The 115,343-nt window shown below is 65.5% G+C and carries 92 protein-coding genes, 6 rRNA genes and 2 pseudogenes (2 of these 100 running past the window's edge); 41 read left to right on the forward strand and 59 right to left on the reverse strand.

Annotated features, from left to right (window positions below; translation table 11 throughout):
- The 4 genes from KTR40_RS17930 to KTR40_RS17945 form a co-directional block, all read left to right on the forward strand.
- Positions 1–1,627 carry the 3' portion of an FAD/NAD(P)-binding protein gene (locus KTR40_RS17930; protein ID WP_228404596.1) on the forward strand. Its footprint begins 314 nt before the window's first position, so the window shows 1,627 of its 1,941 coding nt (coding positions 315–1,941); the start codon falls outside the window, past its left edge; it ends in the stop codon at positions 1,625–1,627.
- A 3-nt stretch (positions 1,628–1,630) separates the two neighbouring features.
- On the forward strand, positions 1,631–2,233 hold the full coding sequence (locus KTR40_RS17935; protein ID WP_370633154.1) for a GNAT family N-acetyltransferase: 603 nt from the start codon (positions 1,631–1,633) through the stop codon (positions 2,231–2,233).
- Between the two features lie 44 nt (positions 2,234–2,277).
- On the forward strand, positions 2,278–4,005 hold the full coding sequence (locus KTR40_RS17940; RefSeq protein ID WP_228404597.1) for a helicase HerA-like domain-containing protein: 1,728 nt from the start codon (positions 2,278–2,280) through the stop codon (positions 4,003–4,005).
- A 69-nt stretch (positions 4,006–4,074) separates the two neighbouring features.
- Entirely contained in the window at positions 4,075–5,067 is a 993-nt protein-coding gene (locus KTR40_RS17945) for a hypothetical protein (RefSeq protein ID WP_228404598.1), read from the forward strand.
- A 48-nt stretch (positions 5,068–5,115) separates the two neighbouring features.
- Here KTR40_RS17945 and KTR40_RS17950 read toward each other — a convergent pair whose 3' ends face one another.
- From KTR40_RS17950 to KTR40_RS18030, 17 genes are all read right to left on the reverse strand, one after another.
- Entirely contained in the window at positions 5,116–5,997 is an 882-nt protein-coding gene (locus KTR40_RS17950; protein ID WP_228404599.1) for a type IV toxin-antitoxin system AbiEi family antitoxin domain-containing protein, read from the reverse strand.
- A 169-nt stretch (positions 5,998–6,166) separates the two neighbouring features.
- A complete protein-coding gene (locus KTR40_RS17955) occupies positions 6,167–8,191 on the reverse strand; it encodes an NHL domain-containing thioredoxin family protein (protein ID WP_228404600.1) in 2,025 nt (674 codons plus the stop codon).
- On the reverse strand, positions 8,191–10,359 hold the full coding sequence (locus KTR40_RS17960; protein ID WP_228404601.1) for a cytochrome c oxidase assembly protein: 2,169 nt from the start codon (positions 10,357–10,359) through the stop codon (positions 8,191–8,193). The genes KTR40_RS17955 and KTR40_RS17960 overlap by 1 nt, the downstream gene beginning before the upstream one ends.
- 112 nt (positions 10,360–10,471) lie before the next feature.
- Complete coding sequence (locus KTR40_RS17965; RefSeq protein WP_009358243.1) at positions 10,472–10,759, reverse strand: HU family DNA-binding protein; 288 nt, start codon at positions 10,757–10,759, stop codon at positions 10,472–10,474.
- A 575-nt stretch (positions 10,760–11,334) separates the two neighbouring features.
- A 5S ribosomal RNA gene (gene rrf / locus KTR40_RS17970) occupies positions 11,335–11,451 on the reverse strand.
- A gap of 214 nt (positions 11,452–11,665) precedes the next feature.
- Positions 11,666–14,818: ribosomal RNA gene (locus KTR40_RS17975) — 23S ribosomal RNA — on the reverse strand.
- Between the two features lie 521 nt (positions 14,819–15,339).
- Positions 15,340–16,880 (reverse strand): 16S ribosomal RNA (locus tag KTR40_RS17980).
- The 16S, 23S and 5S rRNA genes sit together here, the layout of an rRNA operon.
- 562 nt (positions 16,881–17,442) lie before the next feature.
- Entirely contained in the window at positions 17,443–20,553 is a 3,111-nt protein-coding gene (locus KTR40_RS17985; RefSeq protein ID WP_228404602.1) for a glycoside hydrolase family 2 TIM barrel-domain containing protein, read from the reverse strand.
- A 123-nt stretch (positions 20,554–20,676) separates the two neighbouring features.
- Positions 20,677–21,684 (reverse strand): LacI family DNA-binding transcriptional regulator, encoded by a 1,008-nt coding sequence (locus KTR40_RS17990; protein ID WP_139030869.1) that lies wholly within the window; start codon positions 21,682–21,684, stop codon positions 20,677–20,679.
- 155 nt (positions 21,685–21,839) lie between these two features.
- A 5S ribosomal RNA gene (rrf, locus tag KTR40_RS17995) occupies positions 21,840–21,956 on the reverse strand.
- Positions 21,957–22,170: 214 nt separating this feature from the next.
- Positions 22,171–25,327, reverse strand: a 23S ribosomal RNA gene (locus KTR40_RS18000).
- A gap of 520 nt (positions 25,328–25,847) precedes the next feature.
- Positions 25,848–27,387 (reverse strand): 16S ribosomal RNA (locus KTR40_RS18005).
- Positions 27,388–28,051: 664 nt separating this feature from the next.
- Positions 28,052–28,357: a 30S ribosomal protein S14 gene (gene rpsN / locus KTR40_RS18010; protein ID WP_009358853.1), complete on the reverse strand. Its 306-nt coding sequence runs from the start codon at positions 28,355–28,357 to the stop codon at positions 28,052–28,054.
- A 2-nt stretch (positions 28,358–28,359) separates the two neighbouring features.
- The gene (gene rpmG, locus KTR40_RS18015) at positions 28,360–28,527 is read right to left on the reverse strand and encodes a 50S ribosomal protein L33 (RefSeq protein ID WP_013602737.1); all 168 of its coding nucleotides are present in this window, start codon (positions 28,525–28,527) and stop codon (positions 28,360–28,362) included.
- Positions 28,527–28,763, reverse strand: coding sequence for a 50S ribosomal protein L28 (gene rpmB, locus KTR40_RS18020; protein ID WP_013602738.1), 237 nt, complete (start codon positions 28,761–28,763; stop codon positions 28,527–28,529). Before rpmB ends, rpmG begins: the two co-directional genes overlap by 1 nt.
- Positions 28,764–29,017: 254 nt before the next feature.
- Entirely contained in the window at positions 29,018–29,779 is a 762-nt protein-coding gene (locus KTR40_RS18025; RefSeq protein ID WP_139030870.1) for an SGNH/GDSL hydrolase family protein, read from the reverse strand.
- 52 nt (positions 29,780–29,831) lie between these two features.
- Entirely contained in the window at positions 29,832–30,311 is a 480-nt protein-coding gene (locus KTR40_RS18030; protein WP_139030871.1) for a MarR family winged helix-turn-helix transcriptional regulator, read from the reverse strand.
- Between the two features lie 70 nt (positions 30,312–30,381).
- Between KTR40_RS18030 and KTR40_RS18035 the strand changes: the two genes are divergently transcribed.
- On the forward strand, positions 30,382–30,669 hold the full coding sequence (locus KTR40_RS18035; RefSeq protein WP_139030872.1) for a YciI family protein: 288 nt from the start codon (positions 30,382–30,384) through the stop codon (positions 30,667–30,669).
- Between the two features lie 52 nt (positions 30,670–30,721).
- Here the strand turns inward: KTR40_RS18035 and KTR40_RS18040 are convergent, their stop codons facing one another.
- Entirely contained in the window at positions 30,722–31,555 is an 834-nt protein-coding gene (locus tag KTR40_RS18040; protein WP_228404603.1) for an SGNH/GDSL hydrolase family protein, read from the reverse strand.
- 932 nt (positions 31,556–32,487) lie between these two features.
- Between KTR40_RS18040 and KTR40_RS18045 the strand changes: the two genes are divergently transcribed.
- A complete protein-coding gene (locus KTR40_RS18045; RefSeq protein ID WP_240793767.1) occupies positions 32,488–32,877 on the forward strand; it encodes a family 16 glycosylhydrolase in 390 nt (129 codons plus the stop codon).
- 20 nt (positions 32,878–32,897) lie between these two features.
- Here KTR40_RS18045 and KTR40_RS18050 read toward each other — a convergent pair whose 3' ends face one another.
- The 9 genes from KTR40_RS18050 to KTR40_RS18090 form a co-directional block, all read right to left on the reverse strand.
- Entirely contained in the window at positions 32,898–33,953 is a 1,056-nt protein-coding gene (locus KTR40_RS18050) for a siderophore-interacting protein (RefSeq protein ID WP_228404605.1), read from the reverse strand.
- Positions 33,950–34,777, reverse strand: coding sequence for an ABC transporter ATP-binding protein (locus KTR40_RS18055; protein WP_228404606.1), 828 nt, complete (start codon positions 34,775–34,777; stop codon positions 33,950–33,952). Before KTR40_RS18055 ends, KTR40_RS18050 begins: the two co-directional genes overlap by 4 nt.
- A 1-nt stretch (position 34,778) precedes the next feature.
- Positions 34,779–35,840 (reverse strand): FecCD family ABC transporter permease, encoded by a 1,062-nt coding sequence (locus tag KTR40_RS18060; protein WP_370633202.1) that lies wholly within the window; start codon positions 35,838–35,840, stop codon positions 34,779–34,781.
- A 20-nt stretch (positions 35,841–35,860) separates the two neighbouring features.
- Positions 35,861–36,952 (reverse strand): iron ABC transporter permease, encoded by a 1,092-nt coding sequence (locus tag KTR40_RS18065; RefSeq protein ID WP_228404607.1) that lies wholly within the window; start codon positions 36,950–36,952, stop codon positions 35,861–35,863.
- A gap of 9 nt (positions 36,953–36,961) precedes the next feature.
- Complete coding sequence (locus KTR40_RS18070) at positions 36,962–38,044, reverse strand: iron-siderophore ABC transporter substrate-binding protein (protein ID WP_228404608.1); 1,083 nt, start codon at positions 38,042–38,044, stop codon at positions 36,962–36,964.
- A gap of 236 nt (positions 38,045–38,280) precedes the next feature.
- Positions 38,281–38,994, reverse strand: coding sequence for a hypothetical protein (locus tag KTR40_RS18075; protein WP_228404609.1), 714 nt, complete (start codon positions 38,992–38,994; stop codon positions 38,281–38,283).
- 194 nt (positions 38,995–39,188) lie between these two features.
- Positions 39,189–42,683, reverse strand: a complete 3,495-nt coding sequence (locus KTR40_RS18080) for an ATP-binding protein (protein WP_228404610.1) — start codon at positions 42,681–42,683, stop codon at positions 39,189–39,191.
- Complete coding sequence (locus KTR40_RS18085) at positions 42,680–43,447, reverse strand: DUF4194 domain-containing protein (RefSeq protein ID WP_228404612.1); 768 nt, start codon at positions 43,445–43,447, stop codon at positions 42,680–42,682. Before KTR40_RS18085 ends, KTR40_RS18080 begins: the two co-directional genes overlap by 4 nt.
- Positions 43,447–44,895 carry a DUF3375 family protein gene (locus KTR40_RS18090; RefSeq protein ID WP_228404613.1) on the reverse strand — a complete coding sequence of 483 codons (1,449 nt, stop codon included), beginning with the start codon at positions 44,893–44,895 and terminating at the stop codon, positions 43,447–43,449. Before KTR40_RS18090 ends, KTR40_RS18085 begins: the two co-directional genes overlap by 1 nt.
- Positions 44,896–45,123: 228 nt before the next feature.
- Here KTR40_RS18090 and KTR40_RS18095 point away from each other — a divergent pair, with 228 nt between their 5' ends.
- From KTR40_RS18095 to KTR40_RS18105, 3 genes are all read left to right on the forward strand, one after another.
- The gene (locus KTR40_RS18095) at positions 45,124–45,426 is read left to right on the forward strand and encodes a hypothetical protein (protein WP_228404615.1); all 303 of its coding nucleotides are present in this window, start codon (positions 45,124–45,126) and stop codon (positions 45,424–45,426) included.
- 61 nt (positions 45,427–45,487) lie between these two features.
- On the forward strand, positions 45,488–47,533 hold the full coding sequence (locus tag KTR40_RS18100) for an acyl-CoA dehydrogenase family protein (RefSeq protein ID WP_228404617.1): 2,046 nt from the start codon (positions 45,488–45,490) through the stop codon (positions 47,531–47,533).
- Between the two features lie 64 nt (positions 47,534–47,597).
- The gene (locus KTR40_RS18105; protein ID WP_228404619.1) at positions 47,598–48,437 is read left to right on the forward strand and encodes a TIGR04086 family membrane protein; all 840 of its coding nucleotides are present in this window, start codon (positions 47,598–47,600) and stop codon (positions 48,435–48,437) included.
- On the opposite strand, the gene KTR40_RS18110 is transcribed toward KTR40_RS18105, so the two are convergent.
- Positions 48,438–48,836 carry a YchJ family protein gene (locus tag KTR40_RS18110; protein ID WP_228404621.1) on the reverse strand — a complete coding sequence of 133 codons (399 nt, stop codon included), beginning with the start codon at positions 48,834–48,836 and terminating at the stop codon, positions 48,438–48,440. It lies immediately after the preceding gene.
- 163 nt (positions 48,837–48,999) lie between these two features.
- On the opposite strand from KTR40_RS18110, the gene KTR40_RS18115 reads away from it, so the two are divergent.
- From KTR40_RS18115 to KTR40_RS18130, 4 genes are all read left to right on the forward strand, one after another.
- On the forward strand, positions 49,000–49,791 hold the full coding sequence (locus KTR40_RS18115) for a hypothetical protein (protein ID WP_228404623.1): 792 nt from the start codon (positions 49,000–49,002) through the stop codon (positions 49,789–49,791).
- Positions 49,792–49,818: 27 nt separating this feature from the next.
- A complete protein-coding gene (locus KTR40_RS18120) occupies positions 49,819–50,823 on the forward strand; it encodes an aldo/keto reductase family protein (protein WP_139030888.1) in 1,005 nt (334 codons plus the stop codon).
- Between the two features lie 64 nt (positions 50,824–50,887).
- Entirely contained in the window at positions 50,888–51,685 is a 798-nt protein-coding gene (locus KTR40_RS18125) for an SDR family oxidoreductase (protein ID WP_255708938.1), read from the forward strand.
- Between the two features lie 104 nt (positions 51,686–51,789).
- Complete coding sequence (locus tag KTR40_RS18130; RefSeq protein ID WP_228404627.1) at positions 51,790–52,917, forward strand: sulfite oxidase; 1,128 nt, start codon at positions 51,790–51,792, stop codon at positions 52,915–52,917.
- Between the two features lie 28 nt (positions 52,918–52,945).
- Here the strand turns inward: KTR40_RS18130 and KTR40_RS18135 are convergent, their stop codons facing one another.
- Positions 52,946–53,461, reverse strand: coding sequence for a hypothetical protein (locus KTR40_RS18135; RefSeq protein WP_228404628.1), 516 nt, complete (start codon positions 53,459–53,461; stop codon positions 52,946–52,948).
- Positions 53,462–53,622: 161 nt separating this feature from the next.
- Here KTR40_RS18135 and KTR40_RS18140 point away from each other — a divergent pair, with 161 nt between their 5' ends.
- Both KTR40_RS18140 and KTR40_RS18145 read left to right on the forward strand, forming a co-directional pair.
- Positions 53,623–54,006, forward strand: coding sequence for an RNA-binding S4 domain-containing protein (locus tag KTR40_RS18140; protein ID WP_139030891.1), 384 nt, complete (start codon positions 53,623–53,625; stop codon positions 54,004–54,006).
- Positions 54,003–55,475: an amidohydrolase gene (locus KTR40_RS18145; RefSeq protein ID WP_228404630.1), complete on the forward strand. Its 1,473-nt coding sequence runs from the start codon at positions 54,003–54,005 to the stop codon at positions 55,473–55,475. Before KTR40_RS18140 ends, KTR40_RS18145 begins: the two co-directional genes overlap by 4 nt.
- Positions 55,476–55,488: 13 nt before the next feature.
- On the opposite strand, the gene KTR40_RS18150 is transcribed toward KTR40_RS18145, so the two are convergent.
- Positions 55,489–55,995 (reverse strand): hypothetical protein, encoded by a 507-nt coding sequence (locus tag KTR40_RS18150; protein ID WP_228404632.1) that lies wholly within the window; start codon positions 55,993–55,995, stop codon positions 55,489–55,491.
- Positions 55,996–56,241: 246 nt separating this feature from the next.
- Between KTR40_RS18150 and KTR40_RS18155 the strand changes: the two genes are divergently transcribed.
- The 3 genes from KTR40_RS18155 to KTR40_RS18165 all read left to right on the forward strand — a co-directional run bounded on the left by KTR40_RS18155 (position 56,242) and on the right by KTR40_RS18165 (position 59,452).
- Positions 56,242–57,726 carry an HNH endonuclease signature motif containing protein gene (locus KTR40_RS18155; RefSeq protein ID WP_228404634.1) on the forward strand — a complete coding sequence of 495 codons (1,485 nt, stop codon included), beginning with the start codon at positions 56,242–56,244 and terminating at the stop codon, positions 57,724–57,726.
- Positions 57,727–57,889: 163 nt separating this feature from the next.
- Positions 57,890–58,507 carry a uracil-DNA glycosylase gene (locus KTR40_RS18160; protein WP_139030895.1) on the forward strand — a complete coding sequence of 206 codons (618 nt, stop codon included), beginning with the start codon at positions 57,890–57,892 and terminating at the stop codon, positions 58,505–58,507.
- Positions 58,508–58,519: 12 nt separating this feature from the next.
- The gene (locus tag KTR40_RS18165) at positions 58,520–59,452 is read left to right on the forward strand and encodes a hypothetical protein (RefSeq protein WP_228404636.1); all 933 of its coding nucleotides are present in this window, start codon (positions 58,520–58,522) and stop codon (positions 59,450–59,452) included.
- A 21-nt stretch (positions 59,453–59,473) separates the two neighbouring features.
- On the opposite strand, the gene KTR40_RS18170 is transcribed toward KTR40_RS18165, so the two are convergent.
- The 3 genes from KTR40_RS18170 to KTR40_RS18180 form a co-directional block, all read right to left on the reverse strand.
- Complete coding sequence (locus tag KTR40_RS18170; RefSeq protein ID WP_228404638.1) at positions 59,474–60,724, reverse strand: type II toxin-antitoxin system HipA family toxin; 1,251 nt, start codon at positions 60,722–60,724, stop codon at positions 59,474–59,476.
- Positions 60,721–60,972 carry a helix-turn-helix transcriptional regulator gene (locus KTR40_RS18175; RefSeq protein WP_228406198.1) on the reverse strand — a complete coding sequence of 84 codons (252 nt, stop codon included), beginning with the start codon at positions 60,970–60,972 and terminating at the stop codon, positions 60,721–60,723. The genes KTR40_RS18170 and KTR40_RS18175 overlap by 4 nt, the downstream gene beginning before the upstream one ends.
- Positions 60,973–61,241: 269 nt before the next feature.
- Positions 61,242–61,655 (reverse strand): hypothetical protein, encoded by a 414-nt coding sequence (locus tag KTR40_RS18180; RefSeq protein WP_228404639.1) that lies wholly within the window; start codon positions 61,653–61,655, stop codon positions 61,242–61,244.
- Positions 61,656–61,771: 116 nt separating this feature from the next.
- Between KTR40_RS18180 and KTR40_RS18185 the strand changes: the two genes are divergently transcribed.
- The 4 genes from KTR40_RS18185 to KTR40_RS18200 are packed head-to-tail and all read left to right on the forward strand — an operon-like array spanning position 61,772 to position 66,501.
- Positions 61,772–62,473, forward strand: coding sequence for a FadR/GntR family transcriptional regulator (locus KTR40_RS18185; protein WP_139030898.1), 702 nt, complete (start codon positions 61,772–61,774; stop codon positions 62,471–62,473).
- 30 nt (positions 62,474–62,503) lie between these two features.
- Positions 62,504–63,541: an asparaginase gene (locus KTR40_RS18190; protein WP_228404641.1), complete on the forward strand. Its 1,038-nt coding sequence runs from the start codon at positions 62,504–62,506 to the stop codon at positions 63,539–63,541.
- 6 nt (positions 63,542–63,547) lie between these two features.
- Positions 63,548–64,969: an aspartate ammonia-lyase gene (locus KTR40_RS18195; protein WP_228404643.1), complete on the forward strand. Its 1,422-nt coding sequence runs from the start codon at positions 63,548–63,550 to the stop codon at positions 64,967–64,969.
- Between the two features lie 17 nt (positions 64,970–64,986).
- On the forward strand, positions 64,987–66,501 hold the full coding sequence (locus KTR40_RS18200; protein ID WP_228404645.1) for an amino acid permease: 1,515 nt from the start codon (positions 64,987–64,989) through the stop codon (positions 66,499–66,501).
- Between the two features lie 105 nt (positions 66,502–66,606).
- Here the strand turns inward: KTR40_RS18200 and ggt are convergent, their stop codons facing one another.
- The gene (gene ggt / locus KTR40_RS18205) at positions 66,607–68,448 is read right to left on the reverse strand and encodes a gamma-glutamyltransferase (RefSeq protein ID WP_228404647.1); all 1,842 of its coding nucleotides are present in this window, start codon (positions 68,446–68,448) and stop codon (positions 66,607–66,609) included.
- 182 nt (positions 68,449–68,630) lie between these two features.
- On the opposite strand from ggt, the gene KTR40_RS18210 reads away from it, so the two are divergent.
- From KTR40_RS18210 to KTR40_RS18230, 5 genes and pseudogenes are all read left to right on the forward strand, one after another.
- The gene (locus KTR40_RS18210) at positions 68,631–69,578 is read left to right on the forward strand and encodes an L-lactate dehydrogenase (protein ID WP_228404649.1); all 948 of its coding nucleotides are present in this window, start codon (positions 68,631–68,633) and stop codon (positions 69,576–69,578) included.
- A 95-nt stretch (positions 69,579–69,673) separates the two neighbouring features.
- Positions 69,674–69,922 (forward strand): SCO4226 family nickel-binding protein, encoded by a 249-nt coding sequence (locus KTR40_RS18215; protein ID WP_139030904.1) that lies wholly within the window; start codon positions 69,674–69,676, stop codon positions 69,920–69,922.
- Between the two features lie 146 nt (positions 69,923–70,068).
- Entirely contained in the window at positions 70,069–71,385 is a 1,317-nt protein-coding gene (locus KTR40_RS18220; protein WP_139030905.1) for an ATP-binding protein, read from the forward strand.
- Positions 71,386–71,394: 9 nt separating this feature from the next.
- Positions 71,395–72,644 (forward strand): annotated as a pseudogene (locus KTR40_RS18225) (low temperature requirement protein A).
- A gap of 84 nt (positions 72,645–72,728) precedes the next feature.
- Positions 72,729–74,240: pseudogene (locus KTR40_RS18230) on the forward strand (carboxylesterase/lipase family protein).
- On the opposite strand, the gene KTR40_RS18235 reads toward KTR40_RS18230, so the two are convergent.
- Both KTR40_RS18235 and gluQRS read right to left on the reverse strand, forming a co-directional pair.
- A complete protein-coding gene (locus KTR40_RS18235; RefSeq protein WP_228404651.1) occupies positions 74,237–74,833 on the reverse strand; it encodes an HD domain-containing protein in 597 nt (198 codons plus the stop codon). The pseudogene KTR40_RS18230 and the gene KTR40_RS18235 overlap by 4 nt on opposite strands.
- A 9-nt stretch (positions 74,834–74,842) precedes the next feature.
- A complete protein-coding gene (gene gluQRS / locus KTR40_RS18240) occupies positions 74,843–75,724 on the reverse strand; it encodes a tRNA glutamyl-Q(34) synthetase GluQRS (RefSeq protein ID WP_228404653.1) in 882 nt (293 codons plus the stop codon).
- A gap of 331 nt (positions 75,725–76,055) precedes the next feature.
- On the opposite strand from gluQRS, the gene KTR40_RS18245 reads away from it, so the two are divergent.
- On the forward strand, positions 76,056–76,523 hold the full coding sequence (locus tag KTR40_RS18245; protein ID WP_139030910.1) for an Lrp/AsnC family transcriptional regulator: 468 nt from the start codon (positions 76,056–76,058) through the stop codon (positions 76,521–76,523).
- A gap of 3 nt (positions 76,524–76,526) precedes the next feature.
- Here KTR40_RS18245 and KTR40_RS18250 read toward each other — a convergent pair whose 3' ends face one another.
- Positions 76,527–76,982, reverse strand: coding sequence for an Lrp/AsnC family transcriptional regulator (locus tag KTR40_RS18250; protein ID WP_139030911.1), 456 nt, complete (start codon positions 76,980–76,982; stop codon positions 76,527–76,529).
- 105 nt (positions 76,983–77,087) lie between these two features.
- On the opposite strand from KTR40_RS18250, the gene KTR40_RS18255 reads away from it, so the two are divergent.
- Complete coding sequence (locus KTR40_RS18255; RefSeq protein WP_228404655.1) at positions 77,088–77,738, forward strand: LysE family translocator; 651 nt, start codon at positions 77,088–77,090, stop codon at positions 77,736–77,738.
- 6 nt (positions 77,739–77,744) lie between these two features.
- Here KTR40_RS18255 and KTR40_RS18260 read toward each other — a convergent pair whose 3' ends face one another.
- From KTR40_RS18260 to KTR40_RS18285, 6 genes are all read right to left on the reverse strand, one after another.
- Positions 77,745–78,722: a hypothetical protein gene (locus KTR40_RS18260; protein ID WP_228404656.1), complete on the reverse strand. Its 978-nt coding sequence runs from the start codon at positions 78,720–78,722 to the stop codon at positions 77,745–77,747.
- A gap of 46 nt (positions 78,723–78,768) precedes the next feature.
- Entirely contained in the window at positions 78,769–79,143 is a 375-nt protein-coding gene (locus KTR40_RS18265) for a nuclear transport factor 2 family protein (protein WP_228404658.1), read from the reverse strand.
- Between the two features lie 39 nt (positions 79,144–79,182).
- Positions 79,183–79,686, reverse strand: coding sequence for a DUF456 domain-containing protein (locus KTR40_RS18270; protein WP_139030915.1), 504 nt, complete (start codon positions 79,684–79,686; stop codon positions 79,183–79,185).
- 114 nt (positions 79,687–79,800) lie between these two features.
- Entirely contained in the window at positions 79,801–81,000 is a 1,200-nt protein-coding gene (locus KTR40_RS18275) for an NADP-dependent malic enzyme (protein WP_228404660.1), read from the reverse strand.
- A 289-nt stretch (positions 81,001–81,289) separates the two neighbouring features.
- Positions 81,290–81,898, reverse strand: coding sequence for a TetR/AcrR family transcriptional regulator (locus KTR40_RS18280; RefSeq protein WP_228404662.1), 609 nt, complete (start codon positions 81,896–81,898; stop codon positions 81,290–81,292).
- A gap of 138 nt (positions 81,899–82,036) precedes the next feature.
- Complete coding sequence (locus tag KTR40_RS18285) at positions 82,037–83,323, reverse strand: MFS transporter (protein ID WP_228404664.1); 1,287 nt, start codon at positions 83,321–83,323, stop codon at positions 82,037–82,039.
- 111 nt (positions 83,324–83,434) lie between these two features.
- Between KTR40_RS18285 and rraA the strand changes: the two genes are divergently transcribed.
- The 3 genes from rraA (at position 83,435) to KTR40_RS18300 (ending at position 87,344) form a co-directional block, all read left to right on the forward strand.
- Positions 83,435–83,932 (forward strand): ribonuclease E activity regulator RraA, encoded by a 498-nt coding sequence (gene rraA / locus KTR40_RS18290; RefSeq protein WP_228404666.1) that lies wholly within the window; start codon positions 83,435–83,437, stop codon positions 83,930–83,932.
- Positions 83,933–84,043: 111 nt separating this feature from the next.
- Positions 84,044–85,696 (forward strand): MDR family MFS transporter, encoded by a 1,653-nt coding sequence (locus KTR40_RS18295; RefSeq protein WP_228404667.1) that lies wholly within the window; start codon positions 84,044–84,046, stop codon positions 85,694–85,696.
- 208 nt (positions 85,697–85,904) lie between these two features.
- A complete protein-coding gene (locus KTR40_RS18300; RefSeq protein ID WP_228404669.1) occupies positions 85,905–87,344 on the forward strand; it encodes a sugar porter family MFS transporter in 1,440 nt (479 codons plus the stop codon).
- A 7-nt stretch (positions 87,345–87,351) separates the two neighbouring features.
- On the opposite strand, the gene KTR40_RS18305 is transcribed toward KTR40_RS18300, so the two are convergent.
- The 5 genes from KTR40_RS18305 to KTR40_RS18325 all read right to left on the reverse strand — a co-directional run bounded on the left by KTR40_RS18305 (position 87,352) and on the right by KTR40_RS18325 (position 93,334).
- Positions 87,352–87,873: a GNAT family N-acetyltransferase gene (locus KTR40_RS18305; RefSeq protein WP_228404671.1), complete on the reverse strand. Its 522-nt coding sequence runs from the start codon at positions 87,871–87,873 to the stop codon at positions 87,352–87,354.
- A 191-nt stretch (positions 87,874–88,064) separates the two neighbouring features.
- The gene (locus KTR40_RS18310) at positions 88,065–89,273 is read right to left on the reverse strand and encodes an IS30 family transposase (protein ID WP_370633145.1); all 1,209 of its coding nucleotides are present in this window, start codon (positions 89,271–89,273) and stop codon (positions 88,065–88,067) included.
- A 60-nt stretch (positions 89,274–89,333) separates the two neighbouring features.
- Positions 89,334–90,497 (reverse strand): mannitol-1-phosphate 5-dehydrogenase, encoded by a 1,164-nt coding sequence (locus tag KTR40_RS18315; RefSeq protein WP_228404673.1) that lies wholly within the window; start codon positions 90,495–90,497, stop codon positions 89,334–89,336.
- On the reverse strand, positions 90,497–92,530 hold the full coding sequence (locus KTR40_RS18320) for a PTS mannitol transporter subunit IICBA (RefSeq protein ID WP_228404675.1): 2,034 nt from the start codon (positions 92,528–92,530) through the stop codon (positions 90,497–90,499). The genes KTR40_RS18315 and KTR40_RS18320 overlap by 1 nt, the downstream gene beginning before the upstream one ends.
- A gap of 75 nt (positions 92,531–92,605) precedes the next feature.
- Complete coding sequence (locus KTR40_RS18325) at positions 92,606–93,334, reverse strand: TetR/AcrR family transcriptional regulator (protein WP_139030924.1); 729 nt, start codon at positions 93,332–93,334, stop codon at positions 92,606–92,608.
- Between the two features lie 161 nt (positions 93,335–93,495).
- On the opposite strand from KTR40_RS18325, the gene ptsP reads away from it, so the two are divergent.
- Positions 93,496–95,181, forward strand: coding sequence for a phosphoenolpyruvate--protein phosphotransferase (gene ptsP, locus KTR40_RS18330; RefSeq protein WP_228404677.1), 1,686 nt, complete (start codon positions 93,496–93,498; stop codon positions 95,179–95,181).
- 8 nt (positions 95,182–95,189) lie between these two features.
- On the opposite strand, the gene KTR40_RS18335 is transcribed toward ptsP, so the two are convergent.
- A complete protein-coding gene (locus tag KTR40_RS18335; RefSeq protein WP_228404679.1) occupies positions 95,190–95,993 on the reverse strand; it encodes an alpha/beta fold hydrolase in 804 nt (267 codons plus the stop codon).
- A 50-nt stretch (positions 95,994–96,043) separates the two neighbouring features.
- Here KTR40_RS18335 and KTR40_RS18340 point away from each other — a divergent pair, with 50 nt between their 5' ends.
- Positions 96,044–96,451 (forward strand): helix-turn-helix domain-containing protein, encoded by a 408-nt coding sequence (locus tag KTR40_RS18340; protein ID WP_228404680.1) that lies wholly within the window; start codon positions 96,044–96,046, stop codon positions 96,449–96,451.
- On the opposite strand, the gene KTR40_RS18345 is transcribed toward KTR40_RS18340, so the two are convergent.
- The gene (locus KTR40_RS18345; RefSeq protein ID WP_139030927.1) at positions 96,448–97,668 is read right to left on the reverse strand and encodes a CdaR family transcriptional regulator; all 1,221 of its coding nucleotides are present in this window, start codon (positions 97,666–97,668) and stop codon (positions 96,448–96,450) included. The genes KTR40_RS18340 and KTR40_RS18345 overlap by 4 nt on opposite strands.
- Positions 97,669–97,901: 233 nt before the next feature.
- Between KTR40_RS18345 and ald the strand changes: the two genes are divergently transcribed.
- The gene (ald, locus tag KTR40_RS18350) at positions 97,902–99,020 is read left to right on the forward strand and encodes an alanine dehydrogenase (protein WP_228404682.1); all 1,119 of its coding nucleotides are present in this window, start codon (positions 97,902–97,904) and stop codon (positions 99,018–99,020) included.
- A gap of 87 nt (positions 99,021–99,107) precedes the next feature.
- On the opposite strand, the gene KTR40_RS18355 is transcribed toward ald, so the two are convergent.
- The 6 genes from KTR40_RS18355 to KTR40_RS18380 all read right to left on the reverse strand — a co-directional run bounded on the left by KTR40_RS18355 (position 99,108) and on the right by KTR40_RS18380 (position 107,287).
- Positions 99,108–100,181, reverse strand: coding sequence for a Gfo/Idh/MocA family oxidoreductase (locus KTR40_RS18355; protein ID WP_228404684.1), 1,074 nt, complete (start codon positions 100,179–100,181; stop codon positions 99,108–99,110).
- A gap of 156 nt (positions 100,182–100,337) precedes the next feature.
- Positions 100,338–102,059, reverse strand: a complete 1,722-nt coding sequence (locus KTR40_RS18360; protein ID WP_228404686.1) for an ABC transporter family substrate-binding protein — start codon at positions 102,057–102,059, stop codon at positions 100,338–100,340.
- 52 nt (positions 102,060–102,111) lie between these two features.
- On the reverse strand, positions 102,112–104,349 hold the full coding sequence (locus KTR40_RS18365; protein ID WP_228404688.1) for an ABC transporter ATP-binding protein: 2,238 nt from the start codon (positions 104,347–104,349) through the stop codon (positions 102,112–102,114).
- Entirely contained in the window at positions 104,346–105,335 is a 990-nt protein-coding gene (locus KTR40_RS18370; protein ID WP_228404690.1) for an ABC transporter permease, read from the reverse strand. Before KTR40_RS18370 ends, KTR40_RS18365 begins: the two co-directional genes overlap by 4 nt.
- A gap of 2 nt (positions 105,336–105,337) precedes the next feature.
- Positions 105,338–106,321 (reverse strand): ABC transporter permease, encoded by a 984-nt coding sequence (locus KTR40_RS18375; RefSeq protein ID WP_139030932.1) that lies wholly within the window; start codon positions 106,319–106,321, stop codon positions 105,338–105,340.
- A 357-nt stretch (positions 106,322–106,678) separates the two neighbouring features.
- Positions 106,679–107,287: a TetR/AcrR family transcriptional regulator gene (locus tag KTR40_RS18380; RefSeq protein WP_228404692.1), complete on the reverse strand. Its 609-nt coding sequence runs from the start codon at positions 107,285–107,287 to the stop codon at positions 106,679–106,681.
- A 124-nt stretch (positions 107,288–107,411) separates the two neighbouring features.
- On the opposite strand from KTR40_RS18380, the gene KTR40_RS18385 reads away from it, so the two are divergent.
- The 6 genes from KTR40_RS18385 (at position 107,412) to KTR40_RS18410 (ending at position 112,618) form a co-directional block, all read left to right on the forward strand.
- Positions 107,412–107,969 (forward strand): NAD(P)H-dependent oxidoreductase, encoded by a 558-nt coding sequence (locus KTR40_RS18385; protein WP_228404694.1) that lies wholly within the window; start codon positions 107,412–107,414, stop codon positions 107,967–107,969.
- 125 nt (positions 107,970–108,094) lie between these two features.
- A complete protein-coding gene (gene ligD, locus KTR40_RS18390) occupies positions 108,095–109,339 on the forward strand; it encodes a non-homologous end-joining DNA ligase (protein ID WP_228404695.1) in 1,245 nt (414 codons plus the stop codon).
- Between the two features lie 152 nt (positions 109,340–109,491).
- On the forward strand, positions 109,492–110,277 hold the full coding sequence (locus KTR40_RS18395; protein ID WP_228404697.1) for a hypothetical protein: 786 nt from the start codon (positions 109,492–109,494) through the stop codon (positions 110,275–110,277).
- A gap of 85 nt (positions 110,278–110,362) precedes the next feature.
- A complete protein-coding gene (locus KTR40_RS18400) occupies positions 110,363–111,655 on the forward strand; it encodes a PLP-dependent aminotransferase family protein (RefSeq protein ID WP_228404699.1) in 1,293 nt (430 codons plus the stop codon).
- Between the two features lie 43 nt (positions 111,656–111,698).
- Positions 111,699–112,127, forward strand: coding sequence for a universal stress protein (locus KTR40_RS18405; protein WP_139030937.1), 429 nt, complete (start codon positions 111,699–111,701; stop codon positions 112,125–112,127).
- 155 nt (positions 112,128–112,282) lie between these two features.
- Positions 112,283–112,618 carry a hypothetical protein gene (locus KTR40_RS18410; protein ID WP_228404701.1) on the forward strand — a complete coding sequence of 112 codons (336 nt, stop codon included), beginning with the start codon at positions 112,283–112,285 and terminating at the stop codon, positions 112,616–112,618.
- 31 nt (positions 112,619–112,649) lie between these two features.
- On the opposite strand, the gene KTR40_RS18415 is transcribed toward KTR40_RS18410, so the two are convergent.
- The 3 genes in view from KTR40_RS18415 to KTR40_RS18425 are tightly spaced (at most 21 nt apart) and all read right to left on the reverse strand, a layout consistent with a single transcriptional unit that may run on beyond the window.
- Complete coding sequence (locus KTR40_RS18415; protein WP_139030939.1) at positions 112,650–113,267, reverse strand: phosphatase PAP2 family protein; 618 nt, start codon at positions 113,265–113,267, stop codon at positions 112,650–112,652.
- A gap of 9 nt (positions 113,268–113,276) precedes the next feature.
- The gene (locus KTR40_RS18420; protein ID WP_228404703.1) at positions 113,277–114,809 is read right to left on the reverse strand and encodes a dihydrolipoamide acetyltransferase family protein; all 1,533 of its coding nucleotides are present in this window, start codon (positions 114,807–114,809) and stop codon (positions 113,277–113,279) included.
- Positions 114,810–114,830: 21 nt separating this feature from the next.
- Positions 114,831–115,343 carry the 3' portion of an alpha-ketoacid dehydrogenase subunit beta gene (locus KTR40_RS18425; protein WP_228404705.1) on the reverse strand. The gene runs 468 nt beyond the window's last position, so the window shows 513 of its 981 coding nt (coding positions 469–981); its start codon lies off the right edge, out of view — the gene reads right to left on this strand; the stop codon is at positions 114,831–114,833.

Genomic DNA, 115,343 nt, shown 5'->3' on the forward strand with positions numbered 1-115,343 from the left:
GGACTTCCCGCACACCCTGCGGGAGCAGCTGCGCTCGCTCACCGGCTCCACGTTCCCCACCCGCCAGCTGCAGAGCCAGTACCTGGAGTGGTTCTACCGTCGCGCGGCGAAGTCCCTTGGCCGCAGCATCACCGTCCACCGGACCGTGGCCGTGGACGTCTCCGCGCTTGATGCCGGCGGCCATGCTGTGGCGTTGGCCAACGGCCGGACCCTGCACGCGGACATCCTGGTCACGGCCCTGGGCCACACCGACTCCCGTCCGGATGCCGCCTCCGAAGCCTGGGCCAACTTCGCCGCACGTCACGGCGGCTACCACGCGGCACCCGGCTACACCACCGACGTCGACTACTCACCCATCGCCCCCGGGCAGGACGTCATCGTGGCGGGCATGGGGCTGGCCTTCGTTGACCTCCTGGTCCTCCTGATGGAGGGACGCGGCGGACGGTTCGAGGAGGCGTCCGACGGCGGGCTGCGCTACCTTCCCTCGGGCCGGGAACCACGGCTGTGGGCGGGGTCGCGGCGGGGAGTGCCGTACCACTCCAAGATCTCCTCAACCCTGCGGGGCGAGGCTCCCGGGCCCTTGCGGTTCCTGACCTCCGCCGCAGTGGAGGCGCTGCTGGAGCGGCACGGGGAACTGGATTTCCGGCGGGACCTGTGGCCGCTGATCGCCAAGGAAGCCGGGTACGGCTACTACCGGGAGATCCTGACAGGCCGCCCTGCGCTGGCCGCCATGGACTGGGATGAATTTGCCGCCCGGTACGCTGCCCTGGACTGGTACAGCGCAGCCCGTGAAGAACTCGTGGCCGCTGCCGTACCCGACGCCGGCCTGCACCTTGACCTGGAGCGACTGGACCGGCCTTTCGCCGGCCGCAGCTTTGCGGGCCACCAGGACGCGCAGGACGCGGTGGCCCGGTACATCGAGCACGATCTTGCCCTGCGGGACAGCCCGGACCACCCCGAAACGCTGGCACTCTTCCTCGCCCTGCTGCACGTGTACATGGAGGTGGGCCGGGTTGTCCCCCAGGAACGGCTCAACGCCCGGTCCCAGCAGACGGTCCACGGCTGGTGGCATGGCTTCTTCAGCTTCGCGGACTCCGGGCCGCCGCCGCATAGGCTCCGGCAGATGCTGGCACTGCACCGGGCCGGGCTGCTGAACTTCCTGGGGCCGGGCCTTGGGATCTCCACCGATGAGGCCGCCGGCACGTTCCTGGCCAGTTCCCCGCAGTCCCCGGTGACGGTGACAGCGAAGGCTTTCATCGAAGCGCGGCTCCCTGCCACGTCCGTGGCGCGCTCGCTCAACCCGTTTCTCGAGTCCCTGCACCGGAACGGCCTGGGCACGGAGCAGCGGCTGCTCACGGCGGACGGCATCCACTCCACCGGGAAGCTGCTGGTCACGTCCCGGCACCAATTGGTGGACGCGCAAGGGCAGCCCCGCACCTCGGTTTTCGGCATAGGTCCGGGGACGTCCGGCTGGGGTGCCGCCGCCTTCGCCCGGCCAGGCACCAATGCCGCACCCTTCCGCGAGAACGATGCCTTGGCCCGGACCATCCTGTCCGTTGCGCGTGGACTCGCCGCGGAAGCCTCCGCCACACCGTCCGCAGAACCCGCCGCCGTCGGAAAGAACTGAACCGTGACTGCTGAACCTGAACTCAGGCAACTGTCCGTGGCCACCGAACCCATCGGGGCAAGGCCCTCGGACCATGTGCCCCGGCCGCTTGACCCGGCCTCGCTGACGGTCCTGAACCTGCCCATGCACGATCCGCGGGTCCGGCCGCTGCTGGATGAACTCGCCGTCGAGTACGACACCCGCTACGGCGACCTCTTTGGCCGGAAAGCTGCGGCCGATGAACTGAACCGCTACCCGGCGGACGAATTCGAGGGACCAGCCGGTGCCCTGCTGCTGGTCCAGGAGCAGGGGAAATCCGTGGCCGGCGGCGCCTTCCGCCGCTATGATCCCAGGACTGCGGAACTGAAGCGGATCTGGACGCACTCGGGGCATCGCCGTCGCGGTTTGGGGAGGCTGGTGCTGGCGGAACTGGAAGCCCTGGCCGCTGCGCGCGGCTACACAAGGCTCTACCTCACCACCGGTCCCCGGCAGCCTGAGGCCAAGCACCTTTACCTCAGTGCCGGCTACCGGCCGCAGTTCGACCTTGCCGCCGATCCTGGGACGCTGAAGTTCCTGGCATTCACGAAGGACCTGCCTCAAATTGCGCCCGCGTCCGCGCCGAACTGACGGCGGACCCGGCGCGGGGTTGCGGCCGCCGCTAAGCTAGCGCCATGGCCAACAAAACCACAGCAGAGAAGCTTGCCACCCTCCAGAAGGGCTACACACTGGAAGGGGCCACCATCGAGCTGGGAGCCGCGATTGTGGACGGCGAGGTCCACAAGGACGCGCCGGTGCGCTTGCCGCTTTCCATGATGAACCGGCACGGCCTGGTGGCGGGCGCCACCGGCACGGGCAAGACCGTCACGCTGCACATGATGGCCGAGCAGCTCTCCACCGCCGGCGTGCCGGTCTTCCTGGCCGATATCAAGGGCGACCTCTCCGGGCTGGCCACCGCCGCCGTCGGAAGTGAAAAGCTCACCGCCCGCACGGAGGGCATCGGGCAGCCGTGGCAGGGGAAGACGTTCCCGGTGGAGTTCCTGGCGCTGGGCGGCGACGGCAACGGCGTCCCCGTGCGGGCCACGGTGTCCTCCTTTGGGCCCATCCTGCTCTCCCGGATCATGGAGCTGAATGACACGCAGGAATCCAGCCTGCAGCTGGTCTTCTATTTCGCGGACAAGAACGGCCTGGAACTCATCGACCTGAAGGACCTCCGGGCGGTGATCCAGTTCCTGACCTCGGCCGAAGGCAAGGACCAGCTGGAGGAGCTCGGCGGGCTGTCCAAGGCGACCGCCGGGGTGATCCTGCGCGAGCTTGTGAGCCTTGAGGCGCAGGGACTGGAAAGGTTCTTTGGCGAACCCGAGTTTGATACCGCGGAGCTGCTGCGGACTTCCCCGGACGGCCGCGGTGTGATCACCTGCCTGGAGCTGCCCACGCTGCAGACCAAGCCCATGCTGTTCTCCACCTTCCTGATGTGGCTGCTGGCGGATCTCTTCGAGGACCTCCCCGAAGCGGGGGACCTGGACAAACCCAAGCTGGTGTTCTTCCTGGACGAAGCGCACCTCCTGTTCAACGACGCATCCAAGGCATTCCTGGAAGCCATCACCACCACTGTCCGGCTTATCCGGTCCAAGGGCGTGGGGATCTTCTTTGTCACCCAGACCCCCAAGGACGTTCCCGCGGATGTCCTTGGCCAGCTCGCCAACCGCGTGCAGCATGCCCTCCGCGCGTTCACCCCGGAGGACGCCAAGGCCCTGAAGGCCACGGTGTCCACGTTCCCGCTCAGCGACTACGACCTCGAGGAAACACTGACGTCCGCCGGCATCGGTGAGGCCGTGATCACTGTCATGAATGAGAAGGGCGCCCCCACTCCCGTGGCGCTGACCCGCCTGCGGGCCCCGGAGTCGGTGATGGGTCCGAGCGACGAGGCCCTGGTCCGCAGCACCGTGGCGGCGTCAGCCCTGCTGGCCAAGTACGGAACGGCGGTGGACAACCCGTCGGCCTTCGAAAAGCTTTCCGGGAAGGCTGCCGCTCCCACAGGGCCGGCTGCCCAGGGCGGAGTGGCGGCACCGGGCACCACTGTTCAAGGCGGCGGGGTTCAGGGCGGCGGGGGCGGCAGCCTGGACGTTGACGCCGAGGCGCGCCGGATCGAGGAAGAAATCCTCGGCCGGCCCAGCAGCCGGCCGGCGGCTTCCGGGGACGGCAAACGCCGCACCCGCGCCGAAGAACCGCGGGAACCACGGCCCGAGACGCGCGACTCGATGATGGGGGACCTGGGCGGCGCGCTGGGCGGGGCCCTGGGGGGCGGCCTGAAGAGCATGGCCAGGTCCATCGGCACGCAGCTCGGGCGGGAGCTGCTGCGCGGGGTGTTCGGCACGTCGTCCCGGCGCCGCCGCCGCTGACAAGGTACCGCTTCCGCCGGCTCGACTGCCGCCGTCGGCCGCATGACAGGTAACGTATTGTCAGTGCAGATGAGTCAAGCGTTGGTGAGGATCGCAGCCGGATGGCTGCTGGGACTCATGCTTGCCGTCGCCGGAGCGGTGGTTGCGGTGAACCTGGTGAACAACACTGTGGCCAGCCCGCAGCAGCCTGTCCGTGAGTATCTGGAGGCGCTGCAGGGCGGTGATGGCGGCAGGGCACTGGGGCTCCTCGGTGCCACGGTGCCGCCCAGCAACGCTGCCATGCTGGACGGCCCGGCACTGCAGACCGCTGCCTCGCGCATCGCCAACGTGGACATCGGCGACGCCCAGGAACGCCCGGACAACCAAGTCATGGTGCCGATGGAATACACCATTGACGGCAGCCGGCTCCGCACCGAATTCCTGCTGCGGAAAACCGGTACCGAGTGGATCTTCTTCAACACGTGGGGCTTTGTCCCCTCCAGGCTCCCCACCATTGACATCACCGTGGTCAATGCCAGCGAAGCCACCGTCAACGGCGTGCCCGTTAACATGCCGAACGGCCGGAACTCCTTTGCGGTGTTCTATCCCGGCGAGTACGAGGCAGCCGTGAACGGCCAGTACTTTTCGGCGTCGCCCACCCGTGCCACCGTAACCGCGCGCGACGCCCCGGTAGCCCCGCTCAACCTCCTCACCCAGGCCACGGACAACCTGAAGAAGGACGTCTCGGCGAAGGTGAAGGAATTCCTGGACAGCTGTGCCGCCGTCGCGGCCAAGGAGCAGAAGCTCCAGCCCGACTGCCCCTTCTACTACGCCAGCAACAACAGGGTGCAGGACGGCAGCATCAAGTGGACCGTGACGGAGTATCCCAACGTGTCCATCGAGCCGTTCGACGGACGCTGGGTGGTGGCTCCGCTGGACGGCAAGGCCAAGGTTGAAGCCCTCCAGCAGAACCTGTTCACCGGCGCCTGGTACCCCCTCAGCGAGGAAGTGGACTTCAGCTTCACCACCCGGCTGGACGTCACGGGAGACACGGTCAAGGTCACGCCGGTGCTGAGCTTCTAGCCCCCGCGCCCGCCACACTGGCCCAGTTTTGGTTGCCTGACAGCAGGTTTACCGGCCGTTGTGGCGCCAGCTGGGCGAATAACCGGGCCAGTGTGGTTGCGGCCACCGCAGCGATCCCCGGGCAAGGACCTCGCGGACCTGCGCCAAGACAGATTCGGGCGAGTGAACCACGTCGTCGTAGAAGAATCGCAGCACCGGGAGGCCCTGCAGTATTGCAGAGTTGTCCCTGCGACGGTCCTTCTTGAACTGCCTGGCCTCACGATGGAAGGCGAGCCCGTCAATCTCCACTATGAGGAACCCCTCCAACAGGAAGTCCACACGACCGATGCCATCGAGCCACACTTGGGTCTCGGTCAGGATGCCGGCATCCCGGAACAGCACTCGGGCCAGGGTTTCGAGCAGGGAGCCCGCGCCCCGGTCAATCCTGGACACCACATTCCGCGCCTTGCCGCACCGTGGGCCGTCCAGGTGGCGGAGCAGATACGACAGATCGATGTCGCCGCGGTTGTAGGCACACTCCACCATCACCAGGGACTCAAGTTCCGGGAGGCATAGCAGGGCATGCAGCAGGACATCTGGAAGTGCTGCAAGCGTCCGGTGCCGGGGCTGCTGCGTCAGGTCAGTACGGTGGCTGACACACCGTACTGACCTTCGGCCGTTGCTCTGCCAGTAGTGCGGCCTGGCAGGGGACCGGAGCTGCCACAGGCCGTATGCCGGGGCAGCCGAAACGCATGTGATCAGGCCGCGTGCCCGTCCAGCCGCCACGAGTTCCGCGTCTGCTTCCGCCACGGCCAGGAGGCCCCGCTCCAGCCGAAGCACCTGGCCACTGCGGACCGCCCGGCGAAGCTCGGCATCTGTGGCACCTTCGGCCAGCACATCCCGCCGCAGCGACACTCCCCCAGCTGATCTGAGGATTTCCGTTGGGTCCATCAACCCAGACTGTCTCCAGTCCCAAGGTCGAAGGGAGGCAGAAAGTGGCTATGTGGACAACCCTGTTCCCAGGCTGGCCCAGTTTTGGAGGCAGGAGGTGCAGGACTGGCCCGGTTTCGAGCCGCATCGGGCCTAAAAGCGGGCCAGTTGGACAATCGACGGCCGCGGGTCAGTCCATCCCGCGGAGGTCCAGGACCAGCTCGGTGTCGCCGTCACCCTGCAGCACCACGGGGATGCCCCAGTCCTGCTGGTAGAGGTGGCAGGCGGCGTGGTCGGGGATCTCGCCGTCCTCGGTCTCCGGGCCGTCACAGGCAGCAGCCCGGGCAGTGATGTGCAGGACGCCCTCGGCTACATCGGGCGAAAGCTCCAGCGTCCGCTGCAGCCCAACGGAGGTTCCGCCGCCTGCCACCAGGAGTTCCGGCGGGGTGGAGGAGATCTTCAGCTGCGTGGGATCGCCCCAGCGGTCATCGAGCTTCTGGCCGGTGGGGGCCGTGAAGCGGACAGTCAGCTCAAGGGGGCCGGGGGCGACCGGGCTCTTGGGCCGGTGGGTCTGGACCGCGCCTTCGTCCACCTGCTGGGCTTCCTTGGGGATGGGAACGAACACCACCTGGTGCTTGTTGGCCTCCACCACCACCAGCAGCGGCTCGGAACCGGCCGAGTGCGTGTGGTCCACGATCACGTCGGACGGCTCCAGGAGGCCTCGCGCGAGGGTTGACACCGTGCCGGAGGCGGGATCGTAGCGGCGGACGGCACCGTTGTAGGTGTCCGCGATCGCCACGGATCCGTCCGGCAGGACCGTAACCCCCAGCGGGTGCTGCAGCCGGGCTTCCGCGGCCGGGCCGTCGCGGAAGCCGAAGTCGAACAGTCCCTTGCCGATGGCGGACTCCACGGCGACGCGGCCGTCGTCGTCAATCACCAGCTTGCGGAGGGCGGACGTCTCGGAGTCGGCCACCCAGATATTCCCGTCCGCGTCCTCTGCCAGACCGGAGGGCTGGGCGAACCAGGCCTCGTGCGGGGCACCGTCCAGCAGGCCCTCCAGTCCGTTGCCGGCCACGATGGCCACAGAGCCGGTGAGGGGATCGAAGCTGAAGATCTGGTGCGTCCCGGCCATGGCGATCACCACGGCGTTGAGCTTGCGCGACCAGACAACGTCCCACGGCGAGCTCAGGGCAACATCAAGCGGGTGCCCGCCGAGCTGGCCTGTGAAGCCCGCAGCGTCCTCGTCCACGCGCGCGGGCCCCGCCTCCAGCAGCCGCTGGACACCGCTGCCCGCCAGGGTTGAAGCCTTGCCGTCCGCGAGGGACAGCCCGCGGAGCCGGTGGTTGACGGAGTCAGCAATAACGACGTCGTAACCTGCCTTGGCTGCCACGTCTTCCGGAAGCAGGACCAGGCCTTGGGGTTCGTTGAATTGGGCCACGGCAGCGTCCCCGGCAGCCGGACCGTCGGAGTGGCCACGGGTGCCGGAGCCGAAGGTGCCCAGGACGGTGTGGAAGTCGGTGCCCAGCTCCACCAGCCGGTGGTGGCCGGTATCGGTGACCAGCCACGAGCCCTTGCTTGCTGCGGAACCGGCGGCCGCGGCACCCGCCGCAGTACCGCCGTCGGACATTCCCTCTGAAGCCGAACCGCGGCCCGGCGGAAGGAAAAGCGCCTTGCCGGGGAAGCGCAGGGTGCCGGACGTCGGCTCCGGCGCCACGTACGGGCCGGAACCGCGGTGCAGGGTCCCCTTGGCCTCGTGTTGGGCGATGAGCTCGGGAATCAGCACGGCCAAGCCGTCCGCGTGGCCTTCGCCGGAGAGGTGCGCCACGATGTAGCCCTCGGGATCGATGACCACCAGGGTGGGCCAGGCGCGGGCGGTGTAGGCCTTCCAGGTCTCCAGCTCCGGATCGTCCAGGACCGGGTGGTGGATCTCGTAGCGTTCCACGGCGGCGGCCAGCGCCACCGGATCGGCCTCGTGCTCGAACTTGGGCGAGTGGACGCCCACAGTCACCAGGACGTCGGAGTACTGCTCCTCGAGCGGGCGCAGCTCGTCCAGGACGTGCAGGCAGTTGATGCAGCAGAAGGTCCAGAAGTCCAGCAACACGATCTTGCCGCGGAGGGCTTCAAGGTCCAGTGACTTGCCGCCGGTGTTCAACCAGTTACGGCCCACCAGTTCGGAGGCTCGGACCCGGAGGTGGGTGCGTACGGTTTCGCTCATCAGCGTCCTTCCAGCTTGTTTCGTTCAGCCAGCTTGGCATCGCGTTCAGCCAACTTGGCAAACATATCGTTGTAAGCGGTGAGATCGGCGTCGTTATTCCTGTCCGCCGCCCGGTCCACCCGTTTGGTCTCACGCTGGTCGGACCGGGACCACATGATGGCGACGCCGATCGCCACCAGCAGCGTGGGCACTTCCCCGATGCCCCAGGCCACGGCGCCCCCCTTCTGCTGGTCGGCCAGCGCGGAATCGCCCCACGCCCGGCCCAGGTTCCCGAAGTAGTCCGCGGCCAGGAGGTTGTCCCCGCCCATGATGGCCACACCGAAGAAGGCGTGGAAGCCCATGGTGGCCAGGAGCAGGAGGAGCCGCATGGGGTACGGTGCCCTGAGCGGCAGCGGGTCGGTGCCGATCATGCTCAGGATGAAGATGTATCCGGTCAGCAGGAAGTGCACAATCATCAGCTCGTGGCCCACGTGCTCGCGCATGGCGAAGCCGAACAGGTCCGAGTAGTAGAACAGCACAATCGAGCCGGCAAAGTTGGCGGCGGCGAAGATCGGGTGGGTGACCAGCTGCGAGAACTTCGAGTGGACGAACACCAGCAGCCACTCACGCGCCCCGCGGGAACCGTCCCTGCGGGGAGTCAATGCTTTGAGGGCCAGCGTCACCGGCGCGCCCAGCACCAGGAAGATCGGCGCCACCATGGTCAGCGCCATGTGGTCCACCATGTGCGCGGAGAACAGGACGCGCCCATAGACCGACGGCGGCCCTGACGTGATGTAGGTGAGCACCAGCAGGCCAATGACCCAGTTCACGGCCCGGAACCACTGCCACTTGTCGCCGCGCCGGTGGATCTTGGCAACGCCGAGGAAGTAGGACACGAGGCCGAACAGCGCCACGGCGATCCAGAGCCAGTCCAGGCGCCACTCGGTGAGCCAGCGCTCGGGAGTCAGTTCCGGGGGAAGCTCGTACCCGGTGAGGATGAAGGCGGGCGTGGCATCGGGCGCGAAGGTGGTGGGCTCCGGCGGGGCGGACCTGCCGAGCGCGACGGCGACACCGGACGTTGCTCCCATCACCAGGAACTCCGCAAGGACCAGCTGCCAGAGGACCCGCCGGGAAGACATGGTGGAGCCCTTTCGGCTCAGCTGCGGGATCACCCACTGCCGGTGCATGAACCCGATCCCGCCCAGGACCAGGGTGGCCATCGCTTTGGCCAGGATGAGCTGGCCGTAAGGGGACCCGAAGAGGTCGGCCCAGTTGGTCACCCGGATGCTGGCGTTGATGATGCCGGACGCGAGCACCAGCACGAAAGCAAAACCGGCCAGCGAGGAGAACCGGCGCAGCGTCGGTTTAGTGATGTCGGTGGCGGTTGCGGCTTTGGGGCCGGTGAGGATGCCGGACAGCAGGGCCAGCATGATGATGCCGCCCACCCAGGTGCTGACCCCCACCAGGTGCAGGCCCAGCGAGTTGATGGCGCCTTCATGGTCCGACGAGCTTGAGGAGTGGCCGATCAGGGCGGTGGGTACCAGGCCCACCAGCGCGAGGACCAGCGTCAGGGCCAGGCCGCCGAGTGACCTCACCCCAAACAGGGCAGTTGTCACGACCGCGGCGATGATGGTGACAGCCAGCCAGGCCCGGCCCGTCTCGATGTCCGTCATGAAGTAGACCAGCGCCTGGGTGAACTGCGCGTCGCCGGAAAGGCCCTGTCCGGCAACATCGGAGTAGGTGAGTACCAGGACCGCGATAGCGGACAACGTCCACGCTGCACCAGCGACGGAGGCTACGGCCAGGGCACGGCTGAAGGCTGGGTGTTCGGGCACCTCGGTGCCCTCTTTGCCCCGGCTGCGGGGCCCCGCGTTCCTGGGCAGGATGCCGACGGCGAAGACCAGGCCGCCAATGACTGTGGCCAGCGATACGTTGTGGATTGCCTTGCTGATGGGGAGGCCCCAGCGCACAAGGGTGCCGGGATCGGAGACGGCCCTGGCGTCCGCCGCTCCGGAAAAGATAAGCGCCGCTGCCAGGCCCAGGAACAGGGCTGCCAGCCCGGCCAGTTGCCAGGCCCGGGAGATCCCCAGTGCACCGCCGTCCCTCGCTGGCGCACCGTTTCCCCGCGCTCCCTTGCCGGGCACGGATGGGGGCTGGGTGGAACGGGGTTTTGCGGCAGAAGACACCATTCCATTGTCCGCTACGCCTGCCCGGGCCGCGAATCGGCTTAACGGCAAAAGGAGCGGCAACCAGCAGGTTGCCGCTCCTTTTCCGCGCCGGCCACGTGCCGGCGGAAGAAGCTTACTTCTTGTTGGAGACTGCAGCCTTCAGCTTGGAGCCCGCGGTCAGCTTGACGCTGTGGCCTGCTGCGATCTGAATGGTCTCACCCGTCTGCGGGTTGCGGCCGGTGCGAGCTGCACGGTCGGTGCGCTCGACGGCGAGCCAGCCCGGGATGGTGATCTTCTCGCCCGCGGCGACAGAAGTCTCGAAAACCTCGAACAGTGCGTCGAGGACGGAGTTGACGGCTGCCTGGCTGGTGCCGGCCTTGCCCGCTACCTCTGCAACAAGTTCACTACGGTTCTTAGCCATTTATGTCCTCCTGGACGGTCATGATTCTGGAGCCTGCACGCGGCATGCGTACAAGCCACTGTTCGAAAACTTACCAGCTTGGGCCCGCGCGTTCCGCAAATTCCGCGTGTTTCCGCGACTTTTTGAGGTTAATCACCGGATTTCCCGGGTTTTTCGCCCCGGATTCAGCCGCCAGCGGACGCTCTCTCACTTGATGTCGGGTTTCCGCGGACGCTCTCTCACTTGATGTCGGGTTTCCGCGGACGCCCTCGCAGTTTGCGCTTGGTGGTCGACGACGGCCGGCGGGGTGGTGAGAGAGGGTCCCCCGGGGGGAACCGCGTTAAGTGAGAGAGCGTCCCCCGACGAGCCGCGTTAAGTGAGAGAGGGTCCCCTTGGGGGAGCGGGGGGTGAGTGGGAGAGCATCCCCCGCGGGGGAGGGCGCGGTGAGTGGAAGAGCGTCCCCCCGGGAGGGCACGTTGAGTGGGAGAGCGTCCCGCGGGGGGAGCGGTGAGTGGGAGAGCATCCCCCTTGGGGGTGTGTGGGTGGTTAAAGCAGCAGGGCCCTGACGTTGCCGTCAGGGCCCTGCTGTAATGTGTGTCCGGCGGTGACCTACTCTCCCACACCCTCCCGGGTGCAGTACCATCGGCGCTGTGGGTCTTAGCTTCCGGGTTCGGAATGGGACCGGGCGTTTCCCCCACGCTATGACCGCCGTAACCCTTGTACCCGTCCACCCGGGTCTGATGCCGGGGGTGGGAAATCTTTGTGGTTACAACATTGTGGTGTTGTTATTCAGTTGTGTTCCTCAGCGCAACAGGCCCGTGGCGGGTTTGTTGGTTGGGAACCACATAGTGGACGCAAGCAGTCTTGTTATCTTTTTACCCTTCCCCTTGGTGCAAACGCTTTTGAACCCGTTTGCGGGGTGGGTGTGTGGTGTAAGTTATCGGCCTATTAGTACCGGTCAGCTTCACGAGTCGTTAGTCCTCGCTTCCACATCCGGCCTATCAACCCAGTGGTCTGGCTGGGGGCCTCTCACACACAAGGTGTATGGAAATCTCATCTTGAAGCGAGCTTCCCGCTTAGATGCTTTCAGCGGTTATCCCATCCGAACGTAGCTAATCAGCGGTGCACTTGGCAGTACAACTGACACACCAGAGGTTCGTCCGTCCCGGTCCTCTCGTACTAAGGACAGCCCTTCTCAAATTTCCTGCGCGCGCAGCGGATAGGGACCGAACTGTCTCACGACGTTCTAAACCCAGCTCGCGTACCGCTTTAATGGGCGAACAGCCCAACCCTTGGGACCTACTCCAGCCCCAGGATGCGACGAGCCGACATCGAGGTGCCAAACCATGCCGTCGATATGGACTCTTGGGCAAGATCAGCCTGTTATCCCCGAGGTACCTTTTATCCGTTGAGCGACGGCCATTCCACAATGTACCGCCGGATCACTAGTCCCGACTTTCGTCCCTGCTCGAGATGTCTCTCTCACAGTCAAGCTCCCTTGTGCACTTACACTCGACACCTGATTGCCAACCAGGCTGAGGGAACCTTTGGGCGCCTCCGTTACTTTTTTAGGAGGCAACCGCCCCAGTTAAACTACCCATCAGGCACTGTCCCTGACCCGGATTACGGGCCGAAGTTAGATGTCCAAAGTGACCAGAGTGGTATTTCAACGATGACTCCACCCGAACTGGCGTCCGGGCTTCAACGTCTCCCACCTATCCTACACAAGCCACTCCGAACACCAATACCAAACTATAGTAAAGGTCTCGGGGTCTTTCCGTCCTGCTGCGCGTAACGAGCATCTTTACTCGTACTGCAATTTCGCCGAGTTTATGGTTGAGACAGCGGGGAAGTCGTTACTCCATTCGTGCAGGTCGGAACTTACCCGACAAGGAATTTCGCTACCTTAGGATGGTTATAGTTACCACCGCCGTTTACTGGGGCTTAAATTCTCAGCTTCGCCTTGCGGCTAACCGGTCCTCTTAACCTTCCAGCACCGGGCAGGAGTCAGTCCGTATACATCGTCTTGCGACTTCGCACGGACCTGTGTTTTTTAGTAAACAGTCGCTTCCCCCCTGGTCTCTGCGGCCCCCGATCCCCTCCACACCGCGTGGGTGTATCAAGGTTGGGGGCCCCCCCCTTCTCCCGAAGTTACGGGGGGGCATTTTGCCGAGTTCCTTAACCATAATTCTCTCGATCGCCTTAGTATTCTCTACCTGATCACCTGTGTCGGTTTGGGGGTACGGGCGGCTAAAACCTCGCGTCGATGCTTTTCTCGGCAGCATAGGATCACCAAATCCCCCCCCAAACGGGGGTCCCATCAGATCTCAGGCATCATGAACAGCGGATTTGCCTACCGTTCGCCCTACATCCTTAGACCGGGACAACCATCGCCCGGCTTGGCTACCTTCCTGCGTCACACCTGTTAATACGCTTGCCTCCCAGGATCAGGTCCTGCGCTCCACCAAAAACCCCTCACACCACAAGGGCGATCGGGCAGGTCTCGGGCAGTTAGTATCCCCTGTTCAGCATGGGCGGTTTTTTCGCCGGTACGGGAATATCAACCCGTTGTCCATCGACTACGCCTGTCGGCCTCGCCTTAGGTCCCGACTTACCCAGGGCAGATTAGCTTGACCCTGGAACCCTTGATCATTCGGCGGACGGGTTTCTCACCCGTCTTTCGCTACTCATGCCTGCATTCTCACTCGTGTAGGCTCCACCGCTGGTTTACACCGCGACTTCACCGCCCACACGACGCTCCCCCTACCCATCCAAACGCCTGAACCACAAGGGCTTAGCTAATATTTGAATGCCACAACTTCGGCGGTGTACTTGAGCCCCGCTACATTGTCGGCGCGGAATCACTTGACCAGTGAGCTATTACGCACTCTTTTTAAGGATGGCTGCTTCTAAGCCAACCTCCTGGTTGTCTTCGCAACTCCACATCCTTTCCCACTTAGCACACGCTTAGGGGCCTTAGTTGGTGGTCTGGGCTGTTTCCCTCTCGACTATGAAGCTTATCCCCCCACAGTCTCACTGCTGCGCTCTCACTTACCGGCATTCGGAGTTTGGCTGACGTCAGTAACCTTGTAGGGCCCATTAGCCATCCAGTAGCTCTACCTCCAGCAAGAAACACGCAACGCTGCACCTAAATGCATTTCGGGGAGAACCAGCTATCACGAAGTTTGATTGGCCTTTCACCCCCTACCCACAGCTCATCCCCTCCATTTTCAACTGAAGTGGGTTCGGTCCTCCACGACGTCTTACCGTCGCTTCAACCTGGCCATGGGTAGATCACTTCGCTTCGGGTCTAGATCACGCCACTGCAACGCCCTATTCAGACTCGCTTTCGCTACGGCTGCCCCACACGGGTTAACCTCGCGACGTAACACTAACTCGCAGGCTCATTCTTCAAAAGGCACGCCGTCACCAGAATCAGACTGGCTCCGACGGATTGTAAGCACACGGTTTCAGGTACTGTTTCACTCCCCTCCCGGGGTACTTTTCACCTTTCCCTCACGGTACTGGTCCGCTATCGGTCATTAGGGAGTATTTAGGCTTATCAGGTGGTCCTGACAGATTCGCACGGGATTTCTCGGGCCCCGTACTACTTGGGATACTCATCCGGGCGGTACACAACATTACGGTTACGGGGCTAACACCCTCTCTGGCCGGCCTTTCAAGACCGTTCACCTATGCCTGCACATCACACCCCCACTGCCCCCGGCAGAGACAGTACGGAAAGTCCCACAACCCCCGACCATGCAACGCCCGCCGGCTATCACACATGGAACGGTTTAGCCTGATCCGCGTTCGCTCGCCACTACTAACGGAATCACTATTGTTTTTCTCTTCCTGCGGGTACTGAGATGTTTCACTTCCCCGCGTTCCCTCCACGCACCCTATGTGTTCAGATGCGGGTCACCAGGCAACTCGCGTCCCTGGCGGGGTTTCCCCCATTCGGACACCCTGGGATCACAGTCCGGTTATCGACTCCCCCCAGGCTTATCGCAGATTCCTACGTCCTTCTTCGGCTCCTAATGCCAAGGCATCCACCGTGTGCTCTTAAAAAACTTGACCACAAAAGATCAAAAACGCTAATTTTCGAGAGAACCACAGAAACCAACCACACCCAACAACAACCCCCCCCAAAAGAGGGACCATCACCACGCGCAGCCAGATCCAGGTTCATATTCTTGGAAATTGCTTCTTATAAAAGATGCTCGCGTCCACTATGTAGTTCTCAAACAACAACCCCGTACCACACACCCCCACACACACAACATGCATGATCGGTGCAGCCAGGAAACCAGAAACAAACAAACCCGGCACAACCCCCCACAAAAGAGGCCCATACCGGTCCTGTTGCCTCAGGACCCAACAGTGTGCCAAACACTAAACCACCCAACCCCAGACCCCCGCCGTTCCAGGACACACAAAGCATCCGTACTAGACAAGACCAAGACCAGGCAGCCGCTATCCGTTGATATTCCACCCTTGAGCACCCGCCGCAGAACTTGCGTCTGCGCAACGGGCATATACTCCTGACAAACCCCCCCACCAACGCATACACGCAGTGACAGCCTGTAGGTGCTCCTTAGAAAGGAGGTGATCCAGCCGCACCTTCCGGTACGGCTACCTTGTTACGACTTAGTCCCAATCGCCAGTCCCACCTTCGACAGCTCCCTCCCACAAGGGGTTAGGCCACCGGCTTCGGGTGTTACCAACTTTCGTGACTTGACGGGCGGTGTGTACAAGGCCCGGGAACGTATTCACCGCAGCGTTGCTGATCTGCGATTACTAGCGACTCCGACTTCATGGGGGTCGAGTTGCAGACCCCCAATCCGAACTGAGACCGGCTTTTTTGGGATTAGCTCCACCTCACAGTATCGCAACCCTTTGTACCGGCCATTGTAGCATGCGTGAAGCCCAAGACATAAGGGGGCATGATGATTTGACGTCGTCCCCCACCTTCCTCCGAGTTGACCCCGGCAGTCTCCTATGAGTCCCCACCATCACGTGCTGGCAACATAGAACGAGGGTTGCGCTCGTTGCGGGACTTAACCCAACATCTCACGACACGAGCTGACGACAACCATGCACCACCTGTAAACCGACCGCAAGCGGGGGCACCTGTCTCCAGGTATTACCGGTTCATGTCAAGCCTTGGTAAGGTTCTTCGCGTTGCATCGAATTAATCCGCATGCTCCGCCGCTTGTGCGGGCCCCCCCGTCAATTCCTTTGAGTTTTTAGCCTTGCGGCCGTACTCCCCCAGGCGGGGCACTTAATGCGTTAGCTACGGCGCGGAAAAACGTGGAATGTCCCCCCCACACCTAGTGCCCAACGTTTACGGCATGGACTACCAGGGTATCTAATCCTGTTCGCTCCCCCATGCTTTCGCTCCTCAGCGTCAGTTAATGCCCAGAGACCTGCCTTCGCCATCGGTGTTCCTCCTGATATCTGCGCATTTCACCGCTACACCAGGAATTCCAGTCTCCCCTACATCACTCTAGTCTGCCCGTACCCACCGCAGATCCGGAGTTGAGCCCCGGACTTTCACGGCAGACGCGACAAACCGCCTACGAGCTCTTTACGCCCAATAATTCCGGATAACGCTTGCGCCCTACGTATTACCGCGGCTGCTGGCACGTAGTTAGCCGGCGCTTCTTCTGCAGGTACCGTCACTTACGCTTCTTCCCTACTGAAAGAGGTTTACAACCCGAAGGCCGTCATCCCTCACGCGGCGTCGCTGCATCAGGCTTGCGCCCATTGTGCAATATTCCCCCACTGCTGCCTCCCGTAGGAGTCTGGGCCGTGTCTCAGTCCCAGTGTGGCCGGTCACCCTCTCAGGCCGGCTACCCGTCGTCGCCTTGGTAAGCCATTACCTCACCAACAAGCTGATAGGCCGCGAGTCCATCCAAAACCACAAAAAGCTTTCCACCCCCCCCACCATGCGATGAGGAGTCATATCCGGTATTAGACCCAGTTTCCCAGGCTTATCCCAGAGTTAAGGGCAGGTTACTCACGTGTTACTCACCCGTTCGCCACTAATCCCCCCAGCAAGCTGGGATCATCGTTCGACTTGCATGTGTTAAGCACGCCGCCAGCGTTCATCCTGAGCCAGGATCAAACTCTCCGTTGAAGTAAAACAGACACAACCCCCAGCCCCGGGAAAACGGGACAAAAAGGCTGCACAAAATTTGAAACCAGCTGTAAAAACCAGACCACCCACAGGGGCGGGCAATCCAGTCAATTCAACCAATCACTAAAACAATTGGTATCAACAAACTTGGCACACTATTGAGTTCTCAAACAACAGACACACCCGGCACCACCACCAGCACTTCACAGCCGTGGATCGCTCCGGAGCAACTTTTCAAACTTACCCGACTTCAAGAAGCTTTGCAAATCGGCGTTTCCGCGATTTCTTAGCTGTGAAACCAGCCCCACCTGCGTTTGGCGCGCCGGGAGGCGAACCATTTTCAGGCTGTTTGGTAAGGGGTTTGGCCGCTATTTTTCCGCTTCAGCGGCGGCGACTCAGAAAACAATACACGGCCCGAAGCCGCTCTGCAAATCCTGCGCGAAGTGGGAGCGTGCCCCTCGAAAACGCCGGAATTCCGGGGTTTTCGAGGGGCATTGACCTTCAGCAGCACCGCCAGTCCACACCGCCCGGCAGTATGGACTGGCTCACATTCTCCGGCTTACTAGGTGCGCACCTTCAGGGTCAAGGAGAACTGGGCTTCGCGGGGCTTGAGCCGGTAGTGGGGCAGCACACCAGGACCACAAGCAGCGGTTCCCACCCCCCTAAGTACGTGGTCCACGTAGAGGTGGCTTCGGCCGTCCGCCTCCAGGTCCGGACGATGTGTTGCCGCATCCAGGACGTCCTGGCTATAGGGCCGGACAGTCAGGGCAAACGGCTCACCGGATATTTCCAGTGTCCGGTCCCCAAGCTGCAATGTGGCGGACCGTACGCCGGACCGGGCGCCGGACTCCTGGGGCCGCACGTAATCCACGTCCATCTCCGACAGTGGAAGCGAGAACCAGCCCGTGCGGGCTCCCTGCCCCGTGTCCGGGTAGCTTTGGTGGGGGCCCTGACCGAACCAGTTCACCAGCCCTGCCGCTTCTCCCAGCACAAGTTCGAGCCCTATGCGCGCCCATTCGACGTCATAGCCGTGGTTCGCCCACTTGCCGTCAGGCCGGACAGTGGTCCGAAGGCCAACGGCCTCACCATCGCTCGTCCACTCGTAGTCCACAAGCACGCCGTACTGTTTGTCGGCGGTGCTTACACGCGTCCGGACAGTCAGGACCTCGCCGGCCTTCCGCCCGCCGTCGTCCGCTGTTCCCTTCCGCCCGCCGTCGTCCCCGCCCCCGGCCGCAGTAGAACCGCCAGCGGGGTCCGCCGCTGGCTCCGCGGTGATGCCCAGCAACCGCGTGTGGAGCCGGTTGAGGCCGGCGTCCTTCCATTGGGTGGCGAGGGGACGCTCGTCGGCTCCGCCCCATTCCCGTCCAAGGTCGTTGTCTGTGGGAGCCCACCAGAGATTCAGGGCAAGCCTTTCCACCGGGATACCGCCTATGGAGGTGGGCATTCCCGTTACCCGGCTGAAGACAGCGGGCCCCAGCGTCAGCTCGCCGTCCTGGACGTGCACAGTGGCAGCCGGTGCCGGCCCCTCCGGAGCGGCAGGCTCCCGCACCGACTGCCCCCAGGCAACTTCATGGCCCTCGGCCGCCCAGGCGGAGTCAGTGCCGAGGACTGCGCTGACGGTAAGTACGGCAGGCCCATCAGCGCCGACGCCAGCGGCGTGGGCACCGACACTGACGGGGAGCTGAACGACAGTCTCCGCCTGGGGCGCCACGGGCGGAACGTTGACGGTCCCGGCGTCCAAGGTCCCGCCGTCGGCCTCCACCGCGTAGCGGAAGCTGAACGCCGTGGTGTCCGCGAAGTCCTGCCCATTGCGCAGGGTGAACCGGGACCAGTCGCCGGCCACCGTGATGCGCAGCGGCTCAATGACCTTCTTGAAGTCCAGCAGCCCGGGCCGGGGTTTGCGGTCTGCATCAACCAGGCCGTCGGTGACGAAATTGCCGTCGTGGATTTCCTCACCGAAGTCCCCGCCGAAGGCGTAATGCTCACCACCGTCCGGAGAGGCGACGGTAATGCCGTGCTCCAGCCATTCCCACACGAAGCCGCCCATCAGGCGCGGATATTTGTCAAAAAGCTCCTGGTATTCGCTCATGCCGCCGGGACCGTTCCCCATGGCGTGGACATACTCGCAGAGCACGAATGGCATCGCCCGCCGCCGGGCATCCAGGGCGGCATCTTCGAGGACCGGCTCAATCCCCTGCCCGATCAGGGCCGTCTCCGCCTGGCTGGCATACATCCGGGAGTAGACGTCGACGTGCGCGGAGGACCAGTCACCCTCGTAGTGGATGGGGCGGGAAGGGTCCCGGTCCCTGGTCCAACGCGACATCGCGGCGAGGTTCCTGCCGGTCCCCGCTTCGTTGCCAAGCGACCACATGATCACCGCTGGGTGGTTCTTGTCCCGCTCAACCGTGCGGCGCATGCGGTCCACCAGGGCCGTCTCCCACTCCGGGTCGTCGCTCGGGTTCCGGTCCCAGCCCGCGCTCTCGAATCCATGCGTTTCGAGGTCGCATTCGAGGACAACGTAGAAGCCGAACTGGTCCGCCAGGGCCAGGAAATCCGGGTGCGGCGGGTAATGGGAGGTCCGGATGGCATTGATATTGTGCTGCTTCATGAGCCGCAGTTCGGCCTCCACCACGTCCCGGGGGACCACGCGGCCAAGGCGCGGGTGGTGTTCGTGGCGGTTGACGCCGCGCAGCAGGATCCGCCGCCCGTTGACCTTGAACTGGGCGTCTTCGATGACGATGCTGCGGAACCCTAGCTGCAGTTCCACCGACTCGCCGGGCGCGGTGACGGTAGCTCCATAGAGCCGTGGCATCTCCGCAGACCAGGGCTCGACGGCGGGGACGCGCAGTTCAGCGCCTGCGGACAGTTCCACGTCCAGTTCCGGAACGCGGACGACGGCGTCAATCGCCTGTCCTCCCCGGGTCACCTCAACCTTGAGGATGCCTTCGCCGGTTGCGGCGTCGTAGCCGGCGTGGACGAAGACGTCGTCGATGCCATCGGCCGGCCTTGCCTGCAGGGTGACATCCCGGAAGATGCCGGGGAGCCACCACATGTCCTGGTCCTCCACGTAGCTGGCGGCGGAGAACTGCGCCACTCGCACAGCGAGGGTGTTTTTGCCGCGCACCAGGATCCCGGACACATCGAATTCATGGGCAAGCCTGCTGCCGCGTGTGGTTCCGAGCTCTACCCCGTTCAGCCACACGGTTCCCGCGGACTCGATGCCGTCGAACCGCAACAGGGCGTGCGGGAAGAATTCCGGGCCGGCTTCAAAGGCGACTACATGGTCCCCAATGGGGTTGGCTTCCGGAACATGGGGTGGCTCCACGGGAAAGGGAAACTGGACATTGGTGTAGGCGGGGGAGCCGTGCCCGTGCATGGGCCAGCTCGACGGCACGGGCAGGCTCTCGAATCCATCCAAGTCCCCGCCCTGCTGCCAGCCGGCTTGCGGTGCCACCCGGATGCCGGGACTGAGGCGGAACTGCCAGTCCCCGTTCAGCGACAACCGCGGCGCGTCGCTGTGCAGGTAGGCGCGCGGGGGCAAGGTGCCCTTGCCCGGCGCGACGGACTCCAGGTCCCTGGTCTCTCCGGCACCCAGAGCCAGGCTTCGGCCTGCTGAACCGGGGGCGAACTGGGGCAGGCTGTCCGCCAGGGCGGCCGACGATAGAGCTGGCATGGGTTGTCCTTGCTTCAGGGGAGGCTGGGCTGTGGTCCTGCAGAACCTGTGGCTCACTGCGCCAAACGTGAACGTTCACGGGCACCGGTCCAGCGTATCCGTTCGCGAGTACTTTGAGAAGGGTCAGGCTGACTGGCGAAGTACCAACTGGTGCTTGAGGACAAGGGCTGCGTCCGGGCTTCCGGCCTCCACTGTGCCGGACAGCAGATCTGCCACGAGGCCGACGGCGGCCCGGCCTACTGCCCGCAGGTCCAGGGCGAGCGTGGTCAGCTCGGGCGTGACCAGTTCGCCCAGCGGTATGCCGTCCATTCCGATCACTGCGCAGTCCCGCGGCACCGCCCTACGTGCGTCGTGCAGGGCTTTGAGCGCTCCGGCGGCCATCAGGTCGTTGAACACCAGGAGCCCGTCCAGTGTGCCGTGCCCCTCGAGCAGTGAGCGGACTGCTTCCCGTGCCGCCGGGGCTGTATCCGCTGCCTGGCAGGTGATGATTTCGAGGCCGGTTTCGGCGGCCGCTGCGGCAACAGCGAGCCCACGCGTTGTGGCCGGCCCATCCTGGTCCGAGTCCAGGTAGGCGATGTGCCGGCGATGTGACGCATGGAGGTGCCCCAGTGCCAGCCGCGCCGCGTGGACGTAGTCGAAGGAGATCCGGCCGGCGGCCTGTCCGACCGGATAATCGAGCACCACCACGGGACGCCGTCCCATCATGGACTGGGCTTCATGCGAGCTGGCCCCGAAGTAGCCGATCAGGGCGTCAACCTGGGGCGCGAGCCGGGCGACGGCGTCCAGGCCGCTTCCGCTGCCGTGGCCAAAATCATCCATCACCACGTTCCAGCCCCGCTGGGTGGCTTCCTCCACCACGCTGGATGCAAAGGCCGGAAAATACGGGTTCGTGAGGTCCGGAATAGCCAGTCCAAGTGAGGTCCGGGCGCCCTGCACCAAGCCCTTTGCGAAGCGGCTGGGGGAATAGCCGAGCTCAGTAGCCAGCGCCTGGACACGCTCCCGTGTGGCGGCGCTGATTCCAGGCATGTCGTTCATGGCACGGGTAACGGTCTGCCTGGATACTCCTGCGGCGGCCGCAACATCCAGGATGGTGGCACGGCGGGCCTGTGGGCCTCTGGAGTTCGGGGTCATGACGGTAAGTCTAGAGTGGGCCCGCCGTGGCAACGTTAAGTGGGAGAACCTCCCCCGCGGGGGAGGGCGCGGTGAGTGGGAGAGCATCCCGGGTGTGGTGGGTGGTTAAAGCAGTAGGGCCCTGACGTTGCCGTCAGGGCCCTGCTGTAATGTGTGTCCGGCGGTGACCTACTCTCCCACACCCTCCCGGGTGCAGTACCATCGGCGCTGTGGGTCTTAGCTTCCGGGTTCGGAATGGGACCGGGCGTTTCCCCCACGCTATGACCGCCGTAACCCTTGTACCCGTCCACCCGGGTCTGATGCCGGGGGTGGGAAATCTTTGTGGTTACAACATTGTGGTGTTGTTATTCAGTTGTGTTCCTCAGCGCAACAGGCCCGTGGCGGGTTTGTTGGTTGGGAACCACATAGTGGACGCAAGCAGTCTTGTTATCTTTTTACCCTTCCCCTTGGTGCAAACGCTTTTGAACCCGTTTGCGGGGTGGGTGTGTGGTGTAAGTTATCGGCCTATTAGTACCGGTCAGCTTCACGAGTCGTTAGTCCTCGCTTCCACATCCGGCCTATCAACCCAGTGGTCTGGCTGGGGGCCTCTCACACACAAGGTGTATGGAAATCTCATCTTGAAGCGAGCTTCCCGCTTAGATGCTTTCAGCGGTTATCCCATCCGAACGTAGCTAATCAGCGGTGCACTTGGCAGTACAACTGACACACCAGAGGTTCGTCCGTCCCGGTCCTCTCGTACTAAGGACAGCCCTTCTCAAATTTCCTGCGCGCGCAGCGGATAGGGACCGAACTGTCTCACGACGTTCTAAACCCAGCTCGCGTACCGCTTTAATGGGCGAACAGCCCAACCCTTGGGACCTACTCCAGCCCCCAGGATGCGACGAGCCGACATCGAGGTGCCAAACCATGCCGTCGATATGGACTCTTGGGCAAGATCAGCCTGTTATCCCCGAGGTACCTTTTATCCGTTGAGCGACGGCCATTCCACAATGTACCGCCGGATCACTAGTCCCGACTTTCGTCCCTGCTCGAGATGTCTCTCTCACAGTCAAGCTCCCTTGTGCACTTACACTCGACACCTGATTGCCAACCAGGCTGAGGGAACCTTTGGGCGCCTCCGTTACTTTTTTAGGAGGCAACCGCCCCAGTTAAACTACCCATCAGGCACTGTCCCTGACCCGGATTACGGGCCGAAGTTAGATGTCCAAAGTGACCAGAGTGGTATTTCAACGATGACTCCACCCGAACTGGCGTCCGGGCTTCAACGTCTCCCACCTATCCTACACAAGCCACTCCGAACACCAATACCAAACTATAGTAAAGGTCTCGGGGTCTTTCCGTCCTGCTGCGCGTAACGAGCATCTTTACTCGTACTGCAATTTCGCCGAGTTTATGGTTGAGACAGCGGGGAAGTCGTTACTCCATTCGTGCAGGTCGGAACTTACCCGACAAGGAATTTCGCTACCTTAGGATGGTTATAGTTACCACCGCCGTTTACTGGGGGCTTAAATTCTCAGCTTCGCCTTGCGGCTAACCGGTCCTCTTAACCTTCCAGCACCGGGCAGGAGTCAGTCCGTATACATCGTCTTGCGACTTCGCACGGACCTGTGTTTTTTAGTAAACAGTCGCTTCCCCCCTGGTCTCTGCGGCCCCCGATCCCCTCCACACCGCGTGGGTGTATCAAGGTTGGGGCCCCCCCCTTCTCCCGAAGTTACGGGGGGCATTTTGCCGAGTTCCTTAACCATAATTCTCTCGATCGCCTTAGTATTCTCTACCTGATCACCTGTGTCGGTTTGGGGGTACGGGCGGCTAAAACCTCGCGTCGATGCTTTTCTCGGCAGCATAGGATCACCAAATCCCCCCCCAAACGGGGGGGGGGTCCCATCAGATCTCAGGCATCATGAACAGCGGATTTGCCTACCGTTCGCCCTACATCCTTAGACCGGGACAACCATCGCCCGGCTTGGCTACCTTCCTGCGTCACACCTGTTAATACGCTTGCCTCCCAGGATCAGGTCCTGCGCTCCACCAAAACCCTCACACCACAAGGGCGATCGGGCAGGTCTCGGGCAGTTAGTATCCCCCTGTTCAGCATGGGCGGTTTTTTCGCCGGTACGGGAATATCAACCCGTTGTCCATCGACTACGCCTGTCGGCCTCGCCTTAGGTCCCGACTTACCCAGGGCAGATTAGCTTGACCCTGGAACCCTTGATCATTCGGCGGACGGGTTTCTCACCCGTCTTTCGCTACTCATGCCTGCATTCTCACTCGTGTAGGCTCCACCGCTGGTTTACACCGCGACTTCACCGCCCACACGACGCTCCCCTACCCATCCAAACGCCTGAACCACAAGGGCTTAGCTAATATTTGAATGCCACAACTTCGGCGGTGTACTTGAGCCCCGCTACATTGTCGGCGCGGAATCACTTGACCAGTGAGCTATTACGCACTCTTTTAAGGATGGCTGCTTCTAAGCCAACCTCCTGGTTGTCTTCGCAACTCCACATCCTTTCCCACTTAGCACACGCTTAGGGGCCTTAGTTGGTGGTCTGGGCTGTTTCCCTCTCGACTATGAAGCTTATCCCCCCACAGTCTCACTGCTGCGCTCTCACTTACCGGCATTCGGAGTTTGGCTGACGTCAGTAACCTTGTAGGGCCCATTAGCCATCCAGTAGCTCTACCTCCAGCAAGAAACACGCAACGCTGCACCTAAATGCATTTCGGGGAGAACCAGCTATCACGAAGTTTGATTGGCCTTTCACCCCCTACCCACAGCTCATCCCCCTCCATTTTCAACTGAAGTGGGTTCGGTCCTCCACGACGTCTTACCGTCGCTTCAACCTGGCCATGGGTAGATCACTTCGCTTCGGGTCTAGATCACGCCACTGCAACGCCCTATTCAGACTCGCTTTCGCTACGGCTGCCCCACACGGGTTAACCTCGCGACGTAACACTAACTCGCAGGCTCATTCTTCAAAAGGCACGCCGTCACCAGAATCAGACTGGCTCCGACGGATTGTAAGCACACGGTTTCAGGTACTGTTTCACTCCCCTCCCGGGGTACTTTTCACCTTTCCCTCACGGTACTGGTCCGCTATCGGTCATTAGGGAGTATTTAGGCTTATCAGGTGGTCCTGACAGATTCGCACGGGATTTCTCGGGCCCCGTACTACTTGGGATACTCATCCGGGCGGTACACAACATTACGGTTACGGGGCTAACACCCTCTCTGGCCGGCCTTTCAAGACCGTTCACCTATGCCTGCACATCACACCCCCACTGCCCCCGGCAGAGACAGTACGGAAAGTCCCACAACCCCCGACCATGCAACGCCCGCCGGCTATCACACATGGAACGGTTTAGCCTGATCCGCGTTCGCTCGCCACTACTAACGGAATCACTATTGTTTTCTCTTCCTGCGGGTACTGAGATGTTTCACTTCCCCCGCGTTCCCTCCACGCACCCTATGTGTTCAGATGCGGGTCACCAGGCAACTCGCGTCCCTGGCGGGGTTTCCCCCATTCGGACACCCTGGGATCACAGTCCGGTTATCGACTCCCCCCCAGGCTTATCGCAGATTCCTACGTCCTTCTTCGGCTCCTAATGCCAAGGCATCCACCGTGTGCTCTTAAAAAACTTGACCACAAAAGATCAAAAAACGCTAATTTTCGAGAGAACCACAGAAACCAACCACACCCAACAACAACCCCCCCCAAAAGAGGGACCATCACCACGCGCAGCCAGATCCAGGTTCATATTCTTGGAAATTGCTTCTTATAAAAGATGCTCGCGTCCACTATGTAGTTCTCAAACAACAACCCCGTACCACACACCCCCACACACACAACATGCATGATCGGTGCAGCCAGGAAACCAGAAACAAACAAACCCGGCACAACCCCCCCCAAAAGAGGCCCATACCGGTCCTGTTGCCTCAGGACCCAACAGTGTGCCAAACACTAAACCACCCAACCCCAGACCCCGCCGTTCCAGGACACACAAAGCATCCGTACTAGACAAGACCAAGACCAGGCAGCCGCTATCCGTTGATATTCCACCCTTGAGCACCCGCCGCAGAACTTGCGTCTGCGCAACGGGCATATACTCCTGACAAACCCCCCACCAACGCATACACGCAGTGACAGCCTGTAGGTGCTCCTTAGAAAGGAGGTGATCCAGCCGCACCTTCCGGTACGGCTACCTTGTTACGACTTAGTCCCAATCGCCAGTCCCACCTTCGACAGCTCCCTCCCACAAGGGGTTAGGCCACCGGCTTCGGGTGTTACCAACTTTCGTGACTTGACGGGCGGTGTGTACAAGGCCCGGGAACGTATTCACCGCAGCGTTGCTGATCTGCGATTACTAGCGACTCCGACTTCATGGGGGTCGAGTTGCAGACCCCCAATCCGAACTGAGACCGGCTTTTTTGGGATTAGCTCCACCTCACAGTATCGCAACCCTTTGTACCGGCCATTGTAGCATGCGTGAAGCCCAAGACATAAGGGGCATGATGATTTGACGTCGTCCCCCACCTTCCTCCGAGTTGACCCCCGGCAGTCTCCTATGAGTCCCCCACCATCACGTGCTGGCAACATAGAACGAGGGTTGCGCTCGTTGCGGGACTTAACCCAACATCTCACGACACGAGCTGACGACAACCATGCACCACCTGTAAACCGACCGCAAGCGGGGCACCTGTCTCCAGGTATTACCGGTTCATGTCAAGCCTTGGTAAGGTTCTTCGCGTTGCATCGAATTAATCCGCATGCTCCGCCGCTTGTGCGGGCCCCCCGTCAATTCCTTTGAGTTTTAGCCTTGCGGCCGTACTCCCCCAGGCGGGGCACTTAATGCGTTAGCTACGGCGCGGAAAAACGTGGAATGTCCCCCCACACCTAGTGCCCAACGTTTACGGCATGGACTACCAGGGTATCTAATCCTGTTCGCTCCCCCATGCTTTCGCTCCTCAGCGTCAGTTAATGCCCAGAGACCTGCCTTCGCCATCGGTGTTCCTCCTGATATCTGCGCATTTCACCGCTACACCAGGAATTCCAGTCTCCCCTACATCACTCTAGTCTGCCCGTACCCACCGCAGATCCGGAGTTGAGCCCCCGGACTTTCACGGCAGACGCGACAAACCGCCTACGAGCTCTTTACGCCCAATAATTCCGGATAACGCTTGCGCCCTACGTATTACCGCGGCTGCTGGCACGTAGTTAGCCGGCGCTTCTTCTGCAGGTACCGTCACTTACGCTTCTTCCCTACTGAAAGAGGTTTACAACCCGAAGGCCGTCATCCCTCACGCGGCGTCGCTGCATCAGGCTTGCGCCCATTGTGCAATATTCCCCACTGCTGCCTCCCGTAGGAGTCTGGGCCGTGTCTCAGTCCCAGTGTGGCCGGTCACCCTCTCAGGCCGGCTACCCGTCGTCGCCTTGGTAAGCCATTACCTCACCAACAAGCTGATAGGCCGCGAGTCCATCCAAAACCACAAAAAAGCTTTCCACCCCCCCCACCATGCGATGAGGAGTCATATCCGGTATTAGACCCCAGTTTCCCAGGCTTATCCCAGAGTTAAGGGCAGGTTACTCACGTGTTACTCACCCGTTCGCCACTAATCCCCCCAGCAAGCTGGGATCATCGTTCGACTTGCATGTGTTAAGCACGCCGCCAGCGTTCATCCTGAGCCAGGATCAAACTCTCCGTTGAAGTAAAACAGACACAACCCCCAGCCCCGGGAAAACGGGACAAAAAGGCTGCACAAAATTTGAAACCAGCTGTAAAAACCAGACCACCCACAGGGGCGGGCAATCCAGTCAATTCAACCAATCACTAAAACAATTGGTATCAACAAACTTGGCACACTATTGAGTTCTCAAACAACAGACACACCCGGCACCACCACCAGCACTTCACAGCCGTGGATCGCTCCGGAGCAACTTTTCAAACTTACCCGACTCGCCGCTCCGATGCAAATCCGTGTTTCAGGATTCTCATCGGGGGGAAGTCGTCCCCACCTCTTCAGGAGCGCTCGAAAGCCCTACCAGATTTGGTCTTGATTTTGGGGGTTTTGGCCGCCCGCGGTAACCAGCTCTTCGCTGTCTCCCTCGCGGCGACTTAGAAAACAATACACCTCCCCGGGCACCTCCGCAAATCCCCCTGGCAAGGGGCCAGAATCCCCGTGTTTCCGCGGCGAAACCGCCCATGGGCACCCACGGAGGCCCATCCGGCGCCGTCCTTCATTCCTGTGTGCTGCAGCACAGTGGCCGGCTGCCTACTCATGGGACGAGGCTGGAGAATCCTGAGACGCAAAAGGGCCGGCAACCGTGAGGTTGCCGGCCCTTTTCAAGCAGCTGGTATCAGCGGAGCTGAATTACCAGGAAGACTTGGTGATGCCCGGAAGTTCACCCTTGTGGGCCATGTCGCGGAAGCGGACACGGGAGATACCGAACTTCTGGAAGGTACCGCGGGGGCGGCCGTCGATGATGTCGCGGTTACGCAGACGGATCGGGGACGCGTTGCGGGGCAGCTTCTGCAGGCCCAGCCGGGCTGCTTCGCGTGCTTCGTCGGTTGCGTTTTCGTCAACCAGGGTCTTCTTCAGCTCGAGGCGCTTTGCAGCGTAACGCTCAACGATGACCTTGCGCTGCTCGTTGCGAGCAATCTTGGACTTCTTAGCCATGTTTAGCGCTCCTCTCGGAATTCGACGTGCTGGCGGATCTTGGGGTCGTACTTCTTCAGGACCATGCGGTCCGGATCGTTACGACGGTTCTTGCGGGTTACGTAGGTGTAACCCGTTCCCGCGGTCGACTTGAGCTTGATGATCGGACGTACGTCCTTGTCCTTAGCCACTAGAGCTTCACCCCACGAGCCAGGATCTGGGCGACGACTACGTCGATGCCGCGTACGTCGATGGTCTTGATGCCACGTGCAGAAACCTGCAGCGTGACGTTACGGCGCAGGGACGGAACCCAGTAGCGCTTCTTCTGGATGTTCGGATCGAACCGACGCTTGTTGCGGCGGTGCGAGTGCGAAATGCTGTGCCCAAAGCCCGGCTCGGCTCCGGTCACTTGGCAGTGTGCTGCCATGACTTCTCCTCAAGAATTGAAAGTAATGATCCGCATATCTGCTGCTGGACCATGCTGCTAAGGGCGACCCAAAAGTGAAGAAGGGCAACGGTTAGTCACGCAACTTGAGCCCCTAACTACCGGCCACCCTGGAGAAAATACCGGGCAACCGGAGCAATTGCGCACGCTCCGCGCACTTAGCGCCTACCAAGTCTACGAGTTCACGCAATTAAAGACCAATCCGGCACTGGAGGGTGTATAAGGGCCCTCGCCAGCTACAGCCGCGTGAGCTGTGGGTACTTTGGCGCCAGGCCGTCCCCGGACGACTTGCCGGTGACCCGTCGGACCACCCACGGCCCGGCGTACTCGCGGAACCACCGGGCGTTGGCGCGGAGGGCGTCCAGTCCGCTGAGTTCGGGGACGGGGGTCATCGGCGGGATGTCGATGGAGTGGTCGTGCTCAAGAACGTCCAGCACCCGCTTGGCCATGTTGGCGTGCCCGGCGGCGGACATGTGCATCCGGTCCTGCGCCCACATGCCCCAGTCGTAGTACTCGCTGAAGCGCCAGTAATCCACCAGCAGCGCACCATGGTCTCCGGCGATCCCGCGGACCAGTTCGTTGTAGATCGCCGTGCGTCCGCGCATGGTGCTGAACACCTTCGAACCCCGCGCGTCGAAGCCCGTGAACATCACCACGGTGGCACCGGTGGCACGCAGCTTGGCGATGGCGTCGTCGTACTCCACCAAAAGGTCATCGATGTCTATCCTGGGGCGCAGGATGTCATTGGCGCCTGCGTAGATGCTCACCAGGGTGGGTTTAAGTTCGACGGCGGCGTCCACCTGCTCAGCCAGGATGTGGCGGAGCTTCCTCCCGCGTATGGCGAGGTTGGCGTAGCCGAAGGCAGGGTCAGCGGCGCCCAGCTGCTCGGCCACGCGGTCCGCCCAGCCGCGGACACCATTGGGGCGGGTGGAATCGTCGTCCCCCACACCCTCCGTGAAGGAGTCACCAAGGGCAACGAACCGGGTTGTGAAATCCATTCGGATAGTTTGCCATCAGTTGTTGGAAGCAACCAACCGCGGCCGGCGAGCCCTAGTTTTCCCGCAGGATCCAGTGGTCCGCATCCAGCCGGCCCACTACCTTCTCGCCGATCCGGGCAAGGTCCAGGACGTCCTGCTCGGTCAGGGCGTCAAGGAACAGGTCGCGGACGTCCTCGACGTGGCCGGGCGCGAGGCCCACGATGGTTGCCATCCCCTCGTCGGTGATATGGGCCGTGGTCACGCGGGCATCATGGGGATGCGGCTGCCGTTCCACCCACCCGCGCTTCTGCAGCTTGGTCACTACGTGTGAAAGCCTGGACAGGGAGGCGCTGGTGCGCGCGGCGAGCTCGCTCATCGGCAGGAATCGGCCCTCCGCCTCGGAGAGCATGGCCAGGACGGTGTAGTCAAAGAGCGAGAGCTTTCCCGCTGCGTGGAGCTTGGTGTCCAGGGTCGCCGGCAGCAGCGTATTGATGCTCACCAGGGCCAGCCAGGCCCGGCGTTCGTCGGCGTTGAGCCAGCGCGGTTCAGTCATGCCTCCATTCTACGAGGACGTCGTGGTTGATACTTCAAGTAGGCTCCGGGCCGGCCGGTAGGCTGGGGCCATGTATGTTGTCTCCCTGAGCTACCGGGTTCCGCAGGACATCGTGGACTTCCATAACGATGGCCACATTTCCTGGCTGCAGAAGGCCTTCGATGACGGAGTCTTCATTGCCGCCGGCCGCAAGGTGCCGCGGACGGGCGGCCTGCTGCTCTCCCAGGCCGACCGTGCCACCCTGGACGCTTGCCTGAAGCAGGACCCCTTCTACACAAACGGGGTTGCGGACTTCGAAGTCATGGAGTTCCACGCCGCAAGAGTGGCGCCGGGCTACGAAATCCTCCTGGACAGCTGAATCCTCCCGCGCCTTTGAGGCGTGGAGGCCCGCCCGGTGACGCGAGTTGGCCTCACTGAAAGTTGGACCCGGCGGCCAGCTTCTTCAACCCGCCTTTCCGTGGCACCTTGACCGGTTCCGGCCACCGCGGGGTCAGCTCATCCCCCAGCGTGACGCCACGAAGCTTGCGGTGGAAGAGCGGCAGCACCCAGTCGTGGATCCAGCGCCGCTGCTGCCGCTCCCACTCGCGCAGGCTGGGCCGTGACGGAGGCTCCCAATCCTTGGGCTTGATCTTGTGGGGCACACCCAGCTGGTCCAGCACCTGCCCTGCCAGGTACTTGTGTCCTGCCTTGGACATGTGGAGCCGGTCCGAGTCCCACATCCGCCGGTCATGGAAGGCCTCAAGGGACCAATAGTCCACAAGTACCGCGCCATGCTTTGCCGCAATGGCCCGCACCTTCTGGTTGTAGAAGGTGTTGCGCTTCTTGAGCGGTTCCAGCAGCGCTGAGACCTTGACGTCGAATCCGGTAAAGAGGACCAGGGTGGCTCCGGTATCTGCCAGCTGTGCAACGAAATTCTCATAGTCAGCCATCAAGGCCACCATGTCCGTCTTGAGGTCCAGGATGTCGTTGCCGCCGGCGTACAGCGTTACGAGGGTGGGCTTCATGGCCAGTGCCGGGTCCAACTGCTCGCTGATGATCTGCCGGAGGCGTTTGCTCCGGATAGCCAGGTTCGCGTACCGCCAGCCCGGCTGGGCTTTGGCCAGTTTCTCCGCCACCCGGTCTGCCCAGCCCCGGACCCCGTTGGGCAACCGCTCATCGCGGTCCCCGACCCCCTCAGTAAAAGAGTCGCCCAAGGCAACAAACACCCGCCGCCCAGTCTCAGGAAGCAGAGGATTAGAACCCATCCGACGAAAGTAACCACCCAAAGAGACGCCAAGGTAAACGCACAGCAACCAGGATGTGCAGAAGGGCGAGAGCTGCCGGCAGAGTCCGCGGATCTGGGCCAGGATCGGTCCGATCAGCAGCTACCGAGTCCTTGTGGCATTTTGCGACCGATGGTCACGATCAGGTAACGTGGGCGGTCGGCCCCAATGCAGGGCCCCGGGCGCCCGATCACTGGACCCCGCTGCGCCCCTTCGGCGCCTGCTAGCTCTGGCCCCGCCAAGGGGGCCCAAAAATGCTCTCCGCACTCGTGAACGCCTCAAGTGCATCTGTCATTTTTTCCTGCCATAAGCCCGGAGGTATCTTGTTCAAGAAAATAGCCATCGTCATGACCGTGGGTGCTTTGTCCCTGACAGGATGCGGCCTGGCCCCTACGACTAACGGGGAGGCTGACCCATCCTCGGCCGACGGCACGTCCGCGCCTGTCACTCCAGGCCCAACTGACACAGCCACGGCAGCTCCGGCGGGCACGGCTTCGAACAGCCAGACTCCAGCTGCGGCCGGGGCAGCCGAGTCGACACCCGTCCCCTCTGCGCCCGCGCCTGCCGCACCGCCCGCGCCTGCCGCACCGCCCGCGCCTGCCGCAGCGCCTGCGCCTGCGGCTGCCCAGCCAGCCAGCCAGGCTCTCGCGACGACGGGCGACGGTGCGCAGGCAGCCACCGCCTTCGGTTGGGGGCCGGTCCTGACGGGCGACGAATTCTCCTACACCGGCGCACCGGACCGGACGAAATGGAGTGTATATAACAGTGCAGGGCATGCAGGCAAAGGCCTGCGCAGCCCCCAGGCTTGGTCCGTCGCCAACGGTGTAGCCACCGTTAGCGGAGACGCAACCGGCACCACTGGAGGCATGTCAGCAAAATTCGCGGAACAACGGTTTGGCCGTTGGGAAACGCGCATGAAAACCAATGCGCGGGATCCGAAATACCACCCGGTCCTGATCCTCAACAACAACAGTGCCCCGAATTGCGCCGAGATCGATTATGCCGAGGGCAGCTCAGTCACCTCCGTGATGAGGTTCTTCCTGCACTACGCCTGTGGTGGAGCGGATTTCCAGACCACAGCGGCGACGCCTGTGGATGGCACCCAGTGGCACAACTACGCGGTGGAGTGGACCCCGGACGGCATCAGCGGATACGTCGACGGAGTAAAGACCTTCACTGACACGAACCCCGCGCACCAGCCCTCTACCGTAATGAAGCAGACATTGCAGCTGGATTGGTTCCCGGACGGCTCCGCCACCAAGCCATCGCAGATGCAGGTCGACTGGGTCCGCGTCTACCAGTAAAGCAGCCCTTTCTGGCGGGGCTACCCCTCGGCTTTGCCCTGCCGCCAGTAGCCCATGAAGGCGACCTGCTTCCGGTCGATCCCGACATCCCGCACCAGGTACCGGCGCATCTCCTTGATGACCCCGGCTTCGCCCGCGATCCAGGCGTAGAAGGGCATGGCACCGGCGGGCATGTCGGGGTTCTTGCTCGCCTGGATATCGGCGGTCTCCATGCGTGCCGGCGTCTCCCAGAGGATGTCCACGTCCACGTTGACGTCTTCGGGCTCGGGGCCCGCGCCGCCGTCGGCCGCTTTGATGCCCACCCAGCCAGGCACGGGCACGGCCTTGCGCACGGCCTCCTGGAGCAGTTCCCCGTGCGGCCGGGAGCGGCCAATGGAAGCGCCGCGCGCCAGCCAGGTGATTTCGACGTTGGCGGGTGACGTCAGCTCCTGGAAGTCCCCTGCTTCGGGTACTTCCAGGAAGGCATGGCCGGTCATGTAGCCGGGCAGGCTTTCCAGGATGGCGGAGATGGCCGGGACGGACGTTTCGTCGCCGGCGAGCAGGATGCGCTGCGCCAGCCCGGGGCGCCATTCGATGCCCGAGTAGACCTCTGCAGTAATGCAGTGCGCGGCCCGGTTGTTGGGGCCGATGATGGTGATGGCGTCGCCCGGCTTGGCGTTAAGGGCCCAGTTGGCGGCCGGTCCGCCGTGCCCACGGTCATCGAAATGCATCACGAAATCCACGTCGATCTCCGGGTATACCGCGTCCAGCCGGGCCCGGCGGACGGTGTAGGTGCGCATCGACCCCCGGACGGCGGGATCCATGGCGAGCCATTCGCGGTACCAGCCGGTGGAGGTCATCTCGAAGACGGGAAGGGGCAGGGGTGTGCCGTCTGCCGCCAGGGACGGGATCATGAGCTTGATCCGGAGGTCCAGCGTGTCGCCGTGGACGCCGAAGTCCCGCAGCGAGTATCCGCCGAACGTGATCCGCCGGAAGTTGGGGCTGAGTTCCTGGACGGACGTGACGGTGACTTCGAACGCCAGGGTCATTGGCTCGGTGTTCATCGTCCTTGCGGCGGCGGTTACCTCAGTCTTCATGAAACGAGCTCCAGTTCATTGACGGGGATGTGGTGGCGTCCAATGGGAATGACCAGGGGTGTCCCGGATACGGGATCCGGAATGACGCGGGATTCGAGGCCGAAGACATCGCGCACCAGGCTTTCGGTGACCACTTCGAGCGGGGAACCGACAGCCACCACGGCCCCGCTCTTCATGGCGATGACGTTGTCCGCATAACGGGCGGCAAGGTTCAGGTCATGCAGGACGATGGCCACAGTGGTGCCGCGCTGGCGGTTCAGGTCCGTGACCAGGTCCAGGACCTCCACCTGGTGCGCAAGGTCCAGGTACGTGGTGGGCTCATCGAGGAGCAGTACGTCGGTTTCCTGGGCCAGGGCCATCGCGATCCACACGCGCTGCCGCTGCCCGCCGGACAGTTCATCCACGTTCCGCCCTGCGAGGGCCAGCGTGTCCGTAGCCTCAAGCGCGCGCTGCACGGCGAGATCATGCGGGGACATGTCCCCCTCCCTCCAGCTGCGGAAGAAGCCCTGGTGAGGGTAGCGGCCGCGGCCCACCAGGTCACGGACCGTGATGCCGTCCGGGGCGGTGGGGTGCTGCGGGAGGAGGCCCAGGGTGCGGGCCAGCTCCCGCGCGGGACGGGAGTGGATGTCCTTGCCATCGAGAGTCACTGCGCCGGCCGCGGGTTTCAGGAGCCGGGACAGGCCGCGCAGGAGGGTCGATTTACCACAGGCGTTGGCGCCCACGATCATGGTTACCTTGCCCTCGGGGATCTCGGCGGTGAGCCCGTCCACCACGCACCGCTGGTCGTATTTCAGCGTCAGGTCCTTGGCGTTGAGAACTGCCACGTCAGGCATCCTTTCGGTTGGCCGTGACCAGGAGCCACAGCAGGAACGGGGCACCGAGCGCGCCGGTGATGACGCCCACGGGCAGGACGGTGCCGTCCAGCAGCAGGGGGGCAAGGTTGGCGGCCGCGTAGTCGGCCGCAAGGACAATGAGCGCACCCACCAGGGCCGACGCCGGGAGGCTGGCTTTTCCGGCGAAGCGGCGGGCGATGGGACCCGCCAGGAAGGCGACGAACGAGACCGGGCCGGCGGCCGCCGTCGCCACTGCGGCCAGCGCAACGGCAACGACGACCACCGCCAGGCGGGTGGCGCCGACCCGGATGCCCAGGCCGGCGGCGGCGTCCGGTCCGAGCTCGAGGATGCGCAGCGGGCCGGCGATGGCTGCCGTGGCGGGAAGCAGGACCAACAGGGCAAGGGCAAGGACACCGGCGCGGTCCCAGCTGGCGGAGTTCAGGGAGCCGTTGAGCCAGACGAGCGCGTCGGCTGCGGTTCGGATATCTGCCCGGGTCATCAGGAAGCTGACCACTGCATGCAGCGCGGCGGCGATCCCCACCCCTGACAGGATGAGGCGGTTGCCGGCGGCGTCACCGCGGCCGTTGCCGCTGGAGATGGCGTAAATGAGGGCCGCGACGCCGAGCGCGCCGGCAAGTGCTGCCCCCGAGACGGCCGCCCCGGAGGCACCGAAAATAACGATGGCCACCACGGCAGCAGCGCTGGCGCCGTAGCTGATGCCGATGATGTCCGGGCTGGCCAGCGGATTGCGGAGCATCGTCTGGAACAGGGCGCCCGCCAGGCCGAACGCGAGCCCGATCAGGGTGCCGATGACGGCCCGGGGCAGCTTGTTCTCCATCACGATGAAGCTGGCGCCGGGGATCTTCTCACCGCCGGTCAGGTGGGCGATCAGGATTTTGAAGAAGTCGGGGATGGTGACCGTGTAGCTGCCCAGCAGGACGGACACGGCAAACAGGACCACGACGGCGGCGGCCAGGATTGCGGTCCGGTTCAGGCCGCTGCGAAGTGGCAGGAAACGGTAATGTCTTACCGCCGGACCGCCGTCGAATGTTATCTCGCGGGACTTGGTGAGGTTCACAGCCCGGCTCCCTTCCCGCGGCGGATCAGCCAGACGAAAACGGGGGCGCCCACGAGGGCCGTCATGATGCCTGCCGGGACTTCGCCGGGAAGGAGCACCACGCGGCCGATGATGTCCGCGCCCAGGAGCAGCGCCGGCGCGAGGACCAGCGAGAACGGCAGGATCCAGCGGTAATCGGGGCCGGTCAGGAAGCGGACGGCGTGCGGAATGACCAGGCCAACGAAGGCAATGGGGCCGGCCAGCGCCGTGGCGGACCCGCACAGCAGCACCACACCGAGGGCTGTGACGCCGCGGGCCAGGCCTACCCTCTGGCCGAGGCCGCGGGCTATGTCGTCCCCGAGGGCCAGGCTGTTCAGGACGCGCCCGGTCAGGAGCACGATGAGCGCACCGGCGGCGAGGAAGGGCAGTCCGGACAGCACCACGGACCAGTCGCGTCCGGCGATACCGCCCACCTGCCAGAAACGGAAGCGGTCCAGGGTGTCCTGGCTGGATACCAGGATGACGTTCATCAGGGAGTACAGGCCGGCGTTCAGCGCCGCGCCTGCCAGGGCAAGCTTCACGGGGGTGGCACCATCCCGGCCCAGCGAGGCAATGAGGTAAACCACGACGGCGGCGGCTGCGGCCCCGACGAAAGCGAACCAGATGTAGCCGGAGAGTGAGCCGACACCGAAGACGTAGATGCCGGTGACCACCGCGAGGGCAGCCCCGGCGTTGACGCCCATGATGCCCGGATCGGCGAGCGGATTCCTGGCCACGCCCTGCATCGCTGCACCCGCCAGCCCCAGTGCGCCGCCGGCCAGCAGGCCAAGGACGGTACGGGGAATGCGGGCATGGACCACGGCATGGTCGCCGTTGGCGGGATCAAACGCAGCCAGCGCCTCCCACACCGTGGCCAGGGACAGCCCCCTGGCGCCGACGGCCAGGGAGGCCCCGGCCAGCAGGGCAAGCACGACGACGGCGGCCAGCAGCCAGGCGGCGCGCTTCCCCCCGAAAGCGCGGGCGCGGGCAGTGTCAACTGCCACCTTGGCCGGCACGAAGGTGCCGGACCCCGGCTCGTGGCGCGCCGCCGTCGTCGTACTCTGCGTCATGGAAGGTGCTTACTTCACTGCGTCCGCTGCGGTGGCCAGCTGCGGCAGGAACGTGTCCAGCGACCACGGCAGGCTCAGCGGGGAGGAAGCGGAGATGGACAGCGTGAGGGTGTTGTCCGAATCAGCCACCAGCGCGCCGTTCTTGATGGCCGGGATCTGGCCGAGGAGGGGATCGGACTTGATGGAGTCCGTGGTGGCGGCGTCCGGCACCCAGGTGACGAAGATGTCCGATTCGAGCTCGTTGGCCTTTTCAGCGGACCAGGGGATGAAGAATTCCTTGGAGCCCTTGGAATTCTCTTCAACAACGGGCGCAAGCTTCATGCCGATTTCGGAGAGGAACCGGGGACGGTTGTCATTGGCCGTGTAGACGTTGACGCCCTCGGCGGAGGCGGGCTCGAGGTTCCCGTAGATGAAGCTCTTGCCGGCGATCTGCGGGTATTCTGCGACCTTTTCCTTGATGGTGGCCTCGGTGTCGGAGACCAGCTTGGTGGCTTCCGCATCCTTGCCGAGCGCCTTGCCGATGATGGAGGTGGAGTCCTGCCAGGACGTTCCGTACGCAACTTCGGGGTGGGCCACCACGGGGGCGATCTCGCTGAGCTTCTTGTAGTCCTCTTCCGTCAGGCCCGAGTAGGCGGCGAGGATGACGTCCGGAGTGAGCTTGGCGATCTCGGTGAAGTTGATGCCGTCGGCCTCGGAGTACTGGACCGGGGCCTTGTCGGAACCGAAGCCGGCGCCGAGCTCCTCAAGGGCTGCGTCCTTCCAGGGGGTGGAGCCCTGCTCGTTGCCGCCCCACTCGTTCTTGGGAACACCCACGGGGACTACACCCAGGGCAATGGCGACGTCGTCATTGACCCAGGAAACGGTGGCTACGCGGGTGGGCTGCTTCTCGATTTTGGTCTCGCCGTAAGCATGCTCGATGGTGACGGGGAACTGGGAGCTGGAGGGGCTGGCGTCGGCAGTGGAGGACGCCGGGCCGGTGGAGCAGGCGGAGAGGGTAAGTGCCGCGGCGGCGAGGACTGCGGTTGCCTTACCGGCAGACTTGAACAGCGTGCGCCGGGAAGTGTTGCGCCCGGGGAAAAGGGGGGATGTCACGGAACTCCTTAGGTGAATGAAGCAAACCTAAGTAAGGCTAGCCTACCCTTGTGGCCATTACGCAAGGTTTTCGTAACTTATTCCTCATGGTGACGAAGGACACAACGCGTTCGGTTCCCGCCGTCGCCGGAAACGCTCTCTCACTTACCGCCGGAAAAACCCAAACGCTCTATCACCGGGTGATAGAACGTTTGGGGAAATGGCACATTAAGTGAGAGAGCGTTTGATGCTCCGGGTCAGCGGTAGGTGAAGCTCATCAGCACAGCCTTCAGGGTTTGGCCTTCAACACCCCAGTACCACTCTTTTGCCGCCTCGTCGTTTGCGAACGGCTGGCCCGCGAACACCACGTCGGCGGACAAAACGCGGTTGCCGAGCATGATGAGCCCATGCTGGACCTCCCCGTCCGGCGAGACAGGCAGTCCCGCGGTGAGCCCCATCCGGTAGGTTGCCGCACCATCAGTGCGGTCAACAAAGAATGACGAGTGGGGCGTTGGAACGGAATGCCCCCGCAGTCCCAGTACGGGGTCCGTCTCAATGACGGTCCGGTCCACAGTGCTGGCCACGACGTCGGCAATTTCTCCGGTGTAGATGGAGATTTTCGCCTGGCTGGTGGGATCGGACACCGTTGCCGTGCCCACGAAAGGCGAGGCGGATGCCTCGAAGAGCTCCGCATGCCAGCCCCTCGGGTATTGGAACGAAAGCCGGCCGTCCGGGAAGGTGAAGGTCACCAGGCTGTCAGCACTGAAGCCAGGCGGGACCGGCCGCTCCCCTGCCGCGGCCGGGCTTGGCGTGCGGGTCTCGGAAGTGAGGCTCGGTGATGCCGGGGCAGAAGCCATGGGCGCCGGGGATGCAGCGCCTTCGGACGAGACGCTGGCCATGCAGCCTGTGAGGGTGAGGGCCGCGACGGCGGTGAGCGCCATGGAGGTGGCGGCGCGGTGTGCTGGGCGCATTTGTGGTGCCTTTCAAGGGAAGGCCGCCACCTCATCGGGCGTCAGATGCGGGACCCAGCGTTCCACACGTTGCCCTGCGGGAGGATGAAGGCGAATGTTTGATGCCGACCAGCATGGCACCGGAACAACACCCTGCAACAGCACGCGCGCAATATATCCATCGATTTGTTATAAAGCCGGTCGGCTGGTAACGGCTAGCGCAAAACGATGTCCACAGGGTTCGCTTCCGAGCGCCAGGCGCCTTCCTCGCCCGGCCGCGGCCTGATCACCGGCGCCGTGAGGACCCCGGAGCGGTTGGTGCGCTTGTCCCGGAGGATTTCGGTGACGGAACCAAGGTGCCGGGACAGGTCGATGACGTTCTCCGGGGCAGCCAGCAGCAGCTGGAAACCGAATTCGTGCAGCGCCTTGATCCCGGCGCCCGCGAACTCCTCGGAGGCCAGGACAAAGGCCTCGTCCATCATCACCGTGCCGTACGTGGTGAAGCCCTGCTCCGCGATGCCCAGCTGGTAGCTCAGTGCGGCGGCCATGATGAAGGCCGTGAAGCGCTGGCGCTCCCCGCCGGACATGGAGCCGGTGTCCGCGTGCATAAACACCTCAGACTTCTTCGCCCCGCCTTTCTTGGCCGACGCCGGCCCCGCAACTTCACGGTGCTCCTTGCACTGGATGAACAGATGGCCGCGAACGTCCAGCACCTCGGCCCGCCAGCGCCTGTCCTCCGGCGCCTGCGAGCCCAGCCGCTTCACCAGGGTCTCAAGGGACTTGTAGCGGGCGGTGAGCTCGGCGTCGTCGTCCCTTTCCTGGCCGGACGCCTCCGCCTTCGAGGCGTCCGGGCGGCCGGCATCTCCCTTGGCGGGCCGCGTGTGCCGGGCCTTCAGGGCGTTCTGGATGGCGTCCTTGAACTGCTTGGCCGTGGGCGGCAGCGTCTGCTTGATGTCCAGCTCAAGGAAGCTGCCCTCGTGGAAGTTGACCTGGGAGAGGATGCCGTTCAGCGGCAGGATGCGGCTGGTAATGGAGCGGCGTTCCTCGTCGAGCAGGTGCAGCAGCGTGCTGAACGATTCGTGCGTCCGCTGGTTGAAGAACTGCCGGAATTCCGCCTCCTGGGCCGGTAAACCGTCGCTGACGATCGCGTGATACCGCGTCTCGAACTCGCCCGCGGCGCCGATTGTGGTGCCATGGTCCGCGGAGATGGCACTCCCCCAGTCGCGGACGAAGGCCTCGAAAATCCTCGTGAGCCGCTCGGCCGTCGCCTGCCCGCGGGACTCCGCGGCGTGCAGGTCACCCAGCAGGCCGGTCCGCACCCGGTTGGCCAGGTTGTCCAGCTCGTGCATCTCCGTCACGTCGCCGAATTCCGCGAAGCAGGGTTCCAGCGCAGTAACGGTTGCGTCCGACGGCGGCGCCTGGGCCAGGCGGTCACGCGCAGCTTCCAGCAGCGAATCCGCAGCGGTCAGCTGCCGGTCCAGCGACTTGTACTCGCTTTGCAGGACGGCCGCGGCCTCGGTGCTGGACTGGTGCTTCTGCCGTACTTCTTCGATGGCCGCGCGGAGGGGCTCCAGGTCCGCCTGGGCGGCCAAGGCGTCCTTGAGGCGCTGCCCGATCCGGGCCAGCTCGTCGGCAGCAACCTCCGCCGAGACCTGCTCCCAGGAACGGTGGTCCTCTGCGATCCGGCGGAGCGCGTCGAGCTGCCGGCTCATGCCCTGGTGCGAGTCTTCCCGGCTTTGCGCCAGCTCCGCCGCCTTGGCAACCTCCTGTCGCAGGTCCTCCACCTGTCCGGCAACGAGTTCAAGCTTGGCCGCATTGTCGAACCCGAGGACGTAATCCTGCCGGCTGGTGAAGCGGTCGTCCTTTTCAACCGTGTGGCGGTTGCGCTTCACCACACCTCCCAGGCTGAGGCCGCGGTCCAGCCCGGCAAGCTCGTCCGGATCCTCAACGCAGGGGTAGGCGAAATCAAGCGCGATCCGCTCACGGATCCAGGACCCCGCTTCGGCCGCGACGCCCGCGGTGAGGATGTCCAGCTTGGTCAGCAGGTCGCCGTCGCGCACGTCCTCCAGCGCCAGCGCGCCGCCGGAAAGCGGCTTGGACACGTCCACCGCGCGCAATGCGCCGCGCACGTTGTGGCTGTTAAGGTAGCGGGTCACGGCGCCGAAGTGCTCGCCCGGCACCAGTAGCGTGGTGGCCAGGTTGCGGAGCGCACGCTCGGCAGCGGGGCGCCACTTCTCCTCGCCGTCGGCAAGGTCCATCAGCTCGCCGGCGAACGGCATCCGGTCCTCGGGGATGCCGGTGGCGGCGGCAATTGCCGCACGGTTTTCAATGCTCGACGGCGGCAGCAGCGACTTGCGCGTCTTCAACGAGACGAGCTCCTGCTCGGCGGCAGCCAGCTCCCGCTTCTTCGTGGCATGCGCGTCGAACGCTTCGAAGCGCAGCTCCTGCAGGGCCTGGGAGTCGTCCTTGAGCTCCGCCGACCTGGCGGCAGCGTTCTCGTGCGCCTGTTCCCAACCGTCGGAGGACCACTCAAGCTGCAGGCCGGCGTCGGACAAAGCCTGGCGCGCCGCCTCCTCCACCTGCTCGCGGAGCTTCAGGCCCACGCGGGCGTTCTCCAGCGACTGCTCAATGGCGGAAATCGCGTTGCCGCCCTGGTTGTTGTAGTCCGCCTCCAGTTGCCGCAGTTCCTTGGCCAGGCCGTCCCGGACCATTCGTTCGGCGCCGAGCTCCTTGGCCTTCGCCTGGGCCAGCTCCTTGAAGCGGACCAGCGTTTTCTCGTGGACAGTGACGGCCAGCTGCTGCCTGTAGGCGTCGAACTCCTCGCCGGCAAGGTCCCGCAACCGGTTCGCGTCCAGCAGCGCCTGCGCATACTCCTTGTTGAGCCCGGGGACCGGGGCGAGCTGGTCGCGCTGCTGCCGGACGTCCTCCAGCCGCTGCCGGATGGACATCAGGTTGCTGAATTCCTCCACGACGTCGTCCGCTGCTGCGAGCGTTGCCGGGGCGTCCAGGACCTGGTCGCGGAAGAAGGTGTTGACGCTGCCGCCCAGGCCCTTGCCGGCCTGGATCACGCGAAGCAGCGGAAGGGCCTGGTCCGAGTTGATGCCGAGCAACCGGCGGAACCGTTCGGCAAACGCCTTGTGGACATCGAAAACCTGGGCGTCCGGGAAAATCGTCTCCAGGGCAGCCTTGGTGAACCGCTTGTCCGCGATGCCCTCCAGCGCCTCAAGGTCCAGCGGCTGGTGGTCGATCAGGTAGAACCGTCCCACGCTGGACTCCGTGCCGTTCTTTGGCAGGTCGAACAGCGCCGAAACGGTCACCCGCGTGCCTGCGGCGTTATCGAACGTCAGGGCGACGGCGGACCACGTGGCACCCGGCCGCTGGAAGGCACTCGCCGAGCCCTCGCCCACGGCCTTGTCGCCCACCTTGCCGCGCATGTACGTGAACGTGGTCCGCTTGTCCTCCACGGCACCGCCCGAACGCTGGGCGGCTGCCTCATTGGACCTGGGCCGCGCGTCGAAGACCCGCAGCATGGCATCGAACAGGGTCGACTTGCCCACACCCGAGTTGCCGGTCAGCAGCGTACCGTTCCGGTCCACGTGCATGGTGTGCGCCCCGTGGAAGGTGCCCCAGTTGACCACCTGCACCAGGGCAAGGCGCATCTGGCCCGGGTTCACCACGTCGCCCATCGGAAGCATGCTCGCGATGCTCACTGGGCATCCTCCACTTCGGTTGCGTCCCCGGTCCCGGCGGGGTCAGCCGCCGGATCCGTGTCCAGCTCTATCAATGCCTCGGTGCCCGCGGGATCTGTGGTCGCCGCCACCAGGGCCTCGATTTGGGCGGGGATGTCGCCGATGTTCTCGAACGGGAGGGCCAGGGGCAGGGCGTTGGAGATGGTGTAGACGTCGTCCAGCCCGGTGGGCAGGAGGAGCTGGCGGGCCAGGAGCTTGGTGATGGCCCTGTTCACCACGTCAGAGTCCCGGAGCGCATCCTGCTGGCCTGCCGGCTGGTAGTGGGCCACGAGGTCCGCGATCTCCTCACGCGTGATGGTGGGGTCCGTCTGCGCCGTGACATGCCGGTCCAGCAGCAGGCGCAGGCGGAGCAGCACAATGGTCTCCACCCGGCTGAGCGCACGCTGCTGCCGGAGGATGCTGGAACGGGCACTGCCCCCGATCGCGTCCGGATCCACCGGCCGCAGGACGGCGATCTTCCGCTCGTGGTCCAGCTCCATGGTGAGGAATAGTTCCGACAACCGGCTCCGCAGGATCACATGGTTGTCCAGGAGGACAGTCCAGAGCTTCTCGTCCCGGCCGCCGTCGATATACGGACCCTTGAGCAGCTTCACCAACGCCTGCCGCACCTTCATGGAGAGCACGCCTGTGTCGCCGGGAAAGAGGGCCGCGCCGTCCACGAACGTGTCCCGCGGGGTGGTTCCCCCGGTAACGGGTCGCTCGTGGTTCGTGACTTCAGTCATCATCAATCCTTCTTGAGCGTCACCAGCGGCAGGTAGGCCCTGCGCGTGGTGCCGTCGATCTGTTCAAAGTCCAGGGCGTCGAGGGCTTCCCTGTCGAAGCCCGCTCCGGCGTGGAGGGCGTGGGAGAGGAGCGCCCGGATGGTGTTGATGTGCTGCTCCTCCGGCGGCAGCTGCTGCCAGGCTTCGGAAAGGGTGGCGGCGCCGGCCATGGCCTCGCGCACCACCTCCGGCTTAGCCTTGCCGGTCCTCGGCGAGCGCACGCGGTCGGAATCGCTGAAGGCGATGGGGTCCGCGAGTTTGGGCGGGGCGGCGAACTCGTCCGGGTCGAACAACTTGACCATGGACAGCGATTCGAACCCTGCGTTGTAGAGGACGGGACCGCGGACCAACCCGGGGCGTTCCCGCTCGTACGGAAGGGACCGGATGGCCTGCTCCGCCTCCCGGAGGACCTGCCTGAGCCGGACCGACTGGCGGAAGTCGTCGCTTTGGACGTACGTGTTGAGGCTTTCGCTCAGCTTGCCGTAGATCCGCTGGATCTGGCTGTGCTGCTGGCGCAATTCGGCCACCAGGTTCTTCAGGGTTTCCCGGTCCTCGGCCGAGAGGTCGTCCGCGAACTGCCGGCTGAGGACTTCCCCGATGGCGGACCGGAACCGCACCTGCTGCTGCGGGTCCTCCAGGAACGCGGTGAAGGAGCGGAAGGTCCTGCCCTCCGGGCTCTGGCGGAGGCGCTTGTCCGCCTCCAGGACCTGGGCCATGGTGGCGCCCTTGGTCAGCGACTCCTCGATGATCTGGTTGCGCAGCTCGCCCACCAGTTCCTCGATCCGGTCACGCATCTTCTTGTAGTCGGCGGGCAGGCTCGCCGCCAGGTCCAGGATATTGCCCGCGGCTTCCACCGCCTCGTCGTCGTCCAGCAGGCCATCGAACTCGCCGGAGCTGATGTCCTGGATCAGCTGCTGGCGTTCCTCGATCTCCTCTTCGAGCGACTCGAGGCGGGCGCTCTGGTCCGGGTTGGTCTCGTTGGCGAGCTTTTCGACGTCGCCCAGCAGCGTGCCCAGGCGCGACCCGTTGAGAGTGGACCGTTCACTGGAGAGGCTGTCGAGGAAGGCGAGCACACGGGCCGCCGGTTCCGTTACCTCGTAGACGATCCGGCCGGACTGGCTGCGGCGCGTCAGGAACTGCCGGCGCGTCCATTCGTCACCAAAGGTCTTTCCGTTGGCCCCGCCGCCGAGTCCGGGATCCTGCCTGCGCAGCTCCTCAAGGAAGGAGTCGACGTCGGCATGGAATTCCTCGAGCGGAAGCTGGGGACGGGTGCGGGTGAAGGATGCCTGCAGTACCGCGATCACCCAGGGGGCGGAGCGCGTCAGGGCCCAGGCAGGTCCCTTGGTGAGGAGTTCGAGGTCCCGGAGCCGGGCGCTGATGGCGTCAGCGGATGACCTGGCGGAGCGGGGCACACACTCTCCTTGGGCTGTTTACGGGGCGGGGCGGCGGCTTGGACGGAAAACTGCCAACTACAAGGTTAACGCAGGCGCCGCGACCGCTTCGTGACCTACCGGGCCGTAGTGTTTCGATCCCATACCAACAGCCTTTTCCGGCCCTGCTTCTGTGGCTGGCCGGAGAGGTCCCAACCTACGCTTCTGCTACTGATCTCAACCAAAGCAACGTCGCAGCAGGGGGACCCAATGCAGTTCGATCTCAGTTCAGTGGACAACGCCACCTTGGTGTTCGTGGGCACCCTGGTGTTCGGCGTGATCCTTGCAGCATTCGTCCTGGCGGCAGGGCTGGTTGCCCTGGTACTGCTAGGGGTCGGAAAGCTCAGCTGGACCGTGGTCTCCACTATCCTCCTGGCCGTGGTCCACGGCATCAACGCAGGCTGGGACAGGCTGGTGCACCACGCCGCCGCGGTGGACGTTGCCAGCGACTTCCAGGCCCAGCCATCCCCTAGCACCGGAACCTACCCGCGGGTAATCTTGAGGGACAGCTGAAGGGTTCTCCAACCCGGCGGATCCATGGCGACACCGGCCATTCCGGCCAAGGAGATAACCCATGAGCTCCGCCACTGACAGCACTTCCGCAACAAGCCCTGCCACCGGCCTCCCCGTTGCCACCGGCACGGGAACAAACGCCCCGGCCGGGGACACCCCCGTACCCGCCGGAAAACTCGGGGCCGGCGCCACGGAAAAAGATGCCCGCGCCGTGGCAGAGGCTGCACGGGAAACCGGCTGGGAGCGGCCAAGCTTCGCGAAGGGGCTGTACCTGGGCAGCTTCGACCTCGGGCTGGTCCACCCCTGGCCCACCCCGGATCCTGCCTCCGTGGACCGGGGTGAGGCATTCATGCGCCGGCTGACCGAGTTTGCCCGCAGCATGGACGGCCGGGTGATCGAGCGCGAGGCCAGGATTCCGGACGAATACATCCGGGGCCTGGCGGACCTCGGCGTTTTTGGCATGAAGATCCCCGAGGAATACGGCGGCCTGGGACTCTCCCTGGTGTACTACGGCCGGGCCCTTGCGCTCCTGGGCAGTGTCCACCCGAGCCTCGGCGCCCTCCTCTCGGCCCACCAGTCCATCGGCGTACCGGAACCGGTCAAGGTCTTCGGGACCCCCGAACAAAAGCGCGAATACCTGCCGCGCTGCGCCGCCGGGGCCATCACCGCCTTCCTGCTGACGGAACCTGATGTGGGCAGCGATCCTGCCCGGCTGGGCAGCACCGCAACGCCCACGGACGACGGCGAGGCGTACCTTTTGGACGGCGTGAAGCTTTGGACCACCAACGGCGTGGTCGCCGAACTGGTGGTGGTGATGGCCGTGGTCCCGGCGCACACCGACGCTGACGGCACCCGGCACAAAGGCGGCATCAGTGCATTCGTGGTGGAGATGGACTCGCCAGGCATCACCGTGGAGAACCGGAATGCGTTCATGGGCCTGCGCGGGATTGAGAACGGCGTCACCCGGTTCCACCAGGTCCGCGTGCTGGCCACCAACCGGCTTGGCCGTGAAGGCCAGGGGCTGAAGATCGCGCTGACAACACTTAATACCGGGCGCCTCGCGCTGCCGGCGCTGTGCGTGGCTTCCGGCCGGTGGAGCCTGAAGATTGCCCGTGAATGGTCCAACGCGCGCACCCAGTGGGGCAGGCCGGTGGGCGAGCACGAGGCTGTGGGCAAGAAGATCGCCTTTATCGCAGCCTCCGCCTTCGCCCTGGATGCGGTTTTCGAACTCTCCGCGGAGCTTGCGGACGCGGGCCAGAAGGACGTGCGGATCGAAGCCGCCCTGGCCAAGCTCTGGGCCACGGAGATCAGCTGCCGGATTGCCGACGAACTGGTGCAGATCCGCGGAGGCCGCGGTTTTGAAACCGCCGAATCGCTGGCGGCACGCGGCGAGCGCGCCGTCCCGGCCGAGCAGCAGCTGAGGGACCTGAGGATCAACCGGATCTTCGAGGGCTCCTCGGAGATCATGCGGCTCCTGATCGCCCGGGAAGCGGTGGATGCGCACCTGGCCGCCGCGGGCGAGCTCGCGTCGCTGGACGCAAGCCTGTCCGACAAAGCGAAGGCCGCCGTCGGGGCCTCCGGCTTTTACGCCAAGTGGCTGCCCAAGCTGGTGGCCGGCGCCGGCATGGATCCGCGCTCGTACGGTGAATTCGGCCGGCTGGCCAAGCAGCTGCGGTTTGTTGAACGCTCGTCGCGGCGCCTTGCCCGGCAGACGTTCTACGCCATGGGCCGCTGGCAGGCCAAGCTGGAACGGAAGCAGGCGTTCCTGGGCAGGGTGGTGGACATCGGCGCCGAGCTGTTCGCCATGACGGCCTGCTGTGCCCGGGCGGAAATGCTGCTCCACACCGCTCCCGAAAAGGCAGCCAGCGCCTACGAGCTCGCCGAAGCCTACTGCGAGCAGGCCAGGGTGCGCGTGGACGAGTACTTCGACCAGCTGTGGCGGAACACGGACGACGGCGACCACGCCCTCACGCGGAAGGTCCTCGCCGGGGATTACACCTGGCTGGAGGAAGGCGTCCTGGACCCGTCTGAAGGAACGGGCCCGTGGATCGCCGACGCCTCTCCCGGCCCCTCCCGGAAGGACAACCTGCACCGCAAATACCGGTAAAACCGCAGGTCACGAAATAGTAAGCATCCTTGCTATCTCCTGTGGGCGATGGTTGAGTGGACTTATGAGCAGCTCAACAGACCCAGAGAACCTGCCCCCGAGGCGAGCCCGGGAGGACGTTGACCGGAACGGAAACCACCGCGGCGACACCGCCGGCGGCGAACCCACGCGCTCCTACCAGCAGGTGCCGGCAAGCGATGCCGCCCCCACCTCCACCTATGACCGCGTGCCAGCGGACCGCACAGAACCGTCCGGCGCCTACGCCGAGCGGGACTACGTCCCCACGTCCCCTGCCCCGGCTGTTGATCCGAACCTCACTGACCGGCAGACCGCCGTCGCCCGGGAAAAGGAACGGTTCGGCGGCATCAAGGTGGGCTCCGCGTTCTTCGGCTGGCTCACCGCCACCGGTATGGCCGTCCTGCTGACCGCCCTTGTGGCGGCGGCCGGAACCGCCGTTGGCCTTGCCACCAACACGGACGTCAACGAGGCCGTCAGCCAGGCGGCGCAGAACCAGGGCACGGTGGGGCTGGTGGGCATCATTGTCCTGCTGGTCATCCTGTTCCTCTCCTACTACTGCGGCGGCTATGTGGCAGGCCGCATGGCGCGCTTCAACGGCGCCAAGCAGGGACTTATGGTGTGGATCTGGGCGCTGATCGTGGCGGTCCTCGTCTCCATCCTCGGCCTTGTGTTCGGGCAGCAGTTCAACGTCCTGGCCAACCTCAACAGCTTTCCGCGCATCCCCGTCAATGAGGGCCAGCTGACCACCACCAGCATCATCGCCGCCGTGGTGGTCGCCCTGGTGGCGCTGGTCGGCGCAGTGCTGGGCGGCCTTGCGGGCATGCGCTTCCACCGGAAAGTGGACCGGGCCGGCTTCACGCCTGACAGCGACTACGACGACGAGTAGTCAGGCCAGGATGTTCCCGTCCAGGTAGAGCCAGCGCCGATGTTCCCGGATGAACCTGCTGTCCTCGTGGAGGATCCCGCGTTCGGGGCCGTGCCGGTAGTAGGCCTTGAACTCCACGGTCCCCTCGGTATCCAGCGGCCCGCCGCGGGAACTGGACAGGATATCCAGGCGCCGCCACTCCATCCCCGGATCCAGCTCCAGTTCCGCCGGCGCTGTCCGGGGATGCCAGGTGCGCAGGAGGTAGCCACTGTCAAGGAGCACGAACGCGCTGTACCGGGAGCGCATCAGTTGCTCTGCGGTGGCAGCCTCCGCTGCGCCCCGGTGGAACTGCCCGCAGCACTGTCCGTAAGGCTCCCCGGACAGGCACATGCAGTTTTCGTGGTCCCTAGATTCAGTCATCCACCCGATGCTGTCACATGGGTAACAGCTTTGCTACAACCGGTGAAGCACCAGCCCACCCGGCGGCACAGCCCCGCAAAAATCCGTAAGGTGGAGAAGGAGCCGGCGCCCGGGCAGGGTGGTGCCGCCCGCGGCCCCGCTGCCGGCAGAGAGGAGAGATGACGTGGAAAATCCGGATACGCTCATCCTCAACCTGACTTTCTTGGGCACCGTGGGAGTCGCATTCCTGATGTTCCTGGTCCTCTTCCTGCTGGGCGTCATCACGCTGGTCCTGGCAGGACTTGGCCGGCTCGCCGCCGTCGTGCTGTTGGCCCTGTTCGGCAGGGGCACCGGACACGAATCGCTCCCGCTGGTGCGCTTGACGGGCCCCGCCGGCAGCCGGCAGGGGCAAGGCACGGTGTCCGACGGCGGTGCTGCCGCGGTGTCCCCACCACGCCCGCCGCGCGCCGGGCTGCTGGTCCGGGCATTCCGCCACCGGCCGGGCAAGGCGCCCCGTGATTGGCGCACCGCGCTGAAGCCCGCCCACGTGAAGTCGTCGCTGCGCACCGCCGTCGAACACCACCCGGCACTGGCCGCTGCCCGCCGCGAACCGCCCGTCCTGGCTGAGGACTGGGCCGCCGCCGTTGCTGATGCGGACGCCCGCGCAAAGGCCCGGGCGCGCGCAGCAACACCGCAGATTAAGCTCTCCGTGCGTGACTTGCCTGACCCGGCAGTGCCGGCCGAAAACGTGGCGGAAGTGGCGCCGCTGGTGGAGTCCGCGCTGGATAACAGCCGTCCTTCCCGCGAACTGCCGCGGTCCTTCAAGAAGCCGCAGGTCCCCCACCCCCTGGCTCCGCTGGACACCGGCTCGCTGGCATCCCTGTCCGGTCCGGCGCACATCAGTAAGGCGGCGGAAGCGGGCAGCGGGGCTGGAACCAGCGGCCCCGCTCCAAAGGGCAAACAGCCCTTACCCTGAGCAACCATCTGGGCTAGCGTGAAACCCATGGAATTCAGATACCTCGGAAACAGCGGATTCAAAGTCTCGGAAATCACGTTCGGCAACTGGCTCACCCACGGCTCACAGGTTGAAAACGACGTCGCCTCGCAGTGCGTGCGCGCCGCCCTTGATGCCGGCATCAGCACGTTCGACACCGCCGATGTCTACGCAAATACGGCCGCGGAGACCGTCCTGGGCGAAGCCCTGAAGGGCGAGCGCCGCGAGTCCCTTGAGATCTTCACCAAGGTTTACGGCCCCACCGGCCCCAAGGGCAAGAACGATCTTGGCCTGTCCCGGAAACACATCATGGAGTCCATCAACGGCTCACTGCGGCGGCTGCAGACGGACTACGTGGACCTGTACCAGGCCCACCGCTACGACTTCGAGACGCCCCTGGAAGAAACCATGCAGGCGTTTGCGGACATCGTCCGGCAGGGCAAAGCCCTGTACATCGGCGTCAGCGAGTGGACCGCTGAGCAGCTGCGCGAGGGCCACGCCCTGTCCAAGGAACTCGGCTTCCAGCTCATCTCCAACCAGCCGCAGTACTCCATGCTGTGGCGGGTGATCGAGGCGGAGGTAGTGCCGGCATCAGAGGAGCTGGGCGTGTCCCAGATTGTCTGGTCGCCCATGGCCCAAGGCGTCCTCAGCGGCAAGTACCTGCCCGGCCAGCCCGCCCCCGAAGGCAGCCGCGCCACGGACGAGAAGGGCGGAGCCAAGATGATCGAGCGCTGGATGCGCGACGACGTCCTGGCCGGCGTGCAGGAACTCAAGCCCATCGCCGAGGAAGCCGGCCTGTCCATGCCGCAGCTGGCGGTGGCTTGGGTGCTGCAGAACCCGAACGTCGCCTCGGCCATTGTGGGCGCCTCGCGGCCCGAGCAGATCGCGGACAGTGTGGCGGCCGCTGGCGTGAAGCTGGAGCCGGAGGTCCTGAAGAAGATCGACGACGCCATCGGTTCGTTGGCCGAGCGTGATCCTGCCCAGACCAAGTCTCCTGCCAAACGGGAAGCATAGGCGCACTGTGGCTTCCGGGCTCCCGGACCTGGCCGTCACGGGCTCCACTGGCGGGCTGGGTGGAATGGTGGCGCGGCAACTTGCCGCGGCAGGCTTCGCCCAGCGCCTGCTGGTCCGCGACGCTGCCCGCGCTCCCCAACTGGACGGCGCCGCGCCGGCGGTGTGCAGCTATGAGGATTCGGCGGCCACCCGGGCGGCCCTGGACGGGGTGAAGGTCCTGTTCATGGTGTCCGCTGCGGAAGCGGAGGACCGGGTGCAGCAGCACCGCGGCTTCGTGGATGCCGCTGCCGCCGCGGGCGTGGAGCATCTGGTGTACACATCCCTCTACGGCGCGGCCCCGGACGCCACCTTCACACTGGCCCGGGACCACTACGCCACGGAGGAGCACATCAGGGCGTCCGGCCTGGAGTTCACGTTCCTGCGGGACAACTTCTACCTGGATTTCCTGCCGCTGCTGGCCGGGGAGGACGGCGTGATCCGCGGACCGGCCGGGGACGGGGTCTTCTCCGGCGTTGCCCGCGAGGACATTGCCCGCTGCGCTGTTGCCGTGCTGCGGGACCCCGCCATCCACAAGGGCGCCACCTACAACCTGACCGGGCCGGAGGAACTGACCCTGGCGCACGCCGCCGAAATCCTGACCCAGCAAACCGGGCGCACCATCACCTACCAGCCGGAGACGGTGGAGGAGGCGTACGCCTCCCGGGCCTCCTACGGCGCCCCGCCCTGGCAGGTGGACGCGTGGGTCAGCACGTATACAGCCATGGGCGCCGGTGAAATGGCAGGGATCTCCCCCGATGTCCATGGCCTTACCGGCCAGGACCCCATCAGCCTGGCCGAGTTCCTGGCCAGGCCGGTCCTCTAAACCTCCCGGGAGGGGCGTTGACGGGCGCGCGGGCCGGGCGTAAACCTGAGGCAGGGGCGTCCACCCCGCACAGCAGAACCCCCAGGCGAAAGAGTCGCAGCGCCATGAAACAGACCTACACCAACCAGCAGCCTTCCGGTCCGGCTGCGGCACCAGGGCCTCCTGCTCCGTCCGCGGCCGGGCCCACCACCGGGCCGCTCACCCGCGAGGAACTCCAGCTGGGCGCGCGTAACCACTCCATGCCGCTGGAGGCACTCCGACGGGACATCACTCCGCCGGGCCTCCACTACGTGCTGACGCATTTCGACATCCCGGACGTGGACGCCTCCTCGTGGCACCTCCGGATCGGCGGCGCGGTTGAGATGGCCCTGGAACTGAGCATGGCGGCCCTCCGCAAGGACCCTGCCATCACGGTGCCGGTCACTTTGGAGTGCGCTGGGAACGGGCGCTCCCTCTTGAGTCCGAGGCCGCTGAGCCAGCCGTGGATTATGGAGGGCGTTGGGACTGCGCACTGGACCGGGGTTCCGCTCGCCTACCTACTGGGAAAGGCGGGCGTCCTGCCGCACGCCGTGGAGGTCGTGTTCACAGGTTCGGACCAAGGTGTCCAGGGCGGCGTCCCGCAGCGTTACGCGCGGAGCCTGCCGATCCATGAAGCGATGCGTGCCGACGTCGTGCTTGCCTACAAGATGAACCGCAGCGAACTGCCGCCGCAGCACGGATATCCGCTCCGGCTGGTGGTGCCGGGCTGGTACGGCATGGCCAGCGTGAAGTGGCTGGAGTCCATTGAGGTGGTCACGGCCCCCTTCCGGGGCTACCAGCAGGAGGTTGCCTACCGCTACCAGGAGTCCGCGGACGACGCCGGCACTCCCGTTTCGCGGATCAGGGTGCGTTCGCTGATGGTTCCGCCGGGCATTCCTGACTTCTTCACCCGCCAGCGGATAGTCAAGCCCGGGCCGGTGCTGCTGCAGGGCAGGGCATGGTCCGGGGAGGGGGCGGTCACCGGCGTGGAGGTTGGCGTCGACGGCACCTGGCTGCCCGCGCAGCTGGAGAAGCCTGCGGGCGGGTACGCGTGGCGGAAGTGGACCATGCCGTGGGTGGCGGACCCGGGCGAGCACGAGCTTTCCTGCCGCGCAACGGACGAAACCGGGGCCACCCAGCCTTTAGAGCAGAACTGGAACTACCAGGGACTGGGCAACAACATGGTGCAGCGGGTCAGTGTGACTGTTGAGTAGTTGAGGCGGTGATCAGGGATGTCACCACCTAATCGACAAGACCACACAGAGCTGGCCCCAAAAGATTTGGTGTTGCCGCGTCGTGTTTGCCTGCCGCTGCGCTGACGATCTCTTCCGAGGGGTCGGAGAAGACAATCCGCCCTACATCGCGCATTATGATGCCCTCACCAGGTTCCGTCGCGAGGTAGCGGTGTCCCACCACGGTAACGGTGAATTCGTTCGTGTCCGGAACGCGTGTATACGTTTGGACGAAGTGCGCGCTTACTGTCACAGCCTTCATCGAATCAAGATTTGTCACAACATCGGCGGGCGCAGAAACCTGCATCCGCACTTTGTACACCTCTCCTTGATCATCGAGCCACTCAGTGAATGTGGTGGCTGAGGAACCACTGATACGGACGTCGAAATCGCCGCAGCCGAACTCAAACTCGTAGGACTGGGTTTCCACCGGACTATGCTCGGGGGCGGCGCTGGCGCTTGGGCAAGCAATGGACAACAGCGGTCCAAGTGCGGCTAAGGGAGCCAGAAAACGCAGATTTTTCATGACAGCTGCCTTTCGCTAAGAAGGCGGGGCAGCAGGTCGCCGTCTCGTCGTGGCTTCACAGTGCTCGCCCGAACTGCTGATGTCAATGCAATTTGGAAGCAAGCCCGCCGAATCAATTCGAAAAGCTGAACATGGCGCCGGGGCTATACTCGGTGCCAACCATGACCAGCCTTCCTTCCTCCCCCGCCAGCGTCCGCATCGATGCGTGGCTGTGGGCCGTCCGCGCATACAAGACGCGCTCAGCCGCCACCGCTGCCTGCCGCGCCGGCCATGTCCGACTGAACGGCAGCCCGGCCAAGGCGTCCGCCACGCTCATCACGGGCGACACCGTGACCGTGCGGATGTCCGGGTATGAACGCATCCTCGAAGTGCGCCGGCTGATTGCCAAACGTGTCGGTGCCGAGGCGGCCTCCCACTGTTTCACCGACCACACGCCGCCGCGCCCTGTGGCACCCGCGCTTGGCCTCCCGCAGCGCGACCGTGGTGCCGGCCGGCCCACCAAGAAGGACCGCCGCGAGATGGAACGGCTCCGCGGTCCCGCATGAGTGATCTTGTCCTGGGGAACGTGCGGATTCCGGGGGACCCCGCTCCCGTCAGCGTGCACATCAGCGCCGGCCGCGTAAGCCGGATCGGTGCTGGCGACGAGTCTCCGGACGGTGCGCGGCTAATTGATGCGGACGGCCGCTATGTGATTCCCGGGCTGTGGGACGAGCACGTCCATATGACCCAGTGGGCGCTGCACGCCAACCGAATTAACCTCTCCGGTGCGGTTACCGCCCAAGGTGCTGCCGCCGTCGTCCGTTCCCTCCTGCCCGCCGCGGACCCCGCGGACCCCGCGGTGACCACGGTCGGCGTCGGCTTCCGCGACGCGCTGTGGCCCGACGCGCCCTCCCTGGCACTGCTGGATTCCGCCACCGGCGGCCAGCCGACGGCACTGGTCAGCCACGACCTGCACAGCGTATGGCTCAACTCGGCCGCGGCCAACCGGTACGGAGTGCAGGTCGAAGCTTCCGGTTTGCTGCGCGAGGGGCCTGCCTTTGCCCTGACCCGTGAACTGGGACGCCTGCCGGACTCCGTCCTGGATGGCTGGGTGGCCGACGCCGCCCACGCAGCGGCCGCCCGCGGCGTGGTGGGAGTGATGGATTTTGAGATGACATGGAACCGGGACCCATGGCTGCGGCGCATCGCCGGCGGGTTTGACGCCTTGCGCGTGGAGGCAGGCGTCTACCCGGCGGACCTTGGACGCGCCGTCGCCGAGGGCATGCGGACGGGGCAGGAGGTCGACGGTGGCCGCCGGTTGCTGCGCGTGGGACCGCTGAAGGTGCTTATTGACGGTTCCCTTAATACCCGGACTGCCTATTGCGTGGATCCCTACCCCTTCGGCGGGCACGGACTGCTGACAGTGGATCCTGGTGAGCTGACGGCGTTGCTGGAGCGGGCGCGGGACACGGGGTTTGTTCCCGCCGTCCACGCGATTGGGGACGCTGCCAATCAGGTGGCCCTTGACGCTTTTGAGGGTGCAGGGGTTGGCGGCCGGATTGAGCACGCCCAGTTCGTCCGCAGGGAGGACTTTGCGCGCTTCGGGTCGCTGGGGGTGGCGGCGAGCGTCCAGCCTGTGCACGCGTTGGACGACCGCGACGCCGCCGAAAGCAACTGGGCGGGGCGGACGGAGCGGGCCTTTCCGCTGCGGTCGCTGCTTGATGCCGGGGCGTCGCTGCTGCTGGGCTCGGATGCACCCGTAGCGCCGCTCGAACCGTGGCTGGCAATGTCCGCCGCTGCCTTGCGGGCGCGCGGCGATGGGCGCGGGCCGTGGCATCCCCGGGAAGCGATCACGCGGGAGCAGGCCCTTACTGCCTCGGCGCGGGGCCGTTCCGGTGTTGCTGTTGGCCACGCGGCTGACCTGGTGCTCCTCGACGGGGATCCCCTGGCGGTGCCTGATGAGGTGTTCGCGGCAATGCCGGTGGCGGCAACGCTGCTTGGCGGGCGTTTTACGTACGACGGCGGATTGGCGTAGGTATGGTGCCTTCCTAGCCCTTGGCGCGGGCCCTCACCAGGTTGGCAAAGGGCAGTTGTCCGTACCCTTCGATGAAGGCTGCGTGGCAGTCCGCCTCGGCTTTGGTGAGCTGTTCCGCGGGCAGTTCCTTCCACGCGATAACCAGCTTTTCAGCGTCCGCGAGCTGCCAGATGAGCCGGCCGTCCCAGTGCCCCGGCGGCTTGCCCTGCCCGAAGTCCAGGAATTCCTGGATCTGCCGCCTCAGGCCGCGGTTGCCTTTGCTACCGGGGCCTGCTTTGCCCAGGTAAAGGACTGCTGCACTGTCCACCCATTCGGCGGCCAGGGCAGCTTCCGGGAGCGACGGGTCCTTTTTCTTGAAGACGCCGGCGGTGCTTTTCTTGAGGAAGCGGGGCCGGAACCCTTCCGGAGCCAGCACAGCGAAGAGCCCGGTTCCCTGGGGGATCCGCATGGCGTCGAGCGCGTCGATGGGCCGGAAGCCGGAGAAGCCTTCGAGCTTGAGGCCTTTTCTGTCGAACTGCATTCCTTCATTGAACAGCACGGCCTCCCGGTACCGTCCGAACAGGACGGTCCGCGGGCTGGCTTTGCCTCGCTTATCCACATAGGTTCCGGCTGGCCGGATTTTGTCAGTCCCAGCTGGAAGACTCTCTGTATGGAAGCGGTGACGACGGCGGCAGTGGGGCTGGGTGCGGGAGGCCTCCCTGGGCCTTGTGTTGCCGAAGTCCTTCGCGCCGTGGCTACCGTCCGCCCAGCCCCTGATGGTCAGGGCATGATTGACCAGATCCGAAGGCTTGAGGATCTGAAGTCGTTGATCGCCGCGAAGCAGGCACGGATCGCGGTGGCTTACGACCTCGGAGTGCGGCAGGAACAGGCCGCCGCCGGCGTCCCTGCCGCTGACCGGGGTGCGGGTGTGGGGGCCGAGATAGCGTTGGCGCGGCGGGAGTCCCCTGCCCGTGGAGGCAGGCTCCTGGGCCTTGCCAGGGCACTGGCCACCGAGATGCCGCGGACCCTGGCCGCTTTGGAGTCCGGGCAGCTGAACGAATGGCGCGCCACCCTCGTGGTGAAGGAAACCGCCTGCCTGTCCGCCGAGGACCGGTGCGCCGTGGACGAGGAACTCGCCGCTGATACCGGGTCCCTGGCCGGTGCCGGGGACCGGGCCGTGACCGCCGCCGTCCGGGCCGCGGCGTACCGGCGGGACCCGTCCTCGGTCGCGCAGCGGGCATCCCGGGCCGCCAACGAGCGGACCGTGACGCTGCGCCCGGCACCGGACACCATGACCCGCCTGACCGCCCTGCTTCCGGTCGCCCAGGGCGTTGCCGCCTACGCGGCCCTGACCCGGCACGCTGACACCGTCCGGGCCACCGGGGACGGCCGGGCCTCCGGGGACGGCCGGGGCAAGGGGGACGGCCGGGCCACCGGAGAGGGCCGGGCCACGCGGGACGGCCGGGGCAAGGGCCAGATCATGGCCGACCGCCTGGTTGAGTGCCTCACCGGGACCCCGGCCGGGATCACCGGCATCGACATCCAGCTCGTCATGACCGACCGCACCCTCCTCCAAGGCGACAGCGAACCCGCCCGCCTCACCGGCTACGGCACCGTCCCCGCCCAATGGGCCAGGAAGGCAGTACTGGGCGCAGCGGCCGGGCCGGAGTCTGCCGGCCCCGGGGCGGCTGGTCCGGCAACTGATTCCGGGTCCGCGGGCAGCGCTGAGAATACCGGGCTTCAGGTCTGGCTGCGCCGGCTCTACACAGCGCCGGCGGAGGGTGAACTGGTCGCGATGGACTCCAAGGCCCGGCTCTTCCCGCCAGGACTCCGCCGCTTCCTCCAGGTCCGGGACGATACCTGCCGCACGCCCTACTGCGACGCCCCGATCCGCCACCACGACCACATCATCCCCTGGCACACCAGCGGACCCACCACCAGCCACAACGGCCAAGGCCTCTGCGAAGCCTGCAACCACACCAAGGAAAACCCCGGCTGGACCGCCCGGCCAGATACCCGGCCGGGGCAGCGCCACTCAGTCGAACTCCGAACACCCACCGGCCACACCTACCACTCCACCGCACCACCACTGCCCGGAACCGTGCTGGCTGGCGCACCACTGGTTGGTGGAGCGCCCGTTGACCTGCCGCTGGAGGCGAGTCCACCATCCAGGCCAGCGCCTGATGTTGCCGGCGGGGCGCCGTCATGTCGTCGTCGTCAATACCGGCACCGCGTCAGGGCAATAAAGCGCGCCACCACCGGCATTCCCTGAGGCGTGGGGAGGGGGAAGACGCCCGCTAGGGGCCTCCGGAGGAGCATCGTCACGCTGTGCCTGGACAAGGGAGAGAGAACTCCGCCTGCCCACCCTTCAGCCCGGAAGCGTAGAGTGGCCTAAGACGCCTGATTCTGGACGCCTTGCTGCTGAGGGAGAAATCGTGACGATTGATTGGGACGAGAAAAAGGCCCTGCTACAGGAACCGAACATCGCGAAGGTAACCCAGCTTTGCGATGAACTGATGGAAAAGAAGCCAGGGTCTGTCGTCCCCTATATCGACCCTGTGCATGACGAGGATGAGTGCCGGATCGTCAGCCTGCAGGTCAGCCCCGGGAAAGGCACCGAGTCCGGCTTCGTCTCGCACTACAACGACGATGAGGCCGCCCGCCGGGCCACCCAGATCTACGAACTGGCGGAACTCGATCCCCGCTATGTGATGCCCTGGAACGCCTACCCCTGGGTCCGCGACCCTGACATGCCCTCGGCTCTCAATGTGCAGGAGAAGACGGACGGACTCCGCCCCTTCCGGCAGTTCCTCAAGATCAACTCCCGGGTCTCGGCAATCATCGCCCACGGCACCGATGCCTCGACCTTCCTCACCCTCTTCGAGAAGACCTACCACCAATCCCTCAGGAACAGCGGCATCAAGGTGTACAAGGCCTCCGCCCTGGGTGGGCGCGCCTTCGCTGTCTCCGAGGCCAAGCAGGAAGAACTGCTGGCCAAGAGTGTGGAGATCTACAAGGACGCCATGCAGCGGGCCGGCATCCAGCACCTTTAGGCTCTTCCCGTCGTGGACGTTAGAGCGTGGCTGCTCGATTCCGATCCCGCACTCCGCTGGCAGGTCCTCCGCGACCTCACTGACGCTTCGCCCGAGGTTTTTCTCGCCGAGCGGGAGTTGGTGGCCACCCGGGGCTGGGGTGCCCGGCTGCTCGCGCTGCAGGGGGCGGACGGGCAATGGGACGGCGGCACGTACTGGCCGGCACTCGACGACGACCCGGACGGCCAGCCCTGGACTGCAACCACCTACAGTCTGTTGCTCCTGCGCGACTTCGGCCTCAGGCCTGACAGCCGGGAAGCCTGCCGGGCGGTCACCTTGGTCCGGGAGAACAGCCGCTGGGAGGAAGGCAACCAGCCGTTTTTCGACGGCGAAGTCGAACCCTGCATCAACGGAATGGCTGTGGCGCTCGGGGCCTACTTCGGCGAAAACGTGGACCGGGTGGTGGAGCGGCTGGCCCGGGAGCAACTCGCTGACGGCGGTTGGAACTGCGAGGCCGAGCGGGGCTCGACGCGTTCCTCGTTCCACACCACCATCTGTGTCCTCGAAGGGCTCGTGGGGCATGAACGGGCAACCGGCGGCACCCCGGAATCCCGTGAGGCCCGGCGCCGGGGAGAGGAATACCTGCTGGAACGGCGGTTGCTGCGGCGGAAATCCACCGGCGCCCTGATTAGTAACGATTGGCTCCAGTTCTCCTACCCCACCCGGTGGTTCTACGACGTTCTCCGCGGGCTGGACTACTTCCGGTCCGCCGGCGGCAGACCGGACAAGCGCCTGGCGGAAGCAGTGGACGTGGTCCGCTCCAAGCAGCAGCCGAACGGCACCTGGCTCCTGGAAAACACCCACCCCGGCAAGGTCCACTTCCCGCTGGAAGCAGGCGACGGACAGCCAAGCCGCTGGAACACCCTCCGCGCACTGCGGGTCCTCAGGTGGTACGACGGCCCTTAGCGGCGCCGCTAACAGTGCGGGTCAGCCTTCCAGCAGGCGGCGCCGGTGCTTCAGCTCCTTGATCCAATCCCTGGTGACCGGGCCGGAAAACGGCGATCCGCCGTCGTCGGCATTCCTTGCCCCGCTTCCATCCAGGCCGCGGAAGGCGGTGCCCGCCTCCAGGTCCGCGATGAGAGGGGCGGCCGCCTTCAAGGCAATATCCGCTGCCTGGGCGGCGGCACGGTCGGTTAGTCCCAGCTCGGCAGCCCAACCCAGGAAATGGCGGCGGGAGATTCCGGTCCGTTTTCCGTCGAGGGTCAACGCCAGCGTTTTGTCTCCATAAACCACTGTGGAGGGAATGTCGTACATGGGAGCTATGGTCCACTCGCCGTCGGCCTGCTGGACCATGGACACGTTCTTGGCGTGCAGGTCGCCGTTGCCTGTCAGCCAGGCATAGGCGGCCTGGATGGCGAGATTCCTCAGGGCGGGAAGCGGTGCGGAGCAATGTCCTGCAAGCGCGTGGCAGACCCTGCTGTAGCCGACGTTGTACTTGTCCGCCGGGTACAGCTTCAGCACCTGGGCGCCGTCTTCTACTGCCAGCCGCCGCGCCTCGTCCGGTCCGCCGCCGGGCACCGGAATGCGGTCGAAACGCTCCACCAGCAGCCCCGGCCGGCCCGCAACATCCCGGATCAGCCGAACACGGCTCAGCGGGATCCGAAGTTTGGCCGCATAGCGGAACATCACAAACTCGTTCTCCACCACGTGCGGGAACTCTGGCGCGTTGAGCTTGAGGATGAACTGGCGTCCGGTCGCTGTTACAGGCACCGAAATCATTCCGGCGGACAGCTTGTCCTGCACGCCGGCCAAGGCCACCGGATCGATCATGTCGGGGTTCCCCAGCAGCTGGTCGAAGTCCACCGCCTGTTTCGGGTCCAGCGGCACCGCGTGGTCATCCGGGTCCAGGCGCTCCCCATGGCCCACGATCTGCACGTCTCCCACGGGATTCGCTCCGGCTGCGATGAGCAGGGAGAGGTCGTCGTCAGCGCTGGTCTTGATCGAGCGCCGCAGCGCATTAAGGCGGCGGCCCTCGGGCAAAAGGCCTGTGAAATAGGGCGGCGCCGCCCCCGCGGCAGAAAGGACCGGCTCGCTGCTGAGCGGCAAGGACGTGGCGACGGCGGCTCCCCCTGTTTTGAGGTAGGCGGGCAAGTAGCTGAACCGCGTGCCGCCGTCGTGCCTTTCGAGCCGTGCGGCCAGCACGCCCGCTTTGTAGATATCCGCGATGCGGTGCCTCACTGTTCAGCGCCGTCCCCGACTGGCGGCACGGAGAGGGCGCGGGCGGCAGGGCTTGAACGCGTTGCGACCTGCAATTCGAGGCCCAGCGTCTCAAGTACCGCCACCAGGGAGTCAAGCTGAACGCTCGGTTTCCCCTGCTCCACGAAACGCACGAAACGCTCGGAGACGCCTGCCATATCGGCGAGGTCGTGCTGTGTCAGTCGGAGGACTGCGCGGCGCGCGCGGACCTGGGCCGCGAGGCCTTCAATAAAAGTATTCGTCTCAACCTCCGTAGGAACGAACGTACCGGTTAGGGCCTCCTCTGACTATAGAAGCCCTACGCCCTCGCCGCATAGCACCCTTTCGGTACGAACGTACCTAAAGACGTCCAAGACTTGGACGGGGCTGCGACTGGGGGCTCGGTCTGTAGGTCCGGTCCTGGATGTCATGGGCCTGGGCCCAGCAGAGGAAGCGCTCAGGGAATCCGTTGCCGCAACCACGCTGACAGCGCGTGCGCATGGAATGAAGCGCAATACTGCTAGAAGAGCGGGGCCGTATTCTTCTCCACGAGGGCGGGATTGCCCACCGACTCCCGCTTCTTCTTGAGGAACCCGGCGCGCTGGTACCGCTGGGCCATGATGAACCCGGCGGGCGCGCCCTGCTCGTAGGACTCAACGAAGACGGCCTCCTGGCGCCCCTCCGACGTTGTCATGTAGCCGTCCCAGGCAAGGGCGACGCGATCTGAGAGTGGTTCCTGCATAAGCGACTGCCGGGCGGCCACAACGCCTGCCTCAAGCTGACCTTCCACGAGGTACCTCTGCAGGTTCCGCTGCCCGCCACGCTCCCGGATTACAAACGGCACCAGATCCGTTCCGGACGAGACCACTGAATCAATTGCGTGATCCAAAGCCATGAAAGCAAGATTGACGAGTTCCTCCGAGTATTCATCCATGGCAGCAGGCTACGGGGCGGAACCCTGACGCGGGAGGCTCTTGGGTAAAAATTGAGAGTCTCCCTGCGAATCCGTCACGCATTGACACCCGCTGTGACCCCTGCCATATTTAAAGCGTGAACCTGTCAGACAGCCGGACAGCAGGACAGCCTGCACCCCTCGCGCGGCTCAGCGCTGCCGAAGCGGTGTTCAACGCCATCCGGCGGGACATCGAGTCCGGACTGGTTCCCGTGGGCAGCAAGCTCAGCTCCGAGGCCACGCTTTCGCAGCAGTACGGAGTCAGCCGCTCGGTGATCCGGGAAGCCCTCCGCTCCTGCACCGCCCTGGGCCTGACTGTCACCAAAACGGGGAAGGGGACGTTCGTCGTCGCCGACAAGGTGGCGAACGACCTCACGCTGGGCCAGTACTCGGCCCGTGACCTCACAGAAGCCAGGCCGCACATCGAAATCCCCGCTGCCGGGTTGGCCGCCGAACGGCGGACCGAGGAGGAACTGGAAACCCTTCGGCACCTGGTGGCCGCAATGGCCACCGAGACTGATCCGGAATCCTGGGTCTCCCTGGACTCCAGCTTCCACGCTGCCATCGCCGGCGCCAGCGGCAACAAGGTGTTCGCCAGCGTGGTGGCGGACATCCGCGGCGCCCTGGCCCACCAGTCCGAAACCTTGAACATGGTGGCGGACAGGCAGCACGCCTCAGATGTGGAACACCAACAAATCCTCTCCGCCATCGAGGCCGGCTCCCCGGAAGCGGCGCGGAAAGCCATGGCCCACCACCTCCACGCCGTGGGCCAGGCCCTCGACTCCATCCTCAACAACTAGCCACCGCCAAGTACCCCACCCAAGGAATCCATGCCCTCCCCTGTGCTTTCTGCTGCCCACAGCGTTGCTGCGTTGCTTCCGCAGCACGCTCCCCTGGTCACCGCCACCCGCGACGGGCTGGTGGAAAGCATCCATTACGGATCGGCCATCGCCCTCGAGTCGGACGGCACCACAGCGGCGGCTGCAGGCGAACCCTTGGCGCCGTTCTACCCCCGGTCCTCCCTCAAACCGCTGCAGGCCGTAGCCATGGTCCGCGCCGGCCTGGACCTCCCGGCCGAACTCCTGGCCCTGGCCGCCGCGAGCCACTCGGGTGGCGCAAAGCACCGCCAGGGAGCCCTGCGGATCCTCGAACAGCACGGCCTCAGCGTCAGCGATTTTGCGAACAGCCGGGACCTCCCCTACGGCCCGGCGGAACGCGAGGAATGGCTCCGCAACGGGGGCCGCGCCACGCAGCTCACCCAGAACTGCTCGGGCAAGCATGCAGCCATGGCGGCAACGTGCATCATCAACGGCTGGCCGGTCAAGGGCTACCTTGACCCCTCGCACCCGCTGCAGCAACTGGTTGCCGGGACCGTCATCGAGCTGACGGGCGAGGAACCGCTCGCCCTCAGCACCGATGGTTGCGGCACGCCATTATTTGCCATGACGCTGCGCGGCATGGCCCGCGCCTTCGGCCTCATTGCCCGCGCCGCCGCGGACGACGACGGGACTGCGGCAGCCGCCGTCGGCCTCGCCATGCAGCGCCACCCGGAGATGGTGGCCGGGGAAGGCCGCGACGTCACCGAGCTGATGCGCCTGCTTCCGGGCGCGGTGGCGAAGGACGGCTTTGAAGGCGTCCAACTGGTGGGCCTGGCGGATGGCCGCTCGGTGGCCGTGAAGATTTCCGACGGCGGCGACCGCGCCCGGATGCCGGCCATCGTCAGGCTGCTTGAGGCGCTGGGCGTAGATGCTTCACCGCTCCTTCCCCTTGCCACGGCACCGGTTCTCGGTGGCGGGCACCCGGTGGGCCTGCTGCAGGCAACCGACTTCCTGAACCAACTGTCCACACCCGTCAACGAAGCCCCGTAAGGACACATGACCTCCATCGATACCACCGCCCCAGCACTGACCCGCTCCGAACACGACCTGCTCGGCGACCGCGACATACCCGCGGACGCCTACTGGGGCGTCCACACCCTCCGCGCCGTGGAGAACTTTCCCATCACGGGCCAGAAGCTGTCCTCCAACATGCACCTGGTTCGCGGCCTGGCCGCAGTCAAGCTCGCAGCCGCCCGCACGAACCGGGAACTTGGCCTGCTGGATGCAGAACGCGCCGATGCCATCGAGCTGGCCTGCCGCGACATCCTGGACGGCCGGTTTGCCGACCAGTTCGTGGTGGACGTCATCCAGGGCGGTGCCGGGACGTCGTCGAACATGAACGCCAACGAGGTGATCGCCAACCGCGCCCTCGAAATCCTCGGCCACCCCAAGGGCGACTACGCCCGCCTGCACCCCAACGACCACGTCAACCTCAGCCAGTCCACGAACGACGTGTACCCCACGGCGGTGAAGCTGGGCACCATTTTCGCGGCCCGGGAACTGCTGGCTGCCCTGGCCGAGCTGGAGGAAGCCTGCGCCGCGAAGGCCCTTGAATTCCGCACGATAGTGAAGATGGGCCGCACCCAGTTGCAGGACGCGGTTCCGATGACCCTGGGCCAGGAATTCGGCAGCTACGCCATCACCATCGGCGAGGACCGGCTGCGCCTGGCCGAGGCTGAACTGCTGATCCACGAGATCAACCTTGGGGCCACCGCCATCGGCACCGGCCTGAATGCCCCGGCAGGCTACGCGGAAGCCGCCTGCCGGCACCTCGCGGAAGTGACCGGGCTCCCCCTGGTGACGGCCCCTGACCTCATCGAAGCCACCCAGGACGTGGGCGCCTTCGTCCACCTGTCCGGTGTGCTGAAGCGCGTGGCCGTGAAACTGTCCAAGACCTGCAACGACCTCCGCCTGCTCTCCTCCGGCCCGCGCGCCGGCTTCGGCGAAATCAACCTGCCGGCCGTCCAGTCCGGCTCCTCCATCATGCCCGGCAAGATCAACCCGGTAATCCCGGAAGTGGTCAGCCAGGTGGCCTACGAAGTCATCGGCAACGACGTCACCATCACTATGGCGGCCGAAGCCGGACAGCTCCAGCTCAACGCCTTCGAGCCCATCATCGTCCACAGCCTCCACAAGAGCATCTCCCACCTGGAAGCCGCGTGCCGCACCCTTACGGCCCGCTGCATCCGGGGCATCACCGCCAACACCGAACACCTCCGCCGCACGGTGGAACAGTCCATCGGCCTGGTCACAGCCCTCAATCCCCACCTGGGCTACGCCACCGCCACCGCCATCGCCAAGGAAGCACTCGCAACCGGCAAGGGTGTGGCCGAACTGGTCCTGGAACACGGCCTTCTCACAGATGCGCAGCTCCAGGAACTCCTCAGCCCCGAACGCCTCGCCAACCTCAGCAAGTAGCCCAAAGGACAAACCCCATGACTAATGCCCCCTTACCCGACCACGTCATCGACGGCGGCCACGCGCACGCCTCCGAAACCGCCCTGCATGCCGAGGACAAGGGCTACCACAAGAACCTGAAGCCCCGGCAGATCCAGATGATCGCGATCGGCGGCGCGATCGGCACCGGGCTGTTCCTCGGCGCGGGTGGCCGGCTCAACGCGGCCGGCCCGTCCCTGGTCATCGCCTACGCAGTGTGCGGGTTCTTCGCGTTCCTGATCCTGCGTGCCCTGGGCGAACTGGTCCTCCACCGCCCCTCGTCGGGCTCGTTCGTCTCCTACGCCCGCGAATTCTTCGGTGAGAAGGCCGCGTTCGTCTCCGGCTGGTTCTACTGGATCAACTGGGCCACCACCACCATCGTGGACATCACCGCCGCCGCCCTCTACATGAACTTCTTCGGCAACTACATCCCCTGGATGGCAGCCGTCCCGCAATGGGCCTGGGCCCTGATCGCCCTGGTGGTGGTCCTGTGCCTGAACCTGGTCTCGGTCAAAGTCTTCGGCGAAATGGAATTCTGGTTCGCCCTGATCAAGGTCGCCGCCCTGGTCATCTTCCTCATCGTCGGCACCTACTTCGTCATCTTCGGCACCCCCGTGGACGGCCAGCAGGTGGGCCTGAGCCTGCTGTCCGATAACGGCGGCGTCTTCCCCAACGGCTTGCTGCCCATGATCATCCTCATGCAGGGCGTCCTCTTCGCCTACGCCTCCATCGAACTCGTCGGCACCGCAGCCGGCGAAACCGAAAACCCCGAAAAGATCATGCCCAAGGCCATCAACTCCGTGGTCTTCCGTATCGCCGTCTTCTACGTCGGCTCCGTGATCCTGCTGGCCCTGCTGCTGCCCTACACCGCCTACGAAAAAGGCGTCAGCCCCTTCGTGACCTTCTTCGGTTCCATCGGCATCCAGGGCGTGGACGTCATCATGAACCTCGTGGTCCTCACCGCCGCCCTGTCCTCCCTCAACGCCGGCCTCTACTCCACCGGCCGGATCCTGCGCTCCATGTCCGTCAACGGCTCCGCCCCCAAGTTCGCCTCCCGCATGAACAAAGCCGGCGTCCCCTACGGCGGCATCGCCATCACCGCCGCCGTCTCCCTCCTGGGCGTCCCGCTGAACTACCTCGTCCCGGCCCAGGCCTTCGAGATCGTGCTGAACGTGGCTTCCGTGGGCATCATCATGACCTGGGCAACCATCGTCCTGTGCCAGATCCAGCTCAAACGCTGGGCGGACAAGGGCTGGCTGGAACGCCCCTCCTTCCGCATGTTCGGCGCCCCCTACACCGGCTACCTCTCCCTGCTCTTCCTGGTGGGCGTGCTGGTCATGGTCTTCATCGACTCTCCGCTCACCATGCTGGTCACCGCCATCGCCTCCATCCTGATGGTGTTCGGCTGGTACGCCTGCCGCAAACGCATCCGCGACATCGCCGAAACCCGCGAAGGCTTCACCGGCATCTCCCCCGTCATCGCCAACCCGCCCGCGGCCACCTTCAAGAAGTAGCCCCGGTACTTAATGTCCGACGGCGGCACCCAGGTTCTGGAGCTACAGAACCCGGGTGCCGCCGTCGGGGTTTAACGCCCGCCGCCTCAAGCGGCAGTGGACCAACTACTTCGAGGGGTTCACCACCATGGCCGATCCGCCGCCGCGCCGTGCCGGCTCGGCCGCGGCGACAACCAGCCCGTCATCCAGGAACTCGATGGCGGTGGCGGCGCCGATTTCTGCCGCTGACGTTCCGGGGGCACCGGCCGCCACAAGCTTGTGCTTGTACGTCGAGGTCAGGGCGGAACCATACTTATCGATGAACGCCTGCTCGGCCGTAACATTCTCCGTGTTCCGCTGCGCGGCGCGGGGCGCGGCCAGGGCCTCCGAGATGCTCATCCCCAGGTCGATGCGGTTGATGAGCGTCTGCAGGACCGTGGTGATGATGGTGGAGCCGCCCGGGGAACCGAGTGCCACGAACGGTTCGCCTTCCTTGAGCACGATGGTTGGCGACATGGACGAGCGCGGCCGCTTGCCCGGCTGGATCCGGTTGGGATCCGTCTCGTTGTACACCACCGAGAAGTCCGTGAGCTCGTTGTTGAGGATGAAGCCGCGTCCCGGAACCACAATGCCGGACCCGCCGGTCTGCTCGATGGTGAGGGTGTACTCCACCACGTTGCCCCACTTGTCTGAAACGGTCAGGTTGGTGGTGGAAATGTTCTCGGTGTCGTTCTCATCGGCGAGCGCTGCCGGCTTCACCGGGCACATGCCGTCGTACGAGGTGACGTCTCCGGCAGTCTGCAAAGGCTTGGGAGCCGCCGCCTGCAGCGGATTGATCTCGCAGGCCCGTTCCTTGCCGAACACAGGGTCCAGGAGCGCCTCCGTGGGAACGTCCACAAAGGCGGGATCGCCCACGTACTTGGCGCGGTCCGCGAAGGCAAGGGCGCTGGCCTCGAGGTAGTGGTGCAGCACCTTGGGCACGTCGGTCTTCAGGGACGGAAGATCGAACACCTCCAGGATGTTCAGCGCCTCACCCACGGTGGTTCCGCCGCTGCTGGAGGGGGCCATCCCGTAGACGTCGTAGCCGCGGTAGTTCACGTGGGTGGGATCCTGGTCCAGCGCCTCGTAATCCTTGAGGTCCTTGGTGGTCATCACGCCGGCGGGACCCGGCAGGGTGGAGCCCGGAACCATCGGCGGGTTCTGGACGGTGTCCGCGATTTCTTTTGCAAGGGGACCTTTATAGAAGGCCTTCATTCCCTTCTTGGCCAGCAGCTTGTACGTTTCCGCGAGGGCGGGGTTCTTGAAGATTGTCCCCACGGCCGGCGCCTCACCGCCCGGCAGGAAGAGCTCACTGGTGGACGTAAAGGGCTGGAAGCGGTCCTTGTTGTCCTGCGTCTGCAGCTGGAACGTGGCGTCCACAACAAAGCCCCTGCTGGCAACGTCGATTGCCGGTTCAAGCGCGTCCTCGAGGCTGACGCTCCCCCAGCGCTCCAGTGCGCGCTCCCAGGTGGCGGGCGTGCCCGGCACACCCACTGACATGCCGCTCGTTGCCTGCTTGCGGAACGGATACGCCGCCCCTGTGGCCGGGTCTATGAAACCGTCCCGGGGCATGGCCGCCGGGGCCGTCTCGCGGCCGTCGATGGTACTGACTTTGCCGCTGGCGGCGTCGTAGTACACGAAGTACCCGCCCCCGCCGATGCCGGCGCTGTAAGGCTCGGTGACGCCCAGGGTGGCTGCCGCCGCGACGGCGGCGTCCACGGCGTTGCCGCCCTCGCGGAGGACTTCGATGGCCGCCGCCGAGGCTTCGGGGTCCACGGTGCTGACAGCCCCGCCGTACCCGGTGGCTTTGGGTGCTTTTTGGGTTTGCCGCTCGTCGGCGGAAGCGGCAGGACTCACGATGGCACTGGTGGTCACGCTCATCGCCAGTGCTGCAGTCACGGCAGCGAGCCGGCGTCCCAGATTTGGCATGGTTGCTCCTGAACGGGTGTGGGTGAAGTGGCTCACACGCTACTCCTCGGGCCAGACACTCTCAACGGTGCCGCCTACGCTCTTGCCCCGCAGGCTCCCGCGCTCGGTAGCATAAAAGCGATTGCCGGCAGCAGCACCATCAGCGCGGGCCCAGCTCCGGGCCGGGGAAGACGAGGTACTTCATGTCAGGATCTAAACTCGCCATTGTCGGGGCCGGGAGCGTGGGGACCTCCCTGGCGTACGCCGCCCTCATCCGTGGTTCGGCCAGCAACATCGCCTTGTTCGACGTCAATGCCGCCAAGGCCGAGGCCGAAGTCCTGGACCTGGCGCACGGCACCCAGTTCGCTGCAGCCGCTGCCTCAATGACCGGCGGCGGTGACATCGCGGTGACGGAGGGTGCGGACGTCGTCGTGATTACCGCCGGGGCCAAGCAGGCGCCGGGCCAGACGCGCCTGGACCTGGCCGGAACCAACGTCCGGATCCTGGAAGACCTCATGCCGCGGCTGCTCGAGCGCTCCCCGAACGCGGTCTACGTCCTGGTCACCAACCCCTGCGACGTGCTCACCGTGGCGGCGCAGAAAATCTCCGGCCTTCCAACGGGACGCATCTTTTCCTCCGGCACTGTCCTGGATACCTCGCGGCTGCGCTGGCTGCTGGCACGGCGTGCCGGGGTGGCCGTGGCCAGCGTCCACGCCAGCATCGTGGGCGAGCATGGTGATACGGAGTTCCCGGCCTGGTCCACCGCCACCATCGGCCCCATCCCCGTCCGTGACTGGAAGGTGGACGGCGAGCGCGTCTTCACCCCCGGGTACCTTGCCGAGACTGCACGCGAAGTGACCCAGGCGGCCTACAAGGTCATCGCCGGAAAGGGCGCAACCAACTACGCCATAGGACTCTCCGGCGCACGCATCGTGGAAGCACTCCTTCGGGATGAGAACGCGGTGCTGCCGGTGTCAACGGTCCTGGACGGGCAGCACGGGATTTCGGGGGTGGCGCTCTCGCTGCCGAGCGTTGTGGGACGTGGCGGCGTCCACACCGTCCTTGAGATGCCCATGGACGACGGCGAAGTGGTGGCCCTGCAGCATTCCGCGGACACCCTCCGGAACTCGCTGGCCACGCTGGGAGTCTGACGGGGCTGCGCCCTCCCTGTTGACGGCCCACGGGCTTAGGGCTAGCCTCAGCGACATCCTGCTGTTTCAACGATGAACCAAGGAGCACAAAGAACATGCCGGAATTCATGGACGTCCACCACAATATGGTCGGAATCACCAAGGAGGCCCTCCAGGAGGCCCACAACGCGGACCTTGCCATTCAAGACGACGAGAGCGTGGACTTCAAATCGGCTTGGGCCGATCCCGAATCAGGTTTTGTCTACTGCCTGTCAGAAGCCCCCTCTGCTGACGCTGTGCGGCGTATCCATGAGCGCGCGGGCCACCCCGCAGACGAAGTGCATCCTGTTCCGATCAAGGTCTGACCACTGGCCAGTTGGCCGTCATGTAATGCAACGTCCCCGCAACCCTTCGTCGCGGGCTGATCGCTTATGCTCAGCAGAGCGCTTTACCTTGCTGCTCTGTGCGGGCCAGCGACGCAGTTCAACGACGAACCACCCGGGAGTAACCCATGACCAACTGGCGCATCAGGGATTTCCATTCGGCAGACCTGGACGGGATCCTGCACCTCTGGGAGAGCCTCAAGGCGAACAACGTCGAGCCTGTCTATGCCCTCTCGGAGGTGCTGGCATCCTGCGAGAAGGACCATGCCGTGGTGGCGGTGCAGGGCGAGCAGGTGGTGGGTGCCGCCGTCGGACGCGCAGCCCACGACCAAGGCTGGATCGTCTTCCTTGCTACCCTGCCTGAGTACCGCGGCCGGGGCATCGGCACTTCACTGCTGGCCGCGGTCGAAAACCGGATGGCGCCCCACGGGCTGAACAAGCTCTCGGCCCTCATGCCGGAATCGGAAACCCGGGTGGAGGCGTTCCTCAGCCGCGGCTTCGCGTTGAAGAAGAACCTGCGCTACTTCGAACGCACCATTCCCGTCCAGCGGCAGGAGCTTGGCGCGCTGGGCCAGCTCGGCGGACGGGTCCTGGCGCGAGACCTCTGGGAAAACGTGGCGGGCATGCGCAAGGAGAAGGAACTGCTGGAGCGCCGCCTGGTCCTCCCGCTCGCTGAAGCGGATCTCGCCGATGAATTCGGCGTTGTGCCGCCGCGCGCCGTCGTCCTCTTTGGCCCTCCCGGTACCGGCAAGACCACCTTCGCCAAAGCCATCGCCTCCCGCCTGGAATGGCCCTTCGTGGAGGTTTTCCCCTCCCGTCTTGCCGCCGACCCGCAGGGCCTGGCCGGCGCACTGCGCGAAACGTTCCTGGAGATCGCCGAGCTGGAGCACGCCGTGGTGTTCATCGACGAGGTGGAGGAGATCGCCGCCCAGCGCTCGGGCGAGCCGCCGTCACCCCTGCAGGGCGTCACCAATGAGCTCCTCAAGATCATCCCGGCCTTCCGCGAACAACCCGGCCGGCTGCTGGTCTGCGCCACCAACTTCATCCGCGCCCTGGATTCGGCCTTCCTCCGCCACGGCCGGTTCGACTACGTCATCCCCATCGGGCTGCCCGACCGGCAGGCCCGTGAAGCCATGTGGCAGCGCTTCATCCCCGCCCCCGTGGTGGACGCCGTGGACGTGGAGCTGCTGGTGGACAAGACCGAGGGCTTCTCCCCCGCGGACATCGAGTACGCGGCGCGGAGCGCCTCCCAGCGTGCGCTGGAGAAGGCAGTGTACGACGACGGCGGGCTGGCTTCCGGCGGTACCGCGTCTGTCCGCGAGGCCGTCCGGAAGGGGCCTTCCACGCAGGATTACCTCGACGCCATCGCCGACACCCGCACCACCGTCAGCGCCGAAGTGCACCAGGACTTCCTTGAAGACATCGACGCATTGGGACGCGTGTAGCTTTGACATATGTCCTCCAACCCCCTCCGGCATGCCATGGCGCGCATGGGCGGCCGGGACCCGCATGAGAAACACCGCGCCGCCACCCCGCTTGAGCTCTTTTTCGACCTGCGACGTTTGTGATCGCGTTCGGCGTGGCGGGCAGCCAGTTCGCCCACGAAATCGCGGCAGCCCACTTTGTCCCCGGCCTGCTGGGGTTCTTATTCGCGATGTTCGCCGTGATCTGGGCGTGGATCAACTTCACATGGTTCGCCAGCGCCTACGACACCGATGACTGGATCTTCCGCGTGGTCACGATGATCCAGATCGTGGGGGTTCTGATCCTCGCCATGGGGATCGAGCCCATGTTCCACTCGCTGGTGGACGGGGACCACGTGGACAACGCCGTGATGGTTGGCGGCTATGTGATCATGCGGCTGGCACTGGTCACTCAGTGGCTGCGGGCCGCGCGGCAGGATCCGGCCCGGCGCCACACCTGCCTGCGCTACGCAAAATACCTTGCGCTGGTGCAGCTCGGGTGGATAGCGGTTCTTTTTATCGAATCCGACGTCTTCGTCACGTTCCTTATGATCGTGCCCTTGATTGCGCTGGAGATGGCCACGCCCTATGCGGCAGAGCGCAGGGCCAGGACCCCCTGGCACGCGCACCACATTGCCGAGCGCTACGGGCTGCTGGCCATCATCGCCTTGGGTGAATGCCTCATCGGTGCCATCGAAACGCTGCGGGCCATCGTGGGCAACCACGGCTGGAGCGTCGACGCGGCACTGGTGGGATTCGGCGGAACTGCGCTGGCCTTTGCCATGTGGTGGATCTACTTCATGCTCCCGGCAGGCCGGGCCCTCCACCTGCGCCGGCACAGGTCCTTCCTCTTCGGTTACGGCCACATGCCCATCTTTGCCGCGATCGCGGCAACGGGTGCCGGCCTGCACGTCGCCGCCTACTACATTGACCACGAAGCGCATATCAGCGCCGCAGTGGCAGTGGCCAGCATCGCCGTTCCGGTGGCCCTGTTCAAGGGCTCAGTGACCTGGCTGTACAGCATCATGGTGGGTCCCGACCGCACTGTCATCACCGTCGCCGCGGGGGTACTGGCCGCGACCGCCGCTGCCGTTGGCCTGGCTGCGGCCGGAGTCTCGGTTCCCGTATGCCTGCTGGTCATTGTGCTGGCGCTGGGCGCGTCGATCGTTATTGATGAGCGCCGCGGTTCCGAACGGCTGCACCACGCCCTGGAAAGGCTGGAAGCGGAGCCTGCTCCCTAAGCGGTGACTTTCGGCCCTGCACCCGGCCGCCCATGGTTGCCAAGGTGGGAGCGTGCGCGGACAACCCCAGGCGTGGAGGTAGCAATGGACACCGTCATCACAACCAACCAAGGCCAGCTGCGCGGAACCGTATCCGACGGGGTGCACCGTTTCCTCGGCGTTCCGTACGCCGCGACGACATCGGGTGGAAACAGGTTCCGTCCGCCCCAGCCGGTGCAGCCCTGGAGCGGCATCCGGGACGCCACCCAGTACGGCGCAGCCCCTTTCCAGCTGGCTCCCCCGGAAAGTGCGGGCAGCGAGTGGGACACCGCGCTGGGTGGCGAGGACTGCCTGAACCTCAATGTCTGGACGCCCGGCCCCGGCACCGCAGGCCTGCCGGTCATGGTCTAGATCCAGGGCGGCGCGTTTGAAATCGGCTCGACGGCGGCCTACAACGGTGCAAACTTCGCAAGGGACGGCGTGGTCTGCGTGGTGATCAACTGGCGGGTGGGTGCCGACGGCTTCCTGGACTTGGGTGACGGCTCCGCCAACGTCGGGCTGCTCGACCAGGTGGCCGCCCTGGAGTGGGTTCGCGACAACATCCATGCCTTCGGCGGTGATCCCGGGAATGTCACCGTCTTTGGCCAGTCCGCGGGTGCCATGAGCATTGGCGTCCTCCTCTCGATGCCCCGCGCCGAAGGATTGTTCCGCCGGGCCATCCTGCAAAGCGGAGCCGCCCACCATGCCATCCCCACCGGGACAGCCCAGAAGATCGGCCGGCTCCTCGCCGGGAAACTCGGGGTTCCGCCAACCCGCGATGCCATCGCTGCCGTGCCCACCCAGCGGCTCCTCGCGGCCCAGGCTGAGTTGAAGGCCGATCTCATTGCCCGGCCGGACCCCGAACGCTGGGGACAGGATGCCGTGGCTGGCCTGATGCTGTGGCAGCCCACAATCGACGGTGACGTGGTGCCGCAACGGCCCATCGAACGGATCGCGGCCGGCGCCAGCGCCGGAGTGGACGTCATGGCAGGCACCAATACCGACGACTGGAAGCTGTTCCTTGCCATCACCGGCGTCCTCGGGAAAGTGACCGGGCAGGACCTGGCTGAGTCCCGGAGCGTGGACGGTTTCCCACCCATGTCCGCCTACGGGCTTCCCCCGGAAGTGGCGCTTCGCCAGTACCGGTCCCACTACCCGGAACGCTCGCCCGGCGAACTGCTTGCTGCCGTGGAGACCGACTGGTGGGTGAGGGTTCCCGCACTCCGCCTGGCGGACGCGCACGCGAGCGCAGCGCTGGCCACCGGGGCGGGGACCTACATGTACGAGTTCGGCTGGCAGGCCCCGGGCCTGGGAGCCGTCCACGCCGTCGAAGTGCCGTTCGTTTTCGACACCCTGGACAAGGACTCCAGGCTGTTCGGACCACTCCTGGGGACTGACCCCCCACAGGAGTTGGCCAACGCCATGCACGCTGCCTGGGTTTCCTTCGCCGCCACAGGAGATCCGGGCTGGCCCCGCTACAATACCGAAACCCGGACCACCATGTTCTTTGACACGGAACCGCGGCTGCTTCACGACCCCAGGGCTTGGGAGCGGGAGCTCTGGAAGGACGTCCGCTAGGAGTCGTAGGACAGGTTTTCGTAGTCCGTGGTGTCTTCCTCGTCCAGTTGGTCGTCCAGTTCCGCCAGCAGCCACGGATTCACCCGGGCCAGGATCTTCCGGACCTCGTCAACCTCGACGGCGGCATAGAGCACCGGGCGGGCGTCGCGGTATTTCGTGACCGGCGGCTTGTCCGGCCACTTCTCGGCCAGGGCCTGGACGCGCTCGGGCAGGGAGTTATGCGCGTTGTCCGCAATCTTGACCAGAGCGGCGTCGTGGTCCTCGGCGATCTCGCGGATCCCGGCCAGGTAGTCGTCCGGGTTGCGGTGCAGGCGGTTGGTGACCCGTTCGATGATCCGCACGGCACGCTCCGGGACGCCCATGTCCAGCAGGGCCTGCCGGGTCATTGGGGTGTCCTCGGCAATGTCGTGGAGATAGCCGGCGATGCGGATGTCGTCGTCGAAGTCAGCCAGGGCGTCCCCCACCGCCAGGACATGGTCCTTGTAGGGCCGCTTCAGCTTGTCCTTCTGGCGGTTGTGCGCCACCTCGGCCAGCACCCTGGCCGTCTCGGGTGTGAAGCTGCTCGCCGGTAGGTTCTCCGTGGGTTCTGGCATGCCTCCAGCCTACGTGCCGGGCCACACCCACGGCTCCCGGGGCAAGGCATCGGGGTTAAACACGGCCAGCGCCCGGTGCAGGGGCCCCGCTGGCAGTCCAAGGGAATCCAGCAGCCGGTCCCGCACTGCGGCCGCATTCATGCCCACCCCTGCAAGGTCGGCGAGGGTGACGGCGCCGTCGCGCTTTGCCAGCCGGACGCCGTCGCTGTTCACCACCAGCGGCACATGCGCATATTCCGGGGAAGGAATACTCAGCAGGGACGCCAGATACGCCTGACGGGGCGTGGAGGGCAGGAGGTCGTCGCCACGGACCACCTGGTCAATGCCCTGCTCGGCATCGTCAACCACCACGGCAAGGTTGTAGGCGGTCACTCCATCGTTGCGGCGCAGCACGAAGTCATCCACCGCACCGGTGAACTCCCCGTGCAGCACGTCATGAACGCGGTACTCCGTGACGTCCGCGCGCAGGCGGATGGCAGCGGGGCGGGTGGAGCGCCGGAACTCGCGCTCAGCCGCGCCCAGGTTCCGGCACGTGCCCGGGTACGCACCCTGGGGCGCATGCGGCGCAGACGGCGCCTCCTGGATCTCCCGGCGGGTGCAGAAGCACTCGTAGGTGAGGCCGGCATCCTGAAGCCTGGCGATGGCCGCGGCGTAGAGGGGACCGCGGCCCGTCTGGCGCACCACCTCGCCGTCCCAGGCCACGCCGACGGCCGCCAGGTCCCGCAGCTGCACCGCCTCTGCACCCGCCCGCGCACGGTCCAGGTCCTCCACGCGGAGGAGGAACCTGCGGCTGGTGGAGCGGGCAAACAGCCAGGCAAGGAGCGCGGTCCGAAGGTTCCCCACATGCAGCTCGCCGGAAGGGCTGGGGGCAAAGCGTCCGGCTGGGGTCATGGCACAAGACTATGCGGCGGCGTGGTGGCAGGGGACAACACAAGAGCCCCTCAGCTACCGATGACTTCGGGAATCCGACGCCGGTAGCTCAGGGGCTCTTGCCGTGTTGGCAGAGTGACCGTGGTGTGAACAAGAGTCAATCAGGGCAGCCTCCTTGCGGGAAACAATGTTCCGCCCTCCGGGAGGTGTGCCGGGAAGCGGTAGCCTGCGGGAATCAGCGGTAGCCTCAGCCCTTATTGCCACAATTTCAGCAGACACCCTACAGTTGGGACAACAAGCAGCGTCCGGGTTGATCAGGCTGTTCAATTCTGGAGGTTCCCATCAACAGGAAATGGTCAGATTGCAGCAACTTGACGCCACGGACAGGCGGATCCTGAGGGCCCTGGACGATGATCCCCGTGTTCCCATCATGGTGCTGGCCCAGCGGCTGGGCCTGGCCCGGGGCACGGTGCAGTCCCGGCTCGAACGGATGTCCTCATCCGGGGCGCTGAGGCCCAACAGCAGCAGGGTGGTTCCTGGAGCGCTCGGGCGCGGTGTGGCGGCCGCCGTAAGCGCCGAACTGGACCAGAGCCACCTCAACGAGGCCATCGCAGCCCTGCGGAAAATTCCGGAAGTCCTGGAATGCCACGCGCCGGCCGGCGACACCGACCTCCTGATCCGCGTGGTGGCTACCAGCCCGGATGATCTCTACCGGGTCTCTGAGGAGATCCGGCTGTGCCCCGGCATTGTGCGCACGTCCACCAGCATGTTCCTGCGCGAGGTCATCCCCTACCGCACCACCGGGCTGCTAAAGGAGTAGCAGCTACACCGGGGGCCCGGCATTCGACTTCAGGTTCTTCATCACCAGCGTGGACGTCAGGCGCTCCACCCCCGGCAAGGACGTGAGCTCCGCGTCGTAGAAGCGCTGGTATGCCGGCAGGTCCTCTGCAATGACCTTCAGCAGGTAGTCAGGGGAGCCGAACAGGCGCTGGGCCTCCACGATGTTGGGGTTGTCCGCGACGCGGTTCTCGAAAATCGCCATGGTGCCCTGGTCCACCTGGCGGAGCGTGACAAAGACAATCGCCTCAAACCCCAGCCCCACGGCGGCGGGGTCGATGTCCGCTTTGTAGCCCCTGATCACCCCCGCCTTCTCAAGGTCCCGGAGCCGCCGGTGGCACGGGGCCACCGTCAGGCCCACCTTTGCGGCAAGCGCAGTGGCCGTCATCCTGCCGTCCTCTTTGAGGTGCCGCAAGATATTCCTGTCAATATGGTCGATCACGCAAGAATCTTACCGTTTCAGGACTTTGGCAGGCGAAAAAGGACAGCACTTCCGCGCCGGAAGTATCTAGGGTTTCTCCTGTAGGACCTCGTGGCAGGAGAACGAATGAACCCGGAGCTGTTTTTGGCCTTTGTGCTGGTGGCGGCCGCCCTCGCCTGCACCCCGGGGGTGGACTGGGCGTACTCCATCGCGGCGGGCCTCCGGCAACGCAGCTTTGTGCCGGCGGTGGCGGGGCTCTGCGGCGGATATGTCCTCCACACGGTCCTGCTGGTGGCGGGGTTGGCTGCCGTCCTGGCGGGAGCACCCGGGGTCCTGGGCTGGATAACGCTGGCCGGCGCAGGCTACCTGATGTGGCTGGGCATCAACACACTGCGGACATGGCGCGGAGCGAGCTTCACGGCCCGGCCGGACACCGACGGCCGCACGCGGCTGCGCACGTTCCTCCAGGGGATGGGCACCAGCGGCATCAACCCCAAGGGCCTGCTGTTCTATGTGGCGCTCGTCCCACAGTTCGTGAGCGCAGAGGCGCCACTGCCGGTCCCGGTGCAGTCCGGCCTGCTGGGTATGACATTCGTACTGCTCGCGGGACTCGTGTACACCGCCGTCGCCCTCCTCTCCCGCAGCCTGCTGCAAAGCCGGCCCGGCGCAGCCCGCGCCGTGACGCTAGCCAGCGGGGTGGTCATGGTGGCCCTGGGCATGGTGCTGCTGGGTGAACAGCTGCTGCCCGTGTTCGCCGGCGCAGCCGCTGCCGGGTAGGCCAGGCTAATCGTCGCTGAGCTTTTTCCAGTCCTGTTCCCAGATCCGGCGCATCTCTTCGTCCTTGCGGATGGGCACGGGCGCGGCGATCTCCTTCTGCGGCACCGGGTCCCCGCGGCGCCGCCCCCAGTCGCGCGGATTGAGCGAGCGCCTGCTGGAGTCCAGCACCAGCAATGCGCGGTCCGTCAGGGCGTCATTGCGGAGCGCCAGGTGGGTCTTGCGCCGCCGCAGCACCTCGGCGATCGCCTGGTGGGCAGCCTCCAGCCGGCCCTCCCTGCGCAGGGCACGGGCCCGGACCAGCAGCAGTGCAGCTGAGAGGTCGTCCGCGTTCAGGAGGCCTTCGGTCCAGTCGATCACCGTACGGCTGCGGCCCAGGCTCAGCGCCAGCGAGCAGCGCGCCAGGGCCATGGGAAGCGACGGCGGCAGTCCGCTGAGCGCGTCCAGCGCGGCTTCGGCGCGGCCCGTCTCGCGCAGTGAATGGGCGAGTGCCAGGAACACCGACTCCTCGCTGAAGAGGACCGGCACCTCAACGCGCTCGGCGAGTTCGATGCGGGTGACAATCCGGGTGAGGTAGGTGGACGAGTAGCGGTTGGCGTCGTCGTCGTTCCTGGTGGTGAGCCCGCGCTGCAGCAGTTCCGAGGCCCGCAGATAGCCGCCGTGTTTGTAGGCGAGCAGGCCCGACATCAGGTAGCAGAGCCCGGCCCAACCGGGATAGGAACGCGCCAAGGTAATGAGGCGTTCGGGCTCGCGGCTGGTGAAGATGGCCTCGTGGACTGCCTTGGCGGGCTTGGGCAGCATCCGCTTGAGCCTGGGGATCTCCCCGTCCACGGACAGCAGGGCCGGATGGCGCCCGCCCAGCACACCGGTGAGGATCTCCCCCACTCCCCCGGCAAGATCATGGACCGGCGTGCGCAGCTGCGGCTGTCCGAAGGGGGTGAGGTCCCGGCTGTCCCAGTAGATCGGTGCAGTATCCCCGGCGGTCATCTTTCCATGCTAACCGGGAGATGCACCACGCCGCTGCCGCCAGTAATCAGGCCCGCTCCATGAACCATTCGGTGAAGGAAACGGCGCGGCCGGCCCCGTCGAACCGGATGACCCAAAGGTTGTCGTACGTGGGCCTGTCCCCCGAATAGGTGGTGACGCCCTGCACGAAAGCGGTATCGCCGTCGGCGCCCAGCAGTTCCCAGCTGAACGTCCAGTCGGCGGGTTCGTCCCGGGCGGCAAGCCAGCCCTCCACAATGCCGTCCTGGCCCAGCCACGGATCCGGATCGCCCGGCCGAGTTTCATACCGTGCGTCTTCCGTGAAGAGGGCCCTGATCTCCTCGGGCCTGTTGCTGGTCCAGGCGGCCCGGTACTTGTCCATCCAGCCCTGCACGTGCTCCCGTGCCGGCGTTCGCTCAGTCATGGTGCCGTTCTACGCCCTGTGGATCCGGGCTGCAAGCGCTCACCCGTTGGCGGCGGCGATCCACACGCCGATCACCCAGGTGCTGCCGGCAAGGCAGGCCAGGCCGAACTCGGCGAGCATGCCCAGGCCGGTCGCTTTGAGGGCCGCCCAGCTGGAGGTCGCAGCGGAACCCACGTTCCGGGTGCGAAGGAATTCGCTCAGCAGGAGGCCGGCGGCGAAGCCCACGAAGAGGCCCACCACGGGGATGATGAACATTCCCGCAACGCCGGCCACCAGCGCGGCCACGATGCTTCGGCTGGGGATGGCGTGCTCCTTCAGTTTCCTGCCGGTCAGGACCGCGCTGGCAGCCATGCCCGCCACCACGAACACCATGGCAACCGCGAACACCACCCAGCCCGCGGTGCCCGCGCCGCCCCAGATTGCCCACGCCAGCAGGCTGGCGCCGATCAGGATGCTGCCCGGAAGCACCGGAATGACTGTCCCGGCCACGCCGACGAGGATTGCCAGGCCGCACAGGATGGTCACCACAGTTTCGGAGGTCATGGGCTCCAGTCTATGGTTGGCACCCCATTAACCCCGACGGCGGCGCCTCCCGCGCAGGGGAGGCACCGCCGTCGTGCATTCAGTCAGTCGTCCGTTCCGCTAAGGGAAGGGCTGCTACTCCGCTTCCACCGCAGCGGCGACGGCGGCAGTGACGGCCGGGGCGACGCGCGGGTCCAGCGGGCTGGGCACGATGTAGTCGGCCGAGAGGTCCTCCGCCGCGAGCTCGGCGATGGCGTACGCCGCGGCCAGCTTCATGGCGGGGGTGATGCGCCGGGCGCCGGCATCCAGGGCGCCGCGGAAGATGCCCGGGAAGGCCAGGACGTTGTTGATCTGGTTGGGGAAGTCGCTGCGGCCGGTGGCCACGACGGCGGCGTACTTGGCTGCCACCTCCGGCAGGACTTCGGGGTCCGGGTTGGAGAGCGCGAAGACGATGGCGTCCTGGTTCATGAGCTTCAGGTGTTCCTCGTCAAGCTTGGAGGAGGAGACGCCGATGAAGACGTCCGCGCCGTCCAGGGCCTCGGCCGGCCCGCCTGCCACGCCGCGGGGGTTGCTGCGGCCCGCGATGTCCGCCTTCTTGCTGGCAGTGTCCGCGGCGAGATCCGCGCGGCTGCTGTTGATGACGCCCCGGGAATCCAGCAGGACGACGTCGCTGATGCCGGCCGCGAGCAGGATTTCGGCGACGGCGATGCCCGCCGCCCCTGCGCCGGAGACCACAACGCGCATGCCTTCCAGGGCGCGGCCGGTGACCTTGGCGGCATTGGTCAGGGCTGCGAGGGCCACGACGGCGGTGCCGTGCTGGTCGTCATGCATCACCGGGCAGTCCAGGGCCTCGATGAGCTTTTCCTCGAGCTCGAAGCAGCGGGGTGCGGAGATGTCCTCGAGATTGACTGCGCCGAAACTGGGGCGGAGGCGGACGAGCGTCTCCACGATTTCATCCACGTCGGTGGTGTTGAGCACGAGCGGGATGGAGTCCAGGTCGCCGAAGGTCTTGAACAGGGCGGACTTGCCCTCCATCACAGGGAGGGAGGCACTGGCACCGATGTTGCCCAGGCCCAGGACGGCCGTGCCGTCACTGACCACGACCACCAGGCGCTGGGCCCAGGTGAGGGTGCGTGCCAGTTCCGGCTTGGCGTGGATGGCGCGGCTGACCTCAGCCACACCCGGTGTGTAGGCGATGGACAGATCGCGCTTGTTGGACAGCGGAACGGTGCTGGCAATGGAGAGCTTGCCGCCCTGGTGGGCATCGAAGATCTCGGCTTCGCTCAGTGCGGTGGCTGCGGAATTATCGGTGGCTGCAAGTGCGTCAATGGACACGTCGTTGTCTCCTGGTGCTGGCCGTGGGCGCACGGCTCGTGGGGCTCAAGTCCGGAATGGCTCGAGTCGATGGCGATGGCGATGGTGCGGCAGGAAACCCAGGGGTGGCGGGCCCGTGGGAGCTTGGGGGATGGTCCCGGCCGCTCCGTTTGAACCATGGTAGGCGGACTGAAAGGACGGCCAGACCGATTTGACGGGCCGGAAGCGGTGCCAGAACGTTTTAGCACGGCGTTGTGTGAGGCAGGCCACGCCTATATGCCTGATTTAATGGCGAATTGGTCTAGACCTGTTACGCGCTTTGGTGGAGTGTGTAGCCGGCCTGGCCGGTTCCGGACAGGCGGGCACAGGCTTTTTTGAGGTCTTCCTCGGCCTCGAACAGGGACAGCCGCCGGTTCCGCACGGACTGGACCAGACCAGTGACGGTCAGCAGCAGCACGCGGGCTGCCGTGGCATCACCGCACGCCGCGGTCAGGGCTTTTTCCCCCAGGGCATCGATCTCCCGGAGGAGCCCGGTGGTGTCCCTGTCCGGGACATAGACCCCGCGGGTGAGGCACTGTTCCACTGCCGGCTGCATGACGCGCATGTGGAAGATCTCCATCACCAGCCCGGAGAGCGCCCGGCCGCGGAAGCGGGCAGCAGTGGTCCCGGCCGGCCCCTGGAGCTCCTCCAGCTGGTGGCGGTACAGCGCGAGCATCAGGTGCGTGGGGGAAGGAAAATAGCGGTACAGCGTGCCCAGCGGGACATCGGCCTTGGCCGCCACTTCAGGAAGGTCAACCGAGTCCAGGCCCTTGCGGGCAAACCCTCCTGCAGCTTCGAGGATCTTGGCGTAGCGGAACCGCTGGCGTGGTGCGGAGGGCCTGGGGGCCATGGGCGGATGGTCTGGAAGAATCTCGGGCATCAGCATTCCGGGGTTGTGTTCCGATGGTGCGCAGCGGCGGTCCTCCCCATGCCGGACCGCCTGCAATCCGGTTCAACTATACGCCACACCAATGTGGCGTAATTAGTCAGGCGCCTTACTTCCCGGCCTTCCGGAACGTCAGCGGACGCTCTTGATCTTCACCACAAAAACAGCCCCGAGCAGGCCGATAACGGCCGCTGTGGTGAAGAGTGTGCCGTACCCGCCGAATTGCGTCACCGCGAGGAAAGCAAGGCCCGTGGCGAACACTTGCGGCAGTGAGGCGGCCACGTTAATGACCCCCATATCCTTGCCGCGGTCTCCGGCCTCCGGAAGCACCTGCGTCAGCAGGGCGAAGTCAACGGCCTGGTAGGCGCCGTAGCCGATGCCCAGGATGCCGGCCCCAACCAGGGCGCCCGTCCACACAGGGAAGAACGCCATGGTGAGGCCTGCCATGGCGATCATGGCGGAAGAGGCGATCACGAATGGCTTGCGCTTGCCCACCCGGTCGCTCCAGGGCCCCGCGATCACCGCAGTAATCATCACCAACACCGCATAAATGCCGGTCAGGGTCAGGACCCCCAGCGCTGGGTTCTCATGCTTGATAACATCCGCGAGGAAAAAGATCAGGTACACAATGGTCAACTGGTTGCAGACGTTGACCAGGAAGCGGGTGAGCCACGCCCATGCGAAGTCCGGGTGGCGGGCCGGGCTGATCCAGAAGCCGCGGAGGAAACTGCCCCACGAGAACGGAGGGCGGAGCTCCCTGGGCAGTGGCGGGTCATCCCGGTGGAACAGGTACGGCAGCACGGATACCAGCAGGGCGGCCGCACACATGGTGTATCCCACCATGAAGTTCCCGGAAACCACCGCCCCGAAGACCGCGCCGAGGAGGATCCCCGCTGTCTGTCCCAGGGCCGCCAGTCCCCCCACGCCGCCGCGCTGCAGCACCGGCACGCGGTCCGGAATGGCAGCGGTGATGGCGGCATAGGCAGCGTTTGCGCCCAATTGGACCAGGCACCAGAACAGGACCATCAGGGCAACAGCCGTGGCCCCGGACAATGCCAGCAACGCTGCCGTGGCCAGGATGGCACCCACCAGTACCCAGGGGGAACGCCGGCCGAAACCCGAGACCGTCCGGTCGGACAGCGCACCGAAGAGCGGATTGGCAACCAGGGATACGGCGGCCCCGCACCCAAGTACGAGGGAGGCGATGGCTTCCTTGTTGGCTTCGTCGATGCCGATGGCCTGCTGGGCGATGAAGACGTTGATGGGTCCGAAGAACGCGGCGTTGATGCCCACATTCACCAGCACCAGCCCCGTGACCCACCGCGCGGTGACCCTTCGGGTGGGCTCGGCGAGTGCCGCCGTCGTGCTTTGCTGGGCTGCATGCGGGTCCGGCAGAGCAGGCGTATCGGACAGACTCATGGCATGCTCCCCTGGTGCAGCTGACGATGGTGGAAGTCAGACTATCGTGGGCAGTATCGCATTCCCACGCCATGCCGGCGGGGTGGCCGGTCGGATCAAGGAGAGAACCACATGAGCGCAGCGTCCACGCCCGCGGAGGGCACCGCCGTCAACACCGCAGACCTCTACGACGAACGCGGCGACGAACTGGCATCGTTATCTTTGCAGTTCCAGTCCCTGGGCGGCCGTTCACACTTCAGCGGACGGGCGCGGACCATCCGCTGCTTCCAGGACAACGCGCTGGTGAAATCCACCTTGGCCACGCCGGGCAACGGCAGCGTGCTGGTGGTGGACGGCGGCGGCTCGCTGGGAACGGCCCTGATGGGGGACATGATCGCCGAAAGCGCCGTGGCGAACGGCTGGGCCGGCGTCGTCATCAACGGGGCAATCCGGGACCGGGAAGCGATCGCCCACCTGGACCTCGGGGTGAAGGCCCTGGGCAGCAATCCGCGCAAGAGCGCCAAGGCCGGCGCCGGCGAAGTTGACGTGGACGTGAAGATCGGCGACGTGACCATCCGCACCGGCGCCATGATCTGGTGCGATCCGGACGGCATCCTGGTGGAACGGTAGCGCTCCCGGAGCGGAGGAGGTTTTTCCGGCCCCGGGGAATAGGACACGGCGTAGGATAGTTACTGAAAGCAACTATCAATGCTTGGTCCCCTTCCTTCCCCTGGAGCATCCATGTCCAAAACCCCCGCCGCGCGCGCCGCCGGAGAAACCCTCACGCAGCGCCAGATTGTCACCGTGATGGTGGGCCTGATGCTGGGCATGTTCCTGGCATCGCTGGACCAGACCATCGTGTCCACGTCCATCTACACCATCGCCAACGACCTGGACGGCCTCTCGCTCCAGGCTTGGGCCACCACCGCCTACCTCATCACCTCCACGGTCAGCACCCCGCTGTACGGCAAGCTGAGCGACATCTTCGGCCGCCGCCCGCTGTACCTGGCCGCCATCATCATCTTCCTGGCGGGCTCCCTGTACGCGGGCTCGGTCCACTCCATGACCGAACTCGCCATTGCCCGCGGCGTCCAGGGCCTGGGCGCCGGCGGCCTGCTGGCCCTCGCACTGACCATCATCGGCGACATTGTCTCCCTCAAGGACCGCGCCAAGTACCAGGGCTACTTCATGTCGGTGTTCGGCATCTCCTCCGTGCTCGGCCCCGTGGTGGGCGGCGCGTTCGCCGGTTCGGCCAGCATCCTGGGGTTCGACGGCTGGCGCTGGGTGTTCTTCATCAACCTGCCCATCGGCCTGGCCGCGCTGGCCGTGGTCTTCCTCTTCCTCCACCTGCCCGCCAAGCACATGAAGCAGAAGATCGACTACTGGGGCGCCGCGGCCATCACCCTGGCCATCGTGCCGCTGCTGCTGGTGGCGGAACAGGGCCGCACCTGGGGCTGCTCGTCCCTGAACTCCTTCCTCTGCTACGGCCTGGGCGCCGTGGGCATTGCCTGGTTCCTCCTGGCCGAGAAGCGCGCCGGGGACTATGCGCTGATCCCCCTGCGGCTCTTCCGCAACGCCACTTTCGGATTGTCCTCGCTGCTCAACTTCATCATCGGCATCGGCATGTTCGGTGCCATCGCCATGCTGCCGATGTACCTGCAGCTGGTGAAGGGCCTCACCCCCACCGAGGCCGGCCTGATGATGATCACGTTCACCGTGGGCATCCTCACCGGGTCCATCACGGCGGGGCGCACCATCTCCTCTTCAGGCACCTACCGGATCTTCCCCATCCTGGGCACGGCAATCCTCACCGCGGCCGCCACGGTCATGGGACTCAGCCTGGGCGTGGACACCGGCCTGTGGGTTCCGGGGGTGATCGCGGTGTTCTTCGGGATGGGCCTGGGCTTCTGCATGCAGCCGCTCACCCTGGCCATGCAGGTGTCCGTGCCGCGCCGCGACATGGGGGTGGGCACCTCCTCCGCCGCGTTCTTCCGCTCCATGGGCGGCGCCGTGGGCACGGCGGTGTTCATCTCCATGCTGTTCAGCCTGGCGGCGAGCCGGATCGCGGACAGCATGAAGGCCGCGATGGAGAGCCCGGACTACCAGGCCGTCCTGCGGGATCCCTCGGTCGCAGCCGACCCCGCCAACGCCAAGCTGTACGAGTTCTTCCAGAACGGCGCGTCCAACGAGTCGCTCAATGACACCAGCTGGCTTCACACCGCCAACAGCACGCTGACCCGCCCCATCACCGAGGGCTTCGCCTACGCCATCGACGCAGTGATGCTCACCGCGGCGGTGCTCACCGGCGTCGCGTTCCTCATCAGCTTCGCCCTGCCCAACAAGAAGCTCACGGACCAGAAAGCCGCCCCACAGGAGCACGCGGCCGTCCACTAAGGTTGACCCGCACCAAGCAGGGGACGACGACGGCGGCGCACCCGCCGTCGTCGTCTTTTGTTTGCGGACAAGCGGGACCGCCGCCACGGCTCGACTGGAACGGCGCACCGTGGCATGGAACACTGTGTAACGCGCGTGCGCCGGCCAGGGGCCGGGCAGCCGACGACGTCCGCACCGCATCCACCAAAACCCAGACCAAGGGAGAACCATGCCCACTGCACAGGAGCAGACAACCGCCCGGATACCGCAGCGGGTGATCTGGCTGGCGCTCGCAGGGGCGGTGGGCGGATTCCTGTTCGGCTTCGATTCGTCGGTGGTCAATGGCGCCGTGGATGCCATGAAGGACGAGTTCGCACTGTCCGAGGCCGTGACCGGCTTCGCTGTGGCCATCGCCCTGCTGGGGTGTGCTGCGGGCGCCTTCCTCGCCGGCAAGGTGGCGGATCACTACGGCCGCATCCCCGCCATGAAACTCGGTGCGCTGCTCTTCCTGGTCAGCGCCCTGGGCACCGGCTTCGCCTTCGGCGTGTGGGACCTGATCTTCTGGCGCCTGGTGGGCGGGCTCGGAATCGGCCTGGCTTCGGTGATCGCCCCCGCCTACATCTCGGAGATCTCCCCGCGGCACGTCAGGGGCCGGCTGGCCTCGCTGCAGCAGCTGGCCATCACCACGGGCATCTTCGCCGCACTGCTGTCCGATGCGCTCCTGGCCACCAGCGCCGGCGGCGCGGACCAGCCGTACTGGCTGGGGATTGAGGCCTGGCGCTGGATGTTCCTGGCCGCGGCCCTGCCCGCCGTCGTGTACGGCTGGATCGCCTTCACCCTTCCGGAGTCCCCGCGCTTCCTGGTGTTCCTGGGCAAGGAGGACCAGGCCCGGGCGGTCTTCGATTCGATTGCTCCGGCTGAGGACACCGACCGGCACATCCGAGAGATCCAGGACGCCATCGAGGAGGACAAGCTTGCGGGCCAGAAGGGCTCCCTGCGCGGCAAGGCCTTCGGCCTGCAGGCCGTGGTGTGGGTGGGCATCATCCTGTCCGTTTTGCAGCAGTTCGTGGGCATCAACGTGATTTTCTACTACTCCACCACCCTGTGGAAAGCAGTGGGCTTCCAGGAAAAGGACTCGCTCACCATCTCCGTTGCCACCGCCGTCACCAACATCCTGGTCACCCTGGTGGCCATCGCGCTGGTGGACCGCATTGGCCGCCGGCCCATCCTGCTGGCGGGCTCCGTGGGCATGGCGGTTTCCCTGGGTGCCATGGCGCTGGCATTCTCCACCGCCGTGGGCTCCGGTACGGAGATCTCCCTGCCCGGCGCCTGGGGCCCGGCGGCCCTGGTGGCTGCGAATGTCTTTGTGGTGAGCTTCGGCGCCTCCTGGGGTCCGCTTGTGTGGGTCCTGCTCGGCGAGATCTTCCCGTCCCGGATCCGCGCCCGTGCCCTGGGCCTGGCCGCGGCCGCGCAGTGGGTGGCGAACTTTGTGATCACGCTCAGCTTCCCGGTGATGGCTGCCGGTTCGCTGCCGCTGACGTACGCCATGTACGCGCTGTTCGCGGCGGCATCGTTCTTCTTTGTGATGTTCAAGGTGCCCGAGACCAACGGGATGTCGCTGGAGCAGGCCGAGACGCTGTTCGTGGCCAAGGGCTCCGCCAGGGCGTAGGGCGCAACTACAGCGCGAGCTTCATACCTTCGTGGGAGGCCTCAAAGCCCAGGCGCCCATAAAAGCGGTGCGCCGCCGTGCGGGTCTTATGTGTGGTCAGCTGCATCAGCGCACAGCCGCGGCGCCGCGACTCATCAATGGCCCAGCGCACCATCACCTTGCCGATGCCCTGGCCGCGCAGGCTGTCCGCCACGCGGACGCCCTCAATCTGCGAGCGCCAGGCGCCCTGGCGCGAAATGCCCGGGAGGAAGCTGAGCTGGAACGTGGCAACAACGGGACCTGCTGCTCCCCCGGCCGATATCGGTTCTCCCACGATGAGCAGGTGGGAGGGGTCGGCGTCGATCGCTTCGAAGGCGCGCTCGTAAGGTCCCATGTCTTCGGTGCGTTCCCGTCCTGCGCCCATGGAGTCATCGGCAAGCAGCTGCACGATGGCCGGCAGGTCAGCGGCCGTGGCGTGGCGGAGGCGGAAGGTCCCGCCGTCGACGTCGACAGCCAGGAGGGAGGGCAGGGTGTCCGCGTTATTACTCACCCCAACAGCATTCCACGAACCGTCCCTTGTCCTCGCGGTAGGGTTCTGCCCTTCTCCCGCTGGGGCGCAACAAAAGGACGACGCCGGCACTCTAATGAGTGCCGGCGTCGTGATTGCAGGAGGGTTGCGTCAAATGCCGCATGATCTGCAGGAGGGTTGCGGGCGGATTCAAGTGGTCGTTGCAACACGTCCTATGCTGCTGATTCTTCCAGTATTTGCTGGAGGGCTTGTGCGGGTGTTTTCCAGCCGAGGGTTTTGCGTAGGCGTCCGTTGAGTCCTGCGGCAGCGTAGTCGAGGTCTGCGCGGGTGACGGTGGTGAGGTCCATGCCTTTGGGGAAGTACTGTCGCAGGAGTCCGTTGGTGTTCTCGTTCGTGCCGCGTTGCCAGGGTGAGTGAGGATCGCAGAAGTAGACCTCGGCGCCGGTGGCAATCCTGACGCGTTCGTGAATGCCGACCATCTCAGCGCCTTGGTCCCAGGTCAGGGACCGGCGCAGCTGGGCCGGCAGGGTCGGAAGGGTTGCCTCGATGGCGGCCAGCACCTGCTCGCCGGTATGTCCGTTAGGCAGGTGCAGGAGCATCACGAAACGGCTGCTGCGTTCCACGAGGGTTCCGATCGCCCCGGCGCCAGGGGTACCGATGATCAGATCGCCCTCCCAGTGCCCGGGCACTGCCCGGTCATCGGCTTCCGCGGGGCGTTCACTGATCAGCAACTCTTTCGGGACCCGGGGCCTTCGCATGCCCGCGCGCCGGTTTGGCTGCCGCACGGCCCGGCCGGTGCGCAGAGCAGCGGCGAGCTCGGCTCTCAGCCCGCCGCGGCCCTGGATGTAGATGCACTGATAGATAGTCTCCGGGCTGATGCGCATGCTTTCATCATCGGGGAAATCAATCCGTAACCGGGCGCTGATCTGCTCCGGGGACAACCGTTCCCGCGCCGTCAGCATTCCGGCGACGTAAAGCGCCAGGGCCTCGTTGAAAGCCAGCTTCCGTGCCTTAGGCCTGCGCGCCAGCTTCTGCGCACGGTTCTGCGCCGAGGACGCCAGGTACGGACGGTTGCCCCCGTTCCGGATGTTCCTGCCCAGCTCCCTGCTGACAGTGGACGGGTTCCGGCCCAAACGCCGGCCGATCTCCCGCACGCCGCACCCGGCCGCCCGCCACACAGCGATCAACTCGCGCTCATCGAAGGACAGGAACCGCCCGCACGGGGGCTTCTTCGCAGGATCCACCCCACCATGCTGACGGACGATCAACCTGGCCGCAGACAGGGACATACCGGCCACCGCCGCCGCCACCTCATCAGATGCCCCAGAAGACCGCGCCTCCCAGAAAACCCGCACCACCGACTGCAACAGCTCAGGCCGACCAAAACCCACAACAACACCCCAATCACTCAGGTGTTGCAACGACCCCTTGAACCTGCCGCGGAAAAAGCCGCATCAAGTGAGAGAGGGTCCCTCCCGGCCTCAGGCGGGGGTGCGCGCCACCTCGCCCTGCCGCTCCTCCACCAAGGTGGAGACGGCGTTGAACAGCGGATGGTCCGGTTCCAGGCCGGTGATGCGCGCGGTGGCGTCCGCCGGGCTGGAGGACGCCAGGATTCCGGCCAGTTCCGTCGCTTCGGCGTCGGCGGGATCGTTGAAGCGCAGCGCCGCCGCGATGGCGCCCAGGAGCGCCTCCGGCACAACGCCCCGCTCCGCGAGTTCCGCGGCGGGGCCGATGAACCGCTCGTGCCTGCCCAGCTTCCGCAATGGGGCACGGCCCACGCGGTGGACCGTGTCCGGCAGATACGGGTTGGAGAACCGGACCAGGATTTTCTGGACGTAGGCTTCCTGCTCGTCATTGTTGAAGCCGTGCTTGCTCACCAGGAGCTGCTTGGTTTCCTCCAGCACCGCCCGGACATCCTCGGCCACGTCCTGGTCCGCCATGGCGTCGGAGATCTTCTCCAGGCCTGCCTCGAACCCGAAGTAGGCGGCCGAGGCATGCCCGGTATTGACGGTGAAGAGCTTCCGCTCGATGTACGGTGACAGGTCATCCACGAAGGTGGCCCCCGGAATCACCGGGGCGGAATCACCGAATGCGGTGCGGTCGATGACCCATTCGTAGAAGGTCTCCACCGTGACGTCCAGGCCCTGCCCGGGCTCCTGGTTGGGCACGATCCGGTCCACGGCGGTGTTGGCGAACACAACTTTCCGGTCCAGCGCCCCGGCGGCGGCCCCCGGCTGCGAGGCCACCTCCTTGGCCAGAATGTCCGTGGCATTGATCGCGTTTTCGCACGCCATCACCTGCAGGGGCGCCCGGACGGGCTCCCTCGCAACGATGCCCTTCGCGATCACCGGCGCCACGAACTTCAGGATGTGCGGTCCCACCGCCGTGGTGACGATGTCCGCCGTCGCGATTTCCGCGATGAGCTCCGCTTCCTGCGTGGTGGAGTTCAGCGCCCGGAAGTTGTTGACCGTGCGCACCGCAGGGTTCTCCCCCACCTCGTGCACCGCGTAGCTGTCCGCTGCGGCGAGCTGGTTGATGAGCTCCTCCGCAACGTCCGCGAACACCACTTCATAGCCGGCGTCGTGCAGGAGCAGCCCAACAAAGCCGCGGCCGATGTTTCCAGCCCCGAAATGTACAGCCTTCACTATGCGTTGACCTTTCCGAAGAGCTCCAGGACTTCGTCCACGGAGGTGGCAGCCTCAAGCCGGGCAACCTGCTCCTTGTTGGTGAAGACCTTCGCGATGGAGGACAGGATGTGCAGGTGTTCGTTGTTCACGCCTGCGACGCCGACGACGAACTTGACCTGCTTGCCGTTCCAGTCGATGCCCTCCGGGTAGCGGATCACGGAAACCGCAGACTTCCGGATATGGTCCTTCGCTGCGTTGGTGCCGTGCGGGATGGCCAGGAAGCTGCCCATGTACGTGGAGACGGACTGCTCCCGCTCGTGCATGGCCGCGATGTAGCCCTCGTCCACGGCGCCGCGGTCCAGCAGGAGCCGGCCGGCTTCGTCGATGGCGGCGTCACGCGTGGTTGCCGATCCGTCCAGCACCACGCTCTCGCGGGCAAGGATCTCATGCGTGCCTGCGCCGGCTGCCGCACCGCCAGTTGCGGCGGCCGCGGGGGCGGCCGCCGGGGCCGCATCCATCGGAGCTTCGGCTGCTTGGGCGCCGCCTGCCTGGCCGCCCTCAGTATTGCTCTCCCGGACCAGTTCCACGATCTCGTCGTAGCGCGGGCTGCTCATGAAGTTGTCAACGGAGTAGTGGACGGCACTGGACGTGGCCGGCTTTGCGCGTTCGGTCAGGTCCTGGTGGGTGATCACCACGTCGTAGTCGTCGCGAAGGTTGGCGATGGCCGCGTTGGTGACCTTGACGTCCGGGAACCCGGCCGCCTTGATCTTGTTCCGCAGCACCGAGGCGCCCATGGCACTGGAGCCCATGCCGGCGTCGCACGCGAACACGATGTTGCGCACCGGCCCGGCAAGGACGGCCACACCGCCCGTGCCGGCAGCAGCACCGGCACCGGTGAGGGTGGAGGCCACCGAGCTCTTCTTGCCCTTCATCTGCTCCATCTTCGAGGTGGCGTCGTTGAGGTCCACTTCATCGCTGTGCTTGGTGGTCTTCATGATGATGGAAGCCACCACGAAGGAGGCCGCGGTGGCCAGCAGGACCGCAAGAATCACGCCGAGGTAGCTGTCGCGGGACGTCTGGGCAAGCACGGCAAAAATGGAACCGGGGGCTGCCGGTGCCACCAGGCCCGAACCCGTGATGGCAAGGGTGGCGATGCCCGTCATGCCGCCGGCGATGGCTGCAAGGATCAGCAGCGGACGCATCAGGACGTACGGGAAGTAGATCTCGTGGATGCCGCCCAGGAAGTGGATGATGGCGGCACCGGGGGCAGACGCCTTGGCGGCACCACGGCCAAAGAACATGTAGGCGAGCAGGATGCCCAGGCCGGGGCCGGGGTTGGCCTCAAGCAGGAACAGGATGGACTTGCCCTGCTCCAGCGACTGCTGGACGCCCAGCGGGGTGAGCACGCCGTGGTTGATGGCGTTGTTGAGGAACAGCACCTTGGCAGGCTCGATGAAGATGCTGGTCAGCGGCAGCAGGCCGTTGTCCACCAGGAACTGGACCACCCTGCCGGCGCCCTCACTGAAGGCCGTAACTACCGGGGCGATGCCGTAGAAGCCCAGCATGGCCAACAGGGCACCCCAAATGCCGGCGGAAAAGTTGTTGACCAGCATCTCAAAGCCGGGACGGATCTTGCCGTCCCAAATCGAGTCGATCTTCTTCATGGTCCAGCCGCCCAGCGGGCCCATGATCATGGCGCCGATGAACATGGGAATGCCGGCGCCCACAATCACGCCCATGGTGCCGATGGCGCCCACCACGCCGCCGCGGACGTCGTAGACCATCCGGCCGCCGGTGTAGGCGATCAGGAGGGGCAGCAGGTAGGTGATCATCGGCCCGACGAGGCCGGTGTTCGGCTTTCCACCTGTCTCGCCAAAACCGCCCAGCTGGGGCACGGGCAGCCAGCCCTTCTCAATGAAGAGTGCGGTGATGAGGCCCCAGGCAATAAACGCGCCGATGTTGGGCATGATCATTCCGGACAGGAAGGTCCCGAACTTTTGGACGTGCACGCGCGCGCTGGTGCGGGGTTTTGCAACTGTCTCTGTTGCCATGTGATTTCCTAACCGTCATTCCTGCTGCTTCGCAGGATGGTCTGTTACTTACGACGACGTGGTGCTGGCCTGGATTCAGCCGGCCGGGCTGGTGGAGATGCGGTGGAGCCACTCGAGGAAAAGCTTGAGTTCCGAGCTCGAAAGCTGGTCAGAGTGCGAGGCCTGGAGTGCGGCGTTCAGGGCGATCGCTGCCACCACTACCGAGGATTTCCCGGCGGCGCCCGGGGCCGCGCCGCTGGCGGGCTCGGCGGACACCGCAAAGATCATGGCGTCCCGGGTCATGGTGGACAATTCAAGGTTCCGTTCGGAGGCGGGCTCCGCAATCAGCATCAGCGTCACTCCCACATTGGCCGCCAGGATGGACCTGGCCGCTTCCCTGGGCTGGACGTTCAGCTGGCCCGCCGCCGCTGCCTTGTTCAGCATCTCCTCCATAAGCGCCTCGGCGTCTGCGACGATTGCCGGGCGGCTTTCCGGGCGGATGTTGCCGAACATCACCAGGTACAGTTCCGGCTGGTTCAGCCCGAACTGCACGTGGTTGTCCCACATTCTCCGGATATCCTCAAGCGGCTGTCCGGAGGGGGCGAAATCCCTTTCGCCCGCTACATATTCTTCAAACCCTGCGGCGACGACGGCGTCAAACAGGCCTTCCTTGTCACCGAAGTGGTGGTACAGAGTGGGAGCTGTCACCCCCGCCAGCTGCGTGATCTGGCGGGTGGAGACGGGAGCGCCCCCCGACTTGGCCAGCAGCTCCGCGGCAGCACGGAGCAGTCGCATTTTGGGGGGAAGCTGGCCATCCAAACTCATAACCGCTACCCTAGCACCTATAGCATTGCTATATGAACTGAATCACATACAATTTTTTTCAGGCACGTTTCCCGCCTCTGGACGTAGCAGTCCGCCGGCGGGCCGGCATGGCGCCGGACATCCCGGCGGGCCTGGCAACCGGCAGAGAATGAGGACCTTCAGTGCAGAACTTCCCAGGAGTAGGCGTCAGCCCAGGCCGCGTCATCGGCACCATCCGGCAGATGCCCAAACCCATCAGCGAACCTCCCGCCGGCGAGCAGCTGGCGCCGGGGACCACCGCGGAGGAAGCAACCGCAGCCCTGAAGGCAGCCTCCCAGGCCGTGCACGATGAACTGAAGGACCGTGCCGCCCACGCCACCGGTGACGGAAAGGCCGTCCTGGAAGCAACGGCGCTGATGGCAAAGGACACCATGCTCATCAAGGGTGCCGCCAAGCTGGTGGCACGCGGCACGTCCGCCGAGCGGGCCATCTGGGAGTCCGGCTCCTCGGTTTCCGAAATGCTCCACAACCTGGGCGGCTACATGGCAGAACGCGCCACGGACGTCCTGGACGTCCGGGCACGGATCGTCGCCGAACTGCGGGGCGTGTCCGCGCCCGGCATCCCTTCGTCCACCACCCCGTTCGTCCTGGTGGCCGAGGACCTGGCCCCGGCTGACACTGCCACCCTGGACCCGAACAAGGTCCTGGCGCTCGTCACCGCAGGCGGCGGCCCGCAGTCCCACACGGCCATCATCGCCCGGTCCCTCGGCCTTCCCGCCGTCGTCGCCGCGGTCGGCGTGGATGAACTTCCGGACGGCACCGAAGTGTATGTGGACGGCGCCGCCGGCAACATCACCGCCGAACCCGACGAATCCCTGCGCGCAGCGGCAGAGGCGTGGGCGGCCACGGCGTCCCTGCTTGCCGAATTCAGCGGAACGGGCGCGACGGCGGACGGCCACCTGGTGCCGCTGCTCGCCAACGTGGGCGGCGGCAAGGACGCCGAAGCGGCCGCCAAGCTGGGCGCCCAAGGCGTTGGCCTTTTCCGCACCGAATTCTGCTTCCTGGAGCGTGACACCGAGCCCAGCGTCGAAGAGCAGGCCGCTGCGTATAAGAGTGTCTTTGATGCTTTCCCAGGCAAGAAGGTGGTCCTGCGCACGCTGGACGCCGGAGCGGACAAGCCGCTGCCGTTCCTGACCGACTCCACCGAGCCGAATCCCGCCCTGGGTGTCCGCGGCTACCGCACGGACTTCACCACTCCCGGGGTCCTGGATCGCCAGCTGGAAGCCATCGCACTGGCGGAGAAGCAATCAGAAGCGGACGTGTGGGTCATGGCCCCCATGATTTCGACGGCGGAAGAGGCTGCCCGGTTCGCCTCCATGTGCGCGGACGCCGGCATCAAAACACCCGGCGTGATGGTGGAGGTCCCCTCCGCGGCCCTCACCGCCGAAGCCATCCTCCGCGAAGTGGCCTTCGCCAGCCTGGGCACCAATGACCTCACCCAGTACGCCATGGCCGCCGACCGCCAGCTCGGTCCGCTCGCCAACCTCAACACCCCCTGGCAGCCGGCCGTCCTGCGCCTGGTGGGGCTGACGGTGGAAGGATCCCGCGCGGAAGGAAACAACAAGCCGGTGGGCGTCTGCGGCGAGGCAGCCGCGGACCCGGCCCTCGCCGTCGTCCTTACCGGCCTGGGCGTGAGCACGCTGTCCATGACGGCGCGGTCCCTCGCTGCCGTGGCAGCCGTCCTGAAGACAGTGACGCTGGAGGAGGCACAGCAGCTGGCCAAGCTCGCCCTGTCCGCCCCCAGCGCTACCGAAGCCCGGGCCTGGGTCCGCGAGAAGCTGCCGGTCCTGGCGGAACTCGGGCTCTAACCGAAACGCTAGGCCTCAGGAGCGGCGGTCTTTTGGCGCGGTGCCGGCAGGGCCACCGCCCGCACCCATCCGGTGATGATTTCCGCGGCAGCGTCCGGGGCAGTGTGCTGGACAACGTGGCCCTGCCCCGGGACCTCCGCCATGCTGCCGTGGGGAGCCACCCTCGCCAGGCGTTCGCACCAGGGACGACGCGCAACGGGGTCCTTGCCGCCGCGGAGGACCAGGACGGGCTGGCTGACAGCTGCCAGCCTTTCCTCCATGGGGTAGGCCATCATCACCGGCAGTTCAGTGAGGTACCAGCGCGGGCCCGCCCGGAAGTAGTCGCTAAAAACGAGAGCGTTCGAGGTGAGGGACTCACTGAACAGCGCGTCACGCGTGAGCGCCAGGGCCTGTTTGGTGACTGTTTTCCTGGGCGTGTCCACCACAGGCCCCATCAGCACGGCACCGGCCACCCTGCTGGGTTCCCGCAACGCCAGTTCCACGGCAAATTGCGTACCCATCGAATGGCCCACCACCACATAACGGGAAACGCCGGCCTCTGTCAGGACGGCGCCCACGAACGCGGCGAAGTCCTCGACCTGCAGCTGATGCTGGGGCCTCGACGCCTTTCCGAAGCCGGGAAGGTCGAAGGTATAGACGTCCGCTTCCTTTGACAGTTCCAGGTGCAGCCGGGCCAGGTACCGGTGGGAGACGCCGATGCCGTGCAGCAGCACGTAGGCAGGCCGGTCCTGGTGGTTGATGGGGAGAACTGACGCGTAGAGCTTGCCCTCCAGTCCTCCCGCTTTAACGTCGCGGCCGCCAGTAAGTACCATCTGCCGAGCATACCGCCCCGGGCAGGCAGAGCCGCCGGTAGGCTGGTGCCATGGCACTGATCGCTCCCCGCCCCACGGGCGCCCTCCCCCCTGAAGACGCTGAAAAGCTGCGCCGGGCGCTGGAAGGCAGCGATGACATCACCGTCTTCGTGGACGGCACCGTCCATCGGCTGCCGCCGCTGGCGAGGGACGCCGTCGTAGACCTCCTCCGCCGCTTCAGCCGCGGCGAAGCGGTAACCGTCAGCAGTGTGGAGGACATGCTCACCACGTCCAAGGCAGCAGAGCTGGCCGGCATTTCCCATACCTTCCTGCGGAACATGACCGATCGCGGCGAGATACCCGTGGAATACCGCGGCAGCCACCGTCGGATTCCACGCGCAGCCATCATGAATTGGCTGGAAGGGCAGAAGAAGGCCCAGCAGCGCGCGCCGGAAGGCACGCAGGAACAGGACGCCTAGATCCTGGGCCGCCCCGCCCAGCGCCGCATCTTCAGTGCAGAATGAAGCTCCAGGCGGGGCATCCCCTTCAGCGGATCCACGCCGAGCAGTTGCCGGATCCTGCCCAGCCGGTTGTAGATGCTGCTGCGGTGCAGGTGCAGCCTGGTGGCCACGTCCTGGACGGAGCCGTCGTTGTCGTACAGGAGTTCCAGGACCGGAAGCAGCTCGCCGTTGCGGTCATGGTCCTCAAGCATGCGGTAGTACACAGAACCGCTGTCAGCCCAGGCGCTGGCACCTCCCCCGGCAGAGGCCAGGAGCTGGTAGACCCCGGCGGCCCGGCAGTCCACCAGCTCGCCGAGCTGCGGGTCAACCGCAGCCGCTTGGGCCGCGACCTTCGACTGCCGGTATGCCGCCGCAAGCCCCCGCGGCCGGCCAAAACCCTCGCTGATGCCCAGGATGATGCGGTCCACCGGACGGCCGGAGCGCTTGGCGAGCTCCAGCTGGTAGTGGACCAGCACCTGGGCATGGTTGGCCCTGCCGGACAATTCACGGAACAGCACCACGGAATGGGTTTCCGTCCCGGCGCTGAACAGTGCCGTGTCCACGCCGATCGTCGCCTGGAGTGCGGCTGAGCGATGGATCAGCGTGGACGCAATGGGGTCGGATCCGCCGGCCCAGCCATCGGCGTCGAGCACTGTGACCATCTGCCAGGGACCGCGGCCCTGGATCTCCTTCCACCCGGCGACGGCGGCCACCGCGTTGGGCTCGCCGGCGCAGGCAGCCAGGAACTCCCGCTCACGCCCGCGCCGGAATTCAGACTCGGCTGTATTCGAATCCAGCAGGAGCCCGGACAGCGTTTCCAGCTCGTGGTTGACGGCCGGCAACTGGGTGAGGATCGCCGTCGGATTTTCATCGGCGGAGTCCTGCTGCACCCACAGGTATCCCACCCGGAAGCCGCGAACCATCAGCGGAACGCACACCCTGCCCAGCATGCCCAGGTCCTGGTTGGCCGGCACCACCACCGGACGGACTGCGGTGGCAATGCCGTGCGAAAGCTGCCAGGCGCTGACGTCTGCCGGGACTTTCTTGCTCAGCAGGAAGTTCACCCGGACGCGGTCCGCGTGGGACTGGTTGGAGCTGTAGGCCAGCAGCACACCGTCCAGGTCCTCCAGTGACAGGCCGCGGCCCAGCTTCTGCGCCACCTGTTCAACCAGCTGTTCCACACCCTGCTGCTGCATGGGCCAACATTACTGCTTGCACGGGTTCCGGGACGAACGGACATGAGGCGACACCTGCCGCCCCAGTGCGCGACAAACGTCTAGTCCACGGGATCCAAAACCGCGTAATCACGCGGTTCCCGTGCAGGCCGCTCGCCACTTCCTTGTCAGCTGGCTCACAACCGGATTTATCGTTGATACACGAAATCCTTCCGCACTTTCCGGCTCAAGAAGCCGAGAACCTGGAGCCCACGATGATCATCGGCGTCCCCAAAGAAATCAAGAACAACGAGTTCCGGGTGGCCATCACCGCCGCCGGCGTCCACGAGTTCGTTTCCCACGGCCACACCGTGCTGGTGGAGCGCGGCGCGGGGCTCGGCTCCGGCATCACCGACGAGGAATACTCCATCGCGGGTGCTGAGATCGTCAATGAGGCCGACGACGTCTGGGGCCGTGCCGACATGGTCATGAAGGTCAAGGAGCCGATCAAGGCCGAGTACCACCGCTTCCGCAAGGGCCTGATCCTCTTCACGTACCTCCACCTGGCTGCGGAGCCCGAGCTCACCCGCGAACTCATCAACTCCGGCGTCACCGCCATCGCCTACGAGACCGTCCAGGAAGGCCGCACCCTCCCGCTGCTGGCCCCCATGTCCGAGGTAGCCGGCCGGCTCTCCGTCCAGGTGGGCGCCGCGTCCCTGATGGCACCCGCCGGCGGCAAGGGCGTCCTGCTGGGCGGCGTTCCCGGTGTCCGCCCGGCCAAGGTGGTTGTCCTCGGTGCGGGCGTGGCCGGCACGAACGCCGCAGCCATGGCGCTTGGCCTGGGCGCCGACGTCACCATCCTGGACATCAACATCAACCGGCTGCGCGAGCTGGATGCCCAGTACCAGGGACGGCTCAAGACCGTGGCGTCCAACAAGTACGAGATCGAAAAGTCCGTGGTGGACGCGGACCTTGTGATCGGTTCCGTCCTGATCCCCGGCGCCAAGGCCCCCAAGCTGGTCACCAACGACCTCGTGGCCCGCATGAAGCCCGGCTCAGTCCTGGTGGACATCGCCGTGGACCAGGGCGGCTGCTTCGAGGACACCCACCCCACCACGCACCAGGAACCCACGTACAAGGTGCACAACACCATCTTCTACTGCGTGGCCAACATGCCCGGCGCCGTGCCCAACACGTCCACCTACGCGCTGACCAACGTGACCCTGCGGTACGCCGTGGCACTGGCCAACCTGGGCGTCAAGGCAGCCTTCGACCGCGACCCCGCCCTGGCCGCTGGCCTCAACATCGCCGCCGGCCACGTGGCACACCACTCCGTGTCCGAGGCCCACAACCTGCCGCTCGTCGCTGACTGGCACGAACTGGTCTCTGCGTAGCCCTCTGTGCTGCCGGAACGGCAGTCATCCAACGCGTGCTGCTTCCCCGCCCTGACGCACGCTTTCCGGATGGCTGCCGTTCCGTCGTTAAGCCCTGCGGCCGGCCAGGTCGCGTGCTTCTTCTATTAGTTTGAGGGCCTCGACGGCGTCCCCCGGGTTTACGGGAAGCGGCAGGGCTGAGCCCGTGCCGCCGTCGAGGATCTTGTCCGCGAGGATCCGGTAGAACTCGGGGTAGGCGCCGCGTTCGGTGGGCAGGGCGTCGAGGTGGCCGTCGCGGCCCAGCAGCCCTGCCCACTCCGGCGCCTCCTGGCCGTATTCCGCGTCCAGGGGGCTGCCGCCCGCGGCGATGTAAGGCTCCTGTGGGTCCACGCCTTTCTTGGTGAACCCGCAGACGGAACCGAGCACGCGGAACCGCGGGCCCTGCTGGGGGCACATCATGTTCATGGTGAGGTGGCTGAAAACACCGGACTTGTGGCGCAGTACCAGGAACACGTCGTCGTCGGCACGCTCGTCAGACCTGCGTGCCTTCAACTCCGCGTGCACCACGGAAGCCGGGCCAAAGAGCTGGAGTGCCTGGTCGATCAGGTGGCTGCCCAGATCGAACAGCGTACCGCCGCCTTCCGCCGCCGTGGCGCGCGCCTTCCAGGCCTTCGCAATTGCCGGCGACCACCGCTCGAAACGGGACTCGAACCGCGTGACCTTGCCCAGCGCCTCAGCGGACAGGAGTTTTTGCAGCGTCAGGAAGTCGCCGTCCCAACGCCGGTTCTGGAAGACCGTCAGTACCCGCCCCAGTTCCTCCGCCAGCGCCACCAACTCCTGGCCCTGTCCACTCGTGACGGCGAACGGCTTGTCCACCACCACATCCAGGCCCGCCTCCAGCGCCGCCTTGGCCAACGGGTAGTGGGTGGCCGGCGGTGTTCCCAGGACAACCAGGTCCACTTCATCCGCACGGGAAAGGACGGCCTGGCCGTCCGGCACCGTCCTCACCCCCGGATACCGGGCAGTGGCTGCCCGCTGCCTTTCCGCGTTGGACGTGGCGATGAGGTCCAGCGAGTAGCGGGGGTCCGTTGCCAGCAGGGGGGCGTGGAACACACTTCCGGAAAGCCCAAAACCCACGACGGCGGTGCGGATGGTGCGTGCGGCGGCTTCGGTTCCGGTCATAGGACTTACGCTACTCCCCCCAGCCGGTGAGAGAGCGTGTGGGAAAAACCCGCGTTAAGTGAGAGAGCGTGTGGAATGGCAAAGGCCGGCACCTCCTGTGTCCAGGAGGTGCCAGCCTCTGCTTTAGTGGGCTGAACTGAGCCTAAGGACGGTGGGTTACTTCTTCTTTTCCCAACCGATGGTGGTCCAGTCCGGAACCTGGGAGAGGCTCTGGAACAGGGAAGGACCGTAGTTGGCCAAGCCCGTGCGGACAAAGGAGATCTGCGGGCCGTTCATGACCACACCCATGGAGAAGTACTTCGCCATGTGCTCCTTCTCCACGTCCATCGCTGCCTTGTTCCGGGCGGCGTTGTCCTCGATGGAGGCCAGATCGGCGATCTTCTTGTCCAGCTCGGCGTCGCCCAACTGGTTCTCGTTGGTCTTGGAGTCGTAGTACTGCTTGACGGCGGACGTGGCGTCCGCGCCCACGGTGTAGCCGGAGACGCTCATGTCGAACTCACGTGACCCCAGGACCTTGCCGAAATCGGCAGAGGCGCGCTGGTCGATTCCAACATCCATGCCGCCGGCCTGGAGCTGCTTCTGCAGGGTCTGCGTGAAGGCGAGCGTGGTGGGGTCGTCACCGAAGTTGCTGATCTTGAAAGCGGCCGGCTTGCCGTCCTTCTCCATGATGCCGTTTGCGTTCGCGGTGTAGCCGGCGTCCGTCAGGACCTTCTTGGCGGCGTCCGGACCGGTTTCCTTGACGGGGTAGTTGTCCTGGTAGTACTCGGAGAAGGGCAGCAGCATCATGGAACCGGAGCTGGGCTCTTCCCAGTTCAGGCCGTTGAAGCGGACCTTCCGGAGGGCCTCGCGGTCAACGGCGGCGAAGATCGCCTCGCGGACAGCCACATCGGTGATGCGCTGGGCGTTGAGGTTCATGCCGCCGGCAAACAGGCGCTGGCCGCGGCGGACCTCGGAGTCCTTGGTGCCTTCAAGCTGCTTGTAGAGCGAGATGGTGTTGGCGGACATGGCGTCGATCTCGCCGTTCTTGAAGGCTGCGATCTGGGCGCTGGTCTCAAGCTGGCGGAACACCACGTTTTCCAGGACCGGCTTGTTGCCCCACCACTTCTCGTTGGGAACCAGGGTGACGGTCTTGGCTGCGGTGTCGTACTGGTCCAGCTTGAACGGACCGGCCATCCACTCCGGGTGCAGTTCGCCGTTGAAGCCCTCGTTGAAGACCTGGGGGCTGTTCACGGCGGGGTGGATCAGGCCAAAGAACAGGTCCTCCAGCGGATACACCGGCTGGCTGGTCTTGACGATTACTTCCTTGTCGCTGCTGCCGGCTTCGACGGATTCCACGAACTCGTACGCTCCCGAGCTGACGATGTCGTACCCGGCATCGGGGCTCTTCAGGATGTTCCAGGTGTTTTGGAAGGCCTTGACGTCGATGGGGGTGCCGTCGTTGTAGGTGGCCTTCTCATTGACCTTGATGGTGATGGTCTGCTTGCCATCATTGACGTCGTTTTCCACGGACTCGCAGAAGTCCCTGTTGGGGGACGCCTTGCCCTCGAAGTCGAGCTTCCAGCAGCCGCCGATGCCGCCGCTGTTCACGGCCACCGGGTTCATCGGGATCTGCAGCGCGGAGTTGTCCGCGCTGTTGCCGTTGTTGGAGAACCCGTTGAAGTCCGGGCCGATGTTGCCCAGCGGAAGGGTGACCTTGCCGCCCTGTTCAAGATCGGCTGCAGGCTTCTCATTGATGCTGATGAGCTTGGACAGGTCGCTGCCTGCCTCCTGGCCCTTGGCCGTTTCCGGCCCGGTGGACCCGCCACCGCCGCCGCAGGCCGTCAGCGCCAGAGCCGCGGCAATGGCCGCCGCCCCGCCGATCCTGTTCAGATTCCTCATGGTGTTCCCTTCGTTGTTGCGAGTGGTGGTGCTGGTGATGGGTCGGTTAAACCTAGGGTGCGTGGTGGTCCGCAGCTTCATGGACCACCAGCATGTCCTCGTCCAGTTCCCCGTCGGGAAAGAAGCAGGCGAAGCGCTGGTCCAGGGCGGGCAGCGGGTGCGCCGCCAGCGCCTGGGCTGCTTGCGACGGCCGCACGGGTTCCAGGGGAGGTTCAAGGGTCAGGCATTTTTCCTGCTTCGCCGGGGGCAGCGCTGCGAAGACCGGGCAGCGGGTGGCGAAGTTGCAGCCTTTGGGTGCATCCAGCGGCGAGGGCAGGTCGCCCCGGAGGATGATGCGTTCCCGGGTGCGTTCCAGCTGCGGGTCCGGGACGGGGATGGCCGAGAGCAGGGCGCGGGTGTAGGGGTGGCGGGGGTTGTCGAACACGCGGTCCACCTCGCCGATTTCCACGATCTTGCCCAGGTACATGACGGCTACCCGGTTGGAGATGTGCCGGACCACCGAGAGGTCATGGGCCACCAGAAGGTAGCTGAGGCCCAGCTCAGCGCGGAGCTTGTCGAGGAGGTTGATGACGCCGGCCTGGACGGAGACATCCAGGGCGGAGACGGGCTCGTCAAGGACCACGAGTTTCGGGTTCACGGCCAGGGCCCGGGCTATGCCGATCCGCTGGCGCTGGCCGCCGGAGAACTGGTTGGGGAAGCGGTTGACGTGGTCCGGCTGCAGGCCCACCAGCTTCATGAGTTCCATGATGCGTTTCTTAATGGCCTGCCGGTCCATGCCCGCGTTCTGGAGCGGTTCGGCCAGCACTTCGTAGACCGTGAAGCGTGGATCCAGTGCCCCGGTGGGGTCCTGGAACACCATCTGGAGTTCACGGCGCATGGCGCTCTTGGTCCGGGCGTCGGCGGCCTGCTTGTTGCTGATCCCGCCAATCACCACCTCGCCGTCCTGGTCCTTGTGGAATTCCATGATTTCCAGCAGCGTGGTGGTCTTGCCGGAGCCGGACTCGCCCACAATGGAGAAGCACTCCCCCTCGCGGATATCGAAGCTCAGTCCGTCCACTGCCTTGACGGTGCCGATCCGTTTCTTGAGCAGCGCGCCCCGGGTGAGCGGGAAGTGCTTGCGCACGTCCTTGAGCTGCAGGACTGTTGAGCGCTCCTCCCGCGGTATGGCGTCGAACCGTGAGACGGACACGGGTGGGGCGGCGAAGACGTCGCGGGCATCGACGTCGCCGCCCAGGGACTCCGACTTGATGCAGGCCGCGCTGTGGTACGCGCTGCCCGGTACCGGGACGAGCGCCGGTTCGCCGTCGAGGCACGCGTCCGACGCAAGGGGGCAGCGGGGGGCGAACGAGCAGCCGGTGGGCGCGTGGACCAGGTTGGGCGGCATGCCCTCAATGGGGACCAGCGACGCCTTTTCCGCGACGTCAACGCGCGGCACGGCGCCGAGCAGGCCCATGGTGTAAGGCATCCGCGGGTTGTAGTAGAGGTCATCCACCGCGCCCGTCTCCACCGGCTTGCCGGCATACATCACCATGATGTCGTCGGCCATGCCGGCCACCACGCCGAGATCGTGCGTGATCATCACGACGGCGGCACCGGTCTCCTCCTGCGCGGTATGCAGCACCTCCAGCACCTGGGCCTGGATGGTGACGTCCAGGGCCGTCGTCGGCTCATCCGCGATAAGGACCCGCGGGTTGTTGGCGATGGCGATGGCGATCATCACGCGCTGGCGCATGCCGCCGGAGAACTCGTGCGGGAAGGCCCTGAGGCGTTCCTTGGGGCTGGGGATGCCCACCATGGCAAGGAGTTCGACGGCGCGGGCTTCTTTCGCCTGCTTGCTCATGGTGGGGTTGTGGATGGTCAGCGCTTCGATGATCTGGTTGCCGACGGTGTAGACGGGCGTCAGCGAGGACAGCGGATCCTGGAAGACCATGGCCAGCTCGTTGCCGCGGTACCCGCACATCGCTTTGTCGCTGAGGCCCAGCAGCTCCTTGCCGTTCAGTCGGACGGAGCCGGTAACCCCTGCCGTCTCGGGGAGCAGGCCCATGATGGCAAGGGACGTGACCGATTTGCCGGAACCGGACTCGCCCACGATGCCCAGCGTCCTTCCGGGCATCAGGTCGAAGTCCACTCCCCGGACGGCGTGCACCACGCCGTTCTCGGTGTTGAAGCGGACGTTCAGGTCCCGGACGGACAGGACGGCGTCCGTGGGGGCGTGGAAGCCTGCGACGTGCAGCCGCTCCGCCGCTGACTGGGGCTGTCCAACCGGCCCGGCGGCAGTTTCGCTGCTCATGAGGCGTTCCCCTTCACACGGGTTTTCAGGGCGGTGCGCTTCCTGGCGCTGCCGGACGAACTGGAGCTGGGGTCGAAGGCGTCCCGCAGGCCGTCGTTCATCATGGCCAGGGATCCGGTCAGGAGGAACATAACGGTCAGCGGCACCCAGAACATCCAGGGGAAAGTCTGCACCTGGGACGTGGCTCCGCCGATCAGCACGCCGAGGCTCACGTCCGGAACCTTGATGCCGATGCCGATGAAGGAGAAGGCAACTTCCGCGAGGATGGCGCCGGTGACGCCCCGGGTGATGTCCAGGACCAGGAGTGAGCCGATGTTGGGCACCAGGTGCCGCCATACGATCCTGCCCGCCGGGACGCCCATGTACTGGGCAGCCTTGACGAAGTCCCGCTGCATCAGGGACATGGACAGCGACCGGATCAGCCTTGCCGTGCCCATCCAGCTGAAGACGAGCAGGACGATGATCAGCAGCAGCCACGAAGGCAGGTTCCGCCTGAGCCCTTCGCCTCCGCCGCTGGTGGCCACCGCCACTACCAGGAGGGCCGGCATCATAATGAGCGCTTCGAGGATGAAGAGCATCACCTTGTCCACCTTGCCGCCAAAATAGGCCATGGTGCACCCGTAGACAGCGGCGACGAGGACCGAGACGAGCCCGACAATCAGGCCGATCAGGATGGAGATCCGCGTGCCTTCCACCGTCATTGCGTAGAGGTCGATGCCCGCCTGGGAGGTGCCCAGGTAATGCTCAGCGGACGGCGGCATGCCGATATTGAAGGGGTCGATGGTTTCCTTGTCCCACTGGGTGAAGTATCCGCCCACAAAGGAAAAGAGTGTCAGGGCAAGGAAGATGGCAAGGCCTGCCACGGCCGTCTTGTTCCGCATGAAGCGGCGGAAGATGATGGTGTTCTTGCCAATGACGACGTCGGCGTTCTCCAGGTGCGCGTCCTGGGCGACGGCGGCCGGATCCACGGCGTTGAGGTTGGTCACGGTTACTGCACCCGCACTCTCGGGTCAACAAGGGTGGTGGCGAAATCCGCCAGGATGGCTCCCAGGGCGAAAATGACCGAGCCGTACGCCAGGGTGGCGGTGGCGGCATTCACGTCCTGGAGCGAGATGGCGTCGATGCTCCACGAACCCACGCCGGGCCATGCGAAGATCTTCTCCGCGAAGAAGCCGCCGGCAAAGATGGCCGGGATGGTGAAGGCGATGCTTTGGGCCACCGGGATGAAGGAGACCCGCAGCGCATGCCGGGAGATCGCCTGGTTGCGGGTCAGGCCCTTGGCGCGGGCCGTCCGGACGAAGTCCGCGTTGACATTGTCCAGGAGGTACTGGCGCTGGGCGATCTGGTAGGACCCCCAGCCCACCAGCGTGATGGCCACGGTGGGAACCGCGTAGTGCGCAAGCATGTCGATGAACTGGGCCCAGCCAGGCTCCATCCCGGGAGTGGAGATGCCGGTCACGAAGAAAATCCGCTCGCCCACGGTTTCGTTGATGTTAATGGCGCCCAGCTGCACCAGGAAGTACGCAATCGGCGCGGGCACGATGTAGGCAAGGTAGCTGTACGAGGTGATGGCCCGGTCCTGGAACTTGTACTGGCGCGCGGCCGAGTAGACGCCCAGGGCCACCCCGATCACCAGGGTCAGGATGATGGAGGCCAGGAAGAGCCGGGTGGAGATCCAGACGCGGTCCCCGAACTCGGCGTTGATGAAGGCTCCGTTGGGGCTGCGGCCCCAGTCCCAGCGCGTCACGATCGCGGTGAGCCATTCGACGTACCGTTCCCACGGGCTGAGATCCGGATCGAGGCCCTTCAGCCGCATGGAGTTTGCCACCTGCTCCGGGGTGGGACGGGGAATCCGTTCCTGCTCCAGCAGCGCGGGCTTCAGGGAGCTGACCGCCAGGAAATATCCCGCCGAGGTGGTCAGGAAGATCATGAAGATGTACGTGATGCCGCGCTTGGCGAGGTACCTGAGCATGAGGCGCTATTTCCGTTTCGCCGCCACGGGCCGGGGGAAGGAGCACAGCGGTATCCACTGGCGCGCCGGGGTGTTGGGCCTATCAACAATCACGTGCTGGATCCTTCCGTCATCCCCGGTTAAGCGGGGGTTGTGCCGCGTCATCGGGTCCTCCACCAGCGGGTAGCTGGCCTCCCGCAGCCTTGGCAGGCCAGGTCCTGGTGGACTATGTCGCGGGTCACATTCCAGAGGAAACTATCACAAGCCCGAAGCGAAAATGCGGGCGCACGCGCGGAAAGTTACCCGCCCGTATCAGATCGTTATGAATAAGTTTGTGAAGTCCGTGTGACTGGACGGACGGTTCGGAAATGCCGTAATCTACGCGCCGCGGACCACCCGTGTGACAAGCTCCCGCCACGAGGCTGCGAGGCGTTCGGGCGTGACGCCGTGGACCTTGACCAGGGTCAGCAGCCGTTCCGGATCAAGGGTGGCGCTCAAGGAGCCGGCCATCAGCCAGGGCTCCGGCTCGAATCCCTCTTCCCGGAGCAGCACCTCGATGTGGCGGTGCCAGAGTGCCGCCGGGGGCGCTTCGAAGCGTCCCCGCAGTGCGTTTTCCGCGGCGAGCACCAGCTCGCCGAATTCCATCACGTATGCGATTCTTTCGGCACCGAAGGCGATGAGCCGCTCCAGTCCGGCTGCGCCCGGCCCCAGCGGCGGCGGCCCGAACATGAAGCGCGCTTGGAAGGCGGCCTCGGATTCGCTCAGGAGGGTCAGCATCAGCCCGGCCCGGCTGCCGAACCGGCGGAAAACGGTGCCTTTGCCCACACCGGCGTGTTCTGCGAGCCTGTCCATGGTCAGCCCCTGGGGGCCGCATTCCTCAATGAGCTCCTGCGCGGCCTTCAGCAGGCGCTCCCTGTTCCGGGCGGCATCGCGGCGTTCAGGGGAGGGCTCCGGGGTCAGTCCGGGCCGCAATGGGATGAAGCTCACAACAGTTATTCTACGGCCCGGGAATAATAAGCGGACCGCAGTCCGTTTAGTCTGGTGAAGGCAGCAAATGCCTCAGCTTTCAACCCGGCCGCGGCCCTCCCGCAGCCCTGACCCAGGAGTTCCCATGACCATGAGCACCGTCCTTACCCTCGTCGGCAGCCTCCGCGCCGACTCCACCAACCAGAAACTGGCCGAAGCCATCCAGCTGAACGCACCGGAGCAGGTGGACGTGGTGATCCACGAGAGCCTGGGCAACATCCCTTTCTACAACGAGGACATCGACGTCGAGGGCCAGGTACCCGAGGCAGCGGCCGCGCTGCGCGCCGCCGCCAATGAGGCCGACACGCTGCTGCTCGTGACTCCGGAGCACAACGGCACGGTGCCCGCCGCACTGAAGAATGCCATCGACTGGCTGTCCCGCCCCTTCGGCGCCGGCGCCCTGGCCGGCAAGCCCACCGCCGTCGTCGGCACTGCCTTTGGCCAGTACGGCGGGGTCTGGGCGCAGGACGAGGCCCGTAAGGCTGCAGGCATCGCCGGCGCCCAGATCCTTGAGGACGTCAAGCTCGCCGTGCCCGGCTCCATGGTGCGCTTCGCCGAACTCCACCCCAAGGACGACGCAGAGGTAGTGGAGCAGATCAAGGGCGTTTTCGACGCCCTCGCAGCCTCCCAGCCCGCAGCCTAACCAGCTGCCCTCCGCGGTGCCCGGTGCAGGGATCTGCGCCGGGCACTTCTGTTTGCACCGGCACCTTCCACCCGCCGGCCGCGCCGGCTCTGGCTGCAGCGTACGTTCGTTGCTAGCGTGACGGAATGAGCCCGTCGAAGACCCCGGCCGAGACCCTCACCATCGCCGGCACCGAGGTCCGCATCTCCAGCCCCGACAAGATGGTATTCCCGGAACCGGGGCTGACGAAGCTGGACCTGGTGCAGTACTACCTTTCCGTCGCGGAGGGCGCACTGCGGGGTGCGGGCGGGCGGCCGATGGTCCTCAAGCGCTTCCCCAAGGGCATCGGCGCCGAGCCGTTTTTCCAGAAGCGCGTGCCGGAGAACCACCCGGACTTCATCGAGACCGCAACACTGCACTATGCGTCCGGGACGTCTGCCGAAGAGGCGGTCATCCGCGACGCCGCGGGCCTGGCCTGGGTGGTGAACCTCGGATGCCTGGACCTCAATCCGCATCCCGTGCGCGCGGAGGACCTGGAGCACCCTGACGAGCTCCGCGTGGACCTCGATCCGATGCCGGGTGTGGACTGGTCGCAGATCGTCGACGTCGCCTATGTGGCGCGGGAGGTTCTCGGCGACGCCGGCCTGGTGGGCTGGCCAAAGACCAGCGGTTCGCGCGGCCTCCACATCCTGGTGCGCCTCGCGCCGCAGTGGTCCTACCGTGACGTGCGGCTCGCCGCCGAGACCCTCGCCCGCGAGGTGGAAAACCGCGCCCCCGGCCTGGCCACCGCGCGGTGGTGGAAGGAGGAGCGCGGGGAGAGCGTGTTTGTGGATTTCAACCAGAACGCAAAGGACCGCACCGTGGCATCGGCCTACTCCGTCCGGCCCCTGCCCGACGCCCGGGTCTCCACGCCGCTCACCTGGGACGAGGTCCGCACCGCCCGCCCGGAGCAGTTCACCGTCCGAACGGTGCCGGGACGCTTTGCCGAAACGGGTGACCCGCACGCCGGGATCGACGGTGCCGCGGGCAGCCTCGATGCGCTCCTTGCACTTGCTTCCGAGCTGGGCCCAGCCGAGAAAGCGCCGCGGGCCGGGGACGGCTCGGGCCGCCGCCAGTCCGTGATGCCGCTCATCGAGGTGGCACGGACCAGGACCAAACCCGAAGCGCTGACTGCCCTTGAGGAATGGAAATCCCGGCATGCCGGCCTCGTTCCGGCCCTCCATCCGGCAGATGTCATGGTGGACGGGATGCGCGGATCGAGCTCGCTCTGGTACCGGGTGCGGATAAACCTGCAGCACGTCCCCGAGGCGGAGCGTCCGGGCCAGGAGGAACTCATCGCGGACTACGATCCCTGGGCGGGCAGGGAGTGGCCGGGCCAGCCAACTCCCTGACTGCGGCCCTGACAGCGGCCCTGACAGCGGCCTTGAGGGCCGCAGTTCCGTGACCAACTCTTGTCCCAACCGGTACCTTCCCGGCATTCCCGCCCCAAAACCCCGGCCGTAACGTTAATCCACCGGACCGGACGATGGATTGCGGTGCAGGCATGCCAGCAGGGTGGAGCGCAGGAAGACGCAGGGCAAGGCTGCGGGCAGTAGCCGCCAGCCTGATGCTTCCGTTGTGGCTCGGCGCCTGCGTGGTCCAGGGTTCCCAGGAGTCCACACAGCCTTCATCCGCCCCGCTGCCCCTCAACCGGAGCGCGCCGGCAGCAGGCCCGCAGTCCCTCACCCCGGCACCGCAGCCCCAGCCTGCCGCGGGGCAGGAGACCACTCCCGCCCCACCCGTGGACCAACCCCCTTCCAGCAACGGTGCGGGGACAGATGCGCCGGCCACAGCTGCGCCCGCAACGGCCAGCACGCCCGGGAAGAGGGCAGCGAAAGGATCCCTCCCGGAAGGCCCCGCCACCGGCGAAGCGCCGGGAGGCACGGTGACGGCGTACTACGTCCTCGTGGACGACGGCGGCAGGAACGGAGTGCGTTTTGGCTGCAATGACAGCCTGGTGGGCATAGCCCAGGCGAGCTCCGCCGACGAGCCGCTTCCTGCTGCGATCGGCGCGCTGTTGGATTCTTCGGACGGAGCAATGCGGACGCACGAACCGGAGGCCTACAACGCCCTGGACCAGTCGCGGCTCAGGTTCCTTTCCGGCAGCTTCGACGGCACTACCGTCACTGTTTACCTCGCCGGGGTCCTGAGGCCCCGCGGAACCTGCGACGTGCCCCGCATGGAAGCCCAGCTGACGCAAACGGCTGTGGCTGCCACGGGCGCCATCAGGGCGGAAATCTACGTGAATGGTCGCAGCCTCGCGGAAGCCTTGAAGCTCGGCCAGGGCTGACTTACTTCCTGCGGCAACTACCCAAGGTGGCTCATAGATATACAAGTGTTGCCTTTTGGGCAACACTCCGCGGTATCCTGATGATGTGAGCCACGAAACACTTGACGCCGCAGCAGGGACGCTGCCGGCCGAAGCCATTGATGCCATTGAGCGGGCAGCAACCTCCGCCCACCGCCACGACGAGCTGTTCTCAGAGCGCGCCGCGAATATCCGCCAGTCAGCGGTGCGGGATGTCTTTGATATCTCCATGCGCCCAGGCCTCGTCTCGCTCGCCGGCGGCAGCCCCTACCTGCAGTCCCTCCCGCTGGAGCGGCTCGCCGCGACGGCCGCCCGGATCATCGCGGAAGACGGACTGACGGCCCTGCAGTACAGCAGCGGGCAAGGATCCGAGGAACTCCGCGCCCAGATCTGCGAACTGATGGCCGTCGAGGGCATCCTCGATGCCAGGCCGCAGAACGTGGTAATCACCGCCGGCTCGCAGTCCGCGCAGGATATCGCCACGAAGCTCTTCTGCAATCCCGGCGACGTGGTCCTCGTGGAGGATCCCACCTACGTGGGTGCACTGAACACCTTTGAGGCGTACCAGGTGCAGGTGGAAACCGTCGAAATGGACGAGTCCGGCCTGGTGCCGGACCTGCTGGAGGCACGGATCGCGGCGCTCCAGATGGCCGGAAAGAACATCAAGTTCCTGTACACCATCCCCAACTTCAACAACCCCTCCGGAATCACCCTGGCGAGGGACCGGCGCCAGCAGGTGGTGGATATATGCCGCAACGCGAATATCCTGGTGGTCGAGGACAACCCCTACGGCCTGCTTCGCTTCAGTGGTGAGCCGCTGCAGCCGCTCCGCGCCGAGAACCCGGACGACGTGATCTACATGGGTTCCTTCTCCAAGATTTTCGCTCCGGGACTCCGTATCGGCTGGGCCCTGGTTCCGGAGCACCTGCAGCGCCGGTACTACCTGGCGGCCGAATCCGTAACACTGTGCCCGCCGGCCTTCAACCAGATGCTCATTTCGGCGTACCTCCGCGACTACGACTGGCGGGGCCAGATCGAGACCTACCGGAGGCTCTACGCCGAACGCTGCAGCGCCATGCTCGCTGCCCTGGCGGAAAACATGCCGGCCGGAACCACGTGGACCAGCCCCGAGGGCGGGTTCTTCGTGTGGGTGACGCTGCCGGAAGGCGTGGACACCTATCCCCTGCTGCACAAGGCGATCGACGCCGGAGTGGTGTTCATCCCGGGGGCCGCCTTCACGCCGTCTGACGAGCCATCCAACAAGCTGCGGCTGGCCTTCAGCGCCGTGCCCCCGGAAGCCATCGCCGAAGGGGTGCGCCGCCTGGCGCCGGTGCTTCAGGAAGCCATCGCCGCGCTGTAGCCTTGGCCTGACCAGCGCCAACGAAACCAAGCAAAGGAGCAACATGAGCGGAATCATCGTCGTCGGTGTGGACGGCAGCGCAACTGCAAAGAAGGCCGCAGGGCAGGCCCGGGACCTCGCGGCAGCCCTCGGTGCTTCCCTCCATGTAGTGTCCGCTTTCGACAGCGACCGCACGGAGGTCTTCGGCAGCGGCAGCGACCGGTGGATCGTGTCCGACGCTGACGCCGCCGAGCATGTGGCACGGACCGTGGCGGAGTCCCTGGGCCGGGACATCAAGATCACGTACTCCGCCGCCCGCGGCAGGCCGGCCGACGCCCTCATCAAGGAAGCGCTGCGCACTGAAGCGCGGATCATCGTGGTGGGAAACCGCAGGATGCACGGGATTGGCCGCGTCCTTGGCAGCGTAGCCAACAGCGTTGCCCACAACGCCCCCTGCGACGTGTACATCGCCAACACCTACGACGCCGACTAGCAGTTACCGCCGACACTCCCCCTGGTGGCGCATATCGCCAAGGGGAGTGTCTGTTCTCACGGCCTTTCCGGGGTTCCCGCCCGAGGCTCAAAGATAAAATTGGATAAGCCCCCAATGGTGCGGACACCCCCACCCGCCACCACCCAAAGGCTCGAATGATTACTCTCCAGCGCCGCCATCTGGCAGGCCACGACATTCTCCTGGCCCGCCACGGCAACCACATCTGCTCCATGCGGGTTGACCGGACCAATGACCGGGTGGTTGCCCTGCTGGACGACGGCAGCGTGGACAGCGCGCCGAACCTCATCGCCCCCGGCCTGAGGCTTCCCGAGACCATGGGCAGCGTGCTGCGCGAGGACTGGAAGCTCCTCACCGCCTGGGCCGGAATGGCGGCGGCCATGGCAGTACTCCTGACGGGCGCGGCAGTGGTTCTGGGGACCACCGCGGACCCCGCCGCCCTGGAGATGCTGGCTGCGTACACGTCCTACTAGGGGCGAAACCCACCTCCTGCGGGACGTCGGCCTAGGGCACCATCCAGCCGTCCAGCGCCCACCAGATCCCGGCCATTACCACACCGCCGAACAGGGATCCGGCTATTACCTGCGCCCGCGAATGCGCCCGCAACACCACGCGGGACCAGCACACGGCAGGCACCAGGAGCAGCAGCGGAAGCCACGCCGGGCCGAGCATGAGCACCGCGATCACGGCTGAAGAGGACACCGCCGCCGCATGCCCGCTGATCTTCCAGAAGGGGCTCACGGCGGCCAGCACCACCACCCCCGCCACCACGGCAAGGACCATTGCCACCACGCTCTGCGGCGCCCCGGCCGCTTCCAGTACCAGGAGCCCGGCCAGGATAGACACCAGCGCCATGAGCAGCACAGGCGCACGCTGCCGGCGGTCGCTGACGTGGTGGTCCGTCACCTTCCCCATCCGCACCAGCAGGAGAAGCAGGAACAGCGGGAGCACGCAGACAAACAGGGCGGCCAGCGCGCCGTAGCCGAGGGTTCCGGGGAATCCCGGCTGCGTCATGGGGCTGATCAGCAGCTGGAGGCTCACCACCACGGGCGGCTGGAATGCCTCCGTCAGCCATCTCGCGGCCCGGTTTTTCAGCCGGATGGTGCTGCTGTTGACGGCCATGTGGTTGCCCTAGTCCAGGAGGAGCGCCGGCTCCTCCAGGATGGCGGCGACGTCGGCCATGAAGCGGGCGGACAGGTCGCCGTCCACCACGCGGTGGTCGAAGGACCCGCCTAGGGTGGTGATCCAGCGCGGGATCACTTCCCCGTCCAGGACCCAGGGCTTCTGCTTGATGGTTCCGAAGGCCACGATGGCTACCTCGCCCGGGTTGATGATGGGTGTGCCGGTATCGATCCCGAGGGCACCAATGTTGGTGATGGTGAGCGTGCCGCCCTGCATTTCAGCGGGCTGGGTCTTCCCTGCCCTTGCGGTCAGGGCCAAATTGTTGAGCGCCAGGGCCAGTTCCTTCAGGGACAGGTCCTGCGCGTTTTTGATGTTCGGCACCATCAGCCCGCGCGGTGTTGCTGCCGCAATACCCAGGTTCATATAGTGCTTGACCTGGATTTCCGCGGCATCTGTCCCGTCCACGTTGTCCACCCACGTGGCGTTGACGCTGGGATTCCGCGCGGCTGCCCAGATCACAGCCTTGGCCAGGATGAGCAGCGGCGAGACTTTGATGCCCTCAAAGTCCCGTGAGGCCTTGAGTCGCTTGACGAATTCCATGGTGCGGCTGGCATCAACGTCCACGAAGATGCTGACGTGGGGTGCTGCGAACGCGGAGTCCACCATGGCCTTCGCCGTGGCCTTGCGGACGCCCTTGACGGGGATCCGTTCGATCCGCTGGTCCTGCGGCTTGCCGGCCTTGCCCCAGAAACCGTCCGCCTTGTCCAGTTCCGCGTCCCGCTGGGCCTGGTAGCTGACCAGGTCCTCCCGCGTGACCTCGCCGCGGGATCCTGTTGCCACCACGTCGGCCAGGTCGATGCCCAGGTCCCGGGCGATCTTGCGCACCGGCGGCTTCGCCAAAACCTTGTTCACCAGGCCGGTGATGGTGCCGCCCAGCGTAGGGCGGTTGTCCACGGCACCGCCGGCAGTTTGGCCGGGCACCTGCGTCGCACTGCCTGCCGGCGTCCCCGGCCCTGCGGACACCTCTGCCGGCGTACGGGGCTGGACCGGCTCCACCTCCGGGGCATTGACGGACAGCGAGCCCGCCGGGCCGCTGGTGGTGGAGCTCGCCGAAACCCTTGGGCGCCGCTTGACGGCGTCCGCCTTCGGTCCCGAGCCAACCAGGGGGCCCCCGGCCAACGCACTGTCCGCGCCCGTGGCACTTCCTGTTGTGCCGCCGTCGGACGCCGGAAGCTTTCCGTAGAGCGGCTGGACGGGAGTCTCAGGCGCGGGGACGTCGGCGGGCGTGGGGTCCCCGGAGACGTCGTCGCTGACGCTGATGATGGCCGTGCCGACGTCGATGGTCACCCCTTCCGGCACCAGCAGTTCCGTGACGGTCCCCGCAAAAGGGGAGGGCAGTTCCACCAGGGACTTGGCCGTCTCGATCTCGCACAGGACGTCGTTAATGGCGACGGCGTCGCCCGGCTTGACCTTCCAGGAGACGATTTCGGCCTCGGTGAGGCCCTCGCCGACGTCGGGCAGGTTGAACTTGTTGAGAGTCATGGTGTCCTCGGTTGGAGAGCCTCAGTAGGAGAGGGCGCGGTCCAGCGCCTCCAGGATGCGGTCGATGTCCGGAAGGTAGTCTTCCTCCACCTTGGCAACCGGGTACGGCATGTGGAATCCGCCCACGCGGATCACCGGGGCCTCAAGTGAATGGAAGGCGCGCTCACTGATCCTTGCCGCAATTTCGCCGCCGATGCCGCCGAAGGTGGGGGCCTCATGGGCCACGATCAGGCGGCCCGTCTTCTGCACGGAGGCCGTGACGGTATCGAAGTCCAGCGGTGAGATGGACCGGAGGTCGATCACCTCCACGCTGTGCCCGTCCTCCTCCGCCGCGTTGGCAGCGGCCAGCGCAACCGGAACGAGGGGGCCGTAAGCCACCACGGTGGCGTCCGTGCCGCTGCGGAGGACGTGGGCCTTGAAGGGGTCCCCTGCCTGGCCCGGCGCCGCGACGTCCACCTCGCCCTTAAGCCAGTAACGGCGCTTGGGCTCGAAAATAATGACCGGATCCTGGCACTCCACGGCCTGCTGGACCAT

The sequence above is a fragment of the Pseudarthrobacter sp. L1SW genome (genome assembly GCF_020809045.1).
In the GTDB taxonomy this organism is placed as follows: Bacteria; Actinomycetota; Actinomycetes; order Actinomycetales; family Micrococcaceae; genus Arthrobacter.

Coding starts and splice junctions, on each gene's coding strand:
- KTR40_RS17940 (WP_228404597.1), top strand. CDS start 2,278: ATGGCCAACAAAACCACAGCAGAGAAGCTTGCCACCCTCCAGAAGGGC.
- KTR40_RS17945 (WP_228404598.1), top strand. CDS start 4,075: ATGAGTCAAGCGTTGGTGAGGATCGCAGCCGGATGGCTGCTGGGACTC.
- KTR40_RS17950 (WP_228404599.1), bottom strand. CDS start 5,997: ATGGACCCAACGGAAATCCTCAGATCAGCTGGGGGAGTGTCGCTGCGG.
- KTR40_RS17955 (WP_228404600.1), bottom strand. CDS start 8,191: ATGAGCGAAACCGTACGCACCCACCTCCGGGTCCGAGCCTCCGAACTG.
- KTR40_RS17960 (WP_228404601.1), bottom strand. CDS start 10,359: ATGGTGTCTTCTGCCGCAAAACCCCGTTCCACCCAGCCCCCATCCGTG.
- KTR40_RS17965 (WP_009358243.1), bottom strand. CDS start 10,759: ATGGCTAAGAACCGTAGTGAACTTGTTGCAGAGGTAGCGGGCAAGGCC.
- KTR40_RS17985 (WP_228404602.1), bottom strand. CDS start 20,553: ATGCCAGCTCTATCGTCGGCCGCCCTGGCGGACAGCCTGCCCCAGTTC.
- KTR40_RS17990 (WP_139030869.1), bottom strand. CDS start 21,684: ATGACCCCGAACTCCAGAGGCCCACAGGCCCGCCGTGCCACCATCCTG.
- rpsN (WP_009358853.1), bottom strand. CDS start 28,357: ATGGCTAAGAAGTCCAAGATTGCTCGCAACGAGCAGCGCAAGGTCATC.
- rpmB (WP_013602738.1), bottom strand. CDS start 28,763: ATGGCAGCACACTGCCAAGTGACCGGAGCCGAGCCGGGCTTTGGGCAC.
- KTR40_RS18025 (WP_139030870.1), bottom strand. CDS start 29,779: ATGGATTTCACAACCCGGTTCGTTGCCCTTGGTGACTCCTTCACGGAG.
- KTR40_RS18030 (WP_139030871.1), bottom strand. CDS start 30,311: ATGACTGAACCGCGCTGGCTCAACGCCGACGAACGCCGGGCCTGGCTG.
- KTR40_RS18035 (WP_139030872.1), top strand. CDS start 30,382: ATGTATGTTGTCTCCCTGAGCTACCGGGTTCCGCAGGACATCGTGGAC.
- KTR40_RS18040 (WP_228404603.1), bottom strand. CDS start 31,555: ATGGGTTCTAATCCTCTGCTTCCTGAGACTGGGCGGCGGGTGTTTGTT.
- KTR40_RS18045 (WP_240793767.1), top strand. CDS start 32,488: ATGAAAACCAATGCGCGGGATCCGAAATACCACCCGGTCCTGATCCTC.
- KTR40_RS18050 (WP_228404605.1), bottom strand. CDS start 33,953: ATGAAGACTGAGGTAACCGCCGCCGCAAGGACGATGAACACCGAGCCA.
- KTR40_RS18065 (WP_228404607.1), bottom strand. CDS start 36,952: ATGACGCAGAGTACGACGACGGCGGCGCGCCACGAGCCGGGGTCCGGC.
- KTR40_RS18075 (WP_228404609.1), bottom strand. CDS start 38,994: ATGCGCCCAGCACACCGCGCCGCCACCTCCATGGCGCTCACCGCCGTC.
- KTR40_RS18085 (WP_228404612.1), bottom strand. CDS start 43,447: ATGATGACTGAAGTCACGAACCACGAGCGACCCGTTACCGGGGGAACC.
- KTR40_RS18095 (WP_228404615.1), top strand. CDS start 45,124: ATGCAGTTCGATCTCAGTTCAGTGGACAACGCCACCTTGGTGTTCGTG.
- KTR40_RS18100 (WP_228404617.1), top strand. CDS start 45,488: ATGAGCTCCGCCACTGACAGCACTTCCGCAACAAGCCCTGCCACCGGC.
- KTR40_RS18105 (WP_228404619.1), top strand. CDS start 47,598: ATGAGCAGCTCAACAGACCCAGAGAACCTGCCCCCGAGGCGAGCCCGG.
- KTR40_RS18110 (WP_228404621.1), bottom strand. CDS start 48,836: ATGACTGAATCTAGGGACCACGAAAACTGCATGTGCCTGTCCGGGGAG.
- KTR40_RS18120 (WP_139030888.1), top strand. CDS start 49,819: ATGGAATTCAGATACCTCGGAAACAGCGGATTCAAAGTCTCGGAAATC.
- KTR40_RS18125 (WP_255708938.1), top strand. CDS start 50,888: ATGGTGGCGCGGCAACTTGCCGCGGCAGGCTTCGCCCAGCGCCTGCTG.
- KTR40_RS18130 (WP_228404627.1), top strand. CDS start 51,790: ATGAAACAGACCTACACCAACCAGCAGCCTTCCGGTCCGGCTGCGGCA.
- KTR40_RS18135 (WP_228404628.1), bottom strand. CDS start 53,461: ATGAAAAATCTGCGTTTTCTGGCTCCCTTAGCCGCACTTGGACCGCTG.
- KTR40_RS18140 (WP_139030891.1), top strand. CDS start 53,623: ATGACCAGCCTTCCTTCCTCCCCCGCCAGCGTCCGCATCGATGCGTGG.
- KTR40_RS18145 (WP_228404630.1), top strand. CDS start 54,003: ATGAGTGATCTTGTCCTGGGGAACGTGCGGATTCCGGGGGACCCCGCT.
- KTR40_RS18150 (WP_228404632.1), bottom strand. CDS start 55,995: ATGCAGTTCGACAGAAAAGGCCTCAAGCTCGAAGGCTTCTCCGGCTTC.
- KTR40_RS18155 (WP_228404634.1), top strand. CDS start 56,242: ATGATTGACCAGATCCGAAGGCTTGAGGATCTGAAGTCGTTGATCGCC.
- KTR40_RS18180 (WP_228404639.1), bottom strand. CDS start 61,655: ATGGATGAATACTCGGAGGAACTCGTCAATCTTGCTTTCATGGCTTTG.
- KTR40_RS18190 (WP_228404641.1), top strand. CDS start 62,504: ATGCCCTCCCCTGTGCTTTCTGCTGCCCACAGCGTTGCTGCGTTGCTT.
- KTR40_RS18195 (WP_228404643.1), top strand. CDS start 63,548: ATGACCTCCATCGATACCACCGCCCCAGCACTGACCCGCTCCGAACAC.
- KTR40_RS18200 (WP_228404645.1), top strand. CDS start 64,987: ATGACTAATGCCCCCTTACCCGACCACGTCATCGACGGCGGCCACGCG.
- ggt (WP_228404647.1), bottom strand. CDS start 68,448: ATGCCAAATCTGGGACGCCGGCTCGCTGCCGTGACTGCAGCACTGGCG.
- KTR40_RS18210 (WP_228404649.1), top strand. CDS start 68,631: ATGTCAGGATCTAAACTCGCCATTGTCGGGGCCGGGAGCGTGGGGACC.
- KTR40_RS18215 (WP_139030904.1), top strand. CDS start 69,674: ATGCCGGAATTCATGGACGTCCACCACAATATGGTCGGAATCACCAAG.
- KTR40_RS18220 (WP_139030905.1), top strand. CDS start 70,069: ATGACCAACTGGCGCATCAGGGATTTCCATTCGGCAGACCTGGACGGG.
- KTR40_RS18235 (WP_228404651.1), bottom strand. CDS start 74,833: ATGCCAGAACCCACGGAGAACCTACCGGCGAGCAGCTTCACACCCGAG.
- gluQRS (WP_228404653.1), bottom strand. CDS start 75,724: ATGACCCCAGCCGGACGCTTTGCCCCCAGCCCTTCCGGCGAGCTGCAT.
- KTR40_RS18245 (WP_139030910.1), top strand. CDS start 76,056: ATGGTCAGATTGCAGCAACTTGACGCCACGGACAGGCGGATCCTGAGG.
- KTR40_RS18255 (WP_228404655.1), top strand. CDS start 77,088: ATGAACCCGGAGCTGTTTTTGGCCTTTGTGCTGGTGGCGGCCGCCCTC.
- KTR40_RS18260 (WP_228404656.1), bottom strand. CDS start 78,722: ATGACCGCCGGGGATACTGCACCGATCTACTGGGACAGCCGGGACCTC.
- KTR40_RS18265 (WP_228404658.1), bottom strand. CDS start 79,143: ATGACTGAGCGAACGCCGGCACGGGAGCACGTGCAGGGCTGGATGGAC.
- KTR40_RS18270 (WP_139030915.1), bottom strand. CDS start 79,686: ATGACCTCCGAAACTGTGGTGACCATCCTGTGCGGCCTGGCAATCCTC.
- KTR40_RS18280 (WP_228404662.1), bottom strand. CDS start 81,898: ATGCCCGAGATTCTTCCAGACCATCCGCCCATGGCCCCCAGGCCCTCC.
- KTR40_RS18285 (WP_228404664.1), bottom strand. CDS start 83,323: ATGAGTCTGTCCGATACGCCTGCTCTGCCGGACCCGCATGCAGCCCAG.
- rraA (WP_228404666.1), top strand. CDS start 83,435: ATGAGCGCAGCGTCCACGCCCGCGGAGGGCACCGCCGTCAACACCGCA.
- KTR40_RS18295 (WP_228404667.1), top strand. CDS start 84,044: ATGTCCAAAACCCCCGCCGCGCGCGCCGCCGGAGAAACCCTCACGCAG.
- KTR40_RS18300 (WP_228404669.1), top strand. CDS start 85,905: ATGCCCACTGCACAGGAGCAGACAACCGCCCGGATACCGCAGCGGGTG.
- KTR40_RS18320 (WP_228404675.1), bottom strand. CDS start 92,530: ATGGCAACAGAGACAGTTGCAAAACCCCGCACCAGCGCGCGCGTGCAC.
- KTR40_RS18325 (WP_139030924.1), bottom strand. CDS start 93,334: ATGAGTTTGGATGGCCAGCTTCCCCCCAAAATGCGACTGCTCCGTGCT.
- KTR40_RS18335 (WP_228404679.1), bottom strand. CDS start 95,993: ATGGTACTTACTGGCGGCCGCGACGTTAAAGCGGGAGGACTGGAGGGC.
- KTR40_RS18340 (WP_228404680.1), top strand. CDS start 96,044: ATGGCACTGATCGCTCCCCGCCCCACGGGCGCCCTCCCCCCTGAAGAC.
- KTR40_RS18345 (WP_139030927.1), bottom strand. CDS start 97,668: ATGCAGCAGCAGGGTGTGGAACAGCTGGTTGAACAGGTGGCGCAGAAG.
- ald (WP_228404682.1), top strand. CDS start 97,902: ATGATCATCGGCGTCCCCAAAGAAATCAAGAACAACGAGTTCCGGGTG.
- KTR40_RS18355 (WP_228404684.1), bottom strand. CDS start 100,181: ATGACCGGAACCGAAGCCGCCGCACGCACCATCCGCACCGCCGTCGTG.
- KTR40_RS18360 (WP_228404686.1), bottom strand. CDS start 102,059: ATGAGGAATCTGAACAGGATCGGCGGGGCGGCGGCCATTGCCGCGGCT.
- KTR40_RS18365 (WP_228404688.1), bottom strand. CDS start 104,349: ATGAGCAGCGAAACTGCCGCCGGGCCGGTTGGACAGCCCCAGTCAGCG.
- KTR40_RS18375 (WP_139030932.1), bottom strand. CDS start 106,321: ATGCTCAGGTACCTCGCCAAGCGCGGCATCACGTACATCTTCATGATC.
- KTR40_RS18385 (WP_228404694.1), top strand. CDS start 107,412: ATGACCATGAGCACCGTCCTTACCCTCGTCGGCAGCCTCCGCGCCGAC.
- ligD (WP_228404695.1), top strand. CDS start 108,095: ATGAGCCCGTCGAAGACCCCGGCCGAGACCCTCACCATCGCCGGCACC.
- KTR40_RS18395 (WP_228404697.1), top strand. CDS start 109,492: ATGCCAGCAGGGTGGAGCGCAGGAAGACGCAGGGCAAGGCTGCGGGCA.
- KTR40_RS18405 (WP_139030937.1), top strand. CDS start 111,699: ATGAGCGGAATCATCGTCGTCGGTGTGGACGGCAGCGCAACTGCAAAG.
- KTR40_RS18410 (WP_228404701.1), top strand. CDS start 112,283: ATGATTACTCTCCAGCGCCGCCATCTGGCAGGCCACGACATTCTCCTG.
- KTR40_RS18415 (WP_139030939.1), bottom strand. CDS start 113,267: ATGGCCGTCAACAGCAGCACCATCCGGCTGAAAAACCGGGCCGCGAGA.
- KTR40_RS18420 (WP_228404703.1), bottom strand. CDS start 114,809: ATGACTCTCAACAAGTTCAACCTGCCCGACGTCGGCGAGGGCCTCACC.